The sequence below is a fragment of the Occallatibacter gabretensis genome, from assembly GCF_001449115.1.
GTDB lineage: Bacteria > Acidobacteriota > Terriglobia > Terriglobales > Acidobacteriaceae > Telmatobacter > Telmatobacter gabretensis.
Map to the genome: position 1 here is coordinate 691,299 of NZ_LAIJ01000009.1, position 115,343 is coordinate 806,641.

At 58.6% G+C, this 115,343-nt stretch carries 91 protein-coding genes and 1 pseudogene (2 of these 92 cut by a window edge); 56 read left to right on the top strand and 36 right to left on the bottom strand.

The annotated features are described in order from the left end of the window. The 6 genes from VO84_RS09175 to rplI all read left to right on the top strand — a co-directional run. Positions 1–185, top strand: partial view of a ribose-phosphate diphosphokinase gene (locus tag VO84_RS09175; RefSeq protein ID WP_082661860.1) — the 3' end only. It extends 913 nt beyond the left edge of the window; only the last 185 of its 1,098 coding nucleotides appear in the window; its start codon lies off the left edge, out of view; its stop codon occupies positions 183–185. A 187-nt stretch (positions 186–372) separates the two neighbouring features. Then, positions 373–1,035, top strand: a complete 663-nt coding sequence (locus VO84_RS09180; RefSeq protein WP_058187351.1) for a 50S ribosomal protein L25 — start codon at positions 373–375, stop codon at positions 1,033–1,035. 3 nt (positions 1,036–1,038) lie between these two features. Beyond that, positions 1,039–1,677, top strand: coding sequence for an aminoacyl-tRNA hydrolase (pth, locus tag VO84_RS09185; RefSeq protein ID WP_058187352.1), 639 nt, complete (start codon positions 1,039–1,041; stop codon positions 1,675–1,677). Between the two features lie 167 nt (positions 1,678–1,844). Next, on the top strand, positions 1,845–2,345 hold the full coding sequence (gene rpsF, locus VO84_RS09190; protein ID WP_058187353.1) for a 30S ribosomal protein S6: 501 nt from the start codon (positions 1,845–1,847) through the stop codon (positions 2,343–2,345). Positions 2,346–2,452: 107 nt separating this feature from the next. Continuing rightward, positions 2,453–2,824 carry a 30S ribosomal protein S18 gene (gene rpsR / locus VO84_RS09195; RefSeq protein ID WP_058187354.1) on the top strand — a complete coding sequence of 124 codons (372 nt, stop codon included), beginning with the start codon at positions 2,453–2,455 and terminating at the stop codon, positions 2,822–2,824. Positions 2,825–2,982: 158 nt separating this feature from the next. Continuing rightward, positions 2,983–3,489 carry a 50S ribosomal protein L9 gene (rplI, locus tag VO84_RS09200; RefSeq protein WP_058187355.1) on the top strand — a complete coding sequence of 169 codons (507 nt, stop codon included), beginning with the start codon at positions 2,983–2,985 and terminating at the stop codon, positions 3,487–3,489. A gap of 135 nt (positions 3,490–3,624) precedes the next feature. On the opposite strand, the gene VO84_RS09205 is transcribed toward rplI, so the two are convergent. Then, positions 3,625–4,440 carry a hypothetical protein gene (locus tag VO84_RS09205; protein ID WP_058187356.1) on the bottom strand — a complete coding sequence of 272 codons (816 nt, stop codon included), beginning with the start codon at positions 4,438–4,440 and terminating at the stop codon, positions 3,625–3,627. A gap of 221 nt (positions 4,441–4,661) precedes the next feature. Here VO84_RS09205 and VO84_RS09210 point away from each other — a divergent pair, with 221 nt between their 5' ends. Beyond that, positions 4,662–5,198, top strand: a complete 537-nt coding sequence (locus VO84_RS09210; RefSeq protein ID WP_058187357.1) for a hypothetical protein — start codon at positions 4,662–4,664, stop codon at positions 5,196–5,198. Positions 5,199–5,291: 93 nt separating this feature from the next. Next, positions 5,292–6,326 carry a hypothetical protein gene (locus tag VO84_RS09215; protein WP_058187358.1) on the top strand — a complete coding sequence of 345 codons (1,035 nt, stop codon included), beginning with the start codon at positions 5,292–5,294 and terminating at the stop codon, positions 6,324–6,326. 174 nt (positions 6,327–6,500) lie between these two features. Here VO84_RS09215 and VO84_RS09220 read toward each other — a convergent pair whose 3' ends face one another. The 4 genes from VO84_RS09220 to VO84_RS09235 form a co-directional block, all read right to left on the bottom strand. Continuing rightward, a complete protein-coding gene (locus VO84_RS09220) occupies positions 6,501–7,022 on the bottom strand; it encodes a MerR family transcriptional regulator (protein ID WP_082661861.1) in 522 nt (173 codons plus the stop codon). Between the two features lie 147 nt (positions 7,023–7,169). Beyond that, positions 7,170–9,188, bottom strand: a complete 2,019-nt coding sequence (locus tag VO84_RS09225; RefSeq protein WP_058187359.1) for a DUF3857 domain-containing protein — start codon at positions 9,186–9,188, stop codon at positions 7,170–7,172. A gap of 41 nt (positions 9,189–9,229) precedes the next feature. Further along, on the bottom strand, positions 9,230–11,197 hold the full coding sequence (locus tag VO84_RS09230; protein ID WP_058187360.1) for a DUF3857 domain-containing transglutaminase family protein: 1,968 nt from the start codon (positions 11,195–11,197) through the stop codon (positions 9,230–9,232). A 389-nt stretch (positions 11,198–11,586) separates the two neighbouring features. Further along, positions 11,587–12,147: a Maf family protein gene (locus VO84_RS09235; RefSeq protein ID WP_058187361.1), complete on the bottom strand. Its 561-nt coding sequence runs from the start codon at positions 12,145–12,147 to the stop codon at positions 11,587–11,589. Positions 12,148–12,259: 112 nt separating this feature from the next. Between VO84_RS09235 and VO84_RS09240 the strand changes: the two genes are divergently transcribed. Next, on the top strand, positions 12,260–12,745 hold the full coding sequence (locus tag VO84_RS09240) for a lysozyme (RefSeq protein WP_058187362.1): 486 nt from the start codon (positions 12,260–12,262) through the stop codon (positions 12,743–12,745). Between the two features lie 40 nt (positions 12,746–12,785). On the opposite strand, the gene VO84_RS09245 is transcribed toward VO84_RS09240, so the two are convergent. After that, complete coding sequence (locus tag VO84_RS09245) at positions 12,786–13,793, bottom strand: isoaspartyl peptidase/L-asparaginase (RefSeq protein WP_331458403.1); 1,008 nt, start codon at positions 13,791–13,793, stop codon at positions 12,786–12,788. A 103-nt stretch (positions 13,794–13,896) separates the two neighbouring features. Here VO84_RS09245 and VO84_RS09250 point away from each other — a divergent pair, with 103 nt between their 5' ends. Next, positions 13,897–14,181, top strand: coding sequence for a ribbon-helix-helix domain-containing protein (locus tag VO84_RS09250; RefSeq protein WP_058187363.1), 285 nt, complete (start codon positions 13,897–13,899; stop codon positions 14,179–14,181). Between the two features lie 101 nt (positions 14,182–14,282). Further along, positions 14,283–14,507, top strand: a pseudogene (locus VO84_RS23315) (type II toxin-antitoxin system RelE/ParE family toxin); the annotation flags it as partial. Positions 14,508–14,563: 56 nt separating this feature from the next. On the opposite strand, the gene VO84_RS09255 reads toward VO84_RS23315, so the two are convergent. From VO84_RS09255 to VO84_RS09270, 4 genes are all read right to left on the bottom strand, one after another. Next, on the bottom strand, positions 14,564–15,415 hold the full coding sequence (locus VO84_RS09255; protein WP_197413969.1) for a hypothetical protein: 852 nt from the start codon (positions 15,413–15,415) through the stop codon (positions 14,564–14,566). An 88-nt stretch (positions 15,416–15,503) separates the two neighbouring features. Then, positions 15,504–17,825, bottom strand: coding sequence for a hypothetical protein (locus VO84_RS09260; RefSeq protein ID WP_058187365.1), 2,322 nt, complete (start codon positions 17,823–17,825; stop codon positions 15,504–15,506). 258 nt (positions 17,826–18,083) lie between these two features. Next, on the bottom strand, positions 18,084–18,674 hold the full coding sequence (locus VO84_RS09265) for a gamma-glutamylcyclotransferase family protein (RefSeq protein ID WP_157439811.1): 591 nt from the start codon (positions 18,672–18,674) through the stop codon (positions 18,084–18,086). A gap of 104 nt (positions 18,675–18,778) precedes the next feature. After that, positions 18,779–20,044, bottom strand: coding sequence for a hypothetical protein (locus VO84_RS09270; RefSeq protein ID WP_058187367.1), 1,266 nt, complete (start codon positions 20,042–20,044; stop codon positions 18,779–18,781). Positions 20,045–20,717: 673 nt separating this feature from the next. On the opposite strand from VO84_RS09270, the gene VO84_RS09275 reads away from it, so the two are divergent. The 17 genes from VO84_RS09275 to purK all read left to right on the top strand — a co-directional run bounded on the left by VO84_RS09275 (position 20,718) and on the right by purK (position 42,101). Beyond that, complete coding sequence (locus VO84_RS09275) at positions 20,718–21,389, top strand: hypothetical protein (RefSeq protein WP_058187368.1); 672 nt, start codon at positions 20,718–20,720, stop codon at positions 21,387–21,389. Positions 21,390–21,559: 170 nt separating this feature from the next. Further along, positions 21,560–27,613 carry a beta strand repeat-containing protein gene (locus VO84_RS09280; RefSeq protein WP_058187369.1) on the top strand — a complete coding sequence of 2,018 codons (6,054 nt, stop codon included), beginning with the start codon at positions 21,560–21,562 and terminating at the stop codon, positions 27,611–27,613. A 25-nt stretch (positions 27,614–27,638) separates the two neighbouring features. Next, entirely contained in the window at positions 27,639–29,162 is a 1,524-nt protein-coding gene (locus tag VO84_RS09285; RefSeq protein ID WP_058187370.1) for a terminase, read from the top strand. Positions 29,163–29,213: 51 nt separating this feature from the next. Continuing rightward, on the top strand, positions 29,214–30,083 hold the full coding sequence (locus VO84_RS09290; RefSeq protein WP_197413970.1) for a HipA family kinase: 870 nt from the start codon (positions 29,214–29,216) through the stop codon (positions 30,081–30,083). A gap of 37 nt (positions 30,084–30,120) precedes the next feature. Next, positions 30,121–30,960: a DUF3037 domain-containing protein gene (locus tag VO84_RS09295; protein ID WP_058187372.1), complete on the top strand. Its 840-nt coding sequence runs from the start codon at positions 30,121–30,123 to the stop codon at positions 30,958–30,960. Between the two features lie 230 nt (positions 30,961–31,190). Beyond that, the gene (locus VO84_RS09300; protein WP_231737854.1) at positions 31,191–32,480 is read left to right on the top strand and encodes a phage portal protein; all 1,290 of its coding nucleotides are present in this window, start codon (positions 31,191–31,193) and stop codon (positions 32,478–32,480) included. 141 nt (positions 32,481–32,621) lie between these two features. After that, positions 32,622–33,137, top strand: coding sequence for a hypothetical protein (locus VO84_RS09305; protein ID WP_231737855.1), 516 nt, complete (start codon positions 32,622–32,624; stop codon positions 33,135–33,137). A 183-nt stretch (positions 33,138–33,320) separates the two neighbouring features. Further along, complete coding sequence (locus VO84_RS09310) at positions 33,321–33,734, top strand: hypothetical protein (protein ID WP_058187374.1); 414 nt, start codon at positions 33,321–33,323, stop codon at positions 33,732–33,734. Positions 33,735–33,858: 124 nt separating this feature from the next. Next, complete coding sequence (locus tag VO84_RS09315) at positions 33,859–34,830, top strand: hypothetical protein (protein ID WP_058187375.1); 972 nt, start codon at positions 33,859–33,861, stop codon at positions 34,828–34,830. Between the two features lie 186 nt (positions 34,831–35,016). After that, a complete protein-coding gene (locus tag VO84_RS09320) occupies positions 35,017–35,640 on the top strand; it encodes a hypothetical protein (RefSeq protein ID WP_058187376.1) in 624 nt (207 codons plus the stop codon). Between the two features lie 3 nt (positions 35,641–35,643). Continuing rightward, the gene (locus VO84_RS09325; RefSeq protein ID WP_058187377.1) at positions 35,644–36,078 is read left to right on the top strand and encodes a hypothetical protein; all 435 of its coding nucleotides are present in this window, start codon (positions 35,644–35,646) and stop codon (positions 36,076–36,078) included. 219 nt (positions 36,079–36,297) lie between these two features. Then, entirely contained in the window at positions 36,298–36,756 is a 459-nt protein-coding gene (locus VO84_RS09330; RefSeq protein ID WP_231737856.1) for a hypothetical protein, read from the top strand. After that, positions 36,756–37,721, top strand: a complete 966-nt coding sequence (locus tag VO84_RS09335; protein ID WP_058187379.1) for a hypothetical protein — start codon at positions 36,756–36,758, stop codon at positions 37,719–37,721. Before VO84_RS09330 ends, VO84_RS09335 begins: the two co-directional genes overlap by 1 nt. 36 nt (positions 37,722–37,757) lie before the next feature. Next, the gene (locus VO84_RS09340; protein ID WP_058187380.1) at positions 37,758–40,061 is read left to right on the top strand and encodes a hypothetical protein; all 2,304 of its coding nucleotides are present in this window, start codon (positions 37,758–37,760) and stop codon (positions 40,059–40,061) included. Between the two features lie 54 nt (positions 40,062–40,115). Further along, entirely contained in the window at positions 40,116–40,343 is a 228-nt protein-coding gene (locus VO84_RS09345) for a hypothetical protein (protein ID WP_058187381.1), read from the top strand. Between the two features lie 94 nt (positions 40,344–40,437). Further along, complete coding sequence (gene purE, locus VO84_RS09350) at positions 40,438–40,956, top strand: 5-(carboxyamino)imidazole ribonucleotide mutase (RefSeq protein WP_058187382.1); 519 nt, start codon at positions 40,438–40,440, stop codon at positions 40,954–40,956. Continuing rightward, positions 40,953–42,101 (top strand): 5-(carboxyamino)imidazole ribonucleotide synthase, encoded by a 1,149-nt coding sequence (purK, locus tag VO84_RS09355; protein ID WP_058187383.1) that lies wholly within the window; start codon positions 40,953–40,955, stop codon positions 42,099–42,101. The genes purE and purK overlap by 4 nt, the downstream gene beginning before the upstream one ends. A 41-nt stretch (positions 42,102–42,142) precedes the next feature. Here purK and typA read toward each other — a convergent pair whose 3' ends face one another. Further along, complete coding sequence (gene typA, locus VO84_RS09360) at positions 42,143–43,960, bottom strand: translational GTPase TypA (RefSeq protein ID WP_058187384.1); 1,818 nt, start codon at positions 43,958–43,960, stop codon at positions 42,143–42,145. 211 nt (positions 43,961–44,171) lie between these two features. Here typA and VO84_RS09365 point away from each other — a divergent pair, with 211 nt between their 5' ends. From VO84_RS09365 to VO84_RS09425, 13 genes are all read left to right on the top strand, one after another. Continuing rightward, positions 44,172–44,825, top strand: a complete 654-nt coding sequence (locus VO84_RS09365) for a hypothetical protein (protein WP_058187385.1) — start codon at positions 44,172–44,174, stop codon at positions 44,823–44,825. Between the two features lie 45 nt (positions 44,826–44,870). Continuing rightward, positions 44,871–45,902, top strand: coding sequence for a ComEC/Rec2 family competence protein (locus VO84_RS09370; protein WP_058187386.1), 1,032 nt, complete (start codon positions 44,871–44,873; stop codon positions 45,900–45,902). Between the two features lie 559 nt (positions 45,903–46,461). Continuing rightward, positions 46,462–47,421: a carotenoid biosynthesis protein gene (locus tag VO84_RS09375; RefSeq protein ID WP_058187387.1), complete on the top strand. Its 960-nt coding sequence runs from the start codon at positions 46,462–46,464 to the stop codon at positions 47,419–47,421. A gap of 324 nt (positions 47,422–47,745) precedes the next feature. Then, the gene (locus VO84_RS09380; protein WP_058187388.1) at positions 47,746–49,014 is read left to right on the top strand and encodes an efflux RND transporter periplasmic adaptor subunit; all 1,269 of its coding nucleotides are present in this window, start codon (positions 47,746–47,748) and stop codon (positions 49,012–49,014) included. Between the two features lie 86 nt (positions 49,015–49,100). Beyond that, a complete protein-coding gene (locus VO84_RS09385; protein WP_058187389.1) occupies positions 49,101–49,820 on the top strand; it encodes an ABC transporter ATP-binding protein in 720 nt (239 codons plus the stop codon). 2 nt (positions 49,821–49,822) lie between these two features. Further along, positions 49,823–52,267, top strand: coding sequence for an ABC transporter permease (locus VO84_RS09390; RefSeq protein WP_058187390.1), 2,445 nt, complete (start codon positions 49,823–49,825; stop codon positions 52,265–52,267). A 25-nt stretch (positions 52,268–52,292) separates the two neighbouring features. Next, positions 52,293–54,764, top strand: coding sequence for an ABC transporter permease (locus VO84_RS09395; RefSeq protein WP_058187391.1), 2,472 nt, complete (start codon positions 52,293–52,295; stop codon positions 54,762–54,764). Between the two features lie 14 nt (positions 54,765–54,778). Then, positions 54,779–57,199 (top strand): ABC transporter permease, encoded by a 2,421-nt coding sequence (locus VO84_RS09400; RefSeq protein WP_058187392.1) that lies wholly within the window; start codon positions 54,779–54,781, stop codon positions 57,197–57,199. Positions 57,200–57,210: 11 nt separating this feature from the next. Then, complete coding sequence (locus tag VO84_RS09405; RefSeq protein WP_058187393.1) at positions 57,211–59,730, top strand: ABC transporter permease; 2,520 nt, start codon at positions 57,211–57,213, stop codon at positions 59,728–59,730. A gap of 131 nt (positions 59,731–59,861) precedes the next feature. After that, the gene (locus VO84_RS09410; RefSeq protein WP_058187394.1) at positions 59,862–60,560 is read left to right on the top strand and encodes an ABC transporter ATP-binding protein; all 699 of its coding nucleotides are present in this window, start codon (positions 59,862–59,864) and stop codon (positions 60,558–60,560) included. An 8-nt stretch (positions 60,561–60,568) separates the two neighbouring features. Further along, positions 60,569–62,596 (top strand): TolC family protein, encoded by a 2,028-nt coding sequence (locus VO84_RS09415; protein ID WP_058187395.1) that lies wholly within the window; start codon positions 60,569–60,571, stop codon positions 62,594–62,596. A gap of 86 nt (positions 62,597–62,682) precedes the next feature. Next, positions 62,683–64,068 carry a sigma-54-dependent transcriptional regulator gene (locus VO84_RS09420; protein ID WP_231737857.1) on the top strand — a complete coding sequence of 462 codons (1,386 nt, stop codon included), beginning with the start codon at positions 62,683–62,685 and terminating at the stop codon, positions 64,066–64,068. Further along, positions 64,058–65,398, top strand: a complete 1,341-nt coding sequence (locus tag VO84_RS09425) for a sensor histidine kinase (RefSeq protein ID WP_058187396.1) — start codon at positions 64,058–64,060, stop codon at positions 65,396–65,398. The genes VO84_RS09420 and VO84_RS09425 overlap by 11 nt, the downstream gene beginning before the upstream one ends. Positions 65,399–65,415: 17 nt before the next feature. On the opposite strand, the gene VO84_RS09430 is transcribed toward VO84_RS09425, so the two are convergent. The 7 genes from VO84_RS09430 to VO84_RS09460 all read right to left on the bottom strand — a co-directional run bounded on the left by VO84_RS09430 (position 65,416) and on the right by VO84_RS09460 (position 75,450). Beyond that, positions 65,416–66,447 (bottom strand): MBL fold metallo-hydrolase, encoded by a 1,032-nt coding sequence (locus tag VO84_RS09430; protein WP_231737858.1) that lies wholly within the window; start codon positions 66,445–66,447, stop codon positions 65,416–65,418. A gap of 61 nt (positions 66,448–66,508) precedes the next feature. Then, on the bottom strand, positions 66,509–67,954 hold the full coding sequence (locus VO84_RS09435) for a DUF1501 domain-containing protein (RefSeq protein ID WP_058187397.1): 1,446 nt from the start codon (positions 67,952–67,954) through the stop codon (positions 66,509–66,511). Positions 67,955–68,004: 50 nt separating this feature from the next. Continuing rightward, positions 68,005–71,367, bottom strand: a complete 3,363-nt coding sequence (locus tag VO84_RS09440) for a PSD1 and planctomycete cytochrome C domain-containing protein (RefSeq protein WP_058187398.1) — start codon at positions 71,365–71,367, stop codon at positions 68,005–68,007. Beyond that, the gene (locus tag VO84_RS09445) at positions 71,364–72,317 is read right to left on the bottom strand and encodes an ABC transporter ATP-binding protein (protein ID WP_231737859.1); all 954 of its coding nucleotides are present in this window, start codon (positions 72,315–72,317) and stop codon (positions 71,364–71,366) included. Before VO84_RS09445 ends, VO84_RS09440 begins: the two co-directional genes overlap by 4 nt. Then, on the bottom strand, positions 72,299–73,171 hold the full coding sequence (locus tag VO84_RS09450; RefSeq protein WP_058187400.1) for an ABC transporter permease: 873 nt from the start codon (positions 73,169–73,171) through the stop codon (positions 72,299–72,301). The genes VO84_RS09445 and VO84_RS09450 overlap by 19 nt, the downstream gene beginning before the upstream one ends. A 4-nt stretch (positions 73,172–73,175) precedes the next feature. Beyond that, the gene (locus VO84_RS09455) at positions 73,176–74,294 is read right to left on the bottom strand and encodes a putative urea ABC transporter substrate-binding protein (protein WP_231737860.1); all 1,119 of its coding nucleotides are present in this window, start codon (positions 74,292–74,294) and stop codon (positions 73,176–73,178) included. A 235-nt stretch (positions 74,295–74,529) separates the two neighbouring features. After that, a complete protein-coding gene (locus VO84_RS09460; RefSeq protein WP_058187401.1) occupies positions 74,530–75,450 on the bottom strand; it encodes a LysR family transcriptional regulator in 921 nt (306 codons plus the stop codon). Positions 75,451–75,599: 149 nt separating this feature from the next. On the opposite strand from VO84_RS09460, the gene VO84_RS09465 reads away from it, so the two are divergent. Next, on the top strand, positions 75,600–76,280 hold the full coding sequence (locus VO84_RS09465) for a glutathione peroxidase (RefSeq protein WP_058187402.1): 681 nt from the start codon (positions 75,600–75,602) through the stop codon (positions 76,278–76,280). Here VO84_RS09465 and atzF read toward each other — a convergent pair. The 4 genes from atzF to VO84_RS09485 form a co-directional block, all read right to left on the bottom strand. After that, the gene (atzF, locus tag VO84_RS09470) at positions 76,277–78,082 is read right to left on the bottom strand and encodes an allophanate hydrolase (RefSeq protein ID WP_058187403.1); all 1,806 of its coding nucleotides are present in this window, start codon (positions 78,080–78,082) and stop codon (positions 76,277–76,279) included. The genes VO84_RS09465 and atzF overlap by 4 nt on opposite strands. A 21-nt stretch (positions 78,083–78,103) precedes the next feature. Then, positions 78,104–81,700: an urea carboxylase gene (gene uca, locus VO84_RS09475; protein WP_058187404.1), complete on the bottom strand. Its 3,597-nt coding sequence runs from the start codon at positions 81,698–81,700 to the stop codon at positions 78,104–78,106. Between the two features lie 58 nt (positions 81,701–81,758). Continuing rightward, complete coding sequence (locus VO84_RS09480) at positions 81,759–82,475, bottom strand: urea amidolyase associated protein UAAP1 (protein ID WP_058187405.1); 717 nt, start codon at positions 82,473–82,475, stop codon at positions 81,759–81,761. 510 nt (positions 82,476–82,985) lie between these two features. Next, positions 82,986–83,357 (bottom strand): hypothetical protein, encoded by a 372-nt coding sequence (locus tag VO84_RS09485; protein WP_058187406.1) that lies wholly within the window; start codon positions 83,355–83,357, stop codon positions 82,986–82,988. 198 nt (positions 83,358–83,555) lie between these two features. On the opposite strand from VO84_RS09485, the gene VO84_RS09490 reads away from it, so the two are divergent. The 3 genes from VO84_RS09490 to VO84_RS09500 all read left to right on the top strand — a co-directional run bounded on the left by VO84_RS09490 (position 83,556) and on the right by VO84_RS09500 (position 85,165). Continuing rightward, positions 83,556–84,389: an ABC transporter ATP-binding protein gene (locus tag VO84_RS09490; protein ID WP_058187407.1), complete on the top strand. Its 834-nt coding sequence runs from the start codon at positions 83,556–83,558 to the stop codon at positions 84,387–84,389. 68 nt (positions 84,390–84,457) lie between these two features. Further along, on the top strand, positions 84,458–84,715 hold the full coding sequence (locus VO84_RS09495) for a hypothetical protein (protein WP_058187408.1): 258 nt from the start codon (positions 84,458–84,460) through the stop codon (positions 84,713–84,715). Positions 84,716–84,817: 102 nt separating this feature from the next. Beyond that, entirely contained in the window at positions 84,818–85,165 is a 348-nt protein-coding gene (locus VO84_RS09500) for a hypothetical protein (protein WP_058187409.1), read from the top strand. 24 nt (positions 85,166–85,189) lie between these two features. Here the strand turns inward: VO84_RS09500 and VO84_RS09505 are convergent, their stop codons facing one another. Beyond that, positions 85,190–85,600 carry a tetratricopeptide repeat protein gene (locus VO84_RS09505; protein WP_058187410.1) on the bottom strand — a complete coding sequence of 137 codons (411 nt, stop codon included), beginning with the start codon at positions 85,598–85,600 and terminating at the stop codon, positions 85,190–85,192. Between the two features lie 26 nt (positions 85,601–85,626). After that, entirely contained in the window at positions 85,627–88,116 is a 2,490-nt protein-coding gene (locus tag VO84_RS09510) for a DUF3536 domain-containing protein (RefSeq protein ID WP_082661863.1), read from the bottom strand. 125 nt (positions 88,117–88,241) lie between these two features. On the opposite strand from VO84_RS09510, the gene VO84_RS09515 reads away from it, so the two are divergent. Continuing rightward, positions 88,242–89,450 (top strand): nucleoside permease, encoded by a 1,209-nt coding sequence (locus VO84_RS09515; protein WP_058187412.1) that lies wholly within the window; start codon positions 88,242–88,244, stop codon positions 89,448–89,450. 819 nt (positions 89,451–90,269) lie between these two features. Here the strand turns inward: VO84_RS09515 and VO84_RS09520 are convergent. After that, entirely contained in the window at positions 90,270–91,901 is a 1,632-nt protein-coding gene (locus VO84_RS09520) for a DHA2 family efflux MFS transporter permease subunit (protein ID WP_231737861.1), read from the bottom strand. Between the two features lie 181 nt (positions 91,902–92,082). Between VO84_RS09520 and VO84_RS09525 the strand changes: the two genes are divergently transcribed. Genes VO84_RS09525 through cobO form a run of 4 tightly spaced genes read left to right on the top strand, consistent with a single transcriptional unit; the run spans position 92,083 to position 95,439 of the window. Further along, positions 92,083–92,793, top strand: a complete 711-nt coding sequence (locus VO84_RS09525) for a gluconate 2-dehydrogenase subunit 3 family protein (RefSeq protein ID WP_058187413.1) — start codon at positions 92,083–92,085, stop codon at positions 92,791–92,793. A 51-nt stretch (positions 92,794–92,844) separates the two neighbouring features. Further along, positions 92,845–94,413, top strand: a complete 1,569-nt coding sequence (locus VO84_RS09530; RefSeq protein WP_058187414.1) for a GMC oxidoreductase — start codon at positions 92,845–92,847, stop codon at positions 94,411–94,413. A gap of 24 nt (positions 94,414–94,437) precedes the next feature. After that, positions 94,438–94,887: a 23S rRNA (pseudouridine(1915)-N(3))-methyltransferase RlmH gene (locus tag VO84_RS09535; protein ID WP_058187415.1), complete on the top strand. Its 450-nt coding sequence runs from the start codon at positions 94,438–94,440 to the stop codon at positions 94,885–94,887. Continuing rightward, positions 94,888–95,439, top strand: a complete 552-nt coding sequence (gene cobO / locus VO84_RS09540) for a cob(I)yrinic acid a,c-diamide adenosyltransferase (protein WP_058187416.1) — start codon at positions 94,888–94,890, stop codon at positions 95,437–95,439. It abuts the gene before it with no gap. 76 nt (positions 95,440–95,515) lie between these two features. Here cobO and VO84_RS09545 read toward each other — a convergent pair whose 3' ends face one another. Then, on the bottom strand, positions 95,516–96,022 hold the full coding sequence (locus VO84_RS09545) for a DUF3761 domain-containing protein (RefSeq protein WP_058188682.1): 507 nt from the start codon (positions 96,020–96,022) through the stop codon (positions 95,516–95,518). A gap of 214 nt (positions 96,023–96,236) precedes the next feature. Between VO84_RS09545 and VO84_RS09550 the strand changes: the two genes are divergently transcribed. Continuing rightward, a complete protein-coding gene (locus VO84_RS09550; protein ID WP_058187417.1) occupies positions 96,237–96,689 on the top strand; it encodes a YidB family protein in 453 nt (150 codons plus the stop codon). Positions 96,690–96,778: 89 nt separating this feature from the next. Here the strand turns inward: VO84_RS09550 and VO84_RS09555 are convergent, their stop codons facing one another. Together VO84_RS09555 and VO84_RS09560 are read right to left on the bottom strand one after the other, a co-directional pair. Next, positions 96,779–97,471, bottom strand: coding sequence for a DNA-3-methyladenine glycosylase family protein (locus VO84_RS09555; RefSeq protein WP_058187418.1), 693 nt, complete (start codon positions 97,469–97,471; stop codon positions 96,779–96,781). Positions 97,472–97,496: 25 nt separating this feature from the next. Beyond that, on the bottom strand, positions 97,497–99,452 hold the full coding sequence (locus tag VO84_RS09560; RefSeq protein WP_058187419.1) for a YjhG/YagF family D-xylonate dehydratase: 1,956 nt from the start codon (positions 99,450–99,452) through the stop codon (positions 97,497–97,499). Positions 99,453–99,491: 39 nt separating this feature from the next. On the opposite strand from VO84_RS09560, the gene VO84_RS09565 reads away from it, so the two are divergent. The 3 genes from VO84_RS09565 to VO84_RS09575 are packed head-to-tail and all read left to right on the top strand — an operon-like array spanning position 99,492 to position 101,864. After that, positions 99,492–100,748 (top strand): MFS transporter, encoded by a 1,257-nt coding sequence (locus tag VO84_RS09565; protein ID WP_058187420.1) that lies wholly within the window; start codon positions 99,492–99,494, stop codon positions 100,746–100,748. Continuing rightward, entirely contained in the window at positions 100,745–101,575 is an 831-nt protein-coding gene (locus VO84_RS09570) for a fumarylacetoacetate hydrolase family protein (protein ID WP_058187421.1), read from the top strand. Before VO84_RS09565 ends, VO84_RS09570 begins: the two co-directional genes overlap by 4 nt. Continuing rightward, positions 101,565–101,864: a ComEA family DNA-binding protein gene (locus VO84_RS09575; RefSeq protein ID WP_058187422.1), complete on the top strand. Its 300-nt coding sequence runs from the start codon at positions 101,565–101,567 to the stop codon at positions 101,862–101,864. Before VO84_RS09570 ends, VO84_RS09575 begins: the two co-directional genes overlap by 11 nt. Position 101,865: 1 nt before the next feature. Here VO84_RS09575 and VO84_RS09580 read toward each other — a convergent pair whose 3' ends face one another. After that, positions 101,866–105,066 (bottom strand): efflux RND transporter permease subunit, encoded by a 3,201-nt coding sequence (locus tag VO84_RS09580; protein WP_058187423.1) that lies wholly within the window; start codon positions 105,064–105,066, stop codon positions 101,866–101,868. Between the two features lie 104 nt (positions 105,067–105,170). Next, the gene (locus VO84_RS09585; protein WP_231737862.1) at positions 105,171–106,265 is read right to left on the bottom strand and encodes an efflux RND transporter periplasmic adaptor subunit; all 1,095 of its coding nucleotides are present in this window, start codon (positions 106,263–106,265) and stop codon (positions 105,171–105,173) included. Between VO84_RS09585 and VO84_RS09590 the strand changes: the two genes are divergently transcribed. Beyond that, on the top strand, positions 106,246–107,271 hold the full coding sequence (locus tag VO84_RS09590; RefSeq protein WP_197414083.1) for a hypothetical protein: 1,026 nt from the start codon (positions 106,246–106,248) through the stop codon (positions 107,269–107,271). The two genes, VO84_RS09585 and VO84_RS09590, sit on opposite strands and share 20 nt — an antisense overlap. On the opposite strand, the gene hpnI is transcribed toward VO84_RS09590, so the two are convergent. From hpnI to VO84_RS09620, 6 genes are all read right to left on the bottom strand, one after another. Then, on the bottom strand, positions 107,272–108,462 hold the full coding sequence (hpnI, locus tag VO84_RS09595) for a bacteriohopanetetrol glucosamine biosynthesis glycosyltransferase HpnI (protein WP_058187425.1): 1,191 nt from the start codon (positions 108,460–108,462) through the stop codon (positions 107,272–107,274). Between the two features lie 102 nt (positions 108,463–108,564). Further along, positions 108,565–109,065, bottom strand: a complete 501-nt coding sequence (msrA, locus tag VO84_RS09600) for a peptide-methionine (S)-S-oxide reductase MsrA (protein ID WP_058187426.1) — start codon at positions 109,063–109,065, stop codon at positions 108,565–108,567. Positions 109,066–109,071: 6 nt separating this feature from the next. Beyond that, positions 109,072–111,177: a pseudouridine synthase gene (locus VO84_RS22135; protein ID WP_082662054.1), complete on the bottom strand. Its 2,106-nt coding sequence runs from the start codon at positions 111,175–111,177 to the stop codon at positions 109,072–109,074. A gap of 94 nt (positions 111,178–111,271) precedes the next feature. Further along, on the bottom strand, positions 111,272–112,372 hold the full coding sequence (scpB, locus tag VO84_RS09610) for an SMC-Scp complex subunit ScpB (protein ID WP_058187427.1): 1,101 nt from the start codon (positions 112,370–112,372) through the stop codon (positions 111,272–111,274). Between the two features lie 76 nt (positions 112,373–112,448). After that, a complete protein-coding gene (locus VO84_RS09615; RefSeq protein WP_157439813.1) occupies positions 112,449–114,020 on the bottom strand; it encodes a dienelactone hydrolase family protein in 1,572 nt (523 codons plus the stop codon). 97 nt (positions 114,021–114,117) lie between these two features. Beyond that, positions 114,118–114,720 (bottom strand): ribosome-inactivating family protein, encoded by a 603-nt coding sequence (locus VO84_RS09620; protein WP_058187429.1) that lies wholly within the window; start codon positions 114,718–114,720, stop codon positions 114,118–114,120. A gap of 128 nt (positions 114,721–114,848) precedes the next feature. Here VO84_RS09620 and VO84_RS09625 point away from each other — a divergent pair, with 128 nt between their 5' ends. After that, positions 114,849–115,343, top strand: partial view of an ABC transporter ATP-binding protein gene (locus VO84_RS09625; RefSeq protein WP_082661865.1) — the 5' portion only. 294 nt of this gene lie beyond the right edge of the window; the window shows 495 of its 789 coding nt (coding positions 1–495); it begins with the start codon at positions 114,849–114,851; the stop codon falls past the right edge of the window.

Sequence of the window (115,343 nt, forward strand, 5' to 3'; positions counted from 1 at the left end):
CAGGCCCGGCCATTGACCGCATCGCGTCCAGCCGCCTTGAGCAGCTCGTGGTCACCAACACAGTGCCTCTGCGCGAAGCCGCGCAGAAGCTCGACAAGATCAAGGTGCTCTCCATCGCCGGCCTGCTTGGCACGGCCATTGAGAACATCCACCTGGAGACCAGCGTTTCGACGCTGTTTTCATAACAGAGATCAGTAGTCAGAGATCAGTTTTCACTCTGACCGGAGCAATTTAACCAGCCGGCAATCTCGGGCAGCAGAAATGCAGAGAGCTTTTTCTGATCTCTGATCTCTGCCCCCTGATCTCTGGCCCAACAAAGGGAGCGGATCGAAGCCACGAGCTTACCCCGTGCCCGACAGAAATGAGAGAGAAATGCCTGAAGTAGTCATCGCAAAGCCCCGTGAGGGCAAGTTCAACAAGAACGCCGCGCGCCGTGTTCGCGTTGCCGGTAAGATTCCCGCTGTGCTCTATGGCGCAGGCCACGAGGCCATCGCCGTCGAAGTCGATCCCCGGCAGATCTCGCGCATCCTCTATTCCGAGTCCGGCCACAACACCATCTTCGACGTCGATCTCTCCGGCACAGGCACCGCCAAGGCCATGATCGTCGACTGGCAGCTCGATCCCATCAAGGATTCGCTCATTCACATCGACCTCAAGCGCATTGCGCTCGACAAGACCCTCAAGGTCAGCGTGCCCATCCGGCTCGTCGGAACTGCCATCGGCGTCAAGGCCGAAGGCGGCATCCTCGACCAGGTGCTCCGCGAAGTCGAAATTGAGTGCCTCCCCGGTGACATTCCGAGCCACATTGATGTGGACGTGACCAACCTCGCCCTGCACGCCGTCGTCCGAGTCAAGGACCTGCCGCACACCGACAAGTACAAGTTCCTTGCTGAGGAAGAGACCACCGTGGCACACGTTGTCTCCATCAGGGAAGAAGCTGCTCCGGCTGTTGATGCCGTCGCTGCTGCCGGCCCTGCTGAGCCGGAAGTGGCCAAGAAGGGCAAGACCGAAGCTGAGGGCGAGGCGAAGAAGTAGGCCTTGGATCCCGAGCAAGAGTCAGGCAAGCGTAGAGGCCCATTCCTCGTGGTGGGCCTCGGCAATCCGGGCCTTGAATATCTTTGGACCCCACATAACGCGGGGTTCCTGGCAATTGACCGTATCGCGGCTCAAGAGCGCGTTACGGTAGACAACCGGCGATGCAAAGCCATGACAGCAACCTGCCGTATTGCAGGACGCGAAGTGGTCTTAGCCAAGCCGGACACATATATGAACCTGAGCGGGGCTTCAGTCTCCGCACTGGTTCGGGAGTTCGAAGCGGACCCATCGCAGGACCTGCTCGTCATCTACGACGAGCTCGACCTTCCGCTGGGGACCTTCAAGATCAAGGAGCGCGGTTCGCCCGCGGGCCACAACGGCGCCCGCAGCATAACCGGCGCTCTGGCAACGCAGGAGTGGCTGCGGCTGCGCATCGGGGTAGGAGCAAACTTGCCTCCCGAAGCGCTCGCAGCAGGAGCAAGCATCCGCAGAGGTGGCAAAGATTACCTCCTCACGCCGATGCGAAAAGCCGACCTGACGGTCCTCGACGAGGTGCTCGACAAAGTGGCAACAGCCACGCGGCGCATCCTCGAACAGGGACCATCAACGGCGATGAATGAATTTAACCGCAAAGACCAGTGATCTCTGATCACTGGTCAGGGATCAGAGCAAAACAGCTTTTGATCTCGAATTTGCGGTAGCACAAATTGAGCAACACGGAACGCGGTCGGCTGGTTTTACTGATCTCTGACCGCTGTTCTCTGACAACTGTAACCGCCGCGCAAGCGGCGGTGGAAATGAGAAACCGGATGTCCCGAGTATACGAAGTAATGTTCATCGTTCGGCCTGACGTGGTCGATGAAGATGTCGACAAGCTGATCGCTGGCTTTGAAGCCACCGTCACCAATGGCGGCGGAGCTATCAAGTCCGTCGAGAAGATGGGCCGGCGCAAGCTCGCCTATATCGTCCGCAAGTTCAACGACGGTAACTACATTCTGCTCACCGTTGAGGCCGAGGGCGGACTCATCGCCGAGCTCGAGCGCCGTCTCCGCGTCTCTGAACAGGTGATCAAGTTCATCACCGTGCGCACCGATGAGGAAGACAAGCGCATCGCAAAGATCAAGGCCATCCGCGGCACGCGCGTCAAGCGCAGCGCTGAGGTTAGCCCCGCGCCGCCCGCAGCTCAGGCCGTTCCCGTTCAGCCCGTTGCGGCACAGCCCGCGCCGGCCGAGCCGGCTCCGGTCGAGCCAGCGCCAGTTGAGTCCGTTCCGGCTGCCGAAACCGCCGAGCCCGTCCAGGCCAGCGCCTAAACAAATTTCGGGTGCCCGAAGATCCGGGTGCCCCATTCGTTTCACGTTCTTCGTGAAACGGGTGGGTAACAACACCCCACAATTTCACAAGAAGAAGAGGAAACATCATGGCAGAGGAAACACAATCCAGGGCGCCCGAGGCGGGCGCAACACCAGCACCCCAGGGTGGATCGGGCGGACACGGTGGTCCCGGCGGCGGTTCCGAGCGCGGCCCTCGCCCCGGCGGCGGTCGTCCCAGCGGCGGTCCCGGCGGACGCGGCAAGTTCTTCCGTCGCAAGAAGGTCTGCAAGTTCTGCACCGAGAAGATCGATGCCATCCCCTACCGCGACGTGCGCCTGTTGCAGGGCTTCGTCGCCGAGCGCGGCAAGATCGTTCCCCGCAGGCTCACCGGCGTTTGCACCACGCACCAGCGCCGCCTCACCCGCGCCATCAAGCAGGCCCGCAACATCGCGTTGCTGCCTTTCGCGACCAAGCACTAAGTTTTAGTGCGCTCAGGTCGATGTTTTGTATCAGGGCACGACTTCAGTCGTGCCGATGAGCGACTAAAATTGACGGGGCTTTAGCCCCCGAGCAAATCGCCGGTATACCGCAACACTCGTCTAAAGAGTAAGAGCGCCCCGGCGCTGGAGATTTTGCAATGGAAGTCATTCTGAAAGAAGACGTAGCCAACCTCGGCCACCGTGGAGATGTGGTTAAGGTCGCAGACGGCTACGGTCGCAACTTCCTGCTGCCGCGCAAGCTGGCACTGCAGGCTACGCTTGCCAACAAGAAGCAGATCGATGAGATGAAGGCCTCGGCTACCCGCCGCTCAGCCGCGGAGAAGGTCGTCGCAGAGGAGCAGGCTTCCAAGCTCGCCCCCGTCGTGCTCGTCTTCACCCGCAAGTCGGGCGAAAACGGCCACCTCTTCGGTTCGGTCACCTCGTCGGACATCGCCGCCGAGCTCGCCGCCCAGGGCTTCGAAATCGACCGCCGCAAGATCACGATGCCCGAGGCTATCAAGGCCCTCGGCAACTTCGAGATCTCGATCAAGCTGCACAAGGAAGTCTCCGCTCCGGTCAAGGTCAAGGTCCTCGGCGACGCCGTCGTCGAAGGCGAAGTCCCTGCCGAAGCTGAGGCAGAAGTAGAAGAAGCCGCAGCCGAGTAACACCAACCCCACGCGGGTTGCTGCATCACACAGCCCCACTCTCGCCGCAGCCTGATCTTTGCGGACGAAGTGGGGCTGTCTATTTGCGCCTATACATCGTGCCCCGCTTCTACCCGAATCCTGCCCGCTTGTGTTTCACTGCGGCTTCACCGGCACTTCGCTCACTCCCGGCAATATCTCCACCGTCGCCCCAAATCGATGACAGTTGCTGTATTCGGCGTCATACTGCATCGAAACGTGATCATCGTTATCGCGGGCCAGCAGTGCGTGTACGCGGACAGGCAACAAATACGGGCTCTGCCCCAGTGGAACCAATGCATATTCGGTCTTCGTCGTCAGCGTCTTGAACCCGATTCGCTCCCCGGCATGGGGCGAGTCAGTCTCCATGCGAAGAATTTGTGCTGAATCCGCATCCAGCCAGAACCGCGCCTTGGTCTCCACCGTAAATTGGCGGCACAGCGGATTCCGGTAATTCTCCAGCCTGCCGGTAACTTCCATCAGCATTTCTTTGTCATTCCCGCTGGGCAGCAGCGCATAGGTGTGGCATTGCTCATACTTCAAAGCAAGATAGGGAGAGAAGCTGTTGCCAAAGCCGCCCGCAATCGAAAGCGGAAGACTCACATTTCGCTGCTTCTTTGGAGGCTTGCCGTTCACCGCGCGGAGGGTGCGTTCTTCCTTGAACTCATCCGCATCCGGCTGCCGCGTCGCGCGCATGGTCGAATCGAGCGTAACCTCACGCTTCACTTTGTTGTCGATGAGCCCCACTGAACGCACGTGCTCCTCGCAATCGATATTGGGTAGCGTAGCAATCGAAGCCTCCAGATTGGCGCGCACCTTTCCAAGCGTCTGCAGTGCAGTCGCGTCGTCCTGTTGCGCCCGTGCAACAACAACGCACGCGGCAAACACAAACAGAAATCCAAAGAGTTTGCGTAAAGAATGACAGCCAGGCATCTCAGCTAATGATTCTCTCGCATGGAAACGCCACGATCCACTCTCGCCGCAATGAATCCCTCGCGGACGGAGTGGGGTTGTCTATTTTTTGTGCTGGCTGAATCCGTCCGGGCCGTGCTTTAATGGGCTCGACCCTAAATCTGCTGTTGATTCTCTCCAATCCAATCCATACCAAGGAGTGAACATACAGCGCCATGCCCAACTACAAAGGTGGCTAGGAAGTGCCTACCGGGGCCCATGACCCCAAGCCCGAATTCTTTGCGGCAGGTACGGGAAAGCAGGCAAACTGCTATGCATTTGCCGTAAATCTTCTCAACAGTGACTCACCCAGTCTTCATCCAGGCCAAATTGCCTCTCCGGCGGACTCATCCAAGTGGGCTACCGGGCAGGGCCCCACGATCGATGAATACAGGGCCGCGTGTGAGCTGGACAAGCTGCGCTATCTCGGCACTGACATCACTACGGCGGCCTCATACAGTCACGGCCGCACCGACGGTTTCGTGATGATGCTGGAGAAGGTAGGTCCGGGAGGAGATTTTCATGCAGCCCGCATGGACAGCAATGGAAACTGGTGTGAAAAATATGCCGATGCCACGCCATATCTTGCGGACGGAGATCAGCCAGGACACCGGATCGGCATCAAACGCTACTTCTGGGTCGATCCCAGCGTAGTCAAGCTCACAGCAGTCGTTGCTTCTTCTCGCGCCTCTTCAGGCTCTTCGTCCGGCTCGAAAGATGGTTGCTGCATCATCTGCTGAAGAAGAATCCTGGCCCCGTCTTCATTGACATCCAGCCGGGACCGGTGCGACAAATAGGATCGACCCACTGAAAACCCTCCAGGGAGCACCCCCATGCTTACCGTGCAGGACGTCACCACTGAGCTGACTTCGTACCCGGCCTTCCATCCGTTCGCGGCTTACATCACGCAGATCGCAAACATTTATGTCACCGCCGGGATGGATCAAACCCTCGTTCTCGCCGGTTGCGTCAGCAATGCCGCTGGCGAAGCGACTGCGAGTACCCCCACCGCATACCGCGACGCCTTCATCGCGCAGTGCAATGAATGGGATCCGCCGCCGGGAGCCGAAGCCCTGGTCAGAGCCGTTCCTTTGCCGCCACCCCCTCTGCACCCTGTCGTCAATATCCCGCCGCCGCCGGTTAACTACAAGTCCTTCTATGCCGTGGACATCGCGAGGATCCGCGGGCTCAGAACCAGGACATCCATCCAAAACGGCAGGCGCCTCGCCGCTACCGCAAAAAGCATGAAGAACTGGTTCCGTTGGATCGGCACCGGGCCGCGCGAGCCAGGTTTTCAATATCATGACGGAATTCCATTCGGCCTCAGGACCGCATGGACCGCCAAACGCACAGACAATTTCGGAGTCTTTCCGAGTGGCATTGAGACCCATGACATCAAGTGGGACAATTTTGCCAAATGGCTCGTGGAAAATGACGAGCAGCCCGACTACGCTTCCTACATGAACTGCTGGGAAGCAGTCTTCTTCAGTGCCTGGCGAGCGAATCTGGTAACCAAACTCCGGCTTCAGCAAATCCACCAGGCCGCCGCATTGGCATACCGGAACCGCTATGTGGCCAACGGAGGCCGTGGCGGCGCAGAATGTTATGACGAAGCCCTCAAGCGAGCACTCAATTTTTTCGCAAGCGCGCCTTTCAAGCCGGAAGCGGGCCTCATTCCCCGCGAAGGCGATATTGTCTTCTGGGATGGCCTCCAGCATGTCGCCATTTCTCTCGGACGCACCTGGGCCTCCGGCGAGCCAGATGACCGGGTCATGAGCCTCTGGCACAACCCCTTTGAGATCACCTCAATTGACGTGCTGAGTCCCTACGTCTCCGGCCGCGTCACCTTTGTCCCCTGTCCGTTCTGACTCACCAACAAACAGGAATATGTCATCCGGAGAGGAGCATGCCTGGGGCCCCGCACATGGCGTAATCATGCGAGGGGTAAGCGGAACGAAGTATGTGCTTTTGCTTTTGTTCGCTTTACCGCGAACTTGAGACGGAATATCTATAGCCCTTTATCTATGACTCTTGCTCTGCATTTACAACGGAAACAGCGGCTCTGACTCCGTCCGCACGCGCAGAATCTTCGCCTTGGTCCGCACCGTTATATGCGGCACTGCCGTCTCGGCGTTGCCCAGCCCACCGCTGTCCAACATGGAAAGAATCTCCCTCAGCTCATCCCTCGCCCGGCCAATCGTCGCCGCCATATTCGGCTCGTTTACCTGCTTGGCCACAACAGCCGGCCCGGTCTGTCGTGCCGCCTTCATCGCCGCCTGCGGCCGCGGAGCCACATCCAGCACCTGCTTGGCCCCGGCAATCGTATAGCCCTCGGCATGCACCAGCCGCTTGATATCAAGCGCCAGCTCCACCTCGCGCCGCCTGTACAACCGCTGCCCTGTGCCGCTTTTATTAGGCTTCAGCTGCGGAAACTGCGTCTCCCAGAAACGCAGCACATACGTTTCCACGCCGCAAATGCGGGCCACATCGCCAATCTTGAAATACAGGCGATCCGGAATGACCGGAGCCACGCTTACCTCGAGTTTTTTAAATACTTGGGCCATCTATAAGAAATCCACGGTCGCATGATGAAGTGCAACCAGGCGCCTGCAGAGCGCCATACTGGTCGCAGTATAGGACAGCCCTCACATAGGGATGAAAGCGTAATTCCAAAACAGGAACCAAACAGGTTACAGGCTACAGTAGACTGCCTACTGCTTCTTTAAGACCGCCGAGCCCTTCTCGCTCGCCAATATCGCCTGCTCCAGCTTGCGAAACTCCGCAGCCTTCCCCGCAGGGATCTCCACATCGCGCACAACGTATTCGCTCTCGTAGTGCAGCATGCTGCCCTTCGCCGTCACCGTCGATTTATAGCTTGCAAACTCCACATCCACGCTCACCGGCTCCGGCGTATCGTCCACCGCATATCCAGCCGGCAGCGCAATATCGAAGGAATCTGTCCATGTCCCCGGATGTCCCAGCACAATCGGATACAGCCGCGTCTTGCCCTCCATCACATCCGGCACAGAATGCACATGCGATCCCAGTACCCTCGGCCGCAATAGCAGCAACGGCCCTGCCGAGTGCGCATAATTTGTAGCCGAAAGCTTCAGCGTCAAATCCAGCGGCTTCTCCAGATCCGCAACCGATCCAAACTGATAGTCCTTGAACGCCAACCCCGGCAAATCCGTGCCCAGCCGCCGCTCCAGCTCTTCGTGCAGCTCCTTGGCATCGGAATACTTGATCGAGATGCGTTGTCTCTGCGCATCATCCCCGGTCCGCAGCTCGTCAATCTCGCCGCTAAGCGATCCATCCGCGGCCAGCGTAAATTTGCCCTGCCGCACCAGCCCTCCGGATGAAGCAGGAAGCACCGGCATCCGCAGCGCCGCGCTGTTTTCGCCATCGGCAATGTTGCCGTACGCGCCCTGCAGCTCTGCGCGAATCAGCCCCACCGGCGTCCACTCATCCGTCGGATCAAAGATCAGCAGCGTCTTGCCCTGCGGCGTCTTTACCAGCGCCAGCAGCCGCGACGCATCCTCGCCTTTGGGTTCTCCCGGGGGCAGCTCGATTGCCGTAATCATGTGGTTGCCATAAAGCGAAGGCGCTTTGGGATCGATAAACCCGCGCCGCGTGTCCACGTGGAAGTAGTACGCCTTGATTCCCACCGCCTGCAGCATCGAGACCAGCAGTGTCGTCTTATCTTTGCAGTCGCCATACTTGTTCCGGTAAATATCTCCAGCCCAGTGAGCCTGCCAGCCGCCAATCCCCGTTTCCACCACAAAGTAACGAATGTTTTTCTGAATGTAGTCCGTAATCCGCTCAAGCTTTGTGTACATATCCGGCGCTCCGGCAGTCAGCTCCTGCGCCTTGGCTGTAATCTCCGGCGTCGGGTCCGGCCTGTGTTCCTCTAGTCCTCCCATCCACTGGCCAATCGCCCGCCACTCCGCATCTGTGCCGCGTACCGCCGTCTGGCCCCAGTTCACGCTCATCCGCGCCGCCAGCGCGCCTCTCGATGGAGCCGACCGCACATTCTCCAGGTCCAGCTGCGGCATGTCGTGAATCTCCCACCGCAGATGGTTTGAACCCACCTCAACCGGCTTCAAGGCCTCATGGCCGCGCCACGTGTCTGAGAAATGTCCGCCCGGCGGCAGCGCCAGCTCCAGCGCCTCCGTTACCACCGGAATCGAGTATTGAATACCCCACACCTCTTCCGTCATGTAAGGCCGCAGCTGCGTCTCCGTCTCGCACGCCACCACCGCGCCGGGGTCCGCGCCCGGCGGATTCACAATCCGCACCCGCTCCGTAAACTGCAGCTCCGCGCCCTCGGCCAGACCGCGGTCACTGTAGTCCTCATCCTTCGCCTGGAACTGTTTTCCATCCGCCGCAATTGTCCATGAGTGAAAGTTCCTCAGCTTCGAGTCCACATCGTAATAAGCCGTGCAATGCGCGTAATCCCGCCCCTGCGGCTTCAGAATGCGCACCACGTACCGCTCCCGCTCAACGGCATGATTCTGCTCGTCCACCGTAATCAGATACTCATCAAAGAGAATCACCGCCGGTGCATTCGTCGCCGTTGCCACCACCGGCGTCGGCGTCTTCGCCGCGTACAGTGCCCAATCCGGCACAGGCAGCTTCTTTTCTCCCGCCCACGCCGCCGACGCGCAGCTCAGCGCCGTCACAGACACCAGCCCAAGACCTATAATCTTCCAATCCACGCGCCGATTCCCCATACCCCTATACCTCACACTGCATCCCAACTCGTCCTTCGTCCCTATTTCGTCAACACAATCTGCTGTTGATCGTTGGCCGCCACTTTCTGGTAGAACCCCCGCAGATCCTGGTACTGGTCCGCCTTCAGCAGAACAAACGCCCGCGCCACAGAACGCGCTACCGTCACCTCGTCCGGCTTCTGCATCACTTTCGTGATCATGTCCGCATATCCGGTCCACACAACATGGTCTTCTTTCGGAGCGCCCTCCACCGTGAATCCTGCCGGCAGGTGGTAGGTGATCTGGTCCATCACCCGGCCCGCAAAGCGCATGTCCACCGGAGCCAGCCTCTGCGTCTGCTGCACAAACGGTTGCCGTGAGCGCGACTCGAAGAAGAATCCAGGCAGCAGCATTCGCTTGCCTGCCTGTGTTCCCATGGAGCCGGAAACTTTCACAATCGCCATCAAGTTCACGTTCGGGTCGTCCAGCCCCAGAAAGTGGTCGAGGTGAGCCTCCACGCCTTCTGGAACCATCTCCCTCAAGCTATCGTCGAACTCCTTCTTCACCTCGTGCTCGTCATTCTCCAGGTTCATCTGCCGCCAGTAGACTGCCTCCTGGCCTGTCATTACGATGCGCAAGTTCCCCGTCACTTCGCCGCTCGCGTCAATCGTTACATCCCCAATCCGCGTCGTCGAGTTCGTCAAGTACGGCTGCAGCGGAGTCATAGTCGCGTTCCGACCGCCCGCTCCCTGCCGCACTCCGCCGGCCGCCTGGTGTATCCACCGGGTCAGCTCAAACGCACACATCTTCTCTCCCGGATCAAGCACAACCTCCTTGCCGCCCAAACTCGCAACAATCAGGTCATCGTCCAGCTGGTCGAAACTTAGATAGTTCGGCTGAAACAGGCTCCGGTTCCGGTTCACCACCTTCATGTCATATGCCGGAATCCCCGCCGCCCGCAGCATCGCCAGGTATAGCAGCGTAATGTCTTCCTTCGATCCGCTCTTCTGCGTCCACGTATCCTCAGCGCGCTTGGCCACTTTCAATCCCAGCGCTTTCAGCTCCGCTTTACCCCTCGCCCGCGAGTACTCCGTGTTGTCCAGCGCCTGCACCGCCGCATACAGCTTCTTCGCCCTCTCGACATCGCTGTCACCCGGCGAAACAATCTTCCCCACCGCGTCCTTGATCGTCCCCGAAGGCTCCGCAAAGTGGTCCACATCCTTGGACCACCGCCTCGTCTCCGCATCCCAGAAGTCTCCCCCGTTATGCGCCGAGGTGTAATAAAACAGCACCTGGTAGAGAAACGCATCCATCGGCGGCATATATTCCTCGTTCGGCGAGGCCGGAACATCCGCCACGTCCAGCGTGAACTTTCCCGCTGCATCCTCCACCACCTTTACGCCCGGTGGAAGCTGCGCCCAGTACAGCAACGAGTGCGCCAGGTCTCCATGCTCGGTCTGAATGTAGGAAATATTCTTCGCCGGCTCAAAAAAGTAATGCGACTTGTGCATGTAAAACGGTTGCTGCACCTGCCAGTATGGCGATGAAACGTAGTCGTCGTTATACCGCAACGTGTACTGATACTCGAGAATGCTTCCCACATCCACGCTAGGCAGGTTAAACACGCGCTTCCCTAGCTGACGCTCTCCATCCTTTGTCTGCAGCTTCGTGGTCAGTAGGTCCTCGGGTTTGCCCTCCAGCGGAATCACCGTCCCATCCGCATGAATCGTCCGCGCCTTGATGTCCGTCACCTTCTGTTCGCCGCGCGCGTATGGAACCTCTACCGTCGCCAGCTCCTTGCCCTTTTCCGTCAGCACCTTAACGCGCGCATACACGCTGTGGTAATGCATCGCGTCCGAGGCCTTCGCCTCGAAGTACAAAAACACGGCCGCCGCCCCCGGAGCCTTCGGATCCGAGGTCATCGACAACTCTTCTTTTGTCGGGTCGCGAAACTGCGCGCGGGCAGTCAGTGGAACAGCAATGAAGGCAACCAGCAACAGAACAAAGCAAAAAAACGTACAGCGCCGCATGAACGGTTTCCTCAGACTATGGTGAGTCAGCTAACGTGAGTTGTCGGATTTCGAAACATTCCCGGGGTAATGCCCGGATTCTAGCCTGATTCCCCGTCCCCGCGAAAGTAAAAATCCTGCGGAGATAGCACTACCGCCCACTCACCAATAAAGTTTTGTCATCCTGAGCGAAGTTTCACGCGAAGCGCGAAACGAGTCGAAGGACCTGCGGTTGTTCTTGCTTTTTTGCTCTTCGTCAGCTCCACCACAACATTCGGGTGCACCATTCTTGGCGCGTCTTTGTTTTTGCGCCAAGGGTGGGATAGCACAAAACCCAACCCGCCTTCTTATCCCCTGTCCCTATTCCCTTCCGGGGTCCCCAGCGAGCGATTTGTGCTCGCTGGGGTGGCTTATCCCTCTCTGAGCATCGCGCAAACCCGCGCCAGCGGCAGCCCCACCACATTGAAGTAGCATCCCTCAATCCGCGGAATCCACTTTCCAGCCCGCCCCTGAATCCCATACGCGCCGGCCTTATCCATCGGCTCGCCCGTTTCCACGTACTCGGCAATCTCGCTGTCCGAAAGCTCGCAAAAGCGAACCTCCGTCACCTCCGCCGTACCATCCGTGCCGCGCGCAGTCACCACAGCCACACCCGTAATCACGCGATGCGTCCTTCCGCTCAGCGCCCGCAGCATCCTCACCGCATCGGCCTTGTCCAAAGGCTTACCCAGAATCTCCCCATCCAATACAACTGTCGTGTCCGCGCCAAGCACCACGGCCGCGGCATCGTCCAGGGCGTCAAATATCGTCTGCGCCTTTTCCCGCGCCAGCCGCGTCACATATGCCTCTGGATCTTCACCCGGCAGCACACTTTCATCAATATCCGCTGCCTTTACCGTGAAAGAAAATCCTGCTTGAGTCAGTAACTCCCGCCGCCGCGGCGAAGCCGAAGCCAATATCAATCTCGCCATATGCTTTCAGACTAAAAGATGGATCCCGCTACGCACGATTCAATACTCTCCCAATCAAGGCCGTGCTATTCTTGCTGCTGTCCCGGTCAACGACCTACTTGGAGCTCTGCATATGCCTGTGAATGACTTCACTTACAGCAACGCCGGCCTTGCACTTACGGAACAGTCCGAAGGTTTCAGATCTTCCGCCTATCAGGATTCAGTTGGAGTCTGGACCATCGGTTATGGTCATACAGGCACGGATGTCAGTGCCGGCCTTACCATTACATCCGCACAGGGACAGGCACTGCTGGCCAGCGATATTGCCGCCGCTGCCACCTTTGTCAATCAGGCTGTAACAGTAGCACTCGATCAGGATGAGTTTGACGCCCTTGTGGACTTTGTCTTTAATCTGGGGCGCGGCGCATTTGCCGGTTCCACGCTGCTCAAGGAGCTGAATGCAGGCAATTTCAGCGGGGCTGCGGCGCAGTTTGATCTGTGGGACAAGGCCGGAGGACAAGTGCTGGCCGGACTCCTTCGCCGCCGCCAGGCTGAAGAGGCTCTCTTTACCCAGGACACAACCACGGACTCATCAACCGGCGCCGCCGTCAATTCCTGATGCCAATTCCGCCATCCGGTCGATTCTCTGTTCCTGTCCGCTAGACTTTCAACCCAGTCGAAAGTCCGCTTTCCATCCCCACGCCCCACGCCATCCCCGGCGTATTGTGTGCCAGTCCCCATCGCCCATCCGGCCCGAGCAGAATAATCCCGCCATGCCCGCCCAGCCGTCTATATAGATAATCAATCGCTTCGCACGCCGCCAGCTCCGGAGCCACGCCTGCCGCCACGCGATCCACCGCCCACTTGCCCAGCACCAGCTTCATAATCGGTTCGCCCCACCCGGTCAGCGAAACCGCCGCCGACAAGTTATCCGCATAGCAGCCACACCCAATCAGCGAGGAATCCCCCACTCGTCCCGGCGTCTTGTTCAGCGTCCCACCCGTAGAAGTAGCCGCCGCCAGGTTCCCATCGACATCCAGCGCCACCGCTCCCACCGTGTCATGCGAAAGCATTTCTGATCTCTGATCTCTGAACCCTGATCTCTCGTATGCCGTCTCGGGGCTTTTATCGTCCGCAGCCAGCTCCCCTGAAAACGTCTCGTCCGCCAATCCCTTCGCCGCCCTCGCCTGCGCACCTCGAAGCCGCTCCCGCTCCCGGTCCAGCACCAGAGCCCCGTTATCAATCAGCTCCACGCCATGCGCCGCAGCAAACTCCTCCGCACCCGCGCCCACAAAATAGACATGCGGACTCTGCTCCAGCACCACACGCGCCGCTCGTATCGGATTCCTCAGCCGCTCCACGCACGCCACCCCGCCGGCCTTCATCCGCCCGCCGTCCATCAGCAACGCATCCAGTTGCACCTTGCCGTCGCTCGTCAAAAAGCTCCCGCGCCCGGCATCAAAGGTCTCATCGTCCTCCATCGCCACCACGGCCTCTTCCACGGCGTCAACACAGCTTCCGCCCTGCTCCAGCACTCGCCAGCCGGCCGTAAGCGCCGCCCTAACACCCCGCTCATGCGCTTCTTCCGCATCCGCCGGAATCGCCCACGCCCCGCCATGCACCAGCAGCACCGGCTTCCGCTTCGTCCCATGTCTCATATCTGTCATCAAGCGCATCCTACCGGCCCGTCGCTATCCCTCGCAACGTGCCCCAATAGTTCTTAATAGATAAGAACTCCTGTTGTCATCTTGCAGTAAGGAGAATCTGCCCATGACCACCGTGACTATCTCCATGCCGGAGTCGCTGAAGCAGTTCCTTGAGCATGAGGTCCAGACCAAGGGCTATGGAAACGTCAGCGAATACATGCGGGAGCTGCTCCGCCAGGCGCAAACCAGGGATGCCGAGGGGCGCCTCGAAGCCTTGCTCCTGGAAGGACTGGCCGGCAGCGAAGACATCCCGCTCTCATCCGCCTTCTGGCAGGATCTGAAGGCCGACGCGGGCAAAATTCTCGCCCGGCATAGAAAGACACGGAAGGCTCCGCCGAAAATTCGATGAAATCCACGATCCGGCCCGCGGCTCGCGAAGACATTCTCCGCCAGTATCGCTACTATCTGATCGAACAGAACGTCGAGGAAATCGCATAACGATTCCTCGAAGCCGTCGAAATCGCCATTCATCAGCTACACAGCCATCCTCACATCGGAAGCCCAAGGATTCTCTCTAACCCAGCCCTGGCCGGTCTCCGCTCCTGGCCTGTCCCTGGCTTTCTGGTCATTCGCATCTATTACTTAGTAGCCGAGGAAGAGCTTCGCGTGATCCGGGTCCTGCATGGCAAACGAGATATTCACGCCTTGCTTGAAAACGAAATCACAGAGAACTGATCTCACGGCCGCCATGCATCAGCAGCTTTGGCACGCGACTCATACCGTATAAAGCCTCACTGCGGTTTTCCAGTCTGCGGCACATCCGGCATAATACGCACTTCACTGCCATAACGATGGCAGTTCGAGTAGACCGACTCCATTCTTCCGGTATCAGTAGCATCATGCGCAGAAGACTGTGCAGGTAGCCAGAAGATGCGGTCGCCGAATTGCACCGGAGCATAGTCGATCGAAGCGAAATAAGCTTCGTCATTCTGCTCGGAAGCCCCGGAAGGGATTGTGCGTTCGCTGTGAACGATGCGCCCGGTCTCGGCATCGGCAATCACCATGTAATGCGTACCCGCCAGAATCGACCGGCAGGCCGCAGCCACCGGCTCCGGCTTTCGATCGACCTCAACCTGAACCTCACCTGCTTTGCCATCATTCACAGCAGAAGCGCTGTAAACAAAACAATCCTTCAGCTCCTCGTGGTGAAAGCCGATCAGATTCGCAAAGATGCCTTGAATGAAATACGGAAGATTCACCTCTTCCACATTCAGCGTCCCGCCCCGCACCCGCTTTCCATTCACTTTTGCAACTGTATGCTGCTCGCTGAACGGGTCGAAGGGATCGGGCGGCGTCTTGCGCAGCTCCCGCATCGTGCCATCGACCTGCACCCGCCGCTTGATCTTGCCGTCATAACCCATAATTTCGGAAACAATACGCTCGTCGCAGGAGAGCGACGGCAGCGTAGCCCGATACTGATCCGCATACGCATAAAGCCGATCCACCAGCGCCTGCAGCGGCGATGCCGGCTGCAAAGCCTGCTGCGACTGCAAGCCTGAGGCCGCCAGAAACAGAGCCAGCGCCGCCAGCCGCTTCATGCCATCTCGGCCCCGCTGAAAAAACAGTCCGCCACAAAGCGCCATTCACCAATTATGAAGTCACGAAAAGAAAAAAAGAGAGCGCCACCCTCCTCACCAGAACACGGTGAAAAAGATGGCGCGCTCAATCAAGTTACTCTCTCTCCAGGTTCTCCCTCAGGCTCTCAAACACCTTCCAGCACGGAATCGGCATCTTGATCACCTGCTTTGCGTTGCCTCCGCGCGCCTTCCAGGAACTGGTAACAATCTGGCGCGGCTCATTTTCGATTTTGTAGTGCGCAGTGTGGATTTCATTCCCGATGTGTGCGATGAGCGTCCCATCCACACACGGGCAGAAGGCAGTCACCGGGTCAGTCGTGTACTTCTTGTCCGACTTGGTGGTGTGAGTAATCCAGGCAGGCCGCGCAATCTTGCCTTGTCTGGCCTTCACCACGGAGGCATGCGTCGCACAGGCAATGCCCTTCTCTCCGTAGATCCATAGATAATACGGATCGACCTCGATTCCCGAGTACTTCCCCCAACCCGCCGGACCCTCCACGGTCTCCCAGGCATTCCATGCCACAACCCACACTTGATTGCGATCATGCACTCCGCCATAAGTGATATGGTTCTTCGAGTTCAGAAGCAGAGACCCCGGCATCTTCGGGTTCGTATCATCGCGCAGTGCACCGGCGTCTGGATCGTCGGTCAACGGCATCGCGGGAAGATAGATGCTGCGAACATTCCTCATGCCTCCCATATGAGGCTCGTAGTTGACTCGAGTGCTCTTGGAATCCTTGTCGAGCGTGTAGAAATTCAAATAGTTGTAGGTGTTATTTTTCACAACCGCAAGCGAAATAAAACTCAACGGCTTCGTGCTGAAGTCGATACCGTTGTGGCCTTCATGGAGCGCCATGCCGGAGACATCCCAGAAGTATTCGCCGTCGCGACGATTGATCACTCCGGTTCCATCCGGAAGATGACCTGTAATGGAATCCACTGTCGTACGGTGTACCGAGCCGCCTTCCTCAAGCGAAATAAGTTCGTACTTTGGAGCAAACGAGTCTTCCTGTGCCTCGGGCATGAAAATCGAGAAGCTCTTCATCCACACCGTGTTTTTCTTGTAATCCCAGCCGATATTGTCCGTTTTTCCATTCCCCGCACCCACATACAAAATCAACCCGTTGTTCCAATATCCGAGATGAGCATAAAGTCCACGCTCCTGGGCCACCGGCCTGATATTTTTGACAACCTTGAGCATCTCCTTCGTGTCCGATTCCCACGCGCGTTGCAGCGCAATGGTCAGCGCCTTCAGCTTGATCAATGCACTGTGGCATTTCTTCCGCGCGTTCGAAGGAAGAACACTGTCCTTGTTTGTTTCCTGCGTTTCCTTGATGCGCGTGTCCAGCGTCTTAGGGTCCGCCAGGCAGGGGAGCATCATGTTAGCAGACAGCAGATCGATATAGGTCTGACACCATACGCCCAGAACTTCAGGCCATCCTTCTTTACTCTGGCTCTCTGTCGTTTCCAGGTATCCCGCTATCTGCCAGTTGGCGAATACCGGAGTGTCAAGCTTTTCGTTGTCCCTCTCAAGTCCCCATTCCAGCGTTCGCATCTCCACCATGAAAGCGTCGGCTTCGTCTTCCGTATTGAGAGGCATCGCCATGATCTCCTCGATGCTCCTTCTTACCGTCGAGCGAACCGATGACTTGATCCACGAATCTCCCGAGGCAGCCCCGCCATACGGTGTAGACAGTGTCAGGCTGGTATCGCTCACGATCACTGCGATCTTGTATGCAGTTCTGGTAGCGTCTAAATCGAATATGAGCCACTGACCAACCGCTGTCTTGCTCAGGAACTTCGTGTCAACACCGGTGACTTCCTTCCCCCCCAGGGTCAGGCGAACTACACCGGCCACCTTTTCAGGTTTCGACATCTTATGGATGCCTGAGCATTTCGTGCGCATCGACGATGTATAGCTGCTGACACTCTTGCCAAATGCCTTCGCATTTGCCTTTTGAGTTTCCGTTTGAAGCTGATTCAGCATCTTCTGAATCTTGTCTTCCATCGAAGGCTGCTTCGGAGCAAAGAAGGACAGAATCTGCCCTACAACAGAGAACAGAGCGCCGACCAAAGTGCCCACAGGACCAGCGGCAGATGCAATGGCTGTAAATACAGGAAGGATGCTCGCGCAGATGTCCATGATGGCCGCAGCGCCTGAAATAGAATCACCCGATTCGAAGGCCTTGATCGCTGCATACGTACCCTTCACCAGGGTGGGAAGGCTCTTGGCAATCGAATCAGCCACATCCTTGGCATAAGCGTCGTTACCCGCCTGTTTTTTTGCAACCTCGTATTGCGCTTTAATCTCCTGAACTTTGGTGTCAAACGTAGTTTTGTCAAAGTTTGAATCAAAGTGCATTTTCAAAAGCAGGTCAATATTAGCGTCCATTTGTTCGTCAATTGCGGATGGCATAATTCAATCCCTTCTCAAAACTTGCTGATTACGACATGACGTTTCAACCGCAGAGCATGGACCATCTGCGGCAGTAGACTTGTTCCGTCTTGCAAATACACAAGAGCTTTTTCAGGCTTTTAAGTCGCGACCGGCAATCTTAAACATCGTTGCCGTGTTTCGCGTACTTTCGGCAGCGTGGCCCAGGGATACCTGCGTACGTTGTGCGAGGGATACACAGCGATACGGTGGCAGCCCATGCCAGTAGTCGAATGTGAGTTACCAACGACTCGGGGAAATGCGGATCTCCGCAAATTGAGCAGGCAAATGTTTCTTCAGTAATATGTCGATGTCTTGCGCCAGTGGAACAGCAAATGGCGCTCGGCGTGGATATGCGCGATCGTTCTCCCAGTACTTCGACCATTCGCGCGTGGATTGAATGAACTCTGCTGCGAAATCCCCGGCTTCCGGGAATCCCTGTTGAATTTGCAGGCAACCAGTCAGGCAAATGTCCACGTACGATTGCACGATAGGAAACTCAGGCGATGGCAGGCTGTTCTTCAGCGCTTGCTTGCTTTTGAATTTGTTGGCGTAGACCCAGACTTTTCCCTTCGGCTTGAAGCTGCCTCCAAGAATCTCTACGGACTTCGTAATGTCCGTCGGCGTATAACCCGCTTCGCGCTTGTTAGTGCGCGCCAGCTCCTCGTCACTCACTGCGTACACCACTCCGTTCATCGAAGCGGATTTGTCCCGGATGGCGCCGACAAACGTTGTGGAGAAGCCAACAGCTCCTGTGCGAGCCCACCAGCCGCGGGCAAACCCTTTCACCCGCGCAGGCAGTACATACAGCGCAGCCGGCGTCGTTCTCATCCGAGAAGCCTGTTCAATCAAAGATCCAATTCCAAAAATGTAGTTCACAAATCACCCCAGATAAGCTTTTAAGTCTTTGCCATAACGCATGCTTCGTAGTGGCATTAAGCCACCGGCTGAAGAGTACGGTGAATCCTCTCAGCCTCACCATCATGAATCGTGACTGCATCCAGAATCAGCGCGCCGCCAGCCTTTTCGTCCGTCGCATGCTCCTCCAGGTATTTCCTGACAGCGTCACGGCTCTTCCCGTGACTCTCCGCAATGTGCGTGTCGTCCAGAACCTTCAGGCCCGTTTGCAGGTACTCAAGGCATTTCTCATACCACCGGTTATTTAGATCGCGAATAACGGCAGCCTCTTGCGCGGTCGGTTGTCTGTGGGGATCTTCCGGATAGTAGGGCGAGAACAACGGCGCCCACGATTCGCCTCGTCCCAAATGGATCGAGTTCGGCGGGTAGCCGTTCGCCGTCATGAAAAGAGTGCAGGTAAGACACGATGCCATCTTCTTGGTTAGGCTTCCTACAGCAATTTCGTATGGCGAGCAGCTCGGTCCCAGATGATATGCCCGGTAAATTGCCTGGATCATCCCGTGCGTATACATCGCAATCTCATCTTTTGTAAGATCACCGCCTACGTACTCCATCCCAATCGCTTTTACGTCAGCAATGATGACGTCCGCTTCGTTCGTTCCCTTCTCGGCATCCTTGGCGGCGGACTTGTTGTTCGCTCTCTCGCCCCCAATAATTCCCCACGAAACAACGTCGCCCTTCTTTCCCAGGCGCTCGCGCGACCTCCAAAGCTCATTCTCTGTGGCCGGCAGCCAGCGCGACGGAAGCTTTTCATCGCTGTCCTTTGCCACAAAGCGCGCCGAGGAAAGCGGTCCGATCGGCTTCGTGTCGCCTTCCGTGTTGTGGTTATCCACAAAGCCGGTGTATGCGCCGCGTCCCTTGTATTGCTTGGCGACGTTGTCGTTCCAGATTTTCTCCCATAGCTTCTTGCCCTCGACAGAAAGTTCCGGCGCAGTAACTTTGCTTGGAGCACTCTGCCCCGCCAGCGCATAGACGCCCATGATCACGGCTCCAGGGTCGTATCCGGGGCTGGTCCCGGCTTTCACATAGCCAGCCATCTTTCCCTCTTTTTCAAGGTAAGCCGCCACAGCGGCATCCATTCTGTTGACGGCTTCTTGCAGAAAGGTGAGTTTCGTCGGGTCCTTCCCCGCCTCCAAAGGATCCATATCGAACTGAATGGGGCTCTTCGTGCCTGCAATATGCAGCGCTGCCAGACCCAGGGCTGCAGCCGTCATGATCACATCCGCTTCCGCCACTGCGTCGCCATCGGTCGAAACAATTCCGTTCGTCTCACGAAACGCCATGAACTACTCCTGTCGAGTGTTTCTCGAGAATCATCTTTTTGAAAATGAGGGAAAAGTACCTGGGCCCGGCTGCTGGCAAAATATCGTTACAAAGGTAGAGCTCGGTCTGGTCCGAACACACCTTTTGCGCTTCAAGCGCAAGTTCGAAAGCTTTCGAAAGAGGCCCCGATCATACACCTGAGAACGAATGTCCGGTCAGACAACGTAAGCCTTCAGTCCCTATTTAGCCCTCAATTCCCGAATCGGGGAAATTTTGTCAAGTCCGTCATCTGTGGAAAACGCTGTAACTGTTTCATTCTAAAGGCGAAAAAACTTTCGCGGAATTTGCGTACAATTATGGCCTGTTTCGGTACTCTTAAAACATAGTCAAGACAAAAGAGAACACACAGGGAGCGATGAGCTTCCCGGAGCCTTCTTGCGCTTCGCGGAGCAGCCGTGTCGTTCCGCATACATTACAAACGGATTCAGCCTTCAGGGCATCGGTCAACTGTCTCGCATGTCGACGTGCGCGGCGGTCGCTTCAATGCGCTCGGAAGTTTATAGCAACGCGCGCGCAAATTGGCGCATTTGGGCAGAGGTGTTTTAAGCAGATCGTGCAAACACTGCTTCGATCTCTGCCCTGGGGGCTTCGTCCGGAGAAGTACCTAACTTAAATAGAACCGGAGATTAGATTATGAGCAATTGCAGAACGTTCAACCGCAGCAGCAGAAAAGAGCAGCAGCCAACACAGCTGAACCCCGGCATCATCCTGGTCAATCAGTTGGCGTACGACCTCATCGTCGCAAACGCTGAAAAGTTTGTGAACCATTTTTCTCACCTGTTTTTTGAAGAAAACAAAGTCACCGCCGGAACAACCATCGTCAAATTTGCCTCCGGCGCAGTGCTGCAAGTGAGCGAAGAAGAAGGACAGGCTCGACGTCCCAACCTCATTAGCAGATGGGCTATCGAATGCGAGCAGCAGGACAAAGATAAGAAGCAGAACGAAGCAGAAGCAGCGCAGGAAGCAGCAAGCCGGGAACTCGGACAGATTCCCGACCCGGCGGTCGAAGCCCGCGCCTATGCGGTCGCGGAAATGGTCGACAAACTCGTCGATGAAACGGTCAGGGTGGCCAATTCTCGCTCCGCGCAACCGGATGGGAAGAAGCACAGCAACATCAGCGATGTAGGAAACACGCACGTAAACGAAATCGGACTGCCTCTAAGAACTTCGAATCTGACCGGCCAGTTCCAGACCATGGATATACCCGGATCTCGCTCCTGCCGCAGCACGCCGCGGCCCAGCGCCTCCGGCCATGAACCGAAGCAAGCATTACTCAACCAGTCAGGCACGTCCATCTACGCCTGACCACATGCATCTCGCGCAGAAAAAAGGCCGGAGCCAATACTCCGGCCTTTTTTCTGTCCACGAACAACGAACCACTAAGCACTAACTACTCAAGTACCAACCACTCCGGGCATCTGCCGCGCATTCGGCAGATGCCCAAATTTTTGCCCTGGCGGGAAGAGGAAACTCACGTGCACACCTTCAAGCGACAGATAAGTACAGACAATCAGGCAATCGAGGCCGCTCGCCCAGGCCGTTTGCGCGCAGGCAATTCGCATAGAGACCGGTTTCGCGAAAACCTGATCCGCGCCGGACAGTGGCTCACGTATTGGCTCCTCTGGCTCGGCATGGTCTGGGCCGCATTCGCCCAGGGTGTCACCACCACCACCGTGCAGGGAACCGTCTATCTGGCCAATGGTCAGCCTGCCGCAGGCACATTGCAAATCAGCTGGCCGTCCTTCACCACCGCCGCCGGTCAGGCAGTCGCCGCAGGCAGAACCATGGTGACCATTGGCGCGGATGGCTTCGTCAGCGTTAATCTCTCCGCCAACCAGGGAGCGTATCCCGGCGGGCTTTTCTACACGGTCATCTACAACCTCTCGGATGGCAGCGTTCACACCGAGTACTGGACCATTCCCGCCGCCGCGCAAGCCACCATCGGCGGGGTGCGCGCGCAGATCATGCCTGCCGCGCAGGCCGTCCAGGCAGTAAACAAGGCCTATGTCGATCAGGCCATCGCAGCCGCTCAAGCCAGCGATCTCACGGCCAGCGGTGGCACTCTCACCGGGCCGCTCTATCTCTCCGGCGACCCAACCACGCCCCTTCAGGCCGCCGACAAGCATTACGTCGACGGACAATTCGCGCTGGCCCTCCCCCTCGCCGGCGGCGCGGCCACAGGACCACTCACCGCCGTGCAGCTCGGCGCCGTTTATCAGGTAGATCAGTTTCCCGGCACTGACATCGGAGCCAAGTTACAAGCCTGCGTCAACAACCTCAACTCCACCTTCGGCGGCGTCTGCGATGCCCGCAACTTTCCCGGCACGCTCACCATCGCCTCGAACGTAACCATCTCCACACCCAACTCAGTCATCGATCTGCCCTGCGCCACCATCACCACCAGTGCGCAGTTCATCGTCACCGCCGGCACCCGTAACGTCGTCGTTCACGGCTGCGGGTTCCAGGGCGGCTCCACGGCTTCAGGAACACAGGGCGGAACGGTCTGGGTCTACACAGGCACAAGCAACGCCTTCCAGATCGGCGACATGACCGGAGCCACGAACACGCCTGGCTTCTACATGCACGACATCAACATCAACGCCGCTTCCGCAGGAGCAAACGCCGCCGGCATTTACTTCGAGCGCGCGCAGGAGGTCCGTCTCGACGGCATCTACCTCAACGGCAATGGGAACGTCGGCCAGATGGGCGTCGTGCTCAACGGCGCAGGCAATTACGCAGGCGGAACCTTCATCGATGTCTACATCAACGCCTTCGGCATCGGCTGGCAACTCACTGGCGACAACGTCGGCAACTTCGCCAACGCCAGCACCTTCGTCAAGACACACGTCGTCTGCCCTACCAACAGTGGCACTCCCATCGTTGGCACCGTCGGCGTCAATGTGATCGAGGGTGACGGCAACACATGGTCCGGCGGCGACGTGGAAAGCTGCTTCACCATGTTCCATCTCGGCCCCAATGCCATCAACAACACCGTCAACGGACTTCGCAATGAGAACTCCACCGTTCAGTACCAGGCCGATTCCGGCTCCAAGGAGAATGCCGTCTTCACCGGCGGCACGCTCTTTACCGGCCAGTTGATAGACAACGGCAGCCGAAACAGCTTCTGGGATGCCTTTCACCGTACCGCCAACGGCATCAACGGCGATACCTATGCCAGCCAGCAGGACGCTACCCTTACCAATCACCTCCGCATCGGCACCGGCACAGGCAATGAGCGCGGAATGGAAAACGAGATCGTCACCGACTTCGGCGCGCGCTGGGAAGAAGGCTATTCCGACGCCATGGGAACCGGCTTCCAGACCTGGGCGCTTGCGGACAGGATCAACAACATCAACCGCGTTTCCGTCGGCCAGTATCTCTCCACCACGGCCAACGTCGTCACCAACATCGTGCTCAACAACGGCGGATGCTACACCACCAACACGCCGCCCACCATTACCATCTCCGGCGGTGCAGGCACCGGCGCCACAGCCGCAGCCAGCATGGCGGCTTCCACCAGCCTCAGCTGCAATGGTGGCGCGGGCTTCCAGGTCTCATCCGTAGCAGTCTCCGCAAGCGGCAGCGGATACACGTCAGCACCCACGGTCACATTCGCCGGAACCAACCAGCTCACCGCGCCCAACTCCGTCGCCGAAATCGTCTCCCAGGGCAGCACGAACAATCAGACCGTCATGAATTCAGCCGGCACAGGCGCCATCGTTCTCAATGGTTCCAACAATGCAGGCACCGGCGGCGTGGTCATCGGCTCCGGCGGCGCAACCAGCACCGCGATCGCCACCATCAGCAACACTGGCAACGCGCAGTTCACCGGCAGCCTCTCGGTGAATGGAACCTCACTCTCCGCAGGCACGCTGAGCGTTAAAAATGCTGCGGATACTGAAGTGGACTACTACCTGCAGCCCGGCCTTACTGCCACGCAAAAGGGATCTTTCACTTACAAGGACTACACCGGCACAAGCCAGTGGTACTTGCTTAAGGACGCGAGCAACAACTGGGCACTCAACTCCGCGCCCGGCAACATCGACATTCTCAAGGCTTACCAGAACACCAACTCCGGTGATACGTACCTCGACACCAGCAACGCCACAGGACATATCCGCTTGAACTACGAGACTGGTGCTGGCGCGGAAACCGACATCTATTCCGGCGGCAGCGCGAATCTCGATGCAGCCTTCCAGAGCCCCACTGCCATCAAGCTCCCTGGCCTTGCCGCTACCAGCGGCAAATACTGTGTGCAGGTCGATAACTCCGGCTACCTGTCCAATACCGGAACCGCCTGCGGTACCGGAACAGGCTCTGGCGGCACCGGCACCATCAACTCCGGCACCAACGGCCAGATCGCGGTTTATAGCAGCACCGGCACCACCATCGCCGGCGTCACCAATCTTTCAATCGCCGCCGGCGGCACCGGCGCCACCACTGCCGCAACTGCTCTCACCGGCCTCGGCGCTCAGGCCGCACTGCCCGGTGTCTCATCCAATGGAAGCAGCGGCCTCAACGTCACCGGCAGTGTCGCCGCTTCCGCCGTCAGTTCCAATACCTCTGTCTCCAGCGCCAACAATGTCATCAGCATCATGGCGCCGCCCTACAATGCTGCCTGCAATCTGGTGCAGTTCAGTAGCGGCTCTATCAGCTTGAACTCAGCGATTCTCACGGGGGCTGGATTCACAACGGCTCTCGTCGGCCGCACGATCATCGTCTGGGGCGCCGGCGCGAACAACGGAACCACGGCCAACCCCAACTATGGACCGCTCATCACCTCAGTCGCCAGCTTCCAGGGCGCAACGCAGATTACCTTGTCCGCAACCGCATCTGCCACAGTTCCCAACAACTCGAACAATCCAAGCGGAAACTTTGAAATCGGCACGGACGATACCTCCGCCGTTCAAGCCGCCTACAATGCAGCCGCGGCGGCCAAAGCCACACTTTTATTCCCGGCAACACAAGGGAACAACTCTTGCCTGATCGGAACCATCGATCTCAGCGCCGGCAGCAAGGTAAACAGCGCCGTGCCGATTCAGGGACAGGGCTCCGTGGCGAGTGTCGTAACCGGTCTTCCCGGCCAGGATGTCTTTCAGTGGCCGGATGGGCGCCCCATCTCATCGAGCTACTCCTATGTCAAAGGTCTGCAGATCACTGTTGATACCAGCATAGATATCTCCGGACCCTCCGGAAGCTACTCAAACCGCGTTACCGGCTTGGCGGCAAACGGCACTGGCAGCCTCACCGCCCTCTCTGCGGCCGTTACCCCCGGCCCGGTCAACTTTACGGGAGCAGCCATCAGCACAAACATTGCCCCGGGCCCGGTCAACTTTACGGGAGCAGCCATCAGCACAAGCTCGGACGGTACCTTTGACGAGTTGACCGTTGCCACGCCCGCCACGAACGGTGGAAACTTCAATCTGCTTCCATCATGGATGGTGATCGGTCAGCCTGTCTCAATTCCCGGCATCGGCCTGAATGCCGCCATTACTTCAGTGGCGGCGGGCGCCAATGGTGCGTCTCAGGTCACCTTCGCGCCCGCCTACAGCGGAGCGGCTTCCAACCTCAACGGCACCTGGGGCGCCGGGATCGCGCCGCCCTGGTATATCGGAAACTGCGGCTTTGCCGTCCCGGGCTCTAACGGCGCCACTATCGGCGGTCCGCAGATGATGTTTGAGGATGTCACCTTCCGCGCCGCCCCCGGCACGCCGGCATTCGCAAACCACTCCTGCGCCATGTTTTTCCAGCAGCCGCCTTACCGCTCGCGGTTCACGCGCATCACGGCGCAGAACCTCTACTACGGATATATCGAGGCGCTGCCCACATCCAACAACCAGATCACATGGACGCCTGATACAGCCACCTATCATGACGTGGATTTCAGCACACAGATTCCCTTCGTACAGTATGCGGGAAATCACCGCATTATCGACGGACTCAACATCTATTCCGCCAATCATCCTCTCGCCCTCGGGCCCTTCTTCCTGAACGGACCGCTCAACGGTGCGGGCAACTCCACTGTGACACATCTCTATCACGAGTGCTGGAGTCCAAACAGCGGTGAGAATCAGCGCTGGCAGGGCTCACAGTGGACCATCCTCGCCGGCTCGCTGACCCAGTGCGGCGGACCATATGTCGCATGGCAGGCAAACCAGAGCTTTGTCACGGACGTGCTCATTGGCGGACCGGCAATCGCAACGCCGGCGACTGCCGGATTGCAACTAAGCGGCAGCGGCAACACTTTTGTAGCCGCCAACCTGGCTCTAAATGCTAACAACTCACTTACGGCACTGGTGAACGATACGGGTTACGGAAATACCGTCACCGCCAACAACTCCAACTTTCCGCTTCTTCCTATGCGCGCCAATCTGCCGCGTTGCATTCCGGGCGAGTTCGATGGCAGCTTCCTGAGCGGATTCGCCGGCTCGCCCTTTACTTCGCGTTGCGGTCTCGTGCTGGATTACTCCACATCGCAGGTCAACGGACCGGGCGCATCCAGCGTAAGCTATGCGCCCAGCGTTCCCGGGGACGGGAACCCGGCTCCAGGCTACTGGTATACATCCACTCCTACGGGGGCAGTAGTGCAGATCAATGCGGCCGGCGAGCCCTGGGCGGTGGGTATGCGCGTTCCACAAACCTCGCAGATGTATCTCGTGGTCGGAGGGAAGGTTAGCACGGCGGGGTCGCAGAGCTTCGTCGTGTATGACAACACGGCAGGCTCGATTGTGGCTGCATGCTCCTTTACATTCAACGCGGCCAATACCTTTTCGATCCATGGTCAAAAGGGAGCGCCGGATGCCTGCGCATTCAGCACCGCATCCGTGCCGGTGGGCGATGTCCTGATTGTGCGATATGCGCCGGCAGCTGCGCTGGGAGCGGAATCCGTCGGCTTTATGGCCTTCGTGCCAGCAGAAACCGATCCGAAGACGCTGGCCAATGGTTCGACAGCGACAACGCAGACCACAACGGATGCTTCGACGCAGGTGGCGACAGATGCCTTCGTTCACAGCGCCATCGCCTCGCAGACCGGCTATCAATTGACGGAATGGACCAGTGGAGGCCAGAGAAGCTCTCCGGGTGTCGCATTCTCTTCTAATCTCACCGGGCTGTACAGCTTCGTGCTTCCGGGAAGCCTCTCGGCCTCGAAGGTCAGCTACACACCTTCCGTAGCCGATGCAAGTAGCTCGGACTTCTACGACATCGGCATCTACAACGCCTCAGGCGGGCTTGTATGCCACCTCGGAAACACGCCGGGATCGATATTTGCTCCAAACACGAACACAGTGACGCTCTCCTTTACCAGCGCCTGCGGCCTGTTTGGCGGCATCCGCTACTACCTCGGCATCACGGCCAGCTCAGCAACCGCAACGTTGGCTAGCGTAGGAGCTGTCATGGTGGCCGTGGGTGGCTCCGCTCCATCTGTCGGCAGTTCTACAACCGGAGGAGCCTTGAACTCCGCCATCACGCCCCCGGCCGATAACTGGAGCGCCTACGTCACCATGCCGCAGATTGCGCTGCATAACTAAACGGCTGGAAACAAGGGAGCTGAGCATGAATGTCGAAGAGCCCATACTGGGGGCAGAAAGCTGGACGCGGGAGGATCTTGCGCAGGTAGGCAAGATCCTGGACCGCAGTCCGGCCCATCTGCAAGGACGGACAGTATGCATGGAGTTGGCCGAGCAGCTGCTGTTCGTCCGCACCAAGGACGGACGCACGAGGCCGCTGCGCGCCAATGCCGTGCAGCAGATCTTCGAGCAGCGTCGCGGCCAGCGCAACATTGTCCTCAAAGCCCGGCAAATGGGGCTGACAACATGGACCGCCGCGCGGTTCTTTCTCAAGACCATCACTCACCCGGGAGCCATGACTGTACAGGTAGCGCATGCGCAGGATGCCGCCGAGGAAATTTTTCGCATGGTGCACCGGTTTCTGGACTGGCTGCCGGACGAACTCCGCGAAGGACCTCTCAGAACTTCGCGGCAGAATGCTCGGCAGATCGTCTTTCCGGAGATTGACTCGCAATACCGCGTTGTCTCAGCAGGCGACCGTAACGCCGGACGCGGATGGACGATTCAGAACCTGCACTGCTCGGAGCTGGCGCGCTGGCCGCTCAATCCGGCGGAGATTCTCGCCGGGCTGCGGGCTGCGCTCGCACCGGGCGCGGAGGTGATTCTCGAGTCCACGCCGGAAGGTACAGGCGGATGTTTTTACGAGGAATGGAAGAAGGCCGATGAGACAGGCACAGTGCGACACTTCTTTCCCTGGTGGATGGAAGCCCGTTATCGCGGAACTGCCGTAGATCTGGCTTCTCTCACAGAAGAAGAGAACAAATTGATAGAGCTTCACGGTCTGGATCTTGAACAGATTGGCTACCGCAGGCATCTGCGTGCCAGTTTTCACGGACTGGCGCAGCAGGAATATGCGGAGGACGCCGAAAGCTGTTTTCTGGCGAGCGGTGAATCGATCTTCGAGCGCGAACCATTGGAACGGCGCATTCTCGATGTACCCGAGCCGATGGAGACACGGTGCAATGGAGAGCTTCGCATCTGGCTTCCGGCCGTGCGTGGCAGAAGGTATCTGGTGGCAGTTGATCCCGCGGGCGGCGGCAGCGAAGGAGACTACTCCGCGGCGCAGGTGATCGATATGGAAACAGGAATGCAATGTGCGGAGTTCGCTGCACACATGGGCGGCTTTGAGCTGGCGCAGAAGGTGAAGGAGCTGGCCTGCGAATATAACCAGGCATGGTTGGCTGTCGAACGCAACAACCACGGTAGCGGCATTTTGGCGCTGCTTGAAACCGTCTGCACATATCGCAACATTTTCCGGCAGAGCGGACAGATGGGATGGTTGACCAGCTCCGTGAGCCGGCCTGCGATGCTGTCCCGATTGAACGCCGCGCTGGTGGAAAAGCCGGAGCTGTTCATGAGCCGGGAGCTGCTGGCCGAGTGCCGAACCTTTGTGCGGCTTCCCGACGGCAACACCGGCGCACGCGCCGGAACGCACGACGATCGCGTGATGGCAATGGCGATTGGGCTCGCTGCCCGCGCGGAGATGCTGGAAGGAGGGAACAGAAACTGATCACTGTACGCTAGAATCAGTCAAATCCTACAACGTGAAACAGGAGCGATTTTGGCGGTAGATGCAGTACAGCATATCCGGCGTATGCGCGGCGGCGCACAGGGGCAGTTGATGCTGGGCGAAGACGGTCACGTGTATGTTGTCAAGTTCCAGAACAACCCGCAACACACGCGGGTGTTGGCCAATGAGTTTCTGGCCACGCGCCTCGCCAGGGCAATCGGACTAACGACGCCCCAGGCGGATCTGATTGATGTATCGGAGTGGCTGATTGAGAACACGCCTGAACTGGAGATGGACCTTGGACGCAGCCGGGAGCGGTGCAAGCCAGGCCTGCACTTCGGCTCGCGTTTCGCCGGCGGATTGATGCCAGGCCAGGTTGTCGATTATCTGCCGGAGGAACAGCTGGCCGAGGTAAAGAACATCGAGGAGTTCGCTGGAGTTCTGGCGCTGGATAAATGGACCGGCAACGCCAACGGCCGTCAGGCCGTCTTTGTAAGAAAACAGCGTGAGCGAAGATATACGGCACATTTTATCGATTTCGGATATTGCTTTCATGCAGGGGAATGGCGCTTTGAAGATCTGCCGCTGCGTGGTATCTACTATCGCAACGTGGTTTACAGGGAAGTGCGTGGATGGGAGTCTTTCGACAAATGGTTGTCCCGGATCGAGAAGCTCTCCGAAGATGTGGTGTGGGAAGCAGTCAATGAGATTCCGCATGAGTGGTACGGCGGAAATATCTCCGAGTTGGAGGCTCTGGTTGAAAAGCTGCTTGCGCGGCGCGGAAAGATACGCGAGTTGATCGAGGCGTTCGGGAACTCCGACCGTCAGCCATTTCCGAATTGGGGTCTCGGCGATAAATTCGCTGCCAAAGACTGGAACGATTCGCGCTGGGAAGCTAGCATCGAAGGCAGAGTGAACTAGGCTGGAACGAATGAGAGCAGGGTGAACTAAGGAGACGATGGCGTCTGGAAGGCCAAGACGAAACTGTGAGTTTCAGCTGCTCCGATACGTACCGGATGCGGTCCGAAACGAGTTTGTGCATATCGGCGTGATTCTGCGCGAGCCCGGAACCGGCGAACCGGTTCAGGTCCGTTTTACACGCGATTGGCGCCGAGTGCGTTGTCTCGACCCGGAGGCCGACACGGCAATGCTGGAAGGCATGGAAAACGAGCTGCGCCGAACGTTGAGCGCAGAGCCGGAAGGCAAGCTGAAGCAGATTCTCTCCGAGTCGCTTTCGCTAAATGTGCAGATGACCGAACCGAAAGGGTATCTGGCAGAAAGCTTGCCCGCAGGAGTAGAAGAGCTAATGCGGCTGTATGTTGAACCGCCGCCGCGCGAGCGAGTTTCGAAGCTCCGCGGGCGCAGCGCGATTCAGGCCGCGATGCGCGGCGAGTTCGAACGTGCCGGCGTGTGGGAGCTAATGCGGAAACAGATTCGCGCCTCCGAATACACGCGTCCCGGAGACCCGCTTCGCATCGATGCGGGCTACCGGCCGAATGGAATCATCCGCATGTTTCATGCGGTAAGCCTGGAGCCAGGCGTGGAGATGGCGAAAGTGCTGGCCTTTTCGGCAGCCGGATTGCGGGCAGGAGTCGAGCGCATCGAGAAGGCGTCGCTCGAGCTGACTGCAATTATCGAGCCTGCAGCAAAGGTTAGAGCAACAGAAGATGAGCCGGAGCGGCTGGAGCTGTACCGCTTTGGAGTGGAAACCATGGAGGAGCACAGCATTCGTGTGCTAACCACCTCGGATCTGGGCCGCGTGGCGGAAACAGCGCGGAGAGAATTGCGCGTAGGATAATACGCGTCGGTCCAGGACGAGAAAAATAATCGCAAAATATGCAAAATAGTTTGCACATAATTATCAAGTTTTCTGCTAGCATTGTTTTTGTAAATGAGAGGAGCTGAAGACGGCAGCGCGGATCGCGCTGAACGGAACAGGCTCTGACAATCGGATTTCGCAAAAGGCATGGCCTCAGGGTCATGCCTTTTCGTTTTTATGCCTTGAATACAAGGCGGGAGAAGAGGACCATGCGCGTGAAAATGGGAGAACAACTGAAGCAGATCTGGCGCCAGGCGACGAGCGGCGGGGCGAGCCGCGAAACACTGGAGGCGAGCGCTGGTTCCGCCGATGCAGCACGCAAGACGCTGGCGCTGCCTTCAATCCTGAGCCCCTTGATTGGAAGCGGGCGACTTTCAGGACAGCACCTTCCCAAGCCCACCCCGGCCAATCTGCGCCGTTTTGCGGAGACGCCGGTAGTGCGGCGCGCCATCAACGTAATCAAGGATCGGATCGCTGCCATGGACTGGAATGTGCGCATGCGGCGTGGTGTGCAGCTAGAGAAGGTGGCCTATGTCGAGCGCAAGTTGCGAGCGCTCCGCCGTGTGCTCGAAGAGCCGAACGCCACTGATAGCTTTCGCACACTCATCGAGCAGGTCATCGAGGACGCGCTCACAGGCGGCTACGGCGCCATCGAGATGGAGACCACTGACGAGCCCGAGCGCCCTGCAATGCTCTGGCCCGTCGATGGGGCATCGATCCGCATCAACGCCAGGTGGGACGGCGATCCCGAGACGCCGCGCTATGCACAGGTCGCCCTCGGCCAGGTACCTACGAACGCTGTGGATCTGCTCGACAGCCAACTCATGTACATCCGCATGAACCCTCGCAGCTTTACGCCCTTCGGGCTTGGGCCGCTCGAAGTTGCTTTCGAGACTGTCAACGAATTTCTCTCCGCGCATCGCTTCGCGGGCAAGCTGGCCGCGAATGCCGTGGCACAGTATGCGATCTGGCTCAATGAGGCCACACCACAGCAGCACGACCGGCTCATTCGCTGGTGGCAAGACGAGATCGAAGGCACGGGCCGCGTACCTGTGCTCTCGACTGAGCAGAAGCCCGAGGTGCTTCGCTTCGCGCAGGGCACCGATGCTGATCTGCGTCTCGCTTGGCAGGAGTTCCTCATTCGCATGGTGGCGAATGCGTTTGGGATTTCACCGCTGATGCTCGGACTCGAAGCGGATGTGAATCAATCGACCGCCTCTGAGATGGCCGACGAAGCCTTCCGGGGTGCGATACAACCACTGGCCACGCTTATCGCGCAGCACATCACGCGCGATCTCTTTGACAAGTGCATTGGCTGGCGGGAATTTGAATTTGTCTTCAACGATTTGAGCGCGCGCGACGAGCAGACCGAACTGCAGGTACAGGTACAGCTTCTGCAGGCCGGTGTGCTCACAGTAGATGAAGTGCGCGCCATGCGGGGGCTTGGGCCGCTCCCGCAGAAAGGGGAGCCGAACTTGGCAGCGGTTTCCCATGACTGACAGCCGGTCGCCATCTTCGCCGGTGGATACAGGGTACAGGGAGCGGCGGAGATGCGACCGGCTGCAGTTGAAGCAATACAGCAACAAAAATAACTGCCGGAAGTCCGGCGGACCGCGGGGAAATACATGAGATTGGAAGCAATGGCACTGAGGATCCCTCCCGTTGAAGGCCACCCTAACCGGGTTCCCTTCGAAGGAGTTCTCACTATCGTGAATCAACCAAGTGACCAGGCGCCTTCGGGCGCGCGCGGTCATCGTGTCATGCTCACGCATGCGGCAGCGGAAAAAGCGCTTGCCTCATTGCTGGGCATGGCCGTGGATTACCGTCCCGGCTGGGACGGCCACGATGCGAGGCGCAAGATCGGCGTCATCACAGAGGCTACCCTGGCGGGCAATCGAATTATCGTGAGCGGCTACCTCTATGCAAGGGACTTCCCCGATGTAGCAGAGGCGATTGAAGCGCAAACACCCACCGCGCTCGGTATGAGCTATGAACTGGCGGATGCGCGCGTGGACGATATGCGTGCCGAAGTCTGGAAGCTCACACGCGTCACCTTTACTGGCGCGGCGATTTTACTGCGGGAGAAGGCGGCATACCGTGCTACCAGCTTCCGTATGAAGAAGGAGAAGCCGGAGCGCGCTTCCAAAGTGGCGTAACTGCTTCTTCTTTCTCTGGACGGAGCGCCATTTTCACGGAACGGCAAGTGGCACGGCGCTCCGTCCCTTTCAAGATCCGGGCAACCGGAAGCACGGAAGGCTCTGCGAACAGCGTTCGCGGGGCCTTTTCATTTGTTGGCCAAGTCCTCCCCTGGACGAATCACAACACAGAAAGGAAACAGTATGGAAAGGGAATCGCAGGATGTAACGGCACGGCTGGAGGCCGCGGCCAACCTGCTGGAGCGCACGCTCGGCTGGCTTGAAGAGCGGCAAAACGCGCTCTCCGGCGAAGTGGAACGCATATCCGCAACGGTGGAACAGAGCCGCCGTGAAGAAGAGCTGGCCGCGAAGCTGGAGGCCATGGAAAAGGAACTGGCGGAATTGAAAGCCAGTGCTGCTCAGGCAACTCCAGCGCACTCGGCGCTTGCGCCGCTGCGCAAAACAGTACCGAGCGCCACGCTCGACATGCTGGCCAAGCATGGCGTCGGCGAGGGCCCGGTGGACGCGCGAACGCTGGATGCCGCGCTCTCAAGCCTCAGCATCGAGCAGCGGATCGCAGTCAAGAGCCAGCTGCTCCGCGCCGGCGCAATCGCATAACTACGGTGAACAGCAACTAGTGAACGGTGAACAGCAATCTGCTGATCGCTCGCCACTGTCCACTGCTCACTGTCCACTGTCAACCGATCACTCGTAGTACACCCCACGGAGGGGCAGAAGAATCATGAACGCATCCTTTGCAGACATCCATGCCGCGGCTGACTATATCGGACCCGGTGCAATCGAAGTTCCGCTGTACCAGACTGAGATCCTCGACATCTGCCGCAGGGCCAGCCCCTTCGGCCAGCGCATCAAGCAGGTGCCGGCCACGGGTCATCCATCGCGCTATTTTGAGGAGACTGCGATTCCGAACCCCGGTGCAACAGCCGGTTTTGTGAATCCGCGCTCCATCTCACCGACGGTTGTCTCACCCACACGCGTGGAGCGCAGTGTGCCGCTCAAGGCGCTTGTGTCGCAGCTGAACTACAACCTCTTCGACATCGAGCTGGGCAAGCAGCAAAAGCAGTTCGAGTATCTGCAAGCCAAGGATCTTGCAGACACGGTCTCCGGCCTGATGGTTACGCACGACGTTGCGCTGTGGAACGGCAACGACACCAGCCTCACCACGCCTACGACCAACCAGTACATGGGCGTGGCGGCGCAGATTGCAGCGGGCGGCAACACTGTCACCGTTTCCACCTCGCAGAAGATCATCACGACCATCAAAACCGCCGTGGCGCAGATGGTGGCCAGCAGCGGCTTCCATATCCGCCCCACAGCCATTTATGCCAACCCGGTACTGCTGGACCTGATGGATCAGGAAATGCTCACCGAGTACAACGTGGTCCTCAACACCACGGAGATCACCGGTGGCTTCAAGGTTAAGGCCATCACCACCCAAGCTGGCGAACTGCCGCTGATTCCTGACTGGAGCCTGTCTTACACGGGAACTCCGGGTTCGGGCACCGCGGTGCTGCCTGCCTACATCGTGACGGAGGACCTGATTGAGTACCACTGGCTCGGCGATCCGGCTCCGCGCATTCTCCAGCTCGGCCTGCCTAACTCTCTCAGCAACCAGTATGTGGCTGTGAAGTTCGGCGCACCGGTGGTCAAGGGTGCGACCTACGCACACTACCAGGTGCTGGTGGATCGCTAAAAAGCGGGGGACGAGGGAATGAGGGATTGGGACCGATAAAAACACTTTGAAAATGCTGGCTGCTTCAGTTGCAAGTCAACAGCCGGAGAGTTTTCAATGTGCTGGTATTGGTCCCTTGGTCCCTCGTTCCCTTAGCTCCTCGGTTCCTTTTTCTTCATTTCTGCTTTTCCTGAAAGGATCTCAGCAATGGCCTATCTGCAGCCATCCGATTACACAAACTATGGATTGCCGGCCACTACTACGGCGGACTGGATCACGGCCGCGACAGCCCTGATTAACAGCTACTGCAGGCGGCCGGACCTGAACGTCATTCAATACACGGAGCGTCTGCGCGTCACGGCGGGGTCGCAAACAGTGCATCTGAGCTATCTGCCGCTCGCATCTCTGGCTCCGGCCACTTTGCCACTCGTCAGCATTCAGGGCCGCTACGCGCGCCCGCGCCGCGGCGAGATGGTGGACACGCCGATGCTGGAACTTGCGTCGGCCTTTTCGCTCCCCGGTCAATGGGTCACCCTCGATCCCACCACGGTCGATTTCGATCCCAATACCGGCGAGCTTACGTTGCCTTGGAATCTCTTAGGACTTCCCTACAACGAAGTCTCGGTCACTTACACTGCGGGTCTCTCAACTATTGGCGATGACGTACTGAGCGCCTGCGCACAAATCGTCCGCAATGCCCAGGCGCAGCCCGCGCTGAACTCGAAGTCGTCCAAGCTCGACACCATGCAGATGCAATATTTTTCCAGTTCGCTTATCGACGAGACAGTCCAGGCATGGCTTCGTCCCTACATTGCGAACAGGCTGGGGTGAGCCATGAGCGATACGTCACCGCGCAACCCCACTGCCGCGCAGCAGATGCTGGCCGATGCGTTGCTCCGCAGCGTTGGAGGAGCAAGCGCACAACTGGTTGTCACAAATACGAGCACAGATAGCGCAATGTCAGAAATGGGTCTGGTTGCCACGGGCTTCGGCAGTGTCATCGTAAGCCCGGTGGTGATGCGAAAGCTACGCCCGACGTGGCAGGAAGGTAATCAATCGAAGTGGGAGCTGTTCGTCTCGGCTACCAGCGTTGAAGAGCAGGTGGGCGCGCTCGATCTCGCATCCGCTCAATCGCTCTTCGCCATGACGCTGAGTGTCATTGTTGGCGAACAGAGTTATCTCATCGAATCCATCGCCTCCAATGAAGCCTTCGGCCAGATCTATCTTTACCGTCTCCTGCTCCGCGAACAACGGCAGCAAGCGGTTTAACGAAGAGATCAGGGGTCAGAGATCAGTCTTGATCGCACTATCCCCGACGCTCATCTTTTCAGATCAGTTTTTTCAACTTCGGTCTGCTTCCGCGAAAGCACGAACCGGGAAAGGAACACAGGAAAACAAGGGGGGGGTTCACCGACCAGCGTTTGCTGATCTCTGATCTCTGATCCCTGATCCCTGTCTTCTATGCAGAACGCAAAAGATTCTTTCTACATGGCGTTGCGCACACAGCTCGTCGCCATCAATCCGGATCGAACCATTCTGCTGCGTGGCGCGGTCCGGCCCGGCATTCTTGTGGAAGAAGCGGAGGCTCCATTTCCGCAGCTGCCGGACGATGTCTATACACTGCGCTGGCTCTCGCTCGGCGTGGATGTCGATCTCGCCTCTACGCTTGTCGCTCAGGAATGCGAGGTCCTCTACTCCACTTGCGGTACGCAGAGCTTCGGTGGACTTGACCGCGGCCGTCTCCTGAGCGCAATGGACGAGGAGATCACCTCAATGCTGCAGCCCTTCTGTACACCCAAGCTCAGCTACGTGGTCAGTCCCCCCGCAACCATGCTTACTCAGGTTTTCTGGGATGAGCAGGTCTTTGGTCCCATCGTCACGCAGCGTGATCGTATTAGCCGCGTGGTCAAGGTTCTTGTCTACAGCTATCAGGAGCAGGGTGAGTGATGTCCACCACGAATTGGTTTTCCAACTCCGCGCCGGTAGCGCGCCGCGTGCGCGCCTACTTTGCGCCCGTCAACCGCGCCGCGCAGACGCCAGTCCTCTTTGATCCCGCTGAACAGGGTGCATTCAACTTCACTGCACCGCCTGCGCCGTGGATCGACCTCGGCTGGATTCAGGGCTTCACGCGCAAGTCCACGAGCAAAATAGGCGCGATCAACACTGGCATTCCTGCTGCGCCACTCGATCAGATCCGCGAAACCCTCTCGGCCCAGGTCCGCTTTGAATTCCTCGGCTGGACCAAGCTCACCATGGCGCTCGCTACCGGCTCGCAGCATATGAATCTGCTCGCGCCCGCATCCGGTGCGGCTCTCGCGGCAGTCGGAGCTCACGCTACACCCGCGACGGCCGTACAGAGTGGTTCCACGGCCACCACCATCGCGCTGTCCTCTACTATCGGTTTCACTGCGGGTCAGGCCGTCGCAGTTGATATAGACAACACAGGCCAAACCGGCTACGCCGGCTCGCCTGTCTCCGGCGCCTACATTCGCCAGGCTATCTCGGATACCGATTACATTCGTCGTATCACCTTTAACGTCGCGCTAATCTCTCAGGTCACCTCTACTACCCTCACGCTGGCATCTCCGCTTCCAGGTGGCGTGCCCGCCGCAGGAGCCAAGGCGCAAGCCGTTACTGGATTCGTCGACCGCGAAGGTGGCAGCTTTTTTCAGGAATGGTCCGCGCTGTTCGTTATGGAAGGTTCGCAGCACGAACGCATCTTCTTCCACTATCCGCGTCTTCAGCCTGACACCGGAGCGGAAGAAACAAATATCGCGCTCGCTTCAAAAAGTAAGCTCGAACGCATTTCGCTCCATGCACAGTTCACCGCGCTTCCGGTCACCGATCCGCTCGACGGTGAACGCATTCTCTGCTATCGCAGCTTCCTGCCTGCGCCCAACGCGCTGGTCTAACCAAACCAACCATCTTGCATAGGAACCTTCCTCATCATGATCATCACCATCCAGAGCCAGAACTATACAACGACGCTCGACTCCGCACACCCGCTGCTCATCAAGCGCACACTTAACGAGCCATCTGTCTGCGAGCTCTGGCTAAGCCTGCCCGCAAACGGTTCCTTTGCTGTTCCTGTACGCAATCAGTCGCTTGCCGTCACAGGAGACGATGGCACGGCCTACTTCACTGGCTACATTGCTGCCGCTCCAATGCCGGAGTATGCGGGTCTTGCGCTGGAAGGGCCGCGCTACCGACATGCTGTCCGGGCCATCAGTGATGAAGTTCTCCTCGATCAGGTCCTCATGACACCCAGCAAAGGCGCCAGCGGTCAGAGCGCAGGTGCACTCATGACTTCGCTCGTCACGCGTACCGGAGCCAGGTCTCTTGTCACCAGCTCGCTCAATCTCAATCTCGAGGTCAGCCACTTCGCGCCGGACGCCGGCACGCCCTTCAGTGGGTGCGCCTCACAGGTCGCAGGCCAGGTCCGTGCAGCTTATCGCGCGCTTGCCGGCCAACTCAGTCTCACGCCCGTTCCCGGCACCACGCATCCGCTGAATGAGACCGACGGCAGCCTCACGCTTTCCAATCTCACTCTCACCGCAAGCGCCAAACGCGCCCTCGCCAACGACATCACTGTCTGCGGAGAAAACGAGGCATGGGCCTACGCCACCGAGTACTTCCTTGGCGATGGAATTACCACACAGTTTCCGCTCTCCGCCGATCCCTACTACATCGCCTCATCAAAAGCGAAGATCATCACGGAGCTCTTCAACGAAGCCGAGATTAATCCCGCGGTTTGGTCGGCTAACCCTACCTACTTCGGTATCGGAGCAGCCGGCCTTACAATGATGGGCGGAAACGGCCGTGATGGTCAGACGCCTCTCACATGGATCGATCCCATCGAGATGGGCGGGACTCTCATGTTAGAAGTCGACGGCCTGATACTTGCCGCCAACAGTACCGGAATCGTCGGCGGCTTCTTCTCCGGCCTCCTGACGGCGGCATCCTGCATTGCAGGCTTCCAGGCCACCGCGCAATCCGGCACGGGCGCCGTAAGCCTGCAACCGATCGTCATCGGCGCTGCGGCCGGTACCAGCTACGCCGTTAATCCGGCAAATCAGTACACCCTCCGCGTCCGCGTCCATTGCCAGGATCAGGAGCGGATTCAGGCTACCTATTACTCCTTCGGAGATAGCGGAGGCATCAGCGGTGGCGGCAAAATCAATCTCGCCGGAGCCAATCTCCTCTTCGAACTGGTCGAGATCGTCGACGGCGTGGCAGGCATGCCCGTCATTCTTTATGACGGCACCATTCCCAATCTGCCGGACACCTGCAGCATTCTGCCTGCCAGCAGTATCAATCTCCAGGGAACCATGCGATCCTTCAGCCTCACCAATCTCGGTTCGGGATGGGTTGTCTGCACACCTTCAGGCGGAGCTCCCTTCACGCGTCGTGTTGGGCCTTCCACGGCCAACTCCGAGTGCGAAGTTGAGCGTACCGGCAAGCTGGCCTTCTATACCGGCTACGTTCCTCCAGTGGGCGAGCAGATCGCCGTTACTTATCGCACGCAGGGTCGCGCAGTAGGGCGCGCTGTCAACTCCGCCAGTCAATCCACTCTTGCCGCTGCTGGCCTGCCCTCCGTCTCGGCATGGATTGGCTCTGTCACGAATCCGCCCGCACGAAGCTCCGCCGATTGCCGCACGGCCGCCTCGGTGATCGTGCAGGCATCCTCCGGCGTCAGCGCCCTCTGGAGCGGGACTTACAAGGGCACACGCCAGAGTTTTGCTTCAGACGTCTGGCCGGGCGACGAGCTCCAACTCAACGCAACTTCATTTAGCCTGAATGCTCAGGTTGTCGTCCGCACCGTCGAGATCACCTACACGGCCAGCTCGCCCGACCTCGTCCAGTACGAAATCACCTTTGCCAATGATTGGGCTGACGATCTCGCCATCAAGACCAGCATTACTGTTCCGGCGGAGACCTGGCTTCCCGCAGCCACCGGCTACACACCCATCGCCAATCTCAACGCGCTCGCCGTCACCGCTCTCTCAGGCAGCAGCGTCACTGTCGACACCGGCGTTGCTCCACCCACTGGCGGCGGCTTTGAGGTTCGCACTCGTGATTTCGCCTTCATGCCGGGCAGCGATTCTACGCTCGTCCTGCGCGGCTCCGAGCAGACGCTCACCTTCCCACGCCTCTCGGCCAATGATCGCTTCTATATTCGGATGTTCGATGGCTCTATGCCGCCCAACTATTCCGAGTTCTCGACGGCACTCTTCATCAATCTGCCGCTCTGATCGGAACCAGTCATTTCCAGTTCCCGTCCATTGTTCATTTACGGAGTTCAACCAATGCGCATGATGAATGAATTCGAAGCCCAGGTCTTGAGCGACCTCTCCGTCCTCAAGTCGCAGATCAACGGCCTCATGGGCGACGGCAACGGCGGTCGCATCGCAGAGCTCGAGCGCCGCATGGAACGCCACGAGCAGAACTGGCAGCGCGCGAAGGGCTTTCTCGCCGCTGTCAGTGTCCTCTTCGCCGTCCTTGAGGTCGCGTTCGAAGCCTGGCACAGGCACTGAAAGGGGATACCCCTCCCCCCGCGCCATCAGAATCTGTATTTCTGTAAATCTGTGATCTCGCAACCAGTGCAACGCTCCTACTTATAATGAACAAATGAGCCAGCAGCCGGCAGCCAGCCCTATCGTGGGCGTCGTTATGGGCAGCAAGAGTGACTACGAGGTCATGTCCGCTGCAGTCGAAATCCTCCGCGAACTCGAGATTCCGTACGAAGCAAAGATCGTCAGCGCACATCGCACGCCGGACTTGCTTTTCAGCTATGCGGAAACAGCTCGTGAGCGCGGGCTGCGCGTCATCATTGCCGGAGCCGGCGGAGCTGCACACCTGCCCGGAATGCTCGCCGCAAAAACGCTCGTCCCGATCCTCGGCGTGCCTGTGCCCGCCACGGTTTTGAACGGCCAGGATTCGCTGCTTTCGATCGTCCAGATGCCCAAAGGCGTTCCAGTCGGCACTCTCGCCATCGGCAAGCCCGGCGCGGCCAACGCGGCCCTGCTTGCCGCAGAAATTCTAGCTATAACCGACGCGGATCTCTATGACCGCCTCGCCAAATGGCGCGCTGCACGCACGCAGCAAGTGCTCTCGCAGGAGCTTCCTGCCGCGGAGCTAAAATCTTGAGCAGTGGAGTGATTGCACCCGGCGGAACCCTTGGCATTCTTGGCGGAGGCCAGCTTGGACGCATGATGGCTATGGCAGCGCGCACCATGGGTTATCACGTCCGCGTCATGGACCCCGAGCCAAACTGTCCGGCCAGCTTTGTCGTAGATGAAGTCGTCGTGGGGAAATGGGATGATGTTGCTGCAGCCGAGCGGCTTGCGACAGCAAGCGACGCCATTACCCTTGAAATCGAACAGATCGGCGTGGATGCTCTCTCGCGCGTTGCGGCCATCGCTCCGCTACGTCCGGGCGTTGAGGCCATCCGCATCATCCAGGACAAGACGCTGCAGAAACCGTGGCTCGCGAGGCACAATTTTCCTGTCGGCCCTTTCCGCATCGTCCAATCGGAAGCCGAACTGCAAGAAACTGTTTCAGCCCTCGACAACCAGGTCTTTCTCAAGATCGGACGCGGAGGCTATGACGGGCGTGGGCAAGTACGCATTGGCCTCGACTCACCGACAACCGAAGCATCCATCGCTGAAGCATGGAAATCTATAGGTCAAAAACCTGCTGTCGCCGAGCAGGCTCTCGATCTCGACTTTGAGATCTCTGTCATGGCCTCACGCAATCCGTCGGGTGAGGTTCGCAGCTTTCCCGCCGCCCGCAATCATCACGAAAACCAGATTCTTGCCTGGAGTGTTCTCCCCGCTGGCATTTCACCCGAGCTCGAAGTCCGCGCAGAATCTCTTGCAAGCGAAATCGCTGCAGCTCTTGGTATCGAAGGCCTGCTCTGCGTTGAGATGTTCGTCACCAAACAAGGCGATCTCTTCGTTAATGAACTCGCACCCCGTCCGCACAACAGCTACCACCAAAGCGAGCGAGGTTGCAACACGAGCCAGTTTGAGCAAGCTGTCCGCGCGGCGCTGAATCTTCCGCTTGGAGATACATCGCTCATCAGCCCATGCGCGATTGTGAATCTCCTGGGCGATGTCTGGTTGAACGGCGAACCCAATTTCGGGGCGGCCTTGCAGGTTCCGGGCGTTCGCCTACACCTGTACGAGAAGCACACGCCTCGCGCAGGCCGCAAGATGGGTCATCTTTCAAGTGTTGGCGCGACTGCAGAGGAAGCTCTGGAATGTGTGCTCGAAGCAAAACGGCGGCTCTGATTAGAGCCGCCATGCAAAGAACTAACCGCTAGAAGCTACTTTTACGCTTCCACCTTATCGCGGCGCTTGGGACGCTGGTTGGCCTGCAGAATCTTCTTCCGCAACCGCAGCGACTTCGGCGTCACTTCTACCAGCTCGTCATCGGCAATGAACTCGATCGCCTGTTCAAGGTTCAGTGCCCTGTATGGAACCAGGCGAATTGCGTCGTCGGCGCTCGATGCACGCATGTTGGTCAGCTTCTTTTCGCGCACCACGTTCACATCGAGATCGTTGTCGCGTGAGTGCTCGCCTACCACCATGCCTTCGTAGACATCGACGCCGGCGCCGACAAAGAGAATGCCGCGTTCCTGAAGTCCATTCAGCGAGTAGGTCGTCGTCAAGCCGTTGCGGTCGGCAATCAGCGCGCCCGTGGGCCGCTGCGGAATCTCACCCTGGTAGGGAATGTATCCATCAAAGAGCGCATTCATCACAATCGTGCCGCGCGTTTCGGTCAGCATTTCCGAGCGCAGTCCGATCAGACCACGGCTTGGTACGCGGAACTCCATGCGAACGCGCCCCGAACCATGATTGTGCATCTTAGTCATCTCACCCTTGCGCGGTCCGAGCTTCTCAATCACCACACCGGTGTGTTCTTCCGGCACGTCGATCGTCAGATGCTCGACCGGCTCCATGCGCGTACCGTCCACCACCTTGGTGACAATCTCCGGGCGACCTGCCAACAGCTCGTAGCCTTCGCGGCGCATCATCTCAATCAGAATCGCAAGCTGCAGTTCGCCGCGGCCCAGCACCTTGAAGGTATCGGGCGAGTCAGTCTCGTCCACGCGGATCGAGACGTTCGTCAGCAACTCCGTCGCCAGGCGCTCACGCAGATTGCGGCTTGTGACGTATTGGCCTTCGCGGCCGGCAAATGGCGAGTTGTTCACGCTGAACTGAATAGCGATTGTCGGTTCATCAATCACAATGAGTGGCAGCGGCGCGGGATTCTCGACGCTGGTGATGGTCTCACCGATGGTGATGCCTTCGACGCCCGCCACAGCTATGATGTCGCCCATCTCAGTTTCCGTAGTTTCAGTGCGCTTGAGTCCGTAGAAGGTGAAGAGCTTGGTGATCTTCGTCTTCTGCAGTGAGCCGTCGCGCTTCGAAATCAGAACTTCATCGCCGGCATGAAGCGTGCCCTGAAAGACGCGGCAAATCGCAATGCGGCCGAAGTAATCCGAGTAGTCGAGATTGGTGACAAGAATCTGCAGCGCACCGTTCTCATCGCCGGTGGCCTGCGGGATCGTCTTCACAATCGTCTCGAAGAGCGGCTGCAGGCTCTCTCCGGGCGTCGCCAGATCAAGCGTCGCAGTGCCCTGCTTGGCCACAGCATAGAGAACCGGAAACTCAAGCTGTGATTCGTCTGCGTCGAGGTCGATGAAAAGATCGTAAATCTCGTTCAGAACTTCCTGTGGGCGCGCATCGGGCCGGTCAATCTTGTTGATGCAGACAATGGTCGCCAGCTTTGCTTCCAGCGCTTTAGATAGCACGTAGCGCGTTTGCGGCAGCGGGCCTTCGGCTGCGTCAACGAGGAGCATCACGCCATCCACCATCTTGAGAGCACGCTCGACCTCACCGCCAAAGTCGGCGTGGCCCGGCGTGTCGACGATGTTGATTTTGCCGCCGCCGTAGTGGATAGCTGTGTTCTTGGCCAGAATGGTGATGCCGCGCTCGCGCTCGAGCTCATTTGAATCCATCACGCGATCTGCGACCTGCTCATTGGCGCGGAAAGTTCCGGACTGGCGAAGCATGGCGTCTACGAGGGTGGTCTTACCGTGGTCTACGTGCGCGATGATGGCGATATTGCGTATCGTCTGGCTCACTGTATGTAAAATTCCTGTTCTGCGGATCAAGCCCCGATTGCGGCCGCATGAAGATGGAAAAGGCGGGCCATAGAGGAGCGATAAATCACGGATTTTACCGCTACTGCGGCAATTCTTATTCTACCAGTTAGCCGATTTTCCTGCCCTATCCCCGTTTACATCTCATAAAATCCGCTCAGAAACTACGCAAAGGACCGTACAATTCATCGCAATGATCTGGTCCATCCTCAGTGTTTATCTCGCGCTCACGCTTGCAGGGTTAGTGTTCAGCTTTGCCACACGTAAATCAGGATTGCGTTCGGCTATTCACTTTTTTACGGGCATTTTGCTGGTAGTCATTGCCTTGATTGCCGTTGTCGCAGTCCTTTTCTGGGAGGCTGAGCCGCCATCTCTTAGTTCGTTGCAGAACAAGTTCGCATCCAGGCAAACTGACTTAAGCCGGATAGTGCAAATGTCGAATGAAGATACTGACTTTCCAAGAATCGCTCCGGATTGGTTGGATCAGAAAGTTAATGGTGCCTTCGAACAACATTTTCAAAGCGAACATAAAGCAGCGTTACCTGATGCACGATGGAATGTGTATCGCGTGCTTTTTGAACGCAACGGGATCAAGCTGGGTTTCATCCGTAATGAGTACGGCGACGTTTTCATCATGGCCGATTCGATCGGTCTTCTGAATCGCGGACATGCAACCGGCTATCTCTATTGCGCGCAAACACCTGCGCATGATGCCAATCGCTATGCTCCGTGTATCGCTGAAAAAGATTCGGGAGCACAGCCATTCAAAGACAATCCGCGTCAAGAGGCATATTCCTTTCAGAAGGTTGCTGAATACTGGTTTGCCTACGATGAAGGGCCGAGTTAATCCGTTGGGACAATAACTCAACTTTTCAAGTACACTTGCCGCGCTATGAAATTCCTCTTTTCTATACGCTCCTTTCTTGTCCTTGCTATGGCCTGCTGCGTGAGTCTTACTGCTGTAGCGCAAAAGGCTGACAAACTGCTCATCTACTCCATCGACGTGGAGGGCGGTCAATCTACCCTGCTGGTTTCTCCGCAGGGTAGCAGCCTTTTGGTTGATACAGGCTGGCCGGGAAGCAATGGCCGCGACGCTATGCGCATTCAAGAAGCGATGAAGGATGCCGGCATCACCAAAATCGATCATGTGATGATTACGCACTTCCACGTGGATCATGTGGGCGGTGTGCCGAACCTTGTACAGCATGTCAGCGTGGGCGAGTTCATCGATCATGGTGAGAACCGTGAGGACTCCGACATTACGCGACATGACTATGCCGCCTACCTCAAGGCCATCCAGGACCATCCTCGCCGCATCGTCCATCCGGGTGACACCATTGAGATTCCCGGCCTCAGCATTATTGTCCTCACGGCAGACGGAGAACACATTGCTTCCGTTCCGGGCGTGAAGGCGGAACCCAATGCTTATTGCGCGAGCGAGCCGAAGTGGGATCTCGATACGACGGAGAATCCGCGCTCGACGGGAATTCTGGTGCGCTTCGGCAAGTTCCGCTTTCTTGACCTTGGTGACCTGACGAAGGCTAAAGAAATTCCCCTTGTCTGCCCAAACAATCTCATTGGACGCGTCGATCTCTACCTGGTGAATCACCACGGCTTCAACCTTTCGAACTCGAAGGCTTTTGTGGATGCGATTCATCCGCGCGTAGCGATTATGAACAATGGCGCGCACAAGGCCGGCAGCCCGGAGGCCTGGCAGACGGTGCATGAGAGTCCCGGTCTGGAAGACCTCTATATGGCACACACCGCCGAGGACTCCGATGCGGCGCACAACAGCCCGGAAGCGCTGATTTCGAATCCGAAAGGAACGGCGAAAGACGGCGCTTACTTCAAGGTGCTGGCAAGCCGCGACGGCAGCTTCAGCGTGACCAACACGCGGACCGGGCAGACGAAAGAGTACAAGTAGGGCCGCAGCTTACAAAAATACAGAATCTGTACGGGAGAAGCGCTACGTGACGCCGAGATGCGGTTCTTTTTCAAAGGTTTAAGCTGCGGCGAAGCTTACATATTTATAGAATCTGTACGGGATAAAAATTCTACTTTTCCCTATCCGAACTCCGTGTAAGTTGTTTATTTTCAATTCTTTGAGGCCAGTTCTCGACTGAAAAGAAGGTGCGAAAATGCGGCCAAAATGCGGTGAAAATGACGTTTTTGCGCTCCGAAATTCGTGCCAAAGGGTAGAAAGAAGAACAGCCGGACTAAATTCCATGCTTTAGCAGCTTCCTTTGCTATGTGGTTTAAGGCACGAAACCCCATAATCTTGTGCAAACTATTTTGAAGAAAATTTTGTGGGCGATGAAACGGGCCGGATGCCGAATGATTTGTCTTTTGTGCAGGTGACAGGCAGGTTTTGAACACGTGGCTAAAGCCCATTTCCCTGAAGCGCGTCTATCGGCACGGCTGAAGCCGTGCCCTGACACAAATCCGACTCAAACTGACCAACTGCTCCTGTGTAATATGGGCGCATGCCTCTCTATCCTGGAATGCCTTACGGCCCAGCGCCTGCGTGGGCGCTTCCTTTCTTCGATTGCTGCATCATCTTTCTCTTTGTTCTGTGCCTGCTGGATGCATGGAGGCGTGGGCGCGGCGCGATCTCGTACCTGCTGGGCGGGATGTGCTTCGGGTTGGTGCTGGAATACCTTGAAGTGGCTTCGCACAGCTATACCTATGGGCATTTTCTGCTGATGCTGGGCCATGCGCCGATGGATATTCCGGTGAGCGTGGGCTTGGCGTGGGGGATCATCCTCTATACATCGCGGCTGTTTTCCGATGGGCTCCGTTTGCCGTGGGTGGCTGCGGCGGCGCTCGATACCCTGCTGGCGCTCAATCTCGATATGACCATGGATGTAGTGGCCTACCGGATGCATATGTGGCATTGGGACTGGACCGGGAGCGGGCTGGACCCATTGAAGGCAGAGTGGTTCGGGATTCCTTATGCGAACTTCGTGGGGTGGATCTCAGTCGTCTTCTTTTACTCGTTTTTCAGCCGGCTGTATGAGCGCACGGTATTCAAGCGCCCGAGCTTGTGGCGATTTCCGGCGGTTGCGGTGCTGGCGCTGTTTTCGGCCCAGGTAGAGCTGCTGGTGACGGAGTACTTAGTCTTTCACTGGCTGAATGCCATCCATATAGGGTCGGGATGGCGACTGTTGATTGAGGCTGTGGTTCTGCTCGGGCTTGTGGGTTGGGGGATGGTGCATCGCAGCGGGGGTAGGCGGAGCAAGATGCCGGGTGTGGCGCTGTGGGTGCCTGCGTGGTTTCATGTCTACTTTGTGATTGCGCTTGTGGAACTGGGATTTTTTCGTGAGAGCGCGTGGATGACGCTGGTGGCTGGGGTGAATATAGCGATTGGGCTGGTGATTCATTTGTGGCCTGCGTTGGGGAAGAAGGCGGGGGCGGGGGCGCTTGTTTGGGCTGAGACGGTGTGAGGGCGGTCCGGTGAGTTGGCGGGAGTGTTATCTCAGGTCCCAACACCAGGGACCGGGGCACTCGGCGGTTGGGGTGGAACGAACAAAATGCAACAGCAAGAACAACCACAGGTCCTTCGACTTGTTTCACGCTCAGCGTGAAACTTCGCTCAGGATGACACCTGTTCAAATGAGCAGTCCGGTGTTCGGAAACGGACACCGGGGTGTGTCAGCGGTCAGTGATTCGGGGTCGGCGCGCGTTTTGATGCCGAAATAAAGTCTTCAGAATCAATAAAGTGACATGCGGCGTGATTTGGCACGGGAAATGCAAATGTCCAACACGCCATGGATATTTCGCGCCCCGATATTAAGAAGAAGAAGCAGCGCCAGCTCATTGTTTGGGTTGGGCTTGGAGTGTTGGTACTGGCTGCGGCCGGATATGCAGTTTCGCGGTTGAAGCCAGCTGCACCGACGGTGGATGCCTCGGCTGTGTGGCCGGACACTGTGAAACGCGGAGACTTTACCCGCAATGTGCGCGGGTCAACTGGATTGCTGGTGCCGCGCGAGGATGCGATCCGGCTGATTCCGGCGCTGACGGATGCGACGGTGGTGCATATTCGCGTGCTGCCGGGCGCCATTGTGAAGCCGGACACGATTCTGATGGACCTCTCTGCTCCGGAGCTGGACCAGAAACTTCTGGACGCCAAGCTGGCGGTGAAGGGTGCCGAAGCCGACTACAGGAGCCTGCAGGCGACGCTGCAGTCCACGCTGATGGACAAGAAGACGGCGGCGGCGGCGGTGAACGCCGACTATACGCAGGACCAGCTGCAGGCGCAGACGGACAAGGCGCTCTTTGACCTGGGAGTGATCTCGGGGCTGACGTATCAGAAATCGAAGGGCACGGCGGACCAGCTCAACACCCAGCACAACCTGAGCCAGGAACAGCTCAGCGTGAATGAGAAGGCGATTGAGGTGCAGCTTGGCTCCGCGCGCGCAAAGGTGGAGCAGGCGCAGGCTCTGCTGGCGCTCTACGAAAAGCAGAATGACGCGCTGGAGGTGAAGGCGGGGATTTCTGGCGAGCTGGCGCCGCTGGCGCTGCCGGTGCAGGTGGGCCAGCATGTTCTGGCAGGTACAAGCCTGGCGGAGGTGATCCAGCCAGACAAGCTGAAGGCTGCGCTGCAGATTGCCGAGACGCAGGCGCATGACATTGCGATTGGGCAGCAGGCGAGCGTGGATACGCACAACGGCGTGGTCGCGGGGCATGTAATGCGCATCGATCCGTCTGTGGTGAACGGAACGCGAACGGTTGACGTAGTACTCGATGGGCCTCTGCCTGCGGGTGCTGTGCCTAACCTGAGCGTGGACGGAACGATTGATCTGGAAAACCTGAAGGATGTGCTGTATGTGGGCCGTCCGGCGCTGGGCAATGAGAACTCGACGCTGAGTTTGTTTAAAGAAGACCCGGACCGCAAGGGCGCGACGAGGGTTCCGGTGAAGGTGGGCCGGGCAAGCGTACAGGTGATTCAGGTTCTGGAAGGGCTGAAGGAAGGCGATGTGGTGATTCTGTCGGATATGTCGCATTACGACGGAGTGGACAGGATTCGGTTGCAGTAAACCGCTGCACGGTTTACCGCAGCGGGACTCAGGGACCAGGGACGTAGGGACTTAAGAACTAATACCAACTTTGATTGGGGGAGCGAATGGCAAACGACAAGCTGATTGACATCGATGGGTTGACGAAGGTGTTTTACACGGACGAAGTGGAGACGCATGCGCTCTCCGGGATTCATTTGACGATCACGCGCGGCGAGTATGTGGCGATGAGCGGACCTTCGGGCTGCGGCAAGTCGACACTGCTCTCGATACTGGGCCTGCTGGACACACCGACGGGCGGCAAGTACATGCTGAATGGCAAGCCGGTGGAGAATCTGAGCTTCGGCGAGCGTTCGCGGATTCGCAACCAGGAGATCGGTTTCATCTTTCAGAGCTTTAACCTGATTGGCGATCTGACGGTGGAAGAGAATGTGGAGCTTCCGCTGACGTATCGCGCGGGAATGCCTTCGGCAGAGCGCAAGAAGCGCGTGAAGGAAGCATTGGAGCGCGTGAACATGGCGCACCGCATGCGGCATTATCCGGCGCAGCTCTCTGGCGGTCAGCAGCAGCGTGTGGCTGTAGCCAGAGCGCTGGCGGGTTCGCCTTCAATTCTGCTGGCTGACGAGCCGACGGGAAACCTGGACTCGAAGAACGGCGAGGCCGTGATGCACCTGCTGGCTGATCTGCACCGCGAGGGCTCAACGATCTGTATGGTGACGCACGATCCGCGGTTTGCCAAGCATGCGCAGCGCGAAGTGCACCTGTTCGACGGCAAGGTTGTCTCTGAGGACGAGCTGCGGAAGCTTACTGCCGAAGTGGAGGCGTAACCATGCTTCAGGATCTGCGTCATGCGCTGCGGCGGCTGCGGAGTGCGCCGGGGTTCACAGTGGTGGTGGTGTTGATGCTGGCGCTTGGCATTGGCGCCAATACCGCTGTGTTCAGCGTGATGAACGCGATCCTGATGCAATTGCTGCCCGTAAGCCGGCCGGATGGGCTGTTTTATATGCGCATGGCGAATGGCGAAGGGCAGCCGCCGGGCGCAGGCAATACCGGCGACTCGGATACTTCGTTTTCTGATGCGGCGTTTGAATCGCTGCGGCAGCGGAGCGATGTTTTCGAGGAGCTGATTGCGTATGTGCCGCTGAGCTTTGACGGAAGCGTACCGGTACGTCATGGCGAGTTGCCGGAAGAGGCTGATGGCGAAGCGGTCAGCGGGAATTTCTTTTCCGGACTGAGTGCACGGCTGGCGCAGGGACGCGGGTTCACGCTGGACGATGAAAAGAAGCATACGGCGGTTGTGGTGCTGAGCTACGACTACTGGACGCGGAGCTTTGCTCGGGACTCTGCGGGTTTGGGCCAGACGCTGTATATCAAAGGCGTTCCGATGACCGTTGTGGGCGTTGCTGCACGCGGGTTCCACGGCATCGATCCGGGAACGGCAATGGATTTCTGGGTTCCACTGCAAAACCGGCCGGAGCTGAATGCATGGGGATCGACCTTCGATTCGCTGTATGGCTCGCCGAAGTGGTGGGCCCTGCCGCTGATGGCGCGGCTACGCCCCGGTGTTTCGCCCGCGCAGGCGCAACAGGCGCTGACCGGCACCTTTGGAGAAGTAGCCAGACAGGCTGTGGGCACCATTGACCCGAAGAAGTGGAAGCCGCTGCTGGACTTTGTGGAAGCGCGTGGCGTTGGAATTGGAAGGGATGGGTACCGCAAGCAATTGCAAGTGTTGATGGGACTTGTAGTGCTGGTGCTGCTGATTGCCTGCACCAACGTGGCGATGCTGATGCAGGCGCGGACGACGGCGCGGCAGCGCGAGTTCAGCGTACGGTTGGCGATTGGCGCAAGCCGAAGCATGATTTTGCGCAGCATGTTGTGGGAAAGCGGTTTGCTAGTGGCTGCGGGAGCCGTGTTCGGCTGGGTGTTTGCGCTGGCTGCGACGCGGGCCCTGGCGGCATGGTCAGAGATTGAGACGGGACTCAGCCCGGACCGCACGGTGCTGTTCTTTACGCTTGCGGTTTCCTGCGTGGCTGCGCTGACGTTTGCATTTGTTCCCTATTGGACAGCGATTCATGCACCGGTGAATGGCGTGCTGCGGTCGAGCTCGAACAATGTGACCGAGAGCCGTGCCCGCGCAATGGGTGGACGCTTTGTGCTGGCCGCGCAGATGGCTGTCTGCCTTGTGCTGTTGATGGTGGCCGGACTGCTGCTGCGTACGCTGCGCAATTATGCGACACAGCAACTGGGCCTGGAGACGCAGGGGCTGGTGGTCTTCGGCGTTACGCCGCAGGGAAAGGCCGATGCCCATCTCTTCTATCGCACGTTGATGGACCGCATTCGCCAGATGCCGGGCGTGGAATCGGTTTCGATGGCGGGTAACCGGCCTGGGTCGGGATGGAGTAATAACAACGACCTTGCTATCGATGGCGCGCAGAAGCCCGATACGCTGCGCTCGAATGATGTGGGGCCGGATTTCTTCCGCACGATGGGCGTTCCTGTGCTGAATGGCCGCGACATTGCCCAGAGCGATATACAGGACCGGCCGCTTGTTGCCGTAGTCAACGAGACGCTGGTCAAGAAATTTCTTGCGAATACGAATCCGATGGGACATGTTCTCGGCTCAGGAAAGCGGAAGTTTGCGATTGTAGGTGTAGTGCGCGACAGCAAGTATCGTTCCGTGGACGAAACGCCGATGCCGATGGCATATTACGCGGCGATGCAGAGTGACTCGCTGGGGACGATGCACATTGAAGTACGCGTGCACGGAGACGCCGCTGCCGCTTTGCCGGAGATGCGCAGAGTGGTGGCATCGCTTGATCCGAATGTTCCGCTTGAAAAGCCGATGACGCAGCAGGAACAGTTCGACAAGTCGTATGAAGGCCAGAAGATGTTTGCGGCGATGGGAGGATTCTTTGGAGGACTCTCGGCGCTGCTGGTGGCGGTGGGTCTTTATGGGATGCACTCCTTCCGCGTGAGCCGTAAGACGACGGAGATTGGCGTGCGGATGGCGCTGGGCGCAAGCCGTTGGCAGGTGTTGACCATGGTGCTGCGTGAGAGCTTGTGGATTTTGCTTGCCGGACTTGTGGCCGGCATTCCGCTGACACTACTGGCGGTGCGGCCGCTGCGCGCCATGCTTTACCAGATGTCGCCGTTTGATCCGATGAGTTTTGCGCTGGCGATTGCGGCGATGTTTGTAGTGGCGATGCTGGCTACAGTGATTCCGGCGCGCCGCGCGGCATCGATTGAGCCGATGCAGGCGCTGAGAACGGAATAGCGGAACAGAACAGGAGAAGATCGAGATGATGCAGGATCTGCGTTATGCAATGCGGCAGCTTCGGAATGCTCCGGGGTTTGCGCTGACGGCGATTCTTACGCTTGCGCTTGGGATTGGTGCGACGACTGCGATCTTCTCGATTGTGGAGGGCGTGCTGCTGCGGCCTCTGCCGTTTCCAGATGCGAAGCGGCTGGTGATCTTTGGCGACAAGCTTGAGGGCGCGGATCTGGGCACACCGACGGTTCCGGCACCTGAGGCCTTGCAGTACATGCGCGACACGCACAGCTTTGACGCGCTGGGTGTGCATCGCAGCGCCATGTATGAGCTATCGGGCGCAGGCGAGCCAGCGCAGATCAATGTGACCAGGATGACGGCGAGCATGTTTCCAGCGCTGAGCGTGAACCCGGCGATGGGGCGCGTGTTTACCAAGCAGGAGGATGAGGGCAAGAGCCAGGTGGCAGTGCTGAGCTATGCGACATGGATGAGCCGCTTTCATGGCGATCCGCGGGCGATTGGCGAGGCGATCGAACTGGACCGCAAACCGTACGAGATTATCGGCGTGATGCCGCGGGAGTTTGAGTTCCCACTGGTTCCGGGGCAACTGAACCGGACAGAGATGTGGGTTCCGATGAGCTTTACAGCCGGCGACCTGAAGAATGACTCGAGCTGGAACTTCCAGATGGTCGGACGGCTCAAGGCCGGTGTGAGCGCGGAGCAGGCGCGGCAGGACAGCGAGCGTGTGACGCAGGCGATTATGCGCGGCTGGCCGGCTCAGTATTCGAGCATACGGATTGACGCAAAGGTTGAACCGCTCGATGAGGACACGGTGGCCGCAGCACGTCCGCTGATCCGCACTATGTTTCTGGCGGTTGCAGTGGTGCTCTTTATTGCCTGCGCGAATCTGGCCGGGCTGCTGCTGGTGCGGGTGATCCGGCGGAGCCGGGAGTTTGCGGTGCGGCTGGCGCTGGGAGCGAGCGGAGCGACGATTGTTCGGCAGAACCTGATGGAAGCGCTGACGTTGAGCGTTATCGGAGGATTGCTGGGACTGGCGCTGGCTGCTGTTGCACTGAAGGCCGGCATCAGCCTGCTGCCGGAGACGCTGCCGCGCATCAACGCGATTGGGCTGGACTGGCAGGTGGTGGGTTTTGCGCTGCTGCTGGCGGTTGCGACCGGTTTTATCTGCGGGCTCGCGCCTGCGCTGGCCGCGGCAAAGACGGGCGTGAATGATGCTCTCAAAGAAGGCGGACGCACCGGCACGAGCGGTGCGCGTCACGCGCGACTGCGCTCGGCACTGGTGATTACAGAAGTGGCCGTGGCGCTGGTGTTGCTGGTGGGTGCGGGTCTGCTGTTGCGAAGCTTTGAAAAGCTGCGGCAGGTAGATCCAGGGTTCCGCGCAGATCACGTACTGACGGCGTACTACAGCTTGCCGAGCCAGCAGTACTCCACACAGGCGAGCATTGATGGATTTACTACAGCGGTGCTGGACAAGGTGCGGCAACTGCCTGGTGTGGAAGCGGCTGGTATCACGGGAGATTTGCCTGCGAGCGGCTCCGTGAATAACGCAGGCTTTGTGCCGGCAGGTTATGTGCCGCCTAAAGGTGGCAGCGGGTTGATCACCGCGTGGTCGACCAATTTGATTGGCGATTACTTTCAGGCCGCAGGAATTCCGGTGTTGCGTGGAAGAGCGTTTACAGAGGCGGACACAGCGGATGCGCCGATGGTGGTGATTGTGAACCGCACCTTTGCGCAACAGTACTGGCCGGGACAGGATCCAATCGGAAAGCGAATTCACCGGGGCACAACGCAGACTCCACTACCGTGGATGACGGTGGTGGGTGAGATTGGCGATGTGAAGCAGACCTCAATGGACGCGCCTGTTGTGCCGCAGTTTTATCAACCAGTGGCGCAGTTTGTGAAATCGATTGGGCAGTTTGCGCCGCCGGGAACAACGGTAGGCGATGGAGGCGCGATTGTGCTGCGCACCTCGCTGCGACCGGAGACGATGAAGTCCACGCTGATTGGAGCCATTCATACGATTGATCCGCAACTACCTCTGATGCAGATACAGACGATGGACCAGGTGGTGGAAGGAAGCCAGGCGCCGCGGAAGTTCAACACTGCGATCATTGCCAGCTTTGCAGGAGCCGCAGTGCTGCTGGCGCTGCTGGGAATTTATTCGGTGATTGCGTTTTCGGCGGCCATGCGCACGCAGGAGATGGCTATCCGGCTGGCGCTGGGCTCGCAGCGCTCGAACATTGTGCGGCTGGTGCTGCTCTCAGGCACAAAGCTGGCGGCGGCTGGATGCGGAATTGGCGTGGTGGCGAGTTTGTTTGCCACGCAGCTGCTCAAGTCGCTGCTGTTCGAGGTGAACCCATTGGATCCGGCGGTGATTGTATTGGCGGCGGTGGGGATTTTTGTGCTGGCGCTGGCGGCTTCGCTGGTTCCGGCACGGCGTGCGGCGGCGATTGAGCCAATGCGTGCATTGCGAATGGAGTAGTCAGGAGTATTGCGATGAGTCTGCTGCGAAACCTTCGGTTCAGCCTGCGCGTGCTGCGCAAAAGTCCGAGCTTCACGCTGGCGGTGGCGCTGACACTGGCGCTCGGCATTGGCGCGACAACAGCGATCTTCACGGTGGTGTACGCGACGCTGATTGCGCCCATGCCGTATCCCAACCCGGATCAGTTGGTGATGGTGTGGCTGAAGATCGACGGCCACCGCAACGGAGTTTCCGCGGGCGATTACATGGACTGGGTGCAACAGGGCCATGTGTTTCAGGGATTGAAGGCATTTACCGGAACCAGCTTCAACATGGCGGGCAAAGAGCAGCCGGAGATGATGCAAGGCCAATATGCCACGCCGGGATGGCTGGCCATGCAAGGGGTTGGCTTCCAGATGGGCCGCGACATTCTGCCCGAGGAAGGCGTGGACGGCAGGGATCACGTGGTGGTGCTGACCAACAAACTGTGGCAGCGGCTGGGCGCGGACCCGAATATTGTGGGCAGACAGATTACGCTCGACCAGAAGCAGTACACGGTGGTGGGCGTGTTGAAGCGGGGAATGGCAGACCGTCTTACCTGGCAAATTTGTGCGCCACTGGTGTTTCATCCGGCGCAACTGAATCACGATTTTCACTGGCTGAATGTGATGGGACGGCTTAAGCCGGGCGTGACGCTGCAGCAGGCAAATGCCGATATGCAGGCCGTGGCGACACATGTAGCCGCGGCAAATCCGAAATCGAATAAAGGTTACGGCGCCGGGGTAGAGCAGCTGCAGAACGACTTTGTGGACAACAACACGAAGCTGGCGCTGTGGCTGATGCTAGGCGCGACGGGCTTTGTACTGCTGATTGCGTGCGCGAACATTGCCAACCTGCTGCTGGCTCGCGGCACAATGCGTCAGCGCGAGGTGGCGATCCGCTCGGCGGTGGGCGCAACGAAACGGGATGTGTTTGTGCAGTTTGTGACGGAGAGCCTGGCGCTGGCGTTTGTGGGCGGCGTGCTGGGCATTGCGGTGGGTTATGCGATTCTGCGCGGATTCATCTACTTCTTCCCGCCGGACACGCTGCCGAGTGAGGCGGAGCTGCGGCTGAGCCTGCCAGTGTTGCTGGTTTCGATTGCAGCGACGACGCTGGCTGGTTTGCTGGCGGGCTGCGCGCCGGCGTGGTATGCCTCGCGCGTCGATCCTGCGGACGCGCTGAAAGAGGGCGGCCGTTCGGGCTCAAGCCGTGTGCGGCACAGGCTGCGGCAGGCGCTGGTGGTGGGCGAGTTTGCGCTGGCGCTTTCTCTGCTGGCGGGTGCGGGGCTGCTGATGCATAACTTCTGGAACTTAAACCAGGTGGATCTGGGAGTGCGCGTGGATCATGTGCTGACCCTCGAACTGCCGATGAACAAGGACCTGAACTGGCCGGCGGAAAAGATCACTTCCTACTATCAGCAGATTGTACGGAGCGTGGGAGCTGCGCCGGGTGTGGAGAGCGCAACGGCGGTGACGGGACTGCCGCTGCAGGGAACATACTTCGGGATGTCGTTCACCATTGTGGGCCAGGGCGACTACAACGACGTGTCGCAGCGGCGCAACACGGGCTTCCAGATGATTATGCAGGATTACTTCAGGACCTTCGGGATTCACCTGGTGCGGGGGCGCGCGTTTACGGATGCGGACGATGCGCAGAGCCCGCATGTGGCGGTGGTGAATGAGCAGTTTGTGCGGCAGTTTTTGCAGGGCAAAGAGCCGATCGGGCAGCGTGTGAATGTGGAGCAGCTTATTCCCGGCGTGCAGCAGCTGGGGCCTGTGCAGGCGTGGGAGATAGTGGGCGTGTTTCACGATGTGCGCGGCGGCGGATGGGATCATCAGCGGCCGGAGGTGGATGTGCCGTTCGCGCAGAGTCCGTGGACCGATGTGAGCATTGGTGTGCGCACTGTAGGCGACCCGGCAGCGATGACGAAGACGATTGCAGCGGCGGTGCATGCGGTGGACCCGACGGTTGCGCTCTCTGATGTGCAGACGCTTGAACAGGTGCGCGATGCGGATCTTGCCGGCGACCGGTTTGGCCTGGTGCTCTTCGGATTCTTTGCAGCTGTTGCACTGGCGCTTGCTGCGATTGGAATTTATGGCGTGATGGCGTATTCCGTGGGGCAGAGGTCGCATGAGATCGGGCTGCGGATGGCGCTGGGCGCAACGCGCAACCGTGTAGTGGGAATGGTGATGCGCGAAGGGCTAACGCTGGCCGCGATTGGATTGGCGCTGGGCTTTGTAGGCGCGTATTTTGTGGGTCGCGTGATGCAGGGAATGTTGTTTGGTGTGGCGGCGATGGATGTAGGCGCATTTTGCGCCGTGGGATTGCTTCTGCTGATTGCGGCGCTAGTGGCCTGTTATTTTCCGGCGCGCAAAGCGGCTTCGATTGAGCCTGTCCAGGCATTGCGGACGGAATAGGGGATACGGGAATGAATACCTTGATGCAGGACGTGCGCTTTGCGCTGCGGCAGCTTCGCAAGTCGCCGGGCTTTACGCTGACGGTTGTGGTGACGCTGGCGCTAGGGATTGGCGCAAATGCGGCGATCTTTACGTTGTTCGATCAGGCGCTGCTGCGGATGTTGCCGGTGGACAAGCCGAAGGAGTTGGTGCGCTTTGAGTGGACGGGCGCATTCAACGGCTCGGAGAGCAGCTTTGGCGGAGATCCGGATAACTACTTTTCGTATCCGATGTACAAAGACCTGAAAGAGAAGAATCAGGTTTTTACAGACATTCTGGCGACGGATCGCGTGGGTGCCGGCCTTTCATGGCATAACCAGGCTGAGGCGCGGGACGGTGAAACGGTCTCAGGAAATTATTTTCAGCTGCTTGGGCTACATCCGGCGGCGGGACGGCTTTTTACTTCGCAGGATGAGACCGCGAAAGATGCGAACCCCGTGGTGGTGCTGGGAAACGAATACTGGAAGGGACGCTTTGGCAGCTCGCGCGATGTGGTTGGCCAGACGCTGATGATTAATGGTCGCGCGTTTGAGATTGTTGGTGTGGCTCCGGAGGGCTTCGATTCCGCGATTGGCGGGTTCAAGCCAGCGTTCTTTATTCCAGTGACGATGTTGTACACGGTGCATCCGTGGCGCGGACTGCGCGATGACCTGAAGAACCACCAGGCGATTTACCTGACGCTTGTGGCACGGCTAAAGCCCGGCGTTACGCGCGAACAGGCCGAGGCGAGTCTTGCGCCGCTGTGGCACAGCCTGCGCGCCTATGAGCTGACGCTCTACAAGGAGCACAGCGAGCGGTTCGCAAAACATTTTGTGGATGAGTCGAAACTGAAGGTGATAGACGACTCGCAGGGATTTTCGCCGAATCGCGGCGACCTGAAGACGCCGCTGATTGTGCTGATGAGCATGGCGGGGCTGTTGGTAGCAATGTGCGCGATTAATGTGGCGACACTGCTATTGCTCAGGGCCTCTGCACGGGCACGCGAGATGGCTATGCGCTATGCGCTGGGCGCAAAGCGTGGACGGATTGCCGCGCAGTTGCTGATAGAAGGCGGACTGATTGGCCTGGTGGGCGCGGTGGCGGGACTACTGCTGGCTCCCACGGTGGCTCACGTACTGGTGAGCCTGATTACCAGTGCCGATCCGGGATCGGAGCCTTATTCTGCGCATATTGACGGAAGGATTCTGCTCTTCACTCTTGCGATTGCGCTGGTGGCGAGTGTGCTGTTCAGTATTGCTCCGGTGCTGCACTTCCTTAAGCCGAACCTCGCGGCAACGCTCAGGCAGAACTCGGGAACGGCGACGAAGGATTCACAGCGCTTCCGGAAGATTGCGGTGGGCGTGCAGATTGCGCTGAGCGTGATGCTGCTGGGCGGCGCGGGATTGTTTGTGCGCACGCTCGACAACCTGCGTAATACGAATGTGGGCTTTGCTCCAGATCATCTCTTGGAATTTTCACTGGACCCTGGCTCATCCGGTTACGCCGACAGCCATGTATCGCGCAGCGTGCAGGACTCGATTGAGGCGCTGCGCCGGATACCGGGAGTAATTTCAGTGGCGGCGACGACGGACCCTGAATTGTCGGGCGATGGCACCACGAACGGGTTCCAGGTGCAAGGTTATAAGGCGGGACCGGACGAAAACCTGGGCATGGAGTCGCCACAGGTTACGCCGGGATACTTTGCCACAATCAAACAGCCTTTGCTGGTGGGCCGCGAGTTTACCGATGCGGACCGTGTGGGCCAGCCGAAAGCGGCGATAGTAAATCTAACAATGGCAAAGAAATACTTTGGCTCGCCGCAAAATGCGATTGGACGGCAGATTACGGATGGCGATCCGGAAAAAGATGGATGGTCGACGATTGTCGGCGTGGTTGGAGACTCAAAGCATCTCGACCTGCGGACACTCCTGAAGTCCGCTGTGTATCAGCCCTATTTTGCGGACGAGCATCCGAACGGCGTGGAGATGTATCTACGGACGACGGGCGATCCGAAGAAGGCAGAAAGCGCCGTGCGACAGACGATTCATGCTCTGGATGCGGCACTGGTGGTGGATGGGCTGCGGACCATGGAAGAGCAGATGGACCAGGTTGCTTCTCATGAAGTGGCGCTGGCGTATCTGGCCATGGGTTTCTCAGCTCTTGCGCTGCTGATGGCGACAGTGGGGCTGTATGGCGTGCTGGCTTATTCCACCGAACAAAGAACGCGCGAGATTGGCGTACGACTGGCGCTGGGCGCACAGCGGTCGAGCGTGATCACGCTGGTTCTGCGCGAGATGGTGATTATTGCAGTGATTGCTACGGCTGTTGCACTGCCGAGCATAGTCATGCTGGCGCGACTGCTCAAGAGCCAGTTGTTTGAAGTGACGCCGGCAGACCCGGTGACGCTGATGGGCGCGGTGGCAGTGACGATGGGAATGGTGGCGCTGGCGGCGCTTTTGCCAGCGCGACGAGCCGCTGCCGTGGAACCCATGCGCGCGCTGCGGACAGAGTAGAAAGAGAAGTTTCTAGCTGTCAGCTCTTAGCTTTCAGCTCAACGATGGAAGAACCAGCAGGAGTGCTGCCCACACTTGCGACAGAGAGAAGCTGCAAGGATGGGGCACGGAAAATTTGTGGCGGGATAGACATGATTGATCTGAAGAATGTAGAGCGGAGTTATAAAACCGGGCACACCGAGACATGGGTGCTGCGGCGCGTTGGATTAACAATTCGTGAGGGCGAGTTTGTCACGATCATGGGACCATCCGGCGCGGGAAAGTCATCGCTGCTGAATGTACTGGCGCTGCTCGATGACGGATGGACGGGCGAGTTCTGGTTCGGCGAGACACCTGTGCATCGGCTCAATCGCAAGCAGAGAGCGGAGCTGGCGCGGCAGCGGATCGGGATGGTGTTCCAGAGCTATCACCTGCTCGACGATCTGACCGTGGCGGAGAATATCGACCTGCCGCTCAGCTACAAGAATATGCCGACGAAGGATCGCGCGGGAATGGTGGCGGAGATTCTGGATCGCTTTCAAATTGTGGCGAAGAAGGATCTGTATCCGAACCAGCTTTCCGGCGGACAGCAGCAACTGGTGGGCATTGCGCGTGCGGTGGTGCATGCGCCGCAGCTGTTGCTGGCCGATGAGCCGACGGGAAACCTGCACTCGACGCAGGCACGCGAGATCATGGAGCTTTTCCGCGAGCTGAACAAGCAGGGCACGACGATTGTGCAGGTGACGCACTCAGATGAGAACGCGCGCTATGGCTCACGGATTCTCGAGCTGCGCGACGGATGGCCCACGCGCGATGAACAGGTGCTTTCAGCCGCAACGGAGGCCCAGTGAAGGGAAGAATGATTTTGAATACTCATAAGAAAAATCTTGCGGCTGCGCGTTTGCAGGCCATCGCGGCAATTCTTTTGCTTGGCGCGAACCAGGCTTTCGCGGCGGTGCCTCAGCAAGCGCAAGCTGCGCAGTCCGGATCGCAGCAGACACAGCCGACACCCGATGCGCCATCCACCGCAACAACTGGCACTCCAACTCCCACGCTGGCGCAACAGGCGCAGCAATTGGCGCAGCAATCGATTAGTCCGCAACGGCCATTTCATGTGAGCATGCCACACTCGCATAACCCGATCGCGCCCTACCGGCCCAGCACCGTGCCTGAGCTGGATCTCAACAACTCGCCCCGCCTCGCGAACCTCATCCGGGATGGAAAGATCTATATTTCCTTGAATGATGCGATCGCGCTGGCGATTGAAGACAACCTCGACCTGGCCTCATTTCGCTACAACCTGCCAACAGCGCTCGCCGATCTTGCTCGCACCAAGGCCGGTGGCTCGACCAATGGCGTCAACACAAGCATCAGCAGCCCGCTGGGCGCCGTTGGAGGGTCTTCTGCCGGAGGCGGAGGAGCAGTTTCATCCGGAGCTGCGGCGGCCGGAGCCGGCGGCCTGGTGCAATCCACCCTGGGCGAAGGAACATTCGTGAATCCTTTCGATCCCGTGCTCACCGTCAAGGGCTACGTCGATCACACCAAGACGCAGGAACTGAATACGATTGTGGTGGGCGTTCCTCTGCTTGAGACGAACACGATTGCCTATACCACGCAGTACACCGAATATTTTCCTTCCGGTACAGGCATTCAGTGGACTCTCAACGGGCAGCGACAGACATCCAATAGTCCACTCAACATCGTGGACCCCTCGATTACGCTTTACTGGCAGGTTTATGTCGCGCAGCCCCTGCTTGCAGGGTTTGGTTTCGGCACTAACGAGCGATGGATTCGTATCGCGAAGAGAAACCTCCAAATCACCGACTATGCCTTCAAGGCGCAGGTCGTCGCCACGGTTACGGGAGTTGAGGATATCTACTGGGACCTGGTCAACGCCTACGAAGACGAACAGATCAAGGAGCGCTCGCTGGCCTATACCAACCAGACCCTGAGCGACGATCAGAAGCAACTCGAGCTCAAGGCCATCCCCGCCATGCAGGTGATGACCGATCAGGCAGCCGTGGCTGCCGCCGAAGGCAACCTTACGATTTCACGGACGAATTTGCGAGCCGCGGAGTTCTTTATGAAGAACGCGATTACCAAAGCAGATGATCCTACCATCGACGCAATGTCCGTGATTCCCCTGGATACCAAAGGCATATCTGATCCCAACGAAAGCAAGTCCATCGACGATCTCATCGCTGAGGCTGAGAAGAACCGGCCCGATGTCTCACAGGATCAGATCGGCATGCAAATTGCCCGGGAGAATCTGAAAGCTGTTAATAACGCTCTGCTGCCTCAGCTCAACGCGTACGGATTTTTTGGCGGAACCGGAAATGGCGGTCCGCTGAATCCTAACTGCAACCAAGGCCCTACTTATTGCACCACGACCCTTCCAAGCACTACGCCCGGCGTGCTGCAGGATGCCTTCAATTACTCTGCGCCCGAGTACCAGGTTGGCTTCACACTGAACGTCACGCTTCGCAACCGCATTCAGAAAGCTGACCAGTTCCGCGCTCAACTAGCGTTCCGCCAAAGCCAGATTGCCTACGAACAACAGAAGAAGACCATCCGCTTCGACGTACGCAACTCGCAGTTCGCTCTCCAGCAGGCACAGGGCCGCATTGAAGCTGCGCAAAAGGCCCGCGACCTGGCTCAGCGTACCTTCGACATTACCAAGCAGGAGCAGAAGCTCGGAGCAAAGTCCAGCGTTGACACGCTGATTGCCGAAAGTGCTCTGGCTATCGCCGAGTCGGCGCTTTACGTTGCGCAGACTCAGTATGAGAAGGCAAAAGTCGATATCGATCGCGCCACCGGAGAGACACTGGAACGGACGGGCGTCTCGATTGACGATGCAAAGGCGGGGATTGTAACGCATGCGCCGTAGAGCGTTGGCTGTATTCATTCGGGATAGAGCGCACTGCCGCTCTATCCTTGACTGGTACGGCGTTTCGACTGCCAACGTAAGACCGAGTGCTGTGGAGGCAAGTCATTTCAACTAACGGGAACAAGATTCGCGTGCTGGTTGCCGACGACCAGCCGCATATTCTCGAAGCGGTCGAGCTGCTGCTTGCTCCGCACGGAATTGCTGTACATTGCGTGCGGTCTCCTGAACTAGTGATGGAAGCGCTGAGCGAGCGCGACTATGATGTGCTGCTGATGGACCTGAACTATACGCGCGATACGACCTCCGGCAAGGAAGGCCTGGATCTGCTGGCGCGTATTCAGGAGTTCGACAAGCGGCTGCCTGTGATTGTGATGACGGCTTGGGGAAATATCGACCTGGCTGTCGAGAGCATCAAGCGCGGCGCACGCGATTTTGTGCAGAAGCCGTGGGAGAACGAGCGGCTGTTGAGCCTGATCCGCGTGCATGCAGAGCTGCACCAAGCTCTGCGAAGGGCTCGGCAACTGGAGTTGGAGAATCGGCTGCTGCGGGCTGAAGGTATGCCGGATTTTGTGGCCTCCGCGCCGTCGATGCAGCTTGTTCTGGAGCTGATTGCACAGGTGGGTCCTTCGGACGCGAATGTGCTGATCACAGGCGAGCACGGCACCGGCAAGGAGATTGTGGCAAAGCTGCTGCATTCCGCATCCCTGCGCGCGCGCATGCCGCTGGTGGCAGTGAACGCGGGCGGATTGCCGGAGGGAACATTTGAGAGCGAAATATTCGGCCACGTGAAAGGCGCGTTTACGGATGCGCGCACGGATCGCATCGGGCGGTTTGAGCTGGCCAATAATGGCACGCTATTTCTGGATGAGATTGCCAACGTTCCGCTGCGGCAGCAGGCAAAGCTGCTGAGGGTTCTTGAGACCGGAGAGCTGGAGCGAGTGGGCTCGTCGCAGACGCGACGCGTGGATGTGCGCGTACTGGCGGCGACGAATGCAGATCTGCGCCAAGAAGCTGTGGCGGGAAACTTCCGCGAGGATCTGCTCTTCCGGCTGAATACGGTGGAGATTCATTTGCCTGCACTACGTGAGCGGCGCGAGGATATTCCGCTGCTGGCGGCGCATTTTCTGGAGCGCAGCAGAACGCGCTATCGCAAGCAGATCACGGATTTCTCGCCGGCGGCGATGCAGGCAATGATGCAGTATGCGTGGCCAGGCAATGTGCGCGAGCTGGAGCATACGGTGGAACGCGCGGTTTTGCTTGCGCGTGGAGAGCAGATTGAACCGGCGAATCTCGCAATTGCTTCTTCGCGTCCGCAGGCTGGAAGCGCTGATACGATGAGCATCGAGGAGATGGAGGCGCAGCTGATTCGAAAAGTGCTTCGCCGCTGCGACGGAAATATTTCGCAGGCTGCCGAGGCGCTGGGACTGAGCCGCGCCGCGCTCTACCGCCGCATTGAGAAATATGGAATATGAGCGCAGGACGCGAAGCCGCAAAGCATACTCGGCGATAGGCCGGGTATGGCTCTACTGCGTGTGGCTCGCGCTGCCGGCGCTTGTCTTTGCGGGCATCCTGGTTGCGCAGGAGAAACTGGACATTTCGGAGTCGCTGCTGATCATAGGCTGCCTTCTGGTCTATCTGGGGCTGATGGCGGCAGCGCTGGTCGACACACTGGTGCGACAGTTGCAGACGCTCACGAATGTGATTGCATCGCTTCGCGAGGGGGACTACTCTTTCCGCGCGCGCGGCGCCAACTCGCATGATCCGTTAGGCGAGCTGGCCGGCGAAGTGAATGCGCTGGCCGATCTGCTGCAGGGCCAGAGGGTGCGCTCGCTGGAAGCGACGGCGCTGCTGGCGCGCATTCTCGAAGTAATGCATGCGCCGCTATTTGCGTTTGACCGAGACAATGTTCTACAGCTCATCAACGCTTCAGGCGCAGAGATGCTGGGCCGGCCCTATGCGCGCTGCTTTGGACGCACTGCGTCTGAGCTTGGTCTGGATGAGCTGCTGAACGCGCCGGATCAGACGATTCATTTGTTCGGAAACCGTTCCGCACGCTGGCTGCTGCGAAGAGCGAGCTTTCGTCAGGAGGGTGCGCCGCATACGCTGCTGCTGCTGGCCGATGTGAGCGTGCCGCTGCAGGAAGAAGAGCAGGCAGCGTGGAAGCGGCTGATCCGCGTGCTGGGGCATGAGCTGTCGAATTCGCTGGCGCCCATCAAGTCGATTGCTGGAAGCCTGTTGATGCGAGTGAATTCACTCCCAGCGGAAGAAGACATGAAACGGGATTTTCGGCGTGGACTGGGTGTGATGGAGAGCCGCGCTGATTCGCTGCATCGCTTTGTGCAGTCGTACCGGCTGCTGGCGCAGCTTCCGCCTCCAAAATTAAGTCGTGTTGCGCTGGGACCACTGCTGGAGCGTGTAGCGCTGCTGGAGCAACGACTGGCAGTGCAGCTGGACTCGGGTCCAGCTGTGACGCTGCTGGTAGATCCGGATCAGCTGGAGCAGATGTTTATCAACCTGCTAGCGAATGCGGTGGACAGCACGCTGGACAACAACAAACAGTCAGTGCGAGTTTCGTGGCGCATGGCGGACGATTCTGCGTGGGTCGAGATTGAAGACAGCGGACAGGGGATTGCGAATGCGGAGAATCTCTTTGTGCCGTTCTATACCACCAAGCCCAAGGGGAGTGGCGTGGGACTGGCGCTAGCGCAGCAGATTGCACGCGGGCATCGCGGAGAGGTGGAGCTGGTGAACCGCGAGGATGGCGCTGGGGCCAGGGCTACCGTGCGTTTGCCGCTGGAGTAGGCTAATTCAACACAAAACTATTTAGGCTGGTCCCATTTGTTCTTGAGCTGTTCAGCCTGCACTTGATCGAAGGTCTTTTGTGTATGCGGGCTCATGCTGTAGTCGCGCGCGGCAACGGGCCAGAGAGAAAAATCGCGGAGTGCGAGATGCTTTGGCACACCGTTGAGCGACTTGAGCGCGTCTTCAAGCTCAAGGAGCGCGCCACGGGAGAGAGCCAGCTCGTGTTCGTCGGGCTGGTAGATGGAACCGATGGCGTAATCGAGGAATGGCGTGCGGGTTTCTTCAATGTGGCAGCCGAGGATGTGCGCGATTGGCTTGCCTTCCGTGAAGCGGATGAGTCGTTCCGTGCTGGCTTGAAAGATGGCCATGTCGTGGATGTAGAGTCGGCCTGGGTAGAGGCTGTCGCCGGTGAGAAGAATGCCGGTATGACGGTCGTAGAGCGCGATGCTGGCGGTGTCATGGCCGGGGATGGGGATGACGTCGATGGGACGCTGGCCGAGATCGACGAGGCCATGTGCATCAGTTCCCTTTCCATCTGGACCGTCTGAGATTTGATAGAAGGATTTTTCGTCGGCAACTTTAGCGGGGACGAAGGTGATGGGAATGGCGGGATCATTCATTGCCTGCACGGCAGCGTCGCCCCAGGTGTGGTCTTCGTGCGAATGCGAGTGAGTGACAATGAGCGTGATGCTCTGACGATGATTGCGCTCAAGCCAATTGTGAATGGTGCGCTGGAGAGTAGGAACAAGATTGCCGTTGCGCGAGCCGGTGTCAAATATCAGAGCTTTGTCTTGTCCGAAGATGAGGTAGAGGAAGGGCTTTTCGTAGTCTGTGCAACCGGACTGGCGCACGATGAAGAAAGTGGGGTTGTACTCGTACACCTGCCAGTCGGGGACCTCCATGCAGTGCGGGCCAGCGGGCTGCCATTGGCGCGGAAGAACGCCGCGCTCAAGATTGCCGCCGTCGGGCTCGGGAAATTGCGCGTGAGCCACAATCGGCACGACAACAACCGCAAGTAGCAAAGAGAGAAATCGGAAGCGCTTCATCATAAGCCTCGCTTGAGACAATAAGGCCGCTCCTGAACGGGAGCGGCTTTGTTGTTGAAGTTTGTTATGCGATCAGGTCGTGGACAACATTGCCGTAGAGATCCGTGAGGCGGTAGTCGCGCCCACTGTAGTGGTAGGTGAGCTTCTGGTGGTCGATGCCGAGTTGATACAGGATGGTGGCATGAATATCGTGGACGTGGACGGGATTTTCGATGGCCTTCCAGCCGAATTCGTCCGTGGCACCGTAGGTGAATCCGCGCTTAAAGCCACCGCCGGCAATCCACATAGTGAAGCCGTGCGGATTGTGGTCGCGGCCATTGTGCGTCTGGCCACCCATGAAGCCACTGCCGACTTCGACGACGGGTGTGCGGCCAAACTCCGAGCCACAGACGATGATGGTGTCATCGTAGAGACCGCGCGATTTGAGATCCTTGATGAGCGCGGCAAAGGGCTGATCGGAATCGTGACCAGTCTTGCGGTGCATCTCGATGTCGAAGTGATGATCCCATGGATCGCCCCTGGCGTAGTAGACCTGCACCATGCGAACGCCGCGCTCAATGAGGCGAGCAGCAGTGAGGCAGCCACGCGCAGTTGAGCCCTCGCCATAGAGCTTGATCGTGGCTTCGGATTCCTTGCGGACGTCGAAGACATCAGGCGCTTCGGTCTGCATGCGGTAGGCAGTCTCCATGGAGCCGATGGTGGCCTCAAGCTGCGGATCGCGCACCTGGGCCTGGCCCATGTTGATCTGGTCGAGCTGCTTGACGAGGTCAAGCTCCTTGCGCTGCGCGTTCAGATCAAAGCGCTCATTGTGGATGTTCGAGATGAGCTTCTGCGGATCGAATTCGGACTTGTCGACGGCATCGGAGACGTAGGTTCCCTGATGAACCGGCGAGAGAAAGGCCGAGGACCAGAGCGGAGGGCCGACTGTGGTGGGCACATCCGGGCAGAGAACGACGAAGCCGGGAAGATTCTGGTTGAGCGAGCCGAGGCCATAAGTGATCCACGCGCCCATGGAAGGGCGGCCGGAAAAATTCGCGCCGGTGTTCATCATTTCAAGCGCAGGCTCGTGATTTGGAATCTCGGTGTAAACACTCTTGACGATGCACATGTCGTCGACGCACTCACCAAGATGCGGAAAGATTTCGCTGACCTCGATGCCGCTCTGCCCATATTTCTTGAAAGCGAAGGGTGACTTCATGATGTTGCCGGTCTTACGCTCGTGGGCGAGATCGCCGCCGGGCATGGGCTGGCCGTGGTATTTTTCGAGCGCCGGCTTGTAGTCGAAGCTGTCTATTTGCGACATACCGCCGTTCATGAAGAGGAAGATGACGTGCTTGGCCTTCGGCTTGTCGGTAATCATCCACGAAGGACGCTCACTCGGCGTGGTGGATGCAGCGCGAGCGAGCGACTGGCCCACCATGCTTGCCAGGCTGAGATAGCCGAAGCCGCAGCCCATGGTGCGTAGAGCATCGCGGCGTGTCATAGGTCGGCCTGAAGGGCGATGAATCATTTTCTTCTCCCCGGCGGCAGGCGATATGGCTGCCCACGCCGAATATCGTATCAGTTCACAAATTGAAACTCGTTTGAGCTGAGCAGCGCGCGCGTGTACTCATCCCACGCTGTAATCGGCTTATCGGCAACTTCATAGCCGGGCTTATCCGGCGTGGTTTTAAGAAACTTGAGGCCAAGGTCCAGCTCTTGCTGCGTGGGCTTGCGCTCAAAAATGTACTCGTAAACTTTGGCGATGCGCGCCTCATCGGTTGGCTCAGTGTGAACACGTTCCGCAAGTACACCGGACTGCTGATAGACGAAGGTGTTGTTCATGAAGTAGAGCTGCTGAAGCGGAACGTTCGACGAAAAACGTTGCTCCGAAGTGAAGCTGGGATTGGGAAAGTCGAAGACCATCAGGTAATTGTTCAGCCGGAAGCGGCTGACTTTGCAGAAGACGGTGCGCTGGAGGTTCGACTCTGAAAAATCCGAGGATGGGCCGGTGATTTGCTTGAGATCAAGATCGCCGGCGACGAAGAGAATGCTGTCGCGGATTTCTTCCGCGTCAAGCCGCACGCGGCTGAAATGCGAATAGAGCCGGTTGGCGGGATCTTTCTCGTGCGCTTCCGCGCTTTCATCCGCGCCCTGGCGGTAGACGGCCGAGAGTAGAATCTGTTTCTGCAACCACTTGATGGAACGGCCGTGGGCAACGAACTCCGCAGCAAGATATTCAAGCAGCGCGGGATTGGATGGCTTATCGCCCTGCGTGCCGAAGTTGTCCGGTGTGTTCACAATGCCTGTGCCGAAGTGCCACTTCCAGATGCGGTTGACGATGACGCGATCTGCCAACGCATGCGTGGCAATGTCATGCGCAAACTGGAGCCGTCCGCTGCCTTGCGAGTACGGCTGAGAGTTGACGGGCTGGAGGACAGTAAGGAAACCGCGCGGAACGGTTTCGCCGAGTGAATGCGGATTACCGCGCAGGTTGAGCTTGACGTCGGTGGCCTGCGGCTTGTCTGACATGCCGTTGACGTAAGGGAAGCCGGCATCTTTCAGCTCTTTCTGAAGCTCGCCGATCTTCTTCTGCTGCACGTCCATATAAGCCTGGAACTGCGGGCCGACGCGACGTTTGAGGCCCCAGCCGACGAAGAGCATGACGCCGGGCTTGAACTTTTCTTCCTCGTCACCGGACTGAGAGACGAAGAGATCAGAGTAGAGCTTGGCCTCGTCTGTGGGCAGGGCCTTCAGCTCAAGCTCGCAGCCGGGGCAGAACTGGTCGAAGGTGTCAAACTCACTGGGCTTGGCGTCAAGATAGCGATGCTTGGGCACGTCATTCTTGGCGCGGATGATCTCGTTCTGCTCGTCGATCTCCGCTGCTTTGGCGCGGACACGGACGACTGTTTTCTGAAAAGCCTCGGCGAGGACACGTGCCTGATCTTCCGTGCTGGTCGGCGAGGCAACCATCGCTTTCCAATCCTGCAAATATGAGTACGTATGATCTTTGGCGAGGTAGTCGACCCAGCGCTGCAGGAGCTCAGGATCGAGCTGCTTTTGCGAGGCGATCTGATCGACGGTCTTCTTGGGCTTGCCGGAGATGCTCCACGCAGCGGTCATGTAATCGGCTGACTGGATGGAGAGCGCATCGGCGAGCTGTTTGCTGAGGTTGGTGGTGTACTCGCGCAGATTGCCCTGGAGCTTGGCGGCTTCGAGATTCTTCTTGTCGAAGGCCTCGGCGGATGCGGGCGATTCGACTGGATACTCCTTATAGGTAGAGCTGGCGAAGATGCTGACGATCTTGTAGTAGTCGCGCTGGGCGATGGGATCGTACTTGTGATTGTGGCAGCGGGCGCAGGCGACGGTGAGACCGAGAAGCCCGCGGGTAACAGCGTCTACGCGCTCGTTGCGCTCATCGGCACGGCCCTGGATAGGCTCGGCCTGATCCCAAACCCACGGACCGGCACCGAGATAAGTGGTCGCGACAAGATCGGCTTTGCGCTCAGTGTCGGATTTGGTGGGTACAAGATCGCCTGCGAGCTGGAGAGTGACGAACTTGTCGTACGGCACGTCGTCATTGAAGGACTGAATCACCCAGTCGCGGTAACGCCACGCACCCTGGAAGGGCATGAAGCCGCGCCCCTTGGGGTCGAGGCCGCGCACGTCGTCCTCGGCATAGCGCGCGACATCGAGCCAGTGGCGTCCCCAGCGCTCGCCATAACGCGGCGAAGCGAGCAGGCGATCGATGACCTTCTCCCATGCGTTGGATGATTTGTCATTGAGGAACGAATCGACTTCAGCCTGCGTGGCTGGAAGGCCGGTGAGGTCGAAGGTGATGCGACGGATGAGAGTGCGGCGATCGGCTTCCGGAGCGGGATTGAGATCGGCAGTGTGCAGGCCCGCGAGGACGAAGTTGTCGATGGGGGTGCGCGGCCAATGATCGTAGCGCTTGTCTTCGATAGGTGGGGGCGCGATGGGCTTAAGCGGCAGGAAGGACCAGAAGCCGCGCTGCTGATCTGTGATCAGGCCGGTTTTTGCGGTGGGATTTCCCGCAGTGACTGTTGATGCATCAGGCCAGGGTGCGCCAATTTTGACCCACTGCGTGAGAGTAGCAACGTCAGCCTCTGAGAGCTTGCCGCCCTTTGGCATTTTGAGCTCGCCTGACTGGCGGACTGCGAGGATCAGCAGGCTCTTGTCGGGATCGCCGGGAACGATGAGAGCGCCATGTGCGCCGCCCTTAAAGAATGCTGCTTTCTGATCCACGCGCAGACCGCCTTTGGCGGTATCGTCGTGGCAGTCGTAGCAACTATTGGCAAGAATTGGGCGGACTTTGTTCTCGAAGAAGTCTGCGTCAGCGGCGGTGGAGTGCACGGAGGGCACTACGACCTGCTTGAACTCCACCGCGGCGCCAGGATTCATGTTCTGAGTGGCCACCTGCGGTGGGGCTGACTGCGCCTGTGGCGCGGGCACCTTCATTCCGTCTGAGGCGGCTTGCGATGTAGAAGTTGATGCGGCTGCAGGAGCGGGATCGGCACCGACGGCGCCGGCTTTGACCCAGGCGACGAGATCTGCCACGGCTGCGGGATCAAGCGGGCGCTTGGGCGGCATCTTGAGATCGCCCGAGCGGCGCACGGCTTGTATCAGGAGGCTCTTGTCAGGATCACCGGGGACGATCGGAGAGCCGCTTTCGCCGCCCTTCATGATGGACGCGTAGGAGTCGAGACGCAGGTTGCCTTTCGCGGTTTCATCGTGGCAGTCCAGGCAGTTGGTGGTGAGAATGTCCGTGACGCGAGTGGTGTAGAACTGCTTCGATGCGGGATCAGGTTTAGGGTCATCCTTGCGCGCGGCAGCCGACACGGTTCCTGGAGCAGCGATTACGATGCCTGCGATGGCCACGCATGCGCCGCTGAAGTAAACGAACCGATTCGTAAGGCGATTCATGCGTGACAGCCCTCTTGCGCTGGCGGCTGCGTGCGGTACCTGGAGGAAGAGGCGAAGGCGACCCTTTCCAGAAACTCATGCTGCTCGCGAAACTCCGCGCTGTTACAACGCTGGGCAAAGGGCAATTGCGCAGTGGGAAGCTGCTGCGCAACCAGCACATTGCTCTTTTCGGGCTCCTCGTCGCGGTGACGCCCAAGCACAATCAGTGTAGTACCAAGGAGTAGTGCTTCCGTAGTGTTGTGCGTGACAAAAACGACGGTGGGACGCGATTCGGCCCAGATGGAGTGCAGCAGTTCCTGAAGGCTGGACCGCGTGGACGGGTCGAGCGCGCTGAAGGCTTCGTCAAGGAGCAAAACCGGGGGCTTCATGAGCAAAGCTTGCGCGATGGCTACGCGCTGCTGCATGCCGCCGGAAAGCTGATACGGATACTTCTTCATGTCCTGCGGGCGCAGGCCCATGCGGGTAAGTGATTGGATGGCTTCCTCGCGCAGCTCGCGGCGGAATCGCCAGAACGACGGAGTGAGGCGGCCAAGCAGGCCGGCGCGCGCATTCTCAGGGCCGTACATCACATTTTCAAGCACAGTGCGGTCCGGAAAGAGAGAGTACTTCTGCGGCACGTAGCCGGTGCGGGAGTCAATGCGCTTGACGGGCTTGCCGTCCACGATGACTTCGCCAGAGGTAGGGAACTCCTGGCCGAGCATGAGGCGAAGCAGGGTACTTTTGCCACAGCCTGTTTCGCCAAGGAGAACGACAAACTCGCCGGCGGGTATTTCGAGGTCGATATTGGCGAGGACTGTTTTGGTGCCCTCTTTGCCTGCGGAGTAAGCAACGCCAACTTTTCGTAGAGAGATTTCAACACGAGCGGCTTCTGTGGCGCGGGCAGGCGCAATCGCTGCGGCCGGGGCCGGAGCGAGATGGGCCGGACTCAAGGTCACAGGGGCTGATACCACGGGTGTAGCCTCCGGTTGGTAAAGCGCAGGATTGCGTCGGCGAGAAAGAGCAGCAAAGCCACCCACAGGACATAGGGAAGGATGATGTCCATGCCCATGTGGCGGCGCATGAGGGCAATGCGGTAAGCGAGACCGTCCGTGGCGGCGATCATTTCACCCGCGAAGAGAAAGAGCGCGAGCGGCTTAAGGTTGAGCCGAACGCTATTGATGATCTGCGGAAGCACCTGCTTGAGCACGATGCGATACGTGACATCGATGTCCGAGGACTTGAGCGTGAAGGCCTTGACAATCTGCTCACGGGGGACGCCTTTAGCGATGTTGAAGGTGTCGAGGATGAGCGTAGGCGCAACACCGATGACCATCAGCGCGATCTTGGACCACTCTTCGATGCCGAAGACAATAAACAGAATGGGAAGCAGCGAAAGCGCGACAATCTTGTCAAAGAAAGTGACGAAGCGCAGGCAGAGCGCGCCAAAGTAAGGAAAGACCGCCATGTGCAGGCCGAGCAGGATGGCGGGAATGAGCAGCACAAGCGCAATGAGGAAGCGCTTGCTGCTTGAGAGCGTGTCCTTCCATAACATGCTGTGGCTGAAGCGCTCGATGAGCGGCGCGTTGGCGTCGACTGGGTCGTCTTCTTCTGCGGATTCAAGGGCAGCGGATTTGATGCCCTGGATGAGCTGCTGCGCGGAGGGCACGACGCGGTCTTCGGGGTTTTCTTTATGGCGCGCGATGGAGAACTGCGCGTAGAGTGCAATGCCGACGGCAAACAGTATCCAGCCAAGTGACTGCGTCCACAGGCGCGATGGACGCACCTGGATGCCTGCGAGGTCTGCTGGATGGAATGCCGTGTTCATTGCTTCATAACTTTCCCTGCGCTGCCATCTGCATGTATGTGGCGTCCATGCGGAGACGGACGCGTTCTTTCTTGCCCTGCACGCTGCCGTCCGGATAGAGAATGGCCACATCATCAACGGACTTGATGTTCTGACCCAGCAGCGCATGGCGGAAACAGAACTGGCGGACGAGGTCCATCTTCTGCTTCAGCGCGGCGTCCGTGGCAAATTTGGCCGCGGACTGCGACGAAGAGAACAGGAACGTGGTCTTGAGCTGCTCTTTGTACGACGCAACGGTGTCATTGGAGGCTGCGGCGCTGCCGCTGAGAGCCTTTGCAGTGTCAGGACCGGAGCCGGTGAGCTGGGCCACCGTCTCATACCATGCGCCGGTGATGGCCTTGGCAAACTTTGCGCCGGAGCCGTCAGGACGATTGAGCACTTCGCTGCGGACGACGAGCAGATCCAGAATTTCTCCGGGGATTTTAGAGGAATCAAAGAGTGGCTTGACTCCTGAGTCCTGCGAGAGAATCTCCGAGACGAGCGGCTTCCACGTGACGGCGACCTGGTTGCCTTTATTACCCAGGTAGGCGCCCACGATGTCCGAGTCCGAGGTATTGAGCAGCTTGAGTTTCGGGAGTTGGCCTTCGAGACCGTTCATCACCATGGCGCGCTCCAGCAGATACTCAGAGACGGTCTTCTGGACGAGCAGAATTGGCTTGCCGGGGAGCTGGGACAGGCTCAGGTTGTTGCGCGCGAGTACGGCGTCATTGCCATTGGAGTAGTCGCCGATGATGATGGAGGTGGAATCGACGCCGGCGGCGGCTGGCATGTCGAGGGCTTCCATGTTGGTCATGGTGCAGGCGTCAATATTTTTCGCCACAAAGGCATCGAGCGAGGCGGCGTAATCGAAGCGCTGAACCTTGATGACGATGCCATACTTGTCAGCCCACTTCTTGAGGATGCCGGAGCGCGCCATGTAGAAGTAGGGGTTCCAGCCGGCGTACACGGACCAGCCGACAGTGAAGGTGGGAGGCGCGGCGTAAGCCCTGGGCGCGCAGAAGAGGACAAAGAGGAGAACAGGGAGAAACACGGCGGCAAGAATGCCGCTGGAGAGAGACCGACTGCCTGAAAGAATCCGGTACAAATCCTTCCACCTTTAGCTTTTGAGATGGCCTTTGTCTTGACGGGCTTGCGTGCGAATACTGCCGGGGCGAAAGTTCAGGAACTGTACCCCAAATTTACTCCACTGCCAGGGCGCTCACGGGCCTCATTCAACTTATTTATGTGATGGATAAAACAATAACGCTGCATGTATAAGTACCGCATAAACATTATGAAATTCATGATTTCTGGCGTTATCCCAGGGCAGCGCGGAGGGCTTACAGGGCGGCCTTTGCGGTCCGCAGGGCAGGATAAAGCTGTTCCGTGCTGTTGGTGGCAATCTCAAGGAAGGCATGCGCGGCGTGCGTCAGTGTCCGGTCTTTGCGGAAGATGAGAGCCAGTTCGCGGCTGATCCTCATACCTTCGACTTTAACTACCTTGAGCAAGCCGCCACGGACGTCATCGTCGACATTGGCGCGGGGAAGAAAACCCATGCCGAGGCCGGCGGCGATAAGACGTTTAAGCAGCTCACTCGAATCGACTTCCATCGCAACGCGGGGTTGCGCGTCAAAGCTTTCAAGGAAGTTGTTGAGAAGCGTGCGCTGCCTGCCCTGCTTGAGCAGCAGCATGGGAAACTGAAGCATCTCATCCACCTTGATGGTACTGCGCGTGGCCAGCGGATGCGCGGGAGAGACGGTGAGCACGATCTCATCGCGGTGGATGCACTGGACGGTAAGGCGCGGATCTTTGAGGGGCGTGGAGACGATGGCAAAATCGACTTCGCGGTTGACGACCATTTCGATGGAACGGAGGTGCTCCGCGCGCACAATGCTGAGATTCACGCGTGTGTACTGCTTTTTGTACTCGGCAAAGACCGGCGGCAGGATGTAGAGGCTTGTGGCCTCGCTGGCCGAGACCGACACCTCACCGCGCGCGGAGCGGTAGAGCTCATTGACGGCCACGACAATGTGGCTGTGGCACTGGAGGCAGTGCTCAGCAAACGGCTCAAACAGACGGCCTGCCGCGGTGAAGGTAACCTTACCCCCATCGCGATCGAAGAGGCGCGCGCCCACTTCTTTTTCAAGCGAGCGGATCTGCGCGGAGATGGCCGGCTGCGTCACCCCGAGCTTTTCCGCGGCGCGGGAGAAGCTTTTGAGGCGGCAGACATGCAGAAAGGTTTTGAGCTGTTCAAAGTCCATGAGTCACGTCCGTTTGATATGCCGCTTGTTCGCGGCGGATTCGAGTTAAAACAAAAACGAATGGCCGTCCAAAATCGGAACCGCAGAGAGCGAAATTTTCGTGTTCAGATGGGACAATGCACACATAGGAGACAATTGTTTTCAACTCCATGATCTTCCGAGCCATCTCGCGCCGCCTTCCTGCGTTTCTGGTTGCATCTTTGCTCGTCGCTGCTTCCGTGGCGTTTGCTCAAAAACCGCCCCAGGAAAAGCCTAAGGAAAAGGAAAAGCCAAAGCAGACCATTTACGACTTTTCACTCGTCGGACTTGACGGCAAGGTTGTTTCTCTTTCCGCTTACAAGGATAAGGTGGTGCTGCTCGTGAATCTTGCCAGCCAATCCGTATATCGCAGCCAGATTGATGCACTGAGCGATCTGGCGAAGAGCTACGAATCTCAGGGTCTCGTCGTTCTGGGCATTCCGTCGGCCGAGTTCGGCGGGCAGGAACTGAAAGATACTGCCGCCGTTCGCACGTATTACCTCGATAACGCCAAAGTCACGTTCACTGTCTTTGCGCCAGCCACGCTGACCGGCGTCAATGCTGTTCCGCTGTACCACTTCCTCACCGATCCCAAAGAAGGCCTGCCCGGCGGCGAGTTGCACTGGAGCTTCACCAAGTTCCTCATTGGCCGCGACGGCAAGCCGCTGGCGCGGTATGAGGTAGGTGAGGACCCGGCCGATATCGACTTCCACGTGCTGGTCGAAAAAGCTCTTGCCGGCAAGCTGAAACCGCATGGCGGAAAGAGTGAAGAGAAGGGTGGCGGCGACGATGATGATGACGATGGGCCTTAGCTTTTTGTAGCGATATACCTCCTCCATCCATTGAGATGTGTAATCTCCTCTGCGCCTTCAAGTCCTGCTGGCTCACAGAGAAAGCCTTTGACGAGAGAGCCGTCAGCGAGACGCACTGTGCCAAGCCCGAGCGGCGGCGGAATCAGATTTAAAAAGCTGCCGACGGTTTCCTCCGGCATGGCCCATACCTCCACTTCTATGCCTTCACCACCAAAGCCGGGTGAATAGACAAGTCCAGGCTTGGGCGGAGTGGTGTTGGCAAGCGCGTAGAGACGGTAATCGCCGTGCGTACGTGTGGCCTGAATAAGCCGCGCCTTGCGTTGCGTGAGCTGCCCGTTGAGCGGCTGGCCAGCGAGATGCGCGCCGACGACGGTCATGAAGATGCAGCCGTTGGGAGCGGCATTCGTTGCGACAGGAGGCGTTGCGGCCAGTTCACGCGAGCTGCCGCCGAGAGTTTGGGAGCGCGCGCGATGCAGGCGATCGGCGACGCGGAGAAGACCCTCGTCTGTAAATGCCTGGCCCACAAGCGTGACGCTGAAGGGAAGGTTGTCGGTCTTGAATCCGGCAGGAACAGCAACCGCAGCGAGATCGAGCAGGTTGACAAAGTTGGTGTAGTAGCCGAGGTTGGTGTTGAGCTCAATGGGTGCGGCCTGAACCTGTTCGATGGTGTAGTGCGTAGCCGCGGTGGGCAGAAGCAGGAAGTCGGCCTGCTGCCAGATAACAGCCGTCTCGCGGCGCAGAGATTCAAGCTCGTAGGTAGCGTCAAAGGCTTCCACGGCGGTGTATTTTGCCGCGCCGCTGATGATGCCGCCAACAGTGGGATCGACAGTATCGGGATCGGTTACGAAGAAGTCTTTAAGCGCGGCAAGACGCTCAGCGACCCAGGGGCCTTTGTAGAGCAGGCTGGCCGTGCTGCGGAAAGGCGTGTAATCAAACTCGATGGGTGTGCCGCCCAGTGCGGCGAAAGCGTAGACCGCAGCTTCGTACTGAGCAGCTGATGCTTCATCGCCGAAGAATTCGCGGGATGCGGCATTGAGGACGCCAAAGCGGAAGCCGGAGGTTAATCCACTCCAAGGCGTCGCGCCTTCGCCGGGACGCGGTGTACGCGAATACGCATCATCAGCGTCGAATCCGCACGCGACGGCGAAGACACGCGAGGCATCAGCGCAGGTTTCGGCAAAGATGGTGGCGCAATCGAGCGTGCGGCAGGCCGGAAGCAGACCATTTGTACTGAGCAGACCGCGCGTAGGCTTGAGGCCCACGAGATTGTTGAAAGCTGCGGGGACGCGGCCCGAGCCTGCAGTATCTGTGCCTAATGAAAAGCTAACCAGCCCGCTCGCGACGGCAACAGCGGAGCCAGAGCTGGAGCCGCCAGAGATATGTTTCGCGCTGAAGGCGCTGGAACAGATGCCGTAAGGCGTGCGCGTGCCGACAAGGCCAGTGGCGAACTGATCCATATTGGTTTTGCCGATGAGGATTGCGCCGGCATCGAGAAGCTTTTGCACAATGGTCGCGGTCTTTTCAGGCGTGTGCGCAAAGGCTGGACAGGCCGCGGTCGTTGGGATCCCTGCAACGTCAAAGTTGTCCTTAACGGCAAAAGGAATTCCGTACAGCGGAAGCTTGCGGGCGGCTTCATCTGCTTCAAGCGCGCGGGCGCGAGTGATAGCTTCTTCGCGCGGAACAAGGGAAATCCAGACTGGGCGCTCGCCCATGCCCTCTATTGCATCGTAAATCCGCGCCACTTCCGCACTTGGCGTGAGCGTTCCGGCGCGGTAGGCATTTTCAAGCGAGCTGATATCCATTTCGTTTCCTTTTGTAGAGCATCAACACGAGGCGCAAACAATGGCGAGCTGCTGGCCAGCACTCACCATCTGGCCGGGCTGGCAGAGAAGCTGCTGAACCACGCCGGAGACCGGTGCGGAGATTTCCATTTCGATCTTCATGGCATCGAGCACGATGAGACGCTGCCCTGCCGTAACGCGCTGACCGAGTTCTGCTGCCACCTGAAAAACAGAGGCCGTCATGGGCGCGTGAACGGCTTCGCAGCCCTCAGGCACGGTGAGCTCGTCGGCGCTCGATCCCGGCATATCGACCAGCGCGGAGCCGTAATCGAGCTGGCCGTTGATGTGCCAGCGCTCACGTTCTTCATGGAAGGAAGCCATCTGCGTTTCCTTGAAGGCGGCGATGCCGGGTTGATTGGCGCGAAGGAATTCTTCGTAGGCCGGCACTGAAAATTCAGTCTGCTCGATGCGCGGATTGAAGCGACCGTTGAGAATGTCGCGGCGCAGCTCGGTGAGCTCTTCCGTGGTGACAGGATAGAAACGAATCTGGTCGAAGAAGCGCAGCGACCACGGCGTGCCTTCGGCGAACGTGGGCGTGACGCGATGCGTGTTCCACACCTGCACCGTGCGGCCCACAAGCTGGTAGCCGCCGGGGCCCTCCATGCCGTAGACGCACATGTAGGCGCCACCAATGCCGACAGCGTTCTCCGGCGTCCAGGTGCGGGCAGGGTTGTACTTGGTGGTGACGAGACGATGGCGAGGATCAACGGGCGTGGCGACGGGCGCGCCGAGGTAAACATCGCCGAGCCCAAGCACGAGATAGCTGGCTTCATGCACGATGCGATGCACTTCATCGACGCTGCTGAGGCCGTTGATTCGGCGGATGAACTCAATGTTGTCGGGCAGCCATGGAGCATCAGGGCGCACGGCCTGACCATACTTAGCCTGCGCAAGCTGCGTGGCGGGATCGTTCCACGAGAGCGGCAGATGCACGATACGCGAAGGCACGGCAATCTGCGGGCTTTCAGGTAGCTCCGCATTGAAAGACTCTATGGCGGCAAGGAGCTCTTCGCGGTGGAGATTTCGGCTGTCGTAGTGAATCTGCAGACTGCGTACGCCGGGCGTGATGTCGAGAATGCCCTTGAGTTGAGCGGTACGGAGCTTTTCTTCGAGAAGATGTACGCGAAATCGCAGGCCAAGATCGAGCTGGCGCGGACCGTATTCAATGAGGAGGTATTTGTCGCCATCGGCACGGGCGACGAGAGTGGGCTGCGGCGCTTCGATGGTGCGGAGGATGGCAGGCTCAGGCGTAGCGGGAGAAGGCAATTGCGGCGCAGAGCCTTCCAGCGTGGTGATGAATTTTTCGACAGCTGATTCAAGAGCTTCCGCCTGCACAAGGGTGATGCGACGAAAGCGCACAGTATCGCCGGCCTTAAGCTGGCCCATTTTCCAGCGCTCAGCTTCGACAATGATTGCTGGGCACACAAAGCCGCCCAGGCTGGGGCCATCCGGGCCAAGCAGAATGGGCATGTCGCCGGTGAAGTCGATGGAGCCGACGGCATAGGCGTTGTCGTGAATATTTGAGGGATGAAGGCCGGCTTCACCGCCATCTTTGCGCGCCCACTCAGGCTTTGGTCCAATGAGACGCACGCCGGTGCGATCCGACTGGTAATGGACCTTCCAGTCAGTGGCGAAAAGCATGTCGATGTCGGCGGGAGTGAAGAACTCCGGTTCGCCATGCGGCCCGTAGAGAACGCCGATTTCCCACTCGCGGCTGTAATGGAGCCTTTGCTCCGGCACAAGTCCAGGCAGTTCTGTGATTGAAGCTGCAGGTAGAAAATGAACCAAGTCTCCTGCACGTAGAGCGCGGCCTGCGTGACCTCCAAAGCCACCGAGCATGAAGGTGCCCTTGCTGCCGAGAAAACCGGGCGCATCGATGCCGCCGGCAATGGCTAGATACGCACGCGAACCAGCACCCTTGGCCGCGCCGACGCGTAGAACAGAGCCTGCCTTGACAGGAAATGCCTGCCACATCGGCGCCGATGCGCCATCGACAGTTGCGCCCATCTCCGCGCCGGTAAGTGCGATGACAGCATCCGCATCAAAGCGCAGCTTCGCGCCCATCGTGGTCATTTCGAGCGCGGCAGCCGATTCATTGTTGCCGACGAGGCGGTTAGCCAGGCGAAATGCCAGCGCGTCCATGGGGCCTGAAGGCGGAACGCCGACATGCCAATAGCCAAGCCGTCCGGGGAAATCCTGTACGGTGGTCTGCATTCCGCCATCGAGCACTTCAAAAGCCGTGCGCGTGACGGGCAAGGTGCTGAGAAATGCGGTGGTCATTGCTCCGGATGTAAATATCTCGGAGGCTGCAACGGACCGCAGGTAACGGAGATTTGTCTCCGTGCCGTAGAGCTCAGTCTGCGCCAATGCCGCTTGCAGCTTGCTCACCGCCTGGGCACGATCCGTACCCGTAACGATGATCTTGGCAATCATCGGATCATAGAACGGCGTGATTTCGGTTCCGTTCTCAACCCAGGTTTCAATGCGGACATCTGCAGGAAAGCTGACCTTCGAGAGCTTGCCGGGCGCCGGTTGAAAATTCTTTGCGGGATCTTCCGCATAGACGCGGGCTTCAATGGAGCAGCCTGTCGGCGTACCGGCAAAGGTGTCGAGAGCGGGCAACTCGCCGGCGGCTTCACGCACCATCATCTCGACGAGATCGAGGCCGGTGACTTGCTCCGTGACGCCGTGTTCCACCTGGAGGCGCGTGTTGACTTCGAGAAAGTAGTAAGCGCCTGTGTCAGCGTCGTAAAGAAACTCCACGGTGCCCGCGTTGGCATAGCTCACAGCCTGGCCCAGCAGAATGGCGGAGCTGCGAATGGTATCGGCAATCTTTGGATCGAGGCCGGGTACGGGAGTCTCCTCAATGACCTTCTGATTACGGCGCTGCGCGGAGCAGTCGCGCAGGCCAAGCGCGAGCACGCCGCCTTCCCCATCGCCGAAGATCTGCGCCTCGACGTGCTTGGCACGGGAGACAAATTTTTCGAGAAAGACACTGCCATCGCGAAAGCTGTTCTGGCTGAGGCGGACAACGCTCTCATACGCATCGCGGAGCTGGTCCGGCGCGTGGCAGACGCGCATGCCAATACCGCCGCCACCCGCGGAGCTTTTCAACATGACAGGGAAGCCGAGCTTGTCTGCTTCCGCCAGCGCCTCTTCCAAGCCGCTCAGTACGCCAGTGCCAGGCAAAAGCGGAACGCCGCACTGCTGCGCGATGGCGCGTGCCGTGTGCTTGAGCGCAAAGGCCTCAATCTGGGGTACACGCGGGCCGATGAAGGCAATGCCGCGTGAGGCGCAGGCGCGAGCGAACTCGATGTTCTCACTCAAGAAACCGTAACCGGGATGCACAGCCTGCGCGCCGGTCTGCTCGGCAGCGGCAAGGATTTTATCGACGGCAAGATAGCTCTGAGCAGGCGCGCCGGGGCCCACAAGTACTGCTTCATCCGCATCCAGTAAATGACGCGCATCGCAGTCGGCCTCTGAATAGACCGCTACAGAAGCAATGCCCATGCGGCGCAATGTGCGGATAATGCGGCAAGCAATGGCGCCGCGATTGGCCACCAGGACCTTACTGAACATGTTGCTCCCAGATTTGTATTGCTGCTTTTTCCAATTTCTTTCTTGTCCTATGCGACGGCTACAGAAAATAAAACTCGGTGAGCAGGAATCCGCGCGCGTTTTCGCGGCATTGGGTGCGGCACGGGTCATCGGTGCGCGGGGGGGGAACGCGGCTGATGCTCAGCTCGACGGGTTTGGGTGCGTACTTTGGCTCCGGGTCCAGCGGATGCGGGCAGGTGTTCAGAATCATCAGCGTGTTCATCTCCGCGCGCAACTCCACGTAACTTCCTGCAGGCGAGTTACCCGACGCAAAGTGCATATCGCCCGCCTCATCCACCGCGACCTTGCTGAAGAAATTCACCGTGGCGTGCAGATCGCGCGGGCCCATGCCGTATTTGCCCAACTCGATGGTCATGCCGTCGCGCGCATTCTGATGCCAGTCATTGCGCGCCTGCTGATAGGTGAGCTTGCCATATTTCTTTTCAACCAGCGCGGCGTTCGAAAGGCCGGCCAGCGGATCATGCCAGCCAACCGAGTCGTCGGTAATCGAGCAGAGAATGCGCCCCATGTCGGAGTAGAGCACGTGGCCCTTGGTAAGACGCGCCGTATGCTGCGCCTTCAGCGTGTCAGGCAGGTTGAAGCGCTCGGCGGGCAGCTCAAAGTTGAGGAAATATGCTGCCACATTCGCTCCGCCTTCAAGATCGATAATGCGCAGCGCCGTGCCCCGCTTCAGCACGTGAGACCATGTGGCCCCGCCGGGTAGAACTTCACTGCAAAGAACGCTGGACTCCACCATGGATGCTACTCCCTGCCTCTGATGACCTGTGATGGAAACCGAGATGCGTAGACGGCTCCCTGCGCATTGCGAGTGCGGCTGGCTGAAAATACGCCGTTCCGCTGCTGACAGGGCCTGCATGTTTTCGGTTTCCGCGCTTTGCAGACACGTACGCTATGCCCGAAAACGGGATTCGCGAACAAATTTGTCTGCCTGGGTGGAGAAACGCCTGCCGGCAAATCAACTGACCGGCTACGCCTCCTTAAAGAGAGGGAGGGAAAAGGGACGGCGGACCGCAGCACACATCCATGTGATTGATGCGCAGTTGCACCTTGATTGAGGTGCGCCGGATTGAGCGCCGCGTAGTCACCTGCCCAGAGCCTAGCATGATGGCTGGACGTCGTAGAACGGGAAAAACGCGCTTCCTTACGCCGTCTTTAGAAGAGGCGCATGCTTTGCACTCGCAGTGGTGCGAAACAGCAACGCCCGCACCGGATCTGGGTGCGAGCGTTGCTGTCGATCAGAAAAGAGTTAGTAGCGGCGAGGACCGTAGAAGATCTGCACGCCGTGGCTGTAGCCGGCTGCAAAGGCCCGGCGATAGGAGTTAATCATATTCGGAGGAACCGGAAAGGCCGTCTTGCGCATGTACTCGTCGCGATTGTTCACATTCGGCCTGCGGCCGTTCTCACGGTCTTTGCGAGCTCCGTGAATGCCTTCCTGATAAGCGCGGCGCTGGATGTCGTCTCTGTAGCTTCCCGGAGCGTTATCCCATCCTGGGCGCAACGGTGGAGGCGGGCCATACGGATTCGGTGGAGGCGGTCCCTGAAACGCATGAGCGGCTGAGGCACCGGTCAAGGCGAGGGAAAGTGTGAGCAGAGCAGCACCAAACATCTTCATCTTCATAGCTGGTCAAACTCCTCTTTCTAAACAAAGTTGCGTTCTAATCAAGGTCTGGAACACTAACCAAACAGATGGCCGAAAGCTCCCGGGCGTTGCCTCCATGACGCTATCACGGGCTCTATTGCGCAGTCATCAATAACTTGCGTCTCAGGGACTCTTCATATCGCGTCGCGTTAGGCTCGTATCGGCTAGGATGGCAGCATGGATGCACTCCTTGCTGTACGCAATCTGGGAATCCGATTTGGAACGGCTAGCTCGTCTCCGGCGGCCGTTCGCGGAATCAATTTCGAGATCGGCGAAGGCGAGGTCTTGGGTCTCGTGGGAGAATCAGGATCGGGCAAGAGCGCGACTTCGCTTGCCATGATGGGATTACTTCCGAAGACAGCGCAGGTGACGGGTGAAATTGCCTGGCAAGGGGCAAACGGCAGCGTAAATCTGCTCGACGAGCCGGCCAGCGCACTCAGAAAGCTGCGCGGGCGCGAGATTGCCATGATCTTTCAGGAGCCAATGACGGCGCTGAATCCGGTCATGACCATCGGAGCGCAGGTGGCCGAATGCGCAGCGGCACACTCAGCCGGCTGGAGCGGCCGCGAGGCTAGACGACGCGCCCTCGAAGCACTCGAGGCCGTGGCAATTCCGGAAGCAGCGCGGCGGTATGGCGATTATCCGCACCAGTTCTCAGGCGGTCAGCGGCAGAGAATTCTGATTGCGATGGCGCTGATCAACAAACCGCGGCTGCTCATTGCCGACGAGCCGACGACCGCACTCGACGTAACGGTCCAGGCGCAGATTCTGGCGCTTCTACGAGAGCTGCAGCAAGAACATGGGCTGGCAATGCTTTTCATTTCGCATGATCTGGCCGTGGTAGGCCAGGTAGCGAGCCGCGTAGCCGTCATGCGCCATGGAGAGATTGTTGAGACCGGGCCAGTGAACGAGGTTCTGACCCAGCCGAAGCATGAGTACACGCGAAGCCTGCTGGCCTCCGTGCCGACGATGCAGACGGACCGGGACAGGCCGCTGGCAGTGGTGCGCTAAGAGCGGTTAATCTACCGGGGCGACGAGCAGAATGCGAGTAGTATTCTGACAGCAAGGGAGAATCGGCAATGATCCAGTATCGGGATCGGCGAGTGTGGCTTCTGATTGCGGTCATCGCAATTGGAGTTGTCCTCTTACTGACTCTGATTCCACATGCTCATTCCGGAAGCTTCCTTGACTTGCTGGCAATGTTGCCGGTGCTGTTTATAGGAATTGCTTTTTCTTTAGATCAGTCTTCGTCGCTCATCGATTTTTGTTCTGACCTTGCTCCTGAGACTCCATCATTCCCCAACACATTCCAGCGTCCGCCTCCTTATTTCGCATAACCCTTCACAACCTGGCTGAGGTAACAGAGCGGCTCGCGCCGCGGCATGTCTCGCCGTTTCTTCCGTGAAGTTCTACCTGCGATTCCATCTGGAGCGGCTGTGATGTCTCATGTTTTTGATCTTCTGTCGAATCTCGCATTCGGCGCGCCTTTTCTGGCGATTGTCGGCCTGCTTTTCTACTATTCATTTCGGCGTGCCAACTGCCGTCGCAGACAAAAGCAAGGGAAGAATCCCGGCTTTTGCCCTTCCTCTGCTGCGCTTGGAGTGATTTTTCTTTTTGTGCAGGTCTTTTATCATCCTGCGGAATCGCACGTAATTGCAGCGCAACTGGATGAGCAGGAGGATCAGGACGACCAGGGTGATCCCGAGAGAGCCGCAAAAATACTCGACCGGCAACTGAAGCGCATTCGCCGTGGCGAGTTTGTCGACAATCTGACCGTACACCTTTAAGTGGCAGCTATGAGAAAACGGGCGCTAAGAAAGCCTGGCGAGATGCTTGCCACACTCATCGACACCAATATCGAGGTGCAGCGAAGCGTAGAGATTGCGCGCCTCCTGCCAGTGTTCGCGGGCAAGATCGACATTGCCTATGGTTTCATTGAGCAGAGCGTAAGGCCGGACCGTGTTCGCAAGGTCAAGGAGCTTTGTATCCAGACTGCTGCGATAAATTTCGAGCGCTTCCTCGTAGAGGGGCCCGGCCTCGGCGTGCCTTGCTTCGTCCAGAAACATGTCCGCAATGTGCCGAATGGCGTGAGCGTATGCCAGGCGATTATCTTCCTTGCGAAAGGCTTCCGCCGCTTCGGCGTAGTAAGCGCGGGCGGCGTCGAGATCGCGCTCGGCGCGAGCTTGCTTGCCTTCGGCGATGAGTTCGACAGCGGTTGGCATAGGAGTCTCCGATCCTTCAGGTTGCTCTAGTCTCCGGTGGTTACAGGCGCGGCATCCTGCACGTTTACGGAAGCAGTGTCAATGGAGAGGCTCTGCCCGAGCGCGTTGAAGTCCTCATCCCAGCGGGTGCGGGCATCGCCGATAAGCGCGGCAATGGCAGGGGGCTGATTGCTGAGGAACTCATACCAGATGTTCTGTGCCTGCCAGAGGCTGGACTCAAAGGGAAGTTCAACGAGCGCGCGGCCAAGAGCAAGAGCGCGATCGAGAGCCTCCTGTGATGCGGATGTCAGCAGATCGAGCATGGCGCGCTTCATGCGCTGATCGGCGATATAGGACAGCGTTGCGGTCTCAAGCGAAACCTGATCGGCTTTGGCAAGGTTGAGAAATGATTTGATCAATGCCTGGTCGACCGGGTCGGACTCGATGGCACGTTTAAGACCAGCATTGATGGCAAAACTGGCTGCAATCGTGAGCGCAGGAGGTTTTGGTAGACCAGACTGCGAGAGGAAATGCAGAAGACTAGCGTGGTCTTCGTAAATGGTGGTGAGCGCACCCTCGATGTTGGAAAGCGTTGTATTGAGAATAAGCTTCACGATCTGGTGCTGATCGTCGCGGAAGAGCGAGGTGAGCGAATAATCGACGCGCTCAAAGGTGCGGTCGAGAAGGCGAATGACCTGCGCGAAATCGGCACGCTGAACACATTCGGCTGCTTCGGCTGCAAACTGGGAAAAGGCATCGGCGTCCTGCTCGGCATAGGGTTTCACTGCGGCAGTAATGTTCTGGTCGCCAAAGTGAAGCACGGCATATTGGAAGGACTGCTGCTCCGCCGTAATAGTGGAAGCTACATTCGCCCTGCCAACGCCCAGGCGGCCGCGGCCGGATGTGAAGATGTCGTGCGAGAGGCGGCGCACAGCGTAGCTGTAGATTTTGGCCTCATCGCCATAGGGGGTGAACATGGAGCTGATGGCGTAATGCGCGGCCACCTGCTCAAGACTTAGCTTGAGCTTGCTAATGAGATCGGTATAAATATGTGCGCCGTCCTGCTGGCTTGGCACGTTCGAAATCGCTTCTTTCAGCGTGGCAATGAACGCCGGTTCGAGGGCTGCGGCGCGATCGCCAAAAAGATTTTGTGCGAGCTGCAGAACGCGAGCGGCATAAGCGATCACCTGCACGGTCTCAATGCCGGAGATATCGTCAAAGAACCAGCCGCAGCTGGTGTACATAAGCTGTGCGTGTCGCTGCATCTCCATCAGCTTGAGCGCGCGATTGCGCTCTTCTGCATTGAGCGCATGGCTTTGCTGCGCATCGAAGAAGCGATTCGTGGTTTCGCTGTTACGGTTCAGAATGACATCGATGTAGGCGTTGCGAGCCGCCCACACATCGGGAAAGAGCTTCGCTCCCTCGTCTTCCGTAAGCGAAACCAGGGCATCGCGTAGTGCGTCGAGCCCCTCACGCAAAGGCTTACGCCATGCCTGATTCCAGCCAGGTCGTCCACTGTTGCAGCCGCAGTTGGAGCGCCAGCGCTCCACGCCGTGAACGCAGGACCACGAGCTGTTCTCGACGATCTCGCACTCATACTCCGGCGGAAACTGCGCGAGAAAGCTGCCGTAATTCGCCAAATGAACGTTTTTGTCTTGACCCAGAAGCTTGAGCGCATAGGCCAGCGCCATCTCGCCGTACCTGTGATGGTGGCCGTAGCTCTCTCCATCCGTGGCGACGTGCATGAGCTGAGGGCCGGTAGCATCCGGAATGAATCCATCTTTAAGCCGGCTGGCGAAGGCATCGCCGGAGTTGAGCAGGCCTTCAAATGCGATGGCCTGGGAAATTCCGCCGTTATAGAAAAAGACAGTGATTGAAAGTCCCGAGGCGAAGCGGACGAGATAGGGACGCGTGGAATTGACCGTATCATTCGGAGTGGGCGACCACACCACGTCGTCGTCGGCTCCGGCAATCTTTCGCACACGGCGGCACTGGCGCGGGGCAAGGATCGTGAACTTCACGCCGTGCTGAGCCAGCAGCTCCAGGGTCTCGGAATCAACAGCCGTTTCCGCGAGCCACATGCCCTCAGGCGGCGCACCAAAATGTGAGATATAGTCCGCGATGCCCCAGCGAATCTGCGTGATCTTGTCGCGGGCATTAGCCAACGGCATGATGATGTGGTTGTAAACCTGGGCCATTGCCGAGGAATGCCCCTTGAAGGCGCGGCGGCTCTTGCGCTCGCCGTCAAGAATCATGCGATAGGTGCGCTGCGCGTTCTCCTTGAGCCAGCTCAATAGAGTTGGACCAAAGTTAAAGCTTATGCGGGCGTAATTGTTAGCAATGCCCATGATCTTGTTCTGGGTGTTAACGATGCGCGCCGCGCCGTTGGGTGCGTAGCATTCGGCGCAAACACGCTCATTCCAATCGTGATAGGGCGCGGCGGAGTCCTGGGTCTCGATCGCTTCGAGCCAGGGATTCTCCCGGGGCGGCTGATAGAAGTGGCCGTGGATGCAGACAAAACGTTTAGAAGATGCCATGTGGTATCCGTTGGGTCCCTTATGAGAGCTACGCAAATATTTTAGGCGCATGGGGTGAGATGCCGTGCCACAGGCATATGCCGTATGCTGGCCTACGACCTTTCATTCTGTTGCAGGGAGTCTGAATGCTGCTGAAAATTCGTCTGGCCGTGATGATGTTTCTCGAATTTTTCATCTGGGGCGCTTGGTCTGTGACCATAAATACCTGGGCAGGCAATACGCTGCACTTCAACGGCGTGCAGACTGGTCTCCTCGCCGGAACAACGGCTATCGGCGCCGTGGTCTCGCCCTTCCTCGCGGGTTGGATCGCGGACAACCTGATGGCAGCGCAGTACATGCTGGCGCTGTTGCATCTCGCCGGCGGCATTCTGCTTTACCTCGCCTCCATGCAAATGAATTTCGGTCCGCTCTACGGGCTGGTGTTGGCGTATGCGGTGCTATATATGCCGACGCTGGGCCTGGTGAACGCCATCGCCTTTCGCCAGATGCGCGATCCCAAAACGGAGTTCGCGCCGATCCGCGTGCTGGGCACGATCGGCTGGATCTGCGCTGGCCTCATAGTCAGCTACATCCTGCACGGCGAGCGGACGTCACTGCCGCTGAAGATGTCGGCGATTGCGTCGATTGTGCTGGCGGGCTATTCGCTGACTCTGCCGCACACGTCACCGCAGGCGACGGAACCCTTCCGGCTGGGCAACCTGTTTCCTGTCGAAGTCCGGCGCATGTTCCGCGACCGAAGCTTTCTCATCTTCGCGCTGGCTTCGTTTCTCATCTGCGTGCCGCTGGCGTTCTACTACGCCTTTGCCAATCGCTTCCTCGACCAGATCGGCGTGGCCAATTCGGCGGGTAAGATGACGCTGGGCCAGGCGTCGGAGACGCTTTGCATGCTGCTGATCCCCTTTTTCTTTCGGCGGCTGGGTGTGAAGTGGATGCTGGTGGCGGGCATGGCGGCATGGGCCTTGCGGTACGCCTGCTTCGCTTTTGGCAATCCAGGTCCGGGGGTGTGGATGCTGCTGCTGGGCATCGTGCTGCACGGCATCTGCTATGACTTCTTCTTCGTCACCGGCCAGATCTACACCGACCGCAAGGCCCCGGCGGCCTACCGCAGTGCAGCGCAGGGCATGATCACGCTGATCACGTATGGCATCGGCATGCTGCTGGGATCGTGGCTGAGCGGCAAGGTGGTGGATGCCTATGCGACCACGCTGGCGGACGGCACGCAGGCCCACAACTGGCGCGCCATCTGGCTCTTCGCGGGCGGCCTTTCAGCGGTCATATTAGTGCTGTTCATTGTTGCGTTCCGGGAGCGGGAAACGGAAAATGCTACAAGTTAGGGTGGATAACTCGGATTTTGATCTGGCCCGTACGTGGTTATCAGCCACTTACTAACAGAAATAAATACGAATTCCTCTTTGAAACACAGAAATGCGGGCTAAGTGCACCAACTTAGGTGAAATCCACAGATTTTAACTAAGTTTTCCACTTGCATTCACAGATCGACTAGGCGCATTCTCTTCACAGTTGGTCACCGAGTAGAAATTGGAAAGCCAACATTTCCTGCCACGCGGGAAGATGCTGTGAGCCAGTGGAATGCGGAGATTCTTCAGCAAAGGCGCAAGCCGGAGCAGATGCGGTCTCCACAGGAAACGGGAGTTCCGGTCCTCAGGTCAAGCAGGACGATGCAAAGTTCGGAGGAAGTATCGCTCAGAGCCGGTTGAATGTGCTGAGCTGAAAACTTAATTCGCGATAGCAATCTTTGGAGCGGCTTGCCGCACCGAGGATTGAAGGACCGGACGGAGAGCAGATAAGTAGCTTCAGCAGGAGAGGAACGCTAACCTAAGTAGCAGATAGATTGCGCATCTATCTACAAACTGGATTGGTAAGTTAAACGCTGGCAAAGCAGGAGATCGAAAGCGAACGGGGAAGACAGGCCGATTACTCACGGTGAAAGCCGAGGATAAAAAGCCAGACGGAACCGGGAGCCGAGAACGATTGCAGAGCCGGGACGAGTGGGACTTAGACTGAAGATTCATCGTCGGCAACGCCGGATGATGTTGGACTGAAGAGATTTGCTTGAGACACACAGATAAACGCCAGGGGCTGCGAAGCTCCTGGCGTTTTTCATTGTAGAAATCTACACCCTGTCCAGACGCTTAGTGAACCGCTTCCGCCTTGGGTCCCTCTCCGGGCTTGTTCTTGTTGAGCATAAAGGCGAACAGGACCAGGATGGCGGACATCCAGGAAAGCTCGATATAGACATCCTGGAAGGCCTGCATAAGGGCCTGCTGATTGAGCTGGTTATAGAGGGTTCCCAGGGCGCGGCCCGCGCCGTCCGAGCCGCCGCCGAAGAAACCAGTGAGCGCCTGAAGGTGCGACTGGTAGCCGGGGCTTCCCGGCTGCATATCCGCCTGCAGCCGCTGCTGGTGAAAGAGCGAGCGGTTCGTGATCTGCGCATTGGTAACGGCGATCAGGATAGAGCCGCCAATATTGCGGGAGAAGTTGATGAGGCCTGAGACCTGGTTGCTCTGTTCCTTGGGAAGGCCGACGTATGCTGCGTTCGTAATCGAGATGAAGCAGAAGGGCAGCGGCAGCATCTGGATCACGCGAAGCATCGACTGCTGCGCGAAAGTCATCTGCAGGTTAGTCACCGACGCGGCATACCGGAAGGTGAAGGTGAACATGATGAATCCACAAACGGCCAGGGTACGGGCAGAGATTTTGCCTGTGGCGAAACCGGCCAGCGGCATGACGATAACAAGCGCGATTCCGCCGGCGGTGAGCGCCATGCCCGCAGTGGTGGCTGTATAGCCCATCAGCTCCTGCATATACTCCGGCTGGAGCACAGTATTGGCGTTCAGCACGCCGCCCACAAGCGCCATGAGGAAACAACATATAGCGAAATTTCGGAAACGGAAGACACGTAGATTGATGATGGGCGCTTTGGCACGCAACTCCCATATCACCAGCGCGATCATACCGCAGACGAACAAGGCGGCGTTAATGCGGATGAAGTTCGACGCAAACCAGTCGTTCTCCTCGCCTTTGTCGAGCATGATCTGCATGCCGCCCATGGCGATGGTCAGGAAGCTCAAGCCAAGGTAATCGATCTTGCCGATTAGCTTGCGGTTCGGCTTGATCCACGGTGGATCCTCAACAAGCCGCGTGACTAGGAGGAAGGCGAGAATACCAACCGGAATATTGATGTAGAAAATCCAACGCCAAGAGTAATTGTCTGTAATCCAGCCGCCGAGAGTCGGGCCAATCGAAGGCGCCAGAACGGCCACCAGGCCATAAAGCGCGAAAGCCTGGCCGCGCTTCTGAGGCTCGAAGGAATCCGCCATGATGGCCTGAGCCATTGGCTGCAGGCCGCCGCCGCCCGCGCCCTGTATCACGCGGAAGAGCAGCAGCATACCCAACGACGGCGCTGCGCCGCACAGAAAGCTGGCAATGGTGAAAATGGTAATGCACAACAGGAAGAAATTCTTGCGACCCATGACGCTGGAGGCCCAGGCGCCGAGCGGCAGCACAATGGCGTTTGAAACCAGGTAACCGGTGAGCACCCAGGTGCCCTGGTCATTGCTCGCGCCAAGGTCTCCGGCAATGTGCTGCAGCGCCACATTGGCGATGGAGGTATCGAGCACCTCCATAAAGGCAGCCAAAGCCACCGTGGCCGCAATCAGCCAGGGATTTGTGCGCGGCTTCCAGGCGGCGTGCTGGTCAGGATTGACGACCGTTTTCTCGGTTGTCTTCCCCGGCGCAGTCAGCGCGGATTCCGAAGTGGACAAAACGGCTCCTTACATGAAGAAAACGAGAAAATTAAGAAAAAGGATAAAAGTTGTTTGTATCATCAGGCCGGATTTTTTGGCCCTGCCGGTTTAGATTCACCTCCTGCGGCTCAGGGTGCAGGGATTGTTGCCGGGCCGGCTATGGACGAGCATAGGCCGCGCACGATAGCGTGGATGCGCTATGCAACGGCGCAAATTTGTTCGCATTCTACTCTCTGTGGCGGCAGCGCCGCGGATGCTTTTTGGCCAGCAGCAGGGAAAACAACCGCTGCCCGCTGCCGCTCCTGTGCCCTGGTCCGCGGGGATAAACCCGCGCACGCCTCTGCCCACCACCGAGGCGGCCGATCTGGTCGCGATCGCCGACCTGAAATTCTTCACCCCGGCGCAGATGCGGAATCTTCAGCGGCTCTCCCGCGTCATGATGCCAGCTCTGAATGGCAAACCCGGAGCCATTGAGGCCAATACGCCAGAATTTCTAGATTTTTTGCTGGCCGGATCGTTACCGGACCGGCAGAAGCTGTACGCAGGCGGGCTCGATTGGCTGAACTCCGAGGCACAGAAGAAATACAAGCTCGACCTCTTTGCGCTGACTGACGATCAGGTGGACTCGCTGGTGAAGCCGTGGCTGCGGACATGGATGAGCGATAATCCTCCAACCGAAGCTCATGCCGATTTTGTAAACATTGCGCTCGATGAGATTCGCATGGCGACAACCAACTCCAAGGCCTGGAGCCAGACGCCAGGCACTCCTGCGGGCGAGTGGGGCCAGACGGATGTGTACTGGACTCCGATCGAATCGAATCTGGCGTTTGTGTTATCCAAGCAGTCGCACCTTGTACAGCCCCATGTGGCGGCGGCGCAGGCTCCGGCTACACCGATCTATAAACGATAACTGCGGGAAACGATAACGGCGAGAACGATAGCTAATTGGGGCGCGGCAAAGATGGCGAATGAAGTGTTTGATGTATTGATTGTCGGTTCGGGCCACGCAGGCGGCATGGCGGCTAAGGTGCTCACCGAGGCCGGCGCGAGCTGCCTGATGCTGAATGCCGGGCCGGTTGCAGATGCGAACCGTAATGGCGAACGGAAACACGCCTACGACCTCCCGTATCGCGGCTTTCATCCACCGCAACAGGTACCCCACGTCTTTCAGGCCACTGAGTTCAACGCAAATGTCTGGGTAGATGAGCGCGAAGTTCCGTACACATACGATCCCTCGCAGCCATACAACTGGGTGCGAGTGCGGCTCTTCGGCGGCAGATCGCTCTTCTGGTCGCGCCAGTCCTTTCGCCTGAGCGATTACGAGTTCAAGGGGAAGAGCCATGATGGTTTTGGCGAGGACTGGCCCATCAGCCTCGCGGACCTGGACCCCTACTATTCACGCGTCGAAGATATCTTCCAGGTAAGCGGCAAAAAAGAGGGCTGGCCGCAGATGCCCGATGGAAACTTCATCGAGGATCCCGATGTGTGGAGCGGGTCACTCGACCGGCTCAAGACCGCAGCGGCGAAGCTCAATATTCCGGTAACGGGGCAGCGCCGCGCCAATGGGCGCGATGGGCTCGCCAGTAGTGTGAATCTGTTGTTGCCGGATGCGGAGAAGACCAAAAAGCTGACCTCCATCGCAAACGCAGTCGTGCGCGAGATTAGCGTGGATAAGAACACCGGGCTGCCGGATGGCTGCCACTTTGTAGATCGCTTCACCGGACGCGAGATGAGCGTAAAGGCACGCATCGTGGTGCTGGCGGCGGGAACACTTGAAAGCACGCGCCTGCTGCTGAACTCAAAACTCGCGAACTCAAGCGGGTTGGTGGGCCGGTACCTGATGGATCAGATCTACGGCGCGGGAATCACCTGCTCCGTGCCCGAGGCGCGCGGCGGAAATGCCAAGGGTCTCATGGGCGGCGGAGCAATCATTCCGCGGTTCCGCAACATCACGGACAAATCGCCGAACTTTCTGCGTGGCTATGCGATGAATATCTGGAGCAGCGGCGGAGGAATGGATGCGCGCTGCTTCGCAGCCTATGGCGCGGAGCTCGAACAGAAGATGGCCGACTACAGCGGCAGCGGTTTTCACTTCGGGCTGATGGGCGAAGTGCTGGGCCGGTACGAAAATCATGTCCGCATTGACCCGGTGAAGACCGATGCCTGGGGCATTCCGGCGTTGCATATTGCGACGAACTACACCGACAACGAATTCAACATGGCCAAGGACGCCGTAGCAACTGCATCCCAGGTGGCAGAGGCCGCAGGCTTTGAAGTGCTGCGCAAAAACGTGATGCCAAACCCGCCGGGGTACAGCATCCACGAAGTAGGCACCTGCCGTATGGGCGATGACCAGAAGAAGAGCGTTCTGAACAAGTGGAACCAGAGCCACGATCACAAGAATCTCTTTGTGATGGATGGAGCTGGATTCACATCCGCCGGCTGGCAGAACCCCACCATGACGATCCTTGCGCTTTCCATGCGGGCCAGCGAGCACCTGGCAGAAGAACGGAAGAAGCTGAATATCTAAGCGGCATCCGGTATTCTCCTGTTCATGCGCTTGACGCTGGCTCATATCGGCAATCGACTGGCTGCCTCCGATCCGTTTGAAAAGCTCACGCAGATGTGGCTTGAGCGAATGGGCAACTTCGCGGAAGCGGAGAGCACGGCATACCGCTCAGCCGATGCATTCTTTGAATCTCTGACGCGCACGAAAAAGGGCGGGACACAGGTACTTGTCCTGCTTGACAGCCGCGGAAAACAGATGAGCTCCGAAGAGTTTGCTGTGTGGCTGGGTGCGCGGCGCGACTCCGGTGTGGCGCAGATCATCTTTGCCATCGGCCCGGCAAGCGGCTGGGACGATGCGGCGCGCAAGCAGGCAGCACTGCTGCTGTCGCTAAGCAATATGACACTGGCACATGCACTGGCCCGCGCTGTGTTGGCCGAGCAGATCTATCGCGCAACAACCATTCTGACCGGACACCCTTACCACACAGGACACTAGATGACTGACTCGCGCAAAGGTCTATTGCTGATCAACACCGGTCCCGGTAAGGGAAAAACAACCGCTGCACTGGGCACAGCACTGCGCGCCGCAGGCAATGGCATGAAGGTGCTGGTGCTGCAGTTTTTGAAAGGCTCTTGGCATTACGGAGAACTGGACGCAGCGGAAGCCCTGAACACACAGGCCTTTCCAGATAGCTTTGTACTGAAGCAGATGGGCCGGGGATTTGTGAAGGTAGGCGGCGCGGAGACAGACCCCGAAGACATTCGTCTCGTGCAGGAGGCATGGTCTGAAGCAAAGCAGGCCATTTACTCCGGCGACTGGGACCTCGTAGTGCTGGATGAGATCAACTATGCCATCGGCTACGGAATGCTCGATGCAGCCGAAGTCGCGGAGGCTCTGCGCATCCGCCCCGAAATGGTGCATGTGATTCTGACTGGACGCAACGCACATCCGCTTCTCGTAGAGCTGGCCGACACAGTAACCGAGATGCGCGAAGTGAAGCACGCGTACCAGAAGGGAATACTGGCACAGAAGGGGATTGAGTATTAAGCACAGCCACTAACGCACTAAAACAAAGCGCCGCTCGGAGCACTCCAAGCGGCGCTTTGTTTTGGTGCTATGCAGATTACTTGGAGCAGGCCTTGCCGCCGGAAGGACGGCCGCCGGCATTCTTGGCATCCGCTTCACTCATATATTTGCCCGCCTTGGTGGTGCCATAATCGGCTCCCCCGTAGCAGTGGTAGACCTTGGAGCTGGTATTAAGCCAAACCATGCCAGGGCCACCTCCGGGCGCAACCGTCTTGGGCGCAGTGCTCTTAGCCTCTCCTGATGTCGAAGCAGGCTTGGCCGGAGCAGGTGTAGGAGTCGGAGCCGGTGCAGGCGTGGACGACGGCTTGGCCGCAGGGGCAGGGGCAGGCGCGGGCGCAGGAGTGCTCGGCTTCGCCGGTACGCTGGCAGCAAGCCAGGTATCAACTCCCTGATGCCCCCTGCAAGCTCCGGATTTCGTTGGGGATGTGGTGTAGGTGCCGTCCTTGCACTTCCCGGTTGCACCCGCCGGGGGAGCCTGAGCTAGCAGAGCGCTCGGCGCAAGAATGAGGCCAGCGATGGCCACCGCAATCAACTTTACTTTCATGGAATTCTGTCCTTCCTGAGTCAGGCAGCCGATCTCTTTACCTGCCAGACCGCGGTGAATCGTATCGCACTGAGTCAAGCTCTTGCAAAGGAAATTGCCATGAGACGCCCGAAAGATTGCCGGAAGAATTTGTTTTAACTTCATGGCGTCGCGTGCTTTCTGAGCGTATATTGTTCTCCGTCTAAAGACCCTCAAGAAGAAAGGTGCGTAACGTATGAGCAGCATTTTTGACTCGGTATCGAAGCTTGCAGGCGGACTGATTGGCGGGCAAAGTGGCGGCACGGATGGCGCCACAACGGATCATCCTGCCGTAGCCAGCGGACTTCTCCAGCAACTTGGCGGAACAGGCGGCCTGGGCAACCTGGTCCAGACCATCCAGCAGAATGGCGGCGGTGCTATCGTGCAGGACATCGCCAGCGGCAACACCAGCGCTATTGATCCGAACCAGGTGGAGAGCCTTCTGGCCGGAAGCGGGCTGGTTGATGGCGTAGCGGCTAAGACGGGCCTCTCGCCCGATCAGGTGAAGTCGAGCCTGGCCACAGTGCTGCCGATGCTGCTGCATCACAGCATCTCGCAGGGCCATGTGACCACAGACGGCCAGCCCGGCGACACCCCGGCTCCGGATACCGGATCGCTCCTGCAATCGGTTCTAGGCAAGCTTCTGTAAGTTTCCCCGCTGAATCACTGAGTCAGTCCGTCAGGGCCTGTCTTTATCGCGCTTCGCGCATACAAAGACAGGCTCGCGAGAGATCTTCCTTACGTTTCAGCCTCGGGCACATTCTTCGCCAGATCGCAGGCCCGCCACATATACCAACTGGCCACGCTGCGGTACGGCTTCCACCTCGCAGCACGGCGAATCACAACTTCGGGCTTCGGTAGATCAGCCGCAGTAACGGCGCGAGTTTTAGGCAAGCGCATAAAGGTCAGCGCGAAGCCCTTACGGACGCCGTAGTCGGTAACGGGCAGCACATCTGGCCGGCCAAGGCGAAACATCAGCAGCATCTGTACAGTCCATTCGCCAATGCCGCGCACCGCAGTGAGCCGTTCAATAATCTCCTCGTCCGAGAGCTTGCGAATAACGGCATGAGGGGGCACTGTGCCATCCAGGGTCTTCTCGGCCAGGTCGCGCAACGCCTTGATCTTGTTGCCGGAGACACCGCAACCGCGCAATCTCTCTTCCGGCAGATCGAGAAGAATCTGCGGCGCAGGCTCCCCGCCAAAACACGCACACAGGCGGCCGTGAATCGTGGCCGCAGCCTTGCCGTGAAGCTGCTGGTAAATGATCGATTCGACCAGGGACTCAAAGGGCGAAGACCACGCATCAAGCCGCAACGTAAATGGGCCAACGCGATCAATCAGCGCACCGAGTTTCGCATCAGCAGCCCGCAGATGCGCGACCGCCTCTTCAGGGTCAAACGGCAGCTTGCGGCTGCGTCCGTTGTGAATCATACGGGTCAGTATATGTCGGCGCACCCTATGGAGCGAGCTGTCTGATAATCGCCTCCGTGTCGTAAACGCAACCAGCCCAGACGCCACCGCTCGCCTGCACAAGCGCAGCCCAGAGTCGCGTATCGTCCGGCAGGCCGGCATGAGGCTTGAGATCGGCGCGCGGCGCGCGATCGGCTAGGCACTTCGCGCCATTCTCGGCGTCGAATTCCTTGCCTTCACAACCCACAAAATCCACGCTGCCCACCAGCGCCTTGCGGTCAACAACGATGGAGATCGTGTCGCCTTCCTGCACCCGGCCAATCGGTCCACCGGCCAGCGCCTCCGGCGAAATATGTCCAATGCAGGCTCCCGTGGACACGCCACTGAAGCGCGCATCTGTGAGCACAGCCACACGCTTGGCATAGCTGAGATACTTGAGCGCCGACGTAACCTGATAGATCTCCTCCATGCCCGCGCCCAGCGGCCCCCCGCAGATCAGCACAATCACGTCACCCTGACGAATTGCCCCTTCCTTGATGGCCTTTACCGCAGCCGTCTCTGTCGTGAAGACGCGCGCCGGACCGGTATGCCGATAGACCTGATCTTCATCTACAAGCGAAGCGTCAATGGCTGTGCTTTTGATAACGGAGCCTTCAGGCGCGAGATTGCCAAGCGGAAAACAGACAGTCGAAGTCAGCCCGCTAGCCCTTGCGCGATCGGGCGAAAAGATCACATCATCCGAGTCAATGCCGTCCTGATCGCGCAATTGTTTTCTCAGAACCAGCCTGCGTTCGCTCTGCTCCCACCAGTTCAGGTTTTCATCCAGCGTCTGTCCCGTAACGGTCATGACACTTGTGTCGAGCAAGCCAGCGCGACGCAGGTGCAGCATCACTTCCGGCACGCCGCCGGCAAGAAATACCTGTACCGTGGCAAATCCGCGCGGGCCATTGGGCAGCGCATCCACAAGACGTGGCGTCCGGCGGTTCACGCGTTGCCAGTCTGCAACCGCAGGCCGGCGCAAGGCCGCCGCATGCGCAATCGCCGGAACATGCAGCAGCAGGTTCGTCGAGCCCCCAAAGGCCGCATGCATAATCATGGCATTTTCAATGGCAGTGTCCGTCAAAATCGCGCTGGTAGTGAGACCGGTCTGATGCATCCGCAACAGAGCACGCGCAGAACGTACCGCCGCATCTAGCCAGATCGCATGACCAGACGGAGCAAGCGCCGAATGCGGCAGCGCAAGGCCGAGAGCCTCTGCCACAACCTGCGACGTGGCAGCCGTCCCCAAAAACTGGCATCCACCACCAGGCGACGCACAGGCATGGCAGCCAACTTCAGCAGCATACTCAAGCGAAATCTCGCCCTGAGCAAAACGTGCGCCGATCGTCTGAACCTTGCCCGCATCCTCGCCGCTCTCCGGCAGCAGCGTCACACCGCCCGGCACAAGGATCGATGGAATTTCATCCGACGCAGCAAGCGCCATCATCATAGCGGGCAGTCCCTTGTCGCAGGTGGCAATGCCCATCACGCCTTGGCGGGTGGGCAACGAGCGCATCAGCCGCCGCAGCACCATCGCTGCGTCGTTCCGAAACGGCAACGAGTCCATCATCGCTGCAGTTCCCTGGCTGCGGCCATCGCAGGGATCCGTGCATGCGCCAGCAAAAGGGATCGCTTCAAGGGACTGAAACTCCCGCGCGGCGGCCTCAACAAGTAGCCCCACCTCCCAGTGCCCGGTATGGAAGCCAAGTGCAATGGGCCTGCCATCAGGAGCGCGAACCCCGCCATGCGTGCTGAGAATCAGAAATTCCGGGTCAAGCAGACGCGCCGGAGCCCAACCCATGCCCGCATTCTGGCTGAGCCCAAAGAGATTGCCGGAAGGCTGCTGGAGAAGCATCTCCACACTCAAAGGCAGCGAGCCAGAGCTGCCCGGCGAGTGTGTGCGAACAGAAGCAAAATCGGTTGCTGGGCTTTCGAGGACGGAGATGACGGAAACGGGAGGCATCGTTATCGTTATACTCCGGTACGGGTGCCAGGAGGCCAGATGTACGGAGCGGATTTGCCGAAGCGCTGGACTCGCATCCTGCCCGCGGCGTTCATCACCTATAGCCTGGCCTATCTGGATCGCTCGAATTACGGCTTTGGAGCTGCGGCAGGCATGGCTGGTGAGCTTCACATCAGCCAGCAGCGGTCGGCGCTACTAGGCGCCATGTTTTTTCTCGGCTATACCTTCCTGCAGATTCCCGGAACCGCATACGCGGCAAAGCACAGCGCGCGCAGACTGATCTTCGTAGCCCTCTTAGCGTGGGGCACATTCTCCGCACTCACAGGAGTCATTCGCAACTTCTGGCTTCTGGCCGCAGACCGGCTGCTGCTCGGCGCAGCGGAAAGCTTCGTCTTCCCCGCAATGCTCGTGCTGCTCACGCGCTGGTTCACGCGCGCAGAGCGTTCACGCGCCACGGCATTTCTCATGCTGGGCAATCCAGTCACAGTGCTGTGGATGTCCGCCGTAACTGGATTCCTGATTCGCGCGCAGGGATGGCGGACGACCTTCGTACTTGAAGGATCGATCTCCATTGTGTGGGCATTCGTCTGGCTCGTCACAGTGAGCGATACCCCGAAGCACGCAAAGTGGATGGGCGAATCAAGCCGCGAAGTACTCCGGCGGGAGTTGGAACACGAGCAGCAATCACTGCCGGGAGTTCCCAATCTGAGAACGGCATTCAGCTTCCCGAATGTTCCGCGCCTCTGTGTGCAATATTTTTTCTGGAGTCTTGGAGTGTACGGGTTCGTACTGTGGCTGCCGGTTGTTATCAGTAACGCATCCGGCCTGCCCATCCACATCACGGGGCTGCTCGTTGCCGCGCCGTATCTTTTTGCAGCAATCGGAATGGTAGTAGTGGCACGCTCTTCGGATCGCGCAAAGCAGCGCAAGCCATATATCTGGCCGCTTCTAATGCTCTCCGGAGCGGCGCTCGGCGCATCCTGTCTGCTCGCGCCGCACTCCTTCGCCTGGACGTATGTGTTTGTCGTGATAGCAGGCGCGGGAATGTATGCGCCATATGGGCCGTTCTTCGCCATTGTGCCCGAGATGCTGCCGCGCAACGTGGCCGGCGGAGTCATGGCGCTGATTAATAGTTGCGGCGCGCTGGGCGGCTTTGCGGGAACGTATCTTGTAGGCCTGCTGCAGGCATGGACCGGCGGCTCGCGAGCAGGATTTATGCTGATGTCATTCTCATTGGTGGTCTCGGGAATTATTCTCGCGGGTATGCGGCCATCGCCGCAGGAGGCACGCGCATGATCCTTTACCATCCGCACCGGAACGAACTGGTTGTGGAGCACGGAGGCCGCTATATTTCGCTTCCGGATGAATCTCTGGATGAGTTCCTCGCTCACGAGGAGCTGCACGCTTACCTGGAATCCGTTGTCTCCGCGGGCGGGCGCGTCGCACCGCTTGATACCACCTCACTGCGCGCGCCCATCGGCTCGCAGGAGGTGTGGGCGGCGGGCGTGACGTACTTCCGCAGCAGAACCGCGCGCATGGAAGAGTCAAAGGACGCAGGCGGAGGTAGCTTTTATGACCATGTGTACACGGCAGAGCGTCCGGAGCTGTTCTTCAAGGCGATGCCGTACAAGGTGGTTGGCTCCGGCTCTCCCGTTCACATCCGTAAAGACGCCATATGGAGCGTGCCTGAGCCGGAGCTCGCGCTGTGCGTCAATTCGTCGGGACAAATCGTCGGCTACACCATCGGCAACGACATGAGCTCGCGCGATATTGAAGGACAGAATCTGCTCTATCTTCCGCAGGCAAAAATCTGGGACGCAAGCTGCGCACTCGGGCCCGGAATACTACTCACGCCGGAGCCACTGCCCGCCGAAACGCGTATCCAAATTGCGATCGAGCGCGGCGAGCAGACCGTCTTCACCGGCGAAACATCTCTCAAGGAGATGAAGCGCAGGCCGGAGGAACTCGTCGAATATCTCTTCCGCGATCAGACCTTCCCCTTCGGATGTTTTCTGCTGACCGGCACGGGCATTGTTCCGCCGGATGACTTTACCCTGCACAGCGGCGACCGCATCGCCATCTCAATCGATGGGATCGGGACGCTGAGGAATCATGTGGCGTAAAGGCTTCAGGGCAGCAGCGTTACTGATGTGCGTCGCCTGCTGTGCCGCGTCATCTACACACACTGCGCAAGCCCCGACGCAATCGAAAGTTCCGGAGGGCCAGCGGCTGGATGTGAATCGCGCCGGCATGGAAGAACTGATGAAGCTGCCCGGCATAACGCAGATATGGGCGGAGCGCATCATACGCTTCCGCCCATATCACGCCAAGAGCGATCTGAGAAACCAGGGCGTCATTCCAGCCCGTACGTATCACAAGATCGAAGATTTAATTGTGGCGCATCGCAACTGATTTACGCGTGCGCCAGCTGCTCGGCCTCGCCCTTTTCTGCGTTGTCGGGCCTGACAGCGTTGCGTCTCAAAAGCCCGCTCAGAATCACATACAACACCGGAATGAAGAAGAGGTTGAGCACAGTGGAAAACACCATGCCGCCCACAATCGTAGTGCCTACTGAGCGGCGGCCAAGCGAGCCCGCGCCGGTGGCAAAAACCAGCGGGAACACGCCGAGGATGAATGCAAACGAAGTCATGAGAATCGGCCGCAGGCGTAATTCCGCGGCTTCAATCGCGGCTTCTGCAATCGAACGGCCCTGCCGGCGAAGCTGCTCGGCGAACTCGACGATAAGAATCGCGTTCTTGGCCGAGAGACCGATCAGCATGACGAGTCCGATCTGGCAGTAGACGTCGTCCGCAAAGCCTCGCAACGAGACCAACGCCAGCGCTCCCAGCACCGCCATGGGCACCGCAAGCAGGATGATGAACGGCAGCGCGAAGCTCTCATACTGCGCCGAGAGCGTGAGATATACAACAAGGATGCCAAGGGCAAAGATGATAACCGCCTTGCCGCTGGACTCGGTTTCCTCTAGCGTGAGTCCGGTCCACTGGTACGTCATCCCGGGCATCATCACTTGTTTGGCCAGATCCTGTATGGCGTCAATGCCTTGGCCGGAGCTGTAGCCCGGTGCCTGTGAGCCGTCGATCTCGACCGCCCGGAAGAGGTTGTAGTGGGTAATGACCGGAGGACCGGCGCTGTTGATGATGGTGACGATGTTGTCGAGCGGCACCATCGTTGAGTTGTTCGAGCGCACGTAGAAGTTGTGCAGATCGCTCTGGTTCATGCGGAAGGGCTGATCGGCCTGCGCGTAAACACGATAGGTGCGGTTGTTGTAGTCGAAGTCGTTGACATATTGCGAGCCCATGAAGACGCCCAGCGTATCCGTGACCTGCGAGAGCGGAATGTTGAGCGCCTTGGCCTTCTGGCGGTCAATCGTCACAAGCACCTGCGGATCGTTTGCGGAGAACTGCGTGTAGACGTTCATCAGATCCTTGCGCGTTCGGGCCATGCCCATCATCTGGTGGGCCACGCGATCCAGGTCGGCCAATGTGTTACGGCCTTCGTCCTGCAGCATGAACTGGAAGCCGCCCACGGAGCCGACTCCCTGCACAGCGGGAGGCTGCACCATCTGCACAATGCCGCCGCCAGACATGAACATCAGCGGTTGAAGCTTGGGCGAGAGCCTCTGCACAATCTCCGCGGCTGAGTGGCCTTTGCCGCGACGCTGGTCGGCGGGAATGGTGGCCACGAACATGATGCCGCTATTGGAAGTTGCGCCGTTAAAGCCGAAGCCCATGACCGAGAAAACGCCGGCAACATCCGAATCCGGAGAGATGATGGCCTGGGCGCGGTTAGCAAGATCAGCGGTATAGGTCAGCGAAGATCCTGGCGGCGCCTGCACAATCACCATCACATAGCCCTGATCTTCCTGCGGAATGAAGCCGGTGGGCACGCGCTGATAGAGCCAGGCCGTTGCGCCAAGACCGGCAATGAACAGAACAAGCAGCAAGTACCGCAGGCGCAGGGCAAAGTGAACCGACTTCGCATAGGTGCGGCCGAGCCAGTTGATCGCGCCATCCGTGCCATGCACAAAGGCTGCGAAAGCCCGTGAAAGCGGCTTGATATGCAGGAAGTCAAGCTGGCGCGGACGCTCTTCTTCGCCGCGCAGGAAGAGGGCGGAGAGCGCGGGTGAAAGCGTCAGAGCGTTGAAGGCGGAGATGGCGATTGAGAATGCAATCGTCAGCGAGAACTGCCGGTAGAGAATGCCGGTAGTGCCGGGGAAGAACGAAACCGGCACAAACACCGCGATCAGCACCAGCGATGTAGCGATGACTGCGCTGGTGACCTCGCTCATGGCATGGGATGCGGCCAGGTGCGGATCCGAGTGCTCCAGATGAATATGGCGCTGCACGTTTTCGATGACGACAATCGCATCGTCCACCACCAGGCCGGTGGCCAGCGTGATGCCGAAGAGCGTCAGCGTATTGATGGAGAAGCCGAACATCTTGATGAAGGCGAAGGTGCCTATCAGCGAGACCGGGATCGTAACGGCAGGAATGATCGTCGCGCGCCAGTCCAGCAGGAAGAGGAAGATGACGACGATGACGATCACAATGGCTTCGCCGAGCGTGCTCATCACTTCCTTGATGGAGTCGCCGACAGAGGTCGTTCCGTCAAAGGCAATCGTGTACTCCAGGCCCGGAGGAAAGTTCTTTTTCAGGTCCTCGAGAACGATGCGCGCCTGTTTATCGACTTCGAGCGCATTGGCAACTGCCAGCTGCTGCACGCCAACGCCGATGGCGTCGCGGCCGGAAAACTTCAGCGATGTGCTGTAGTCTTCCGCGCCCACTTCGCTGTGGCCCACGTCACTCAGCAGCACCAGGCCGTTGGGCGAGTTCTTCACGATAATGTTGTCGAACTCCTGCGGGCTGCTTAGGCGGCCAATGACCCGCACGGGCACCTGATAGGCCTGCGTGCTGCTGGCTGGCTGCTGACCCAGCTGGCCGGCAGGGATCTCTATGTTCTGCTCGGCAAGCGCGGCGATCACGTCCGTAGCAGTGAGGTTGCGGCTGGCCAGCTTCACCGGATCGAGCCACACGCGCATGGCGTACTTGCGCTCGCCGAAGATCACCACGTCGCCAACGCCGGGCACGCGCTTCAGAGCGTCCTTCACGTAAACGTCAATGTAGTTGGAGATAAACTCCGGCGAATATCGGCCGTCTCTCGTGTAGAAACCTGCGCCGAAGACAAAGTTGGCGTTGGTCTTGGTAATGGTGACGCCCGTCTGGTTCACAGCCGCAGGCAAACGTCCCTGCACGCTGGCCACGCGGTTCTGCACGTCCACAGCGGCAATATCCAGGCTGTAGCCGGTATCGAAGGTGACAGTAATCGTGCTGACGCCGGAGTTCGTACTGGAAGAGCTTATGTAGTGCATGCCTTCCACGCCGTTGATCGATTCCTCAAGCGGAATGGTGACCGCCTTCTCCACGGTGTCAGCATTAGCGCCCACATAGCTGCTGGTAACCGTCACCTGCGGCGGCGCAAGATTCGGGTACATGGAGATAGGTAGAGTAGGAATGCACACCGCGCCGGCCAGAATGATCAGCAGAGCGCAAACAGTGGCAAATACCGGCCTACGAATAAAGAAATCTACGAACAAAGCGAGCCTTCCTTCTGTTGAGGGCTATCGCCGGCTGCGTATACGAGCCGCATATAAGCCTAGACGAGTGGAAACATGCTTGTGGACTGGCTGTGCGGGTCTTGCTAGCTTCCCGGCAGCGGCGACACAGGCATTCCATTCACCAGCAATTGCGTGCCTGAAGTAATCACCTTGTCGCCCTCATTGAGGCCGGCGGTGACGGCATAGTTATTGCCCACGGTATCGCCCAGCGATACGGGCACTTGCGTCGCAACATAGTGGCCGCTTTCCTGCTTGGCCAAGTAGACAAAGCTCTGTCCGCCCAGACGTATTACAGCAAGCATAGGCACAGTGGCCATCGGTTGCGTCTTCCAGATAATGCGCGCCCTCACAAGCTGCGCATTTCGCAGAAGCTCAGATCCGGACCGCACAGGAGCCTTTACCAGCACCCCCTGCACCGTAGAATCCACCTGCGGGGAGAGGAAATCGATATTGGTCTTTTCGAGCACGTTGCCGTTCGTATCCGTCAGGTCCACTTCCAGGCCCTGCTTCAGTTCCGTGGAGCGCTCGGTAGGCACATAGATGTAGGCCTCAAGATCCTTGTTCTCATCCACGGTCGTCAGCACGGTGGTAGGAGAGACATAGTCGCCCACATGCACGGGAATGTCGCCCACCACGCCGTCATACGGAGCACGGATCGTGTAGTACGCCAACTGCTCCACCTGCGACTGGCCCGTGGCCGTCGAGGAATCATAATCGGCCTTCGCATTCGCATACGCCTGCTGTGCCTGCTCAAAGACATCGCGGCTGGTGATGCCGGCCTCAAACAGCTTCTTCTGGCGGGCAAACTCGCCGGTGTTGTAATCGAGGACGGCCTTCTTCTGCTGCACGGTAGCTTGCTGCGCGTTCACCGCGGATTGCTGGTACAGCGGATCGATGGTCATCAGAATCTGGCCGGATTTAACGCGGTCGCCGGATTTCGCGCCAATGCCTGTAAGGCGGCCATTCACCTGCGGCTGTAAAGTGGCCGACCGGCGGCTCTTGATGGTCGCTACGTACTCACTGGCCTGGGCCACAGGCGAGAGGGAAACGGCCAACGTCTGCACCGGCAGTGCCTGTGCAGACGGCGCCGGGGGAGCGGCCTGCTTGCACCCCGCAAGAACAATTACGCTGATAAGGGCGGCAGAGACTGGCTGAAAAATGGCAGAAACGGATTTCAAGAAATTATCCTCGCTGGTTGCGCCTGGCCTCTCGTTGTGCTCTGTCTTAATAAGACTGGCCGGGCCGGGCATTGCTGTTAGTACGGACTATGAAAGATGGCGGTTCCGGACCGATGCTTCGAAATTACGATTCCGGGTGCTGGGATTCAGATTCCCGTGGATACTCGATTGTCGCAAAATTTTCACTTGGACGCCGATATGGGGGCAACGTCTGCTTGAAGTCGAGACAATTCAAGGAGTTCCGTTATACGGTATGATTCTGGCCAACCTCAGATGGAGGCTAACTTCTATGAAAAGGCTCCTGTGCCTGGCGTATGCAGTTGCGATGCTGTTATCCGGACCGCGGGCAATGGCTTATTGCAACCAACCTCAACCCCGTCTGGTGTGCGCTGAATACTTCGCCACCCGGGCCGTTGTCCGAGCTACCTTGCTGCACGGCCGCGCGATCCATGATAAGAAGGAATCGGAAGCCGTTCTGGCGCATGTCTATACCCTGAAAGTCGATGAGGTTCTGCATGGCCAGGCACCTGATGAGATTCAACTAGACGATGAAAATGACAGCAGCCGGGTAACCTTTGACTGGACTCTGAACGGGAAATATCTATTATTTCTCGATTACCTTCCCAAAGATCACGTCTGGTCTGTCGATAGCTGCGGAAACTCTGGGCCTTTAGCAAAAGCCCAGCGGGCTGTAGCCGAGATCTCTGCCGTTCATTCAGCACACGGCGGGGGAGCTGTTTACGGGTTTCTCATGGGCAACAACCCTCAGGATCCCATTGCTGATGTGCATATTGATGCCGTGGGAAGTAAAGGAACCTTTGAGGCCGTATCCAGCAAGGACGGCAAATTCAAGATACAGGTTCCTGCCGGCGAATATCGCCTTGTGAATAAGGGAAGAAAACTGTCCTTTCAAAAGTATGACATCAGCTATGAAGACCCGATGAAAATTCACATCGAAGCGGGAGGGTGCGCTCAGATTTGGATGAGCGGTGCGGGAAGCCCTTAGCTAATCCTGCGCAATCAGCCTGCCCTTTTTCACCATAAAGCTCTGTCCGCGCCAGACGATCGTGTTACCAGCAAAGCCCGCCACCCATAGCCCGAAAGCCACCAAATCGCGAAACGGCAGTAGCCAGAGGCCAGGCAGCACCTGATGGTCTGACAGAATCCGCGCACCTACGGTCATCGCCATCGCAAGTCGCAGAAAGAAAGCCAGCGCAAAGAGCCAGATGCTGAGAAGGCTAAAGCCGCTCGCCACCAGATTCAGCATCGCCCAGGCCAGCCCATACGTAAAGTGCATGCCCGAGTAGCCCAGCGGCCGCGCATCGCGAACAGTCCGGTACCAGCGGAGCTGGTGGTCCAGAAACCCACGCCAGTTGTAAGCCGGAACGCTGGTTTCGACGACATCCGGAGCAAGAACCACGCGAAAACCCGCCTTGTGCACCCGGACGCCGAGCTCATAGTCGTCAGCCAGGTGATCCACCAGCGACTCCAGGCCCCCCACAGCGTCAACCGCTTCACGGCTTACGCAAAGCGTAGAGCCAAGACCGAATCGCATCCCACGCTCCATCAGAACCGTCAGCAGCACACTCGGCAGAAAATCCGTAGAGATGCCAAGCGATTCAAGCTGTGAAGGCAGAGTGCCATGAGCCCGGCCTCGGTAAAGCGCCGTCACCAGCCCCACGGGCTGCTTCCCCGGCTCGGCAAAAGACGCCATCACGCGTTCCAGATAATGCGGCGAAACCGTAATGTCCGAGTCATTAATGAGCAGGTAAGGATGCGCGGCGTGCGGAATCAGCTGAACCAGCGTGCTGACCTTACCATTTGTCCCCAGCCGTTCCGGCGCTTCAATCAGCCGAATCGGAATTTCAGGAAACTCATTCTGAAGCCGCAAAACGGCTGCGACAGCAGGATCGTCCTGCGAGGAAATCCCAAAGAGGATCTCGTACTGCCCGACATAGCTCTGGCGGCAATGCGAGCGAAAAGCCTCCATCATGCCCGGATCAAGGCCCTTGAGAGATTTAAGGATGGAAACCGGCGGAGCAAAGAGACCGTCGGCCTTAGCCAACTCGCGAAGCTGCCTATTCCGGCGGGCAAGATAAACATAGGCAGCCACCAGCGCCACCAGGTAATACCCCATCCCCGCCACGGTCAACACCGTGGTCGCCAGCTCCACGGCATGGGCGTAAATATGAGGCATAAATTCATTATAGGGACTAGAGACATAGGGACTTAGAGACTAGGAACGGCATAGCTGTGGATTTGTTCCACAGTTTAGTCCCTAGTCGCTAGGTGCCTGCCCCTAAATATGGCAGCTCGCCAGCCCGCGCTTTTCGAGATACCGCTGATGGTAGTCCTCAGCGCGCCAGAAGGTCTCAGCCGGAACCACCTGCGTAACAATCTTCTTCGGCTCGAAGCGGCCCTCCGCATTCAACGCCTCGATCTTCGCCTTCGCCTCGGCCTCCTGCTCCGACGAGTGGAAAAAAACCGCGGAGCGATACTGCGTGCCCCAGTCCGGCCCCTGGCGGTTCATCGTGGTCGGGTCATGAAGCTGGAAAAACGCGTCCAGAAGCTGACCGTAGCCGATCTTCTCAGGATCGAAGTCGACCTCTACGACCTCGACATGAGTAGGCTGCCCGCGATTCGGCTGCCCATCCTGTGTGCAGACATCTTTGTAACTGGGGTTCTCCTGGCTTCCGCCCTCATACCCCACTGCGGTGGCCGTCACGCCGGGCATCGCGGCAAATGCAGCCTCCACGCCCCAGAAGCATCCAGCCCCAAACGTAGCTTTTTGTGTGTCCATATCCGGTTAGATGCCCCTTCCCTTGTCTCGGTTCGAGCCCGGGCGCGGGCCGCCGCCCCTCGGGCCAGATTTGGGTCCAGATTTAAATCCAGATTTCGGTCCAGACTTAAAACCCGGCTTGGAACCCGACTTGAAGCCGTCACGCGCGCCACCCGGCTTCGGGCCGCTGGATTTAAATCCGGCTGACTTGAAGCTTGGCCTGCCGGATGGCCTGCCAGACGATGTGCCGCCGGTTCTGGGACCGGATTGAAAGCCCGCACCTCCGCCGGAGTCACTGCTCGATCTGTCTGCCGGCCGATCGCCAAATGTTCTGCCGCCCGCGCCTTCGCGCGCCTTGCCAAAGCCGCCGCTGCGCTCACTTCCACGATCGCTTCCGCTCCGGCCGCCACCAAAATTGCTGCCTTGACGACCGCTGGGCCGGAAAGCCGACTGGCCGCCGCGCGGCCCGGAAGGACGCTCCTGTCCCCTTCCGAAACGTTCACGGGGTGCTTCCGTCCCCTCAGAATCCGGTTTGCGATCAAAGGAGGGCTTGGGGAATGACTTACCCGGCCCTCTGTCGAACCGTTTGCCGCCAAAGCCAGTGCTGCCGGATTCAGACCGAGCAGGGCGTTCGAAGGACCGCGTAGCCGGACGCGAATCGGAACGCGCTCCAGAACGTGAATCAGGCCGCCCTGTGCCGAATGCCGGCCTGCCAGTGCCAAATCCCGTTCTGCCTCCCGGTCTGCTGGGGCGCTCCTCGCGACCTGGGCCTGAACGTGAATCGGAGCGCGCGCCCGAGCGTGAATCTGGCCGCCCTGCGCCAAATGCGGGCCGGCCTGGAGGCCTGCCAGTTCCGAATCCTGTTCTGCCCGTGGGCCTGCTGGAGCGCTCATCGCTCCCTGAATCGGGACGCGCGCTCGGACGCGCACCAGAACGTGTATCTGGACGTGAATCGAAACGCGCACCCGGACGAGAATCAGGCCGGCCCGTACCAAACGCCGGCCTTCCAGCGCCAAATCCAGACCTGCCAGCGGGCCTGCTGGACTCCTCGCTGCCTCGGTCATCACGCCGCGAAGGAAAGCTCCGCGCCCGATCCGTGCCCCCTGCGCCCTGATCTCTGTTCTGATAACGGAAATTCTTCCCGTAAGGCCGTTTTAGGCCCTCTTTTGCCGCTTCATGGTCCACAGTGCGGCCCGCCTCTTTGGGCAGTAGAACACTGAAGTCGATTTTGCGGCGTTTGAACTTGCCCTTCGCGGCCAGGCGCAGCAGATCCACCTCTTCCGCCACCAGCTCACGCGTCGTTCCCGCCTCAATATCCAGCACCAGCGGGCCATACGCCACGCGGCGAATCTTTTCCACGCGATGGCCGATCTCTTCAAACATCTTTCGCAGCTCGCGGTTGCGGCCTTCGATCAAAACAATCTCGTACCAGGGATTTTCCCCGGCCCGCACCATACGGATACGAGCAGGCGAAGTGCGAACGCGCCCCTCAGCGGGCTTGCCCTTGGCAATCGCCACACCGCCGCGCAGTCGCTCCAGCGCTTCCTCGCTCGGCGCGCCGGATACCTTCACCAGGTACGTTTTCTCCACGCCCGATGAGGCGCGAGTCAGCTCATTGGCCAGCAGGCCGTCATTGGTCACCAGCAGAAGCCCTTCGCTCTGATAGTCCAGCCTGCCCACCGGGTAAAGCCGCTCGCCCTGGCGCTCAAAAAACTTCATCACCGTCGGGCGGCCTTCAGGATCGCTGACCGTAGTCACAAAGCCGCGCGGCTTGTTGAGAATAAAGTAGCGCAGGCGCTCAGAACCCTGCAGCAGCTTGCCATCCACGCGAATGTGGTCGCGCGCAATATCCGCCTTGAAGCCGGCAGTGGTAATGACCTGCCCGTTCACCTGCACGTGCCCTTCGGCAATCAGCTCCTCGGCATGGCGGCGGCTGGCAATGCCCGCATGAGCCAGAATCTTCTGCAGCCGTTCTTCATGGCGCGGCTCATCTTCTCTGGGTGCCGTGTACTCCGGTGGCTCCACGCCAACGTAAAGCTCCCGGTCGCTGGCAGCCTCGTGTGGAGCGGGCTCTTCGTCTTCCAGAAGATATTCCGCCAGGTCCTCCGGCTCCGCCGAAACCACCGCATCCATCTCGGAGGCAACATCTGCTTCCAGTGCCTCAGGACTCGCAATGTCGTCCGGATCAGCAAGCTGCTCCAGCGGCAATTCCGGCTCAGCTACAGCTTTAGCGGCCTTCTTCGGCTTCGGGCTGGCCAGCTTTTTCGCCGGAGCCTTCTTCGCCGCCGCTTTTTTCGCCGGGGTCTTCTGGACCGGCGCTTTCGTCACCGCTGTTTTCTTTGCTGCCGTCTTCTTCGCTGCTGCTGCCTTCACCGGCGCTGCTGCTTTCTTCGGCGTCGCTTTTTTCGGAGCTGCCTTCTTCGCTGCTGCTTTCTTCACTGCCATCGTTTGCGGCCTCTGTTTCTGCCTGCCGGCTTGTTTCTTCCAGGCCCGGTTCTTCTAAATCATGTCCTTCTAAACCAAGCTCATCTAAATGAGATGCGCTTTCGGAGGCTGCCTCCTCGGCAGGCTCCATTTCGTCGATTTCGCTAGCCGCAATCTTCTCGAACTCCTCCATCGAAGGCAGCTCGGAGAGGTCCTTCAGGCCGAAGCGCAGCAGAAACTCCTTGGTCGTCTTATAAAGGATCGGCCGCCCAATCACCTGCTTGCGCCCGGCCGTAGCAATCAGCTTACGCGCCATCAGCGACCCAAGCACGCCGCCCGACTCCACGCCGCGAATCTCCGAGACTTCCGGCGCCGTCACAGGCTGCTTGTAGGCAATCACGGCCAGCGTCTCAAGCGCAGGCAGCGAGAGCTTCATCGGCGGCTTCAAGCTCTTCACGAAAAGGCGCACGGCATCATGGCAGGAAGGCTTGGTTCCCATGCGGTAGCCGCCCGCAATCTCTCGAATCTCCACGCCTCGCTCATCCGCCTCGTAGTTCGCAATCAGCTCGGCCAGAATGCCCTTCAGAACACTCCTGACCTCCTTGTCGCGGGCCTTGGCCTCGCGCCTGGCCTCGGATTCAGCATCGACAACAGGCTCCGCGGCAGCTTTTCCAGCCGGCTCGGCAGCAGGTTCAGCCTCTTCAGCAGCGGCTTCCGCGGCAGTTTCCGCAGCGGGCTCCTCCGCCGCAATCAGCGGCAGCGTCTCAGCCACCGGCTCTTCGTTGGCTGCTTTTGCGGCTTTGTACTCCAGCGCTTCGGCGGCAAAAAGGGCGGCGAGCTGCGCGAGCGTAATCGGCTCCTCGGCAGCATAAATAACGGCTTCCAGCTTGGCTTTCAGGCTCATTCCATCATTCATGTTAAAGGACGCGACCCACGCATGTTACGTGGCAATTGCAGGATGCTGAAAACGACAGCCGCCGCTACTGCGCCGAAGCCTTCCCCTTCTCCAACCTGTCCAGCTTATCCTGCGTAATTCCTGCCTCTTCAAAGTGCGTAGCAACAGCCTTCTTGTAGCTTTCAATCGCAAGCTGGTTGTTGCCCGCAGCCGCATAGGCGTCGCCAAGACTGTCATAGGCCTCGCCGGCTTCGGGATAGGTCGCCGTAACCAGCTTGAGAACGGCAATCGCTTCCTGAGTATGTCCATCGCCGATCAAGTCATGGCCCCAGTCGTTCGCTTCAGACTCCGGCAGCTTGAAATCCGCATTCTCCTTGCGAAACTCGGCATTCACCTCATCGATATGATCAAAGCCCCGCCGCCCCAGCTCAGCGCGAAAGCTCTCAAACGAAACCGGCACTCCGCTGGCCGCCCGAAACGTCGCGCCAAACAGATGCGTCGGAGCGTCATTCTCCGCAGGCTCGCGCTTGAGCCATTTGAGCGCCTCAGCGTCATGCTTCAGGTACCCATTCAGAAACGCGAGCGTGTATCGCGCCATCCACGCATAGCCAGGAACCCCATCCTCGCGCGTAAAGTCGCCCACCTTGAACTGCGCAAATCCCTTCCACGTATCTTCATTCCGCTGATACATCGAGCTGTACTCCTCATGCCCCATGCCCAGCATGTGAACAAGCTCAAGATCGCCATGCGTCCACGCATTCAGCACATTCGGCCCCTGCATGCCGGGAGCCGTAAAATAGCGCGCCTGGTCTTCGAGTGAAGGCCCGCCCTGCGTGAAAAAGATCAGCGGAATCGTCATCTGCTCAGGATGCACAAAGCCCGAATCCTTCACAAAGCCGGGGTAGTAACGCATGCTTCCATCCAGCGCCACCAGCGCACGAATGCGGCTGTCGCGCGCGGCAGCAAAAAGGTTCGCGATGCCGCCCCAGCTAAAGCCGGCCACGGCAACCTCGGACGAATCCGCATTCGGCAGCGTGCGCGCATAGCCCACCAAAAAGGACACATCCCGCGCCTGAGCGCTGATGCCCGCAATGTCGGAGGTCATCGTGCGTGAGTCCGCGCCCAGCGCCCCCGCCGCCACTACCAAATAGCCATTCGAGGCCAGATACTCGCACAGATCGGCGTTCTCCCACGCCATCGAGCCAAAGCTAGGCGTATAAATCACCACGGGATAGCGCCCGCCAGCAGCCGTAGCGTCGCGCACAGCCCAAAGCGAGTCGCCCATCGCCGGAGCCATGCCTTTCTTCCACGAATCCCACATGCCCGCAAGATGCGGCTTGCCAAAGCTAGTCTCGGTCTCAAGCAGCGCAAAGTAGTCTCCAACCGTCATCGACTTCCCCGCGCTCTTCGCCGCCGGATACCAGATCAGCGTCTGCAGAGGCCGCGCCCGCTCGCCCCCTACAGGCTTACCGAGATCATCCACAGCCGATCCCCAGGTGCGCGAGTAGTCGTATTGCTCGACCACTTTCAGTCCCACGGCAAACGGCCCGGACTTCTGGTCGAAACGAAAACGACTCGTAGCCTGCGGCGTACTTTGTGCCGCGCACGTCATCGCCATCGCAACCGCAATGACGCAGAACAACACTCTTCCGCGCATGAAAAGCTCCAGGAGAAAGACTTTCGAGTCCGATTAGCTCGTCCCCAACGTGTATCAGAAGCCGCGGACTCAGGCAATCATCCACTCACGCCGCAGCCTACCGGTGCCGCTGCACCAGAATGTCATTCTTCGTGTAGTGATACACCTTGCCCACCTCGAATGTGCTCTCGTCCGGCGGAGTCGTCCAGTTGTTAAAGTAGCGCTTCTTCAGCGTCTCAAAGTTGAAGGTAAAGTTCGCCCCAAATGCACCCGGAATCGCGTTCGTCATGCCGGTAAAGTATGCGCTGACGGTAGCAAAGCGCGTCGCCTCTGAAACCGTGGCAAACAAAATCGCCAGCAGCCGTTTGTCCATTTGCACGCCTTTGCGGAACTCCGCCAGGCTGCCAAGCGCGATCAGATCCTGGCGGCTCACGCCGCCCACCGTGCCCAGCTGCGCGTAATTGGAGTTCACGCCGCAGGATTTTCCCTGGCCGCCCTCCGCGTCGTCAAAGGTGTACCAGCCGTCCGCCCCATAAAACGACACCACGTACAGATCGTCCACGCGTACCTCCACGTAGAGATCCACGTTGGCCGGAGTAACCAACTTGGCAACAACCGTCTTGCTCTTCGAGCTTTCGATCAGGTTGCGAAAGGTGCCCAGGCTCGTCTGGTACTGCCCGGCATTCAAATCAATGGTGGCTTGCGCGTTGGGGGGCGGCATGGCAAAAAGCTTACCCCTGACTTGCGCACCGCGGTCAAGTGAAATTTCCTGCTACATGCGTGATGTATTCTGACCGCAATACAGCAAGTGAAGCTCGTCCCCTATCCAAATTGAGGTAGCGTTCTGAAATGGACGATCGTGCCGCAGGCCAACTTTTGCCGGAGTCTCCTGCCACCCCCACGCAGGAACTGGTGCTTGTCGAGAACGTCACCAAGACCTTTGACTACAAAGATGCGCTGAAGAACATCAGCTTCGCAGTGCCCGCCGGGCAGATCTGTGGACTGCTCGGACCCAATGGCGCAGGCAAGACCACGCTCTTCCGGCTCATGATGGGAATTCTCAAGGCCACCGAGGGACACATCGCCATCGATGGCCTCGACGCCTTCGACGATCGCGTCGAAGTAAAGCGACGCATCGGCTTCCTGCCCGACGAGCCGGTCTTCTACTCCTACCTCACAGGCCGCGAGCACCTCAAGCTCAGCGCGGCCATGCACGGGCTCGACGCCGAAGAAACCTTTTCCCGCATGGAACCCCTGATCGCGCGCCTCCGTCTCGCCGACGACATCGACAACTACGCCGAGGACTACTCGCGCGGCATGAAGAAAAAACTCGGCCTGCTTCTC

Bases quoted from the DNA above. Each gene is read 5' to 3' on its own strand.
- VO84_RS09245 (WP_331458403.1), bottom strand. From the start codon at position 13,793: ATGACAGATATGAGACATGGGACGAAGCGGAAGCCGGTGCTGCTGGTG.
- VO84_RS09250 (WP_058187363.1), top strand. From the start codon at position 13,897: ATGACCACCGTGACTATCTCCATGCCGGAGTCGCTGAAGCAGTTCCTT.
- VO84_RS09275 (WP_058187368.1), top strand. From the start codon at position 20,718: ATGAGCAATTGCAGAACGTTCAACCGCAGCAGCAGAAAAGAGCAGCAG.
- VO84_RS09590 (WP_197414083.1), top strand. From the start codon at position 106,246: ATGGCAGAAACGGATTTCAAGAAATTATCCTCGCTGGTTGCGCCTGGC.
- VO84_RS09555 (WP_058187418.1), bottom strand. From the start codon at position 97,471: ATGATTCACAACGGACGCAGCCGCAAGCTGCCGTTTGACCCTGAAGAG.
- VO84_RS09295 (WP_058187372.1), top strand. From the start codon at position 30,121: ATGGCGTCTGGAAGGCCAAGACGAAACTGTGAGTTTCAGCTGCTCCGA.
- VO84_RS09535 (WP_058187415.1), top strand. From the start codon at position 94,438: ATGCGCTTGACGCTGGCTCATATCGGCAATCGACTGGCTGCCTCCGAT.
- VO84_RS09545 (WP_058188682.1), bottom strand. From the start codon at position 96,022: ATGAAAGTAAAGTTGATTGCGGTGGCCATCGCTGGCCTCATTCTTGCG.
- VO84_RS09230 (WP_058187360.1), bottom strand. From the start codon at position 11,197: ATGCGGCGCTGTACGTTTTTTTGCTTTGTTCTGTTGCTGGTTGCCTTC.
- VO84_RS09430 (WP_231737858.1), bottom strand. From the start codon at position 66,447: ATGATGAAGCGCTTCCGATTTCTCTCTTTGCTACTTGCGGTTGTTGTC.
- VO84_RS09550 (WP_058187417.1), top strand. From the start codon at position 96,237: ATGAGCAGCATTTTTGACTCGGTATCGAAGCTTGCAGGCGGACTGATT.
- VO84_RS09340 (WP_058187380.1), top strand. From the start codon at position 37,758: ATGATCATCACCATCCAGAGCCAGAACTATACAACGACGCTCGACTCC.
- VO84_RS09390 (WP_058187390.1), top strand. From the start codon at position 49,823: ATGCTTCAGGATCTGCGTCATGCGCTGCGGCGGCTGCGGAGTGCGCCG.
- VO84_RS09510 (WP_082661863.1), bottom strand. From the start codon at position 88,116: ATGGCATCTTCTAAACGTTTTGTCTGCATCCACGGCCACTTCTATCAG.
- VO84_RS09345 (WP_058187381.1), top strand. From the start codon at position 40,116: ATGCGCATGATGAATGAATTCGAAGCCCAGGTCTTGAGCGACCTCTCC.
- VO84_RS09325 (WP_058187377.1), top strand. From the start codon at position 35,644: ATGAGCGATACGTCACCGCGCAACCCCACTGCCGCGCAGCAGATGCTG.
- scpB (WP_058187427.1), bottom strand. From the start codon at position 112,372: ATGAGCCTGAAAGCCAAGCTGGAAGCCGTTATTTATGCTGCCGAGGAG.
- VO84_RS09450 (WP_058187400.1), bottom strand. From the start codon at position 73,171: ATGAACACGGCATTCCATCCAGCAGACCTCGCAGGCATCCAGGTGCGT.
- VO84_RS09270 (WP_058187367.1), bottom strand. From the start codon at position 20,044: ATGGCGTTTCGTGAGACGAACGGAATTGTTTCGACCGATGGCGACGCA.
- VO84_RS09505 (WP_058187410.1), bottom strand. From the start codon at position 85,600: ATGCCAACCGCTGTCGAACTCATCGCCGAAGGCAAGCAAGCTCGCGCC.
- VO84_RS09180 (WP_058187351.1), top strand. From the start codon at position 373: ATGCCTGAAGTAGTCATCGCAAAGCCCCGTGAGGGCAAGTTCAACAAG.
- VO84_RS09485 (WP_058187406.1), bottom strand. From the start codon at position 83,357: ATGAAGATGAAGATGTTTGGTGCTGCTCTGCTCACACTTTCCCTCGCC.
- VO84_RS09300 (WP_231737854.1), top strand. From the start codon at position 31,191: ATGCGCGTGAAAATGGGAGAACAACTGAAGCAGATCTGGCGCCAGGCG.
- VO84_RS09380 (WP_058187388.1), top strand. From the start codon at position 47,746: ATGGATATTTCGCGCCCCGATATTAAGAAGAAGAAGCAGCGCCAGCTC.
- VO84_RS09490 (WP_058187407.1), top strand. From the start codon at position 83,556: ATGGATGCACTCCTTGCTGTACGCAATCTGGGAATCCGATTTGGAACG.
- VO84_RS09225 (WP_058187359.1), bottom strand. From the start codon at position 9,188: ATGGGGAATCGGCGCGTGGATTGGAAGATTATAGGTCTTGGGCTGGTG.
- rpsR (WP_058187354.1), top strand. From the start codon at position 2,453: ATGGCAGAGGAAACACAATCCAGGGCGCCCGAGGCGGGCGCAACACCA.
- VO84_RS09310 (WP_058187374.1), top strand. From the start codon at position 33,321: ATGGAAAGGGAATCGCAGGATGTAACGGCACGGCTGGAGGCCGCGGCC.
- VO84_RS09620 (WP_058187429.1), bottom strand. From the start codon at position 114,720: ATGCCGCCCCCCAACGCGCAAGCCACCATTGATTTGAATGCCGGGCAG.
- VO84_RS09265 (WP_157439811.1), bottom strand. From the start codon at position 18,674: ATGAGAACGACGCCGGCTGCGCTGTATGTACTGCCTGCGCGGGTGAAA.
- VO84_RS09305 (WP_231737855.1), top strand. From the start codon at position 32,622: ATGGCACTGAGGATCCCTCCCGTTGAAGGCCACCCTAACCGGGTTCCC.
- rpsF (WP_058187353.1), top strand. From the start codon at position 1,845: ATGTCCCGAGTATACGAAGTAATGTTCATCGTTCGGCCTGACGTGGTC.
- VO84_RS09330 (WP_231737856.1), top strand. From the start codon at position 36,298: ATGGCGTTGCGCACACAGCTCGTCGCCATCAATCCGGATCGAACCATT.
- VO84_RS09575 (WP_058187422.1), top strand. From the start codon at position 101,565: ATGTGGCGTAAAGGCTTCAGGGCAGCAGCGTTACTGATGTGCGTCGCC.
- VO84_RS09365 (WP_058187385.1), top strand. From the start codon at position 44,172: ATGATCTGGTCCATCCTCAGTGTTTATCTCGCGCTCACGCTTGCAGGG.
- VO84_RS09525 (WP_058187413.1), top strand. From the start codon at position 92,083: ATGCAACGGCGCAAATTTGTTCGCATTCTACTCTCTGTGGCGGCAGCG.
- cobO (WP_058187416.1), top strand. From the start codon at position 94,888: ATGACTGACTCGCGCAAAGGTCTATTGCTGATCAACACCGGTCCCGGT.
- VO84_RS09465 (WP_058187402.1), top strand. From the start codon at position 75,600: ATGATCTTCCGAGCCATCTCGCGCCGCCTTCCTGCGTTTCTGGTTGCA.
- VO84_RS09515 (WP_058187412.1), top strand. From the start codon at position 88,242: ATGCTGCTGAAAATTCGTCTGGCCGTGATGATGTTTCTCGAATTTTTC.
- VO84_RS09375 (WP_058187387.1), top strand. From the start codon at position 46,462: ATGCCTCTCTATCCTGGAATGCCTTACGGCCCAGCGCCTGCGTGGGCG.
- VO84_RS09220 (WP_082661861.1), bottom strand. From the start codon at position 7,022: ATGGCCCAAGTATTTAAAAAACTCGAGGTAAGCGTGGCTCCGGTCATT.
- VO84_RS09255 (WP_197413969.1), bottom strand. From the start codon at position 15,415: ATGGCGCTTTGTGGCGGACTGTTTTTTCAGCGGGGCCGAGATGGCATG.
- hpnI (WP_058187425.1), bottom strand. From the start codon at position 108,462: ATGCCTCATATTTACGCCCATGCCGTGGAGCTGGCGACCACGGTGTTG.
- VO84_RS09570 (WP_058187421.1), top strand. From the start codon at position 100,745: ATGATCCTTTACCATCCGCACCGGAACGAACTGGTTGTGGAGCACGGA.
- atzF (WP_058187403.1), bottom strand. From the start codon at position 78,082: ATGGATATCAGCTCGCTTGAAAATGCCTACCGCGCCGGAACGCTCACG.
- msrA (WP_058187426.1), bottom strand. From the start codon at position 109,065: ATGGACACACAAAAAGCTACGTTTGGGGCTGGATGCTTCTGGGGCGTG.
- VO84_RS09405 (WP_058187393.1), top strand. From the start codon at position 57,211: ATGAATACCTTGATGCAGGACGTGCGCTTTGCGCTGCGGCAGCTTCGC.
- VO84_RS09205 (WP_058187356.1), bottom strand. From the start codon at position 4,440: ATGCCTGGCTGTCATTCTTTACGCAAACTCTTTGGATTTCTGTTTGTG.
- VO84_RS09565 (WP_058187420.1), top strand. From the start codon at position 99,492: ATGTACGGAGCGGATTTGCCGAAGCGCTGGACTCGCATCCTGCCCGCG.
- VO84_RS09235 (WP_058187361.1), bottom strand. From the start codon at position 12,147: ATGGCGAGATTGATATTGGCTTCGGCTTCGCCGCGGCGGCGGGAGTTA.
- VO84_RS09320 (WP_058187376.1), top strand. From the start codon at position 35,017: ATGGCCTATCTGCAGCCATCCGATTACACAAACTATGGATTGCCGGCC.
- VO84_RS09530 (WP_058187414.1), top strand. From the start codon at position 92,845: ATGGCGAATGAAGTGTTTGATGTATTGATTGTCGGTTCGGGCCACGCA.
- VO84_RS09460 (WP_058187401.1), bottom strand. From the start codon at position 75,450: ATGGACTTTGAACAGCTCAAAACCTTTCTGCATGTCTGCCGCCTCAAA.
- VO84_RS09335 (WP_058187379.1), top strand. From the start codon at position 36,756: ATGTCCACCACGAATTGGTTTTCCAACTCCGCGCCGGTAGCGCGCCGC.
- VO84_RS09495 (WP_058187408.1), top strand. From the start codon at position 84,458: ATGATCCAGTATCGGGATCGGCGAGTGTGGCTTCTGATTGCGGTCATC.
- purE (WP_058187382.1), top strand. From the start codon at position 40,438: ATGAGCCAGCAGCCGGCAGCCAGCCCTATCGTGGGCGTCGTTATGGGC.
- VO84_RS09315 (WP_058187375.1), top strand. From the start codon at position 33,859: ATGAACGCATCCTTTGCAGACATCCATGCCGCGGCTGACTATATCGGA.
- VO84_RS09240 (WP_058187362.1), top strand. From the start codon at position 12,260: ATGCCTGTGAATGACTTCACTTACAGCAACGCCGGCCTTGCACTTACG.
- VO84_RS09435 (WP_058187397.1), bottom strand. From the start codon at position 67,954: ATGATTCATCGCCCTTCAGGCCGACCTATGACACGCCGCGATGCTCTA.
- rplI (WP_058187355.1), top strand. From the start codon at position 2,983: ATGGAAGTCATTCTGAAAGAAGACGTAGCCAACCTCGGCCACCGTGGA.
- uca (WP_058187404.1), bottom strand. From the start codon at position 81,700: ATGTTCAGTAAGGTCCTGGTGGCCAATCGCGGCGCCATTGCTTGCCGC.
- VO84_RS09370 (WP_058187386.1), top strand. From the start codon at position 44,871: ATGAAATTCCTCTTTTCTATACGCTCCTTTCTTGTCCTTGCTATGGCC.
- VO84_RS09285 (WP_058187370.1), top strand. From the start codon at position 27,639: ATGAATGTCGAAGAGCCCATACTGGGGGCAGAAAGCTGGACGCGGGAG.
- VO84_RS09385 (WP_058187389.1), top strand. From the start codon at position 49,101: ATGGCAAACGACAAGCTGATTGACATCGATGGGTTGACGAAGGTGTTT.
- VO84_RS09400 (WP_058187392.1), top strand. From the start codon at position 54,779: ATGAGTCTGCTGCGAAACCTTCGGTTCAGCCTGCGCGTGCTGCGCAAA.
- VO84_RS09395 (WP_058187391.1), top strand. From the start codon at position 52,293: ATGATGCAGGATCTGCGTTATGCAATGCGGCAGCTTCGGAATGCTCCG.
- VO84_RS09440 (WP_058187398.1), bottom strand. From the start codon at position 71,367: ATGAATCGCCTTACGAATCGGTTCGTTTACTTCAGCGGCGCATGCGTG.
- VO84_RS22135 (WP_082662054.1), bottom strand. From the start codon at position 111,177: ATGGATGCGGTGGTTTCGGCGGAGCCGGAGGACCTGGCGGAATATCTT.
- VO84_RS09215 (WP_058187358.1), top strand. From the start codon at position 5,292: ATGCTTACCGTGCAGGACGTCACCACTGAGCTGACTTCGTACCCGGCC.
- VO84_RS09500 (WP_058187409.1), top strand. From the start codon at position 84,818: ATGTCTCATGTTTTTGATCTTCTGTCGAATCTCGCATTCGGCGCGCCT.
- VO84_RS09410 (WP_058187394.1), top strand. From the start codon at position 59,862: ATGATTGATCTGAAGAATGTAGAGCGGAGTTATAAAACCGGGCACACC.
- VO84_RS09415 (WP_058187395.1), top strand. From the start codon at position 60,569: ATGATTTTGAATACTCATAAGAAAAATCTTGCGGCTGCGCGTTTGCAG.
- VO84_RS09425 (WP_058187396.1), top strand. From the start codon at position 64,058: ATGGAATATGAGCGCAGGACGCGAAGCCGCAAAGCATACTCGGCGATA.
- VO84_RS09480 (WP_058187405.1), bottom strand. From the start codon at position 82,475: ATGGTGGAGTCCAGCGTTCTTTGCAGTGAAGTTCTACCCGGCGGGGCC.
- VO84_RS09260 (WP_058187365.1), bottom strand. From the start codon at position 17,825: ATGCCATCCGCAATTGACGAACAAATGGACGCTAATATTGACCTGCTT.
- VO84_RS09560 (WP_058187419.1), bottom strand. From the start codon at position 99,452: ATGCCTCCCGTTTCCGTCATCTCCGTCCTCGAAAGCCCAGCAACCGAT.
- VO84_RS09615 (WP_157439813.1), bottom strand. From the start codon at position 114,020: ATGCGCGGAAGAGTGTTGTTCTGCGTCATTGCGGTTGCGATGGCGATG.